Origin of the sequence: Streptomyces sp. NPDC101166, assembly GCF_044768125.1 — a bacterium.
In the GTDB taxonomy this organism is placed as follows: Bacteria; Actinomycetota; Actinomycetes; order Streptomycetales; family Streptomycetaceae; genus Streptomyces.
Genome location: NZ_JBIWPF010000001.1, coordinates 741,943 through 852,439 on the forward strand (window position 1 = coordinate 741,943; position 110,497 = coordinate 852,439).

General features: G+C 73.2%; 101 protein-coding genes and 1 pseudogene (1 of these 102 cut by a window edge). 57 read left to right on the forward strand and 45 right to left on the reverse strand.

Features of this window, described 5'->3' with window-relative positions; genetic code table 11:
- Positions 1 to 1,785 carry the 5' portion of a hypothetical protein gene (locus ACIRS4_RS03080; RefSeq protein WP_404189075.1) on the reverse strand. 585 nt of this gene lie to the left of the window's left edge, so 1,785 of the gene's 2,370 nt are visible here — the first part of the coding sequence; its start codon is at positions 1,783 to 1,785; its stop codon lies off the left edge, out of view.
- Between the two features lie 304 nt (positions 1,786 to 2,089).
- Between ACIRS4_RS03080 and ACIRS4_RS03085 the strand changes: the two genes are divergently transcribed.
- Positions 2,090 to 2,920, forward strand: a complete 831-nt coding sequence (locus tag ACIRS4_RS03085; protein WP_404189077.1) for a DeoR/GlpR family DNA-binding transcription regulator — start codon at positions 2,090 to 2,092, stop codon at positions 2,918 to 2,920.
- A gap of 53 nt (positions 2,921 to 2,973) precedes the next feature.
- Positions 2,974 to 3,429: pseudogene (locus tag ACIRS4_RS03090) on the forward strand (SRPBCC family protein); the annotation flags it as partial.
- A 463-nt stretch (positions 3,430 to 3,892) separates the two neighbouring features.
- Here ACIRS4_RS03090 and ACIRS4_RS03095 read toward each other — a convergent pair.
- The gene (locus ACIRS4_RS03095) at positions 3,893 to 5,017 is read right to left on the reverse strand and encodes a PLP-dependent cysteine synthase family protein (protein ID WP_404189080.1); all 1,125 of its coding nucleotides are present in this window, start codon (positions 5,015 to 5,017) and stop codon (positions 3,893 to 3,895) included.
- A 343-nt stretch (positions 5,018 to 5,360) separates the two neighbouring features.
- Here ACIRS4_RS03095 and ACIRS4_RS03100 point away from each other — a divergent pair, with 343 nt between their 5' ends.
- Positions 5,361 to 5,684 (forward strand): hypothetical protein, encoded by a 324-nt coding sequence (locus ACIRS4_RS03100; protein ID WP_404189083.1) that lies wholly within the window; start codon positions 5,361 to 5,363, stop codon positions 5,682 to 5,684.
- A gap of 206 nt (positions 5,685 to 5,890) precedes the next feature.
- Positions 5,891 to 6,412: an ATP-binding protein gene (locus ACIRS4_RS03105; protein ID WP_404189085.1), complete on the forward strand. Its 522-nt coding sequence runs from the start codon at positions 5,891 to 5,893 to the stop codon at positions 6,410 to 6,412.
- Positions 6,413 to 6,483: 71 nt separating this feature from the next.
- Here the strand turns inward: ACIRS4_RS03105 and ACIRS4_RS03110 are convergent, their stop codons facing one another.
- From ACIRS4_RS03110 to ACIRS4_RS03120, 3 genes are read right to left on the reverse strand one after another with little or no spacing between them, the layout of a single operon-like run.
- On the reverse strand, positions 6,484 to 7,368 hold the full coding sequence (locus tag ACIRS4_RS03110) for an NAD(P)-dependent oxidoreductase (RefSeq protein WP_404189087.1): 885 nt from the start codon (positions 7,366 to 7,368) through the stop codon (positions 6,484 to 6,486).
- Between the two features lie 4 nt (positions 7,369 to 7,372).
- A complete protein-coding gene (locus ACIRS4_RS03115) occupies positions 7,373 to 8,647 on the reverse strand; it encodes an ROK family protein (protein WP_404189090.1) in 1,275 nt (424 codons plus the stop codon).
- A 28-nt stretch (positions 8,648 to 8,675) separates the two neighbouring features.
- Positions 8,676 to 9,338, reverse strand: coding sequence for an alpha-ketoglutarate-dependent dioxygenase AlkB family protein (locus ACIRS4_RS03120; protein ID WP_404189092.1), 663 nt, complete (start codon positions 9,336 to 9,338; stop codon positions 8,676 to 8,678).
- Positions 9,339 to 9,438: 100 nt separating this feature from the next.
- Here ACIRS4_RS03120 and ACIRS4_RS03125 point away from each other — a divergent pair, with 100 nt between their 5' ends.
- Positions 9,439 to 10,620 (forward strand): methyltransferase, encoded by a 1,182-nt coding sequence (locus tag ACIRS4_RS03125; RefSeq protein ID WP_404189095.1) that lies wholly within the window; start codon positions 9,439 to 9,441, stop codon positions 10,618 to 10,620.
- Between the two features lie 476 nt (positions 10,621 to 11,096).
- On the opposite strand, the gene ACIRS4_RS03130 is transcribed toward ACIRS4_RS03125, so the two are convergent.
- Together ACIRS4_RS03130 and ACIRS4_RS03135 are read right to left on the reverse strand one after the other, a co-directional pair.
- Entirely contained in the window at positions 11,097 to 11,915 is an 819-nt protein-coding gene (locus ACIRS4_RS03130) for an SAM-dependent methyltransferase (protein WP_404189098.1), read from the reverse strand.
- 142 nt (positions 11,916 to 12,057) lie between these two features.
- Entirely contained in the window at positions 12,058 to 12,456 is a 399-nt protein-coding gene (locus ACIRS4_RS03135) for a MarR family winged helix-turn-helix transcriptional regulator (protein WP_404189101.1), read from the reverse strand.
- Between the two features lie 86 nt (positions 12,457 to 12,542).
- Here ACIRS4_RS03135 and ACIRS4_RS03140 point away from each other — a divergent pair, with 86 nt between their 5' ends.
- Positions 12,543 to 14,057 (forward strand): MFS transporter, encoded by a 1,515-nt coding sequence (locus ACIRS4_RS03140; RefSeq protein ID WP_404189104.1) that lies wholly within the window; start codon positions 12,543 to 12,545, stop codon positions 14,055 to 14,057.
- 69 nt (positions 14,058 to 14,126) lie between these two features.
- Complete coding sequence (locus ACIRS4_RS03145) at positions 14,127 to 14,405, forward strand: DUF6332 family protein (protein ID WP_404189107.1); 279 nt, start codon at positions 14,127 to 14,129, stop codon at positions 14,403 to 14,405.
- Positions 14,406 to 14,508: 103 nt separating this feature from the next.
- Here the strand turns inward: ACIRS4_RS03145 and ACIRS4_RS03150 are convergent, their stop codons facing one another.
- Entirely contained in the window at positions 14,509 to 15,201 is a 693-nt protein-coding gene (locus ACIRS4_RS03150) for a TetR/AcrR family transcriptional regulator (protein WP_404189110.1), read from the reverse strand.
- Positions 15,202 to 15,383: 182 nt separating this feature from the next.
- Between ACIRS4_RS03150 and ACIRS4_RS03155 the strand changes: the two genes are divergently transcribed.
- Positions 15,384 to 15,839 (forward strand): nitroreductase family deazaflavin-dependent oxidoreductase, encoded by a 456-nt coding sequence (locus ACIRS4_RS03155; protein ID WP_404189113.1) that lies wholly within the window; start codon positions 15,384 to 15,386, stop codon positions 15,837 to 15,839.
- Between the two features lie 48 nt (positions 15,840 to 15,887).
- Here the strand turns inward: ACIRS4_RS03155 and ACIRS4_RS03160 are convergent, their stop codons facing one another.
- Positions 15,888 to 17,177: a geranylgeranyl reductase family protein gene (locus tag ACIRS4_RS03160; protein WP_404189116.1), complete on the reverse strand. Its 1,290-nt coding sequence runs from the start codon at positions 17,175 to 17,177 to the stop codon at positions 15,888 to 15,890.
- Positions 17,178 to 17,311: 134 nt separating this feature from the next.
- Between ACIRS4_RS03160 and ACIRS4_RS03165 the strand changes: the two genes are divergently transcribed.
- Together ACIRS4_RS03165 and ACIRS4_RS03170 are read left to right on the forward strand one after the other, a co-directional pair.
- Complete coding sequence (locus ACIRS4_RS03165) at positions 17,312 to 18,667, forward strand: dipeptidase (protein WP_404189119.1); 1,356 nt, start codon at positions 17,312 to 17,314, stop codon at positions 18,665 to 18,667.
- A 65-nt stretch (positions 18,668 to 18,732) separates the two neighbouring features.
- The gene (locus tag ACIRS4_RS03170) at positions 18,733 to 19,449 is read left to right on the forward strand and encodes an MBL fold metallo-hydrolase (RefSeq protein ID WP_404189121.1); all 717 of its coding nucleotides are present in this window, start codon (positions 18,733 to 18,735) and stop codon (positions 19,447 to 19,449) included.
- A gap of 40 nt (positions 19,450 to 19,489) precedes the next feature.
- Here the strand turns inward: ACIRS4_RS03170 and ACIRS4_RS03175 are convergent, their stop codons facing one another.
- The 3 genes from ACIRS4_RS03175 to ACIRS4_RS03185 all read right to left on the reverse strand — a co-directional run bounded on the left by ACIRS4_RS03175 (position 19,490) and on the right by ACIRS4_RS03185 (position 21,933).
- On the reverse strand, positions 19,490 to 20,533 hold the full coding sequence (locus ACIRS4_RS03175; RefSeq protein ID WP_404189124.1) for an NUDIX domain-containing protein: 1,044 nt from the start codon (positions 20,531 to 20,533) through the stop codon (positions 19,490 to 19,492).
- Positions 20,534 to 20,673: 140 nt separating this feature from the next.
- Complete coding sequence (locus tag ACIRS4_RS03180; protein WP_351088977.1) at positions 20,674 to 20,862, reverse strand: hypothetical protein; 189 nt, start codon at positions 20,860 to 20,862, stop codon at positions 20,674 to 20,676.
- Positions 20,863 to 20,982: 120 nt separating this feature from the next.
- Positions 20,983 to 21,933: an ROK family protein gene (locus ACIRS4_RS03185; RefSeq protein ID WP_404189127.1), complete on the reverse strand. Its 951-nt coding sequence runs from the start codon at positions 21,931 to 21,933 to the stop codon at positions 20,983 to 20,985.
- A 182-nt stretch (positions 21,934 to 22,115) separates the two neighbouring features.
- Between ACIRS4_RS03185 and ACIRS4_RS03190 the strand changes: the two genes are divergently transcribed.
- Positions 22,116 to 23,165 carry a LacI family DNA-binding transcriptional regulator gene (locus tag ACIRS4_RS03190; RefSeq protein ID WP_404189130.1) on the forward strand — a complete coding sequence of 350 codons (1,050 nt, stop codon included), beginning with the start codon at positions 22,116 to 22,118 and terminating at the stop codon, positions 23,163 to 23,165.
- Between the two features lie 127 nt (positions 23,166 to 23,292).
- On the forward strand, positions 23,293 to 23,682 hold the full coding sequence (locus ACIRS4_RS03195; protein WP_404189132.1) for a VOC family protein: 390 nt from the start codon (positions 23,293 to 23,295) through the stop codon (positions 23,680 to 23,682).
- 50 nt (positions 23,683 to 23,732) lie between these two features.
- Here ACIRS4_RS03195 and ACIRS4_RS03200 read toward each other — a convergent pair whose 3' ends face one another.
- Positions 23,733 to 25,046, reverse strand: a complete 1,314-nt coding sequence (locus tag ACIRS4_RS03200; protein WP_404189135.1) for a DUF6986 family protein — start codon at positions 25,044 to 25,046, stop codon at positions 23,733 to 23,735.
- 172 nt (positions 25,047 to 25,218) lie between these two features.
- Here ACIRS4_RS03200 and ACIRS4_RS03205 point away from each other — a divergent pair, with 172 nt between their 5' ends.
- Positions 25,219 to 26,154, forward strand: coding sequence for an endonuclease/exonuclease/phosphatase family protein (locus ACIRS4_RS03205; RefSeq protein WP_404189137.1), 936 nt, complete (start codon positions 25,219 to 25,221; stop codon positions 26,152 to 26,154).
- A 98-nt stretch (positions 26,155 to 26,252) separates the two neighbouring features.
- Here ACIRS4_RS03205 and ACIRS4_RS03210 read toward each other — a convergent pair whose 3' ends face one another.
- The 4 genes from ACIRS4_RS03210 to ACIRS4_RS03225 all read right to left on the reverse strand — a co-directional run bounded on the left by ACIRS4_RS03210 (position 26,253) and on the right by ACIRS4_RS03225 (position 29,404).
- Positions 26,253 to 27,215, reverse strand: a complete 963-nt coding sequence (locus tag ACIRS4_RS03210; protein WP_404189139.1) for an electron transfer flavoprotein subunit alpha/FixB family protein — start codon at positions 27,213 to 27,215, stop codon at positions 26,253 to 26,255.
- 48 nt (positions 27,216 to 27,263) lie between these two features.
- A complete protein-coding gene (locus ACIRS4_RS03215; protein WP_404189142.1) occupies positions 27,264 to 28,052 on the reverse strand; it encodes an electron transfer flavoprotein subunit beta/FixA family protein in 789 nt (262 codons plus the stop codon).
- Between the two features lie 220 nt (positions 28,053 to 28,272).
- Positions 28,273 to 28,782: a flavin reductase family protein gene (locus ACIRS4_RS03220; RefSeq protein ID WP_404189144.1), complete on the reverse strand. Its 510-nt coding sequence runs from the start codon at positions 28,780 to 28,782 to the stop codon at positions 28,273 to 28,275.
- Between the two features lie 208 nt (positions 28,783 to 28,990).
- A complete protein-coding gene (locus ACIRS4_RS03225; RefSeq protein WP_404189147.1) occupies positions 28,991 to 29,404 on the reverse strand; it encodes a TlpA family protein disulfide reductase in 414 nt (137 codons plus the stop codon).
- Between the two features lie 75 nt (positions 29,405 to 29,479).
- Here ACIRS4_RS03225 and ACIRS4_RS03230 point away from each other — a divergent pair, with 75 nt between their 5' ends.
- Complete coding sequence (locus ACIRS4_RS03230) at positions 29,480 to 29,896, forward strand: DUF4395 domain-containing protein (protein ID WP_404189150.1); 417 nt, start codon at positions 29,480 to 29,482, stop codon at positions 29,894 to 29,896.
- Positions 29,897 to 30,085: 189 nt separating this feature from the next.
- A complete protein-coding gene (locus tag ACIRS4_RS03235; RefSeq protein ID WP_404189153.1) occupies positions 30,086 to 30,814 on the forward strand; it encodes a lysophospholipid acyltransferase family protein in 729 nt (242 codons plus the stop codon).
- 25 nt (positions 30,815 to 30,839) lie between these two features.
- Here ACIRS4_RS03235 and ACIRS4_RS03240 read toward each other — a convergent pair whose 3' ends face one another.
- The 4 genes from ACIRS4_RS03240 to ACIRS4_RS03255 form a co-directional block, all read right to left on the reverse strand.
- Positions 30,840 to 31,412: a transglutaminase domain-containing protein gene (locus tag ACIRS4_RS03240; RefSeq protein ID WP_404189156.1), complete on the reverse strand. Its 573-nt coding sequence runs from the start codon at positions 31,410 to 31,412 to the stop codon at positions 30,840 to 30,842.
- A gap of 84 nt (positions 31,413 to 31,496) precedes the next feature.
- Positions 31,497 to 32,567, reverse strand: a complete 1,071-nt coding sequence (locus tag ACIRS4_RS03245; protein ID WP_404189159.1) for a threonine aldolase family protein — start codon at positions 32,565 to 32,567, stop codon at positions 31,497 to 31,499.
- On the reverse strand, positions 32,564 to 33,355 hold the full coding sequence (locus ACIRS4_RS03250; RefSeq protein ID WP_404189162.1) for an SDR family NAD(P)-dependent oxidoreductase: 792 nt from the start codon (positions 33,353 to 33,355) through the stop codon (positions 32,564 to 32,566). Before ACIRS4_RS03250 ends, ACIRS4_RS03245 begins: the two co-directional genes overlap by 4 nt.
- Positions 33,352 to 34,749 (reverse strand): DUF6421 family protein, encoded by a 1,398-nt coding sequence (locus ACIRS4_RS03255; RefSeq protein WP_404189165.1) that lies wholly within the window; start codon positions 34,747 to 34,749, stop codon positions 33,352 to 33,354. Before ACIRS4_RS03255 ends, ACIRS4_RS03250 begins: the two co-directional genes overlap by 4 nt.
- A 256-nt stretch (positions 34,750 to 35,005) precedes the next feature.
- Between ACIRS4_RS03255 and ACIRS4_RS03260 the strand changes: the two genes are divergently transcribed.
- Positions 35,006 to 35,689 (forward strand): glycerophosphodiester phosphodiesterase, encoded by a 684-nt coding sequence (locus ACIRS4_RS03260; protein WP_404189167.1) that lies wholly within the window; start codon positions 35,006 to 35,008, stop codon positions 35,687 to 35,689.
- Between the two features lie 45 nt (positions 35,690 to 35,734).
- Here ACIRS4_RS03260 and ACIRS4_RS03265 read toward each other — a convergent pair whose 3' ends face one another.
- On the reverse strand, positions 35,735 to 36,274 hold the full coding sequence (locus tag ACIRS4_RS03265) for a GNAT family N-acetyltransferase (protein WP_404189170.1): 540 nt from the start codon (positions 36,272 to 36,274) through the stop codon (positions 35,735 to 35,737).
- Between the two features lie 118 nt (positions 36,275 to 36,392).
- On the opposite strand from ACIRS4_RS03265, the gene ACIRS4_RS03270 reads away from it, so the two are divergent.
- A complete protein-coding gene (locus ACIRS4_RS03270; RefSeq protein ID WP_404189172.1) occupies positions 36,393 to 36,785 on the forward strand; it encodes a VOC family protein in 393 nt (130 codons plus the stop codon).
- Positions 36,786 to 36,833: 48 nt separating this feature from the next.
- On the opposite strand, the gene ACIRS4_RS03275 is transcribed toward ACIRS4_RS03270, so the two are convergent.
- Together ACIRS4_RS03275 and ACIRS4_RS03280 are read right to left on the reverse strand one after the other, a co-directional pair.
- Complete coding sequence (locus tag ACIRS4_RS03275) at positions 36,834 to 37,316, reverse strand: MarR family winged helix-turn-helix transcriptional regulator (protein WP_404189792.1); 483 nt, start codon at positions 37,314 to 37,316, stop codon at positions 36,834 to 36,836.
- Positions 37,317 to 37,588: 272 nt separating this feature from the next.
- A complete protein-coding gene (locus ACIRS4_RS03280) occupies positions 37,589 to 39,310 on the reverse strand; it encodes an FUSC family protein (RefSeq protein ID WP_404189175.1) in 1,722 nt (573 codons plus the stop codon).
- A gap of 174 nt (positions 39,311 to 39,484) precedes the next feature.
- On the opposite strand from ACIRS4_RS03280, the gene ACIRS4_RS03285 reads away from it, so the two are divergent.
- From ACIRS4_RS03285 to ACIRS4_RS03305, 5 genes are all read left to right on the forward strand, one after another.
- Positions 39,485 to 40,054 carry a DUF5134 domain-containing protein gene (locus tag ACIRS4_RS03285; protein WP_404189178.1) on the forward strand — a complete coding sequence of 190 codons (570 nt, stop codon included), beginning with the start codon at positions 39,485 to 39,487 and terminating at the stop codon, positions 40,052 to 40,054.
- A gap of 102 nt (positions 40,055 to 40,156) precedes the next feature.
- Positions 40,157 to 41,092 carry a M56 family metallopeptidase gene (locus tag ACIRS4_RS03290; RefSeq protein ID WP_404189181.1) on the forward strand — a complete coding sequence of 312 codons (936 nt, stop codon included), beginning with the start codon at positions 40,157 to 40,159 and terminating at the stop codon, positions 41,090 to 41,092.
- Between the two features lie 81 nt (positions 41,093 to 41,173).
- Positions 41,174 to 41,845: a phosphatase PAP2 family protein gene (locus ACIRS4_RS03295; RefSeq protein WP_404189183.1), complete on the forward strand. Its 672-nt coding sequence runs from the start codon at positions 41,174 to 41,176 to the stop codon at positions 41,843 to 41,845.
- A 111-nt stretch (positions 41,846 to 41,956) separates the two neighbouring features.
- Positions 41,957 to 42,649, forward strand: coding sequence for an HAD family hydrolase (locus ACIRS4_RS03300; RefSeq protein WP_404189186.1), 693 nt, complete (start codon positions 41,957 to 41,959; stop codon positions 42,647 to 42,649).
- Between the two features lie 274 nt (positions 42,650 to 42,923).
- Positions 42,924 to 43,613: a TetR/AcrR family transcriptional regulator gene (locus tag ACIRS4_RS03305; RefSeq protein ID WP_404189188.1), complete on the forward strand. Its 690-nt coding sequence runs from the start codon at positions 42,924 to 42,926 to the stop codon at positions 43,611 to 43,613.
- Here the strand turns inward: ACIRS4_RS03305 and ACIRS4_RS03310 are convergent.
- On the reverse strand, positions 43,601 to 45,103 hold the full coding sequence (locus ACIRS4_RS03310; RefSeq protein WP_404189191.1) for an LVIVD repeat-containing protein: 1,503 nt from the start codon (positions 45,101 to 45,103) through the stop codon (positions 43,601 to 43,603). The genes ACIRS4_RS03305 and ACIRS4_RS03310 overlap by 13 nt on opposite strands.
- 199 nt (positions 45,104 to 45,302) lie before the next feature.
- On the opposite strand from ACIRS4_RS03310, the gene ACIRS4_RS03315 reads away from it, so the two are divergent.
- Positions 45,303 to 45,947: a DUF305 domain-containing protein gene (locus ACIRS4_RS03315; protein WP_404189194.1), complete on the forward strand. Its 645-nt coding sequence runs from the start codon at positions 45,303 to 45,305 to the stop codon at positions 45,945 to 45,947.
- 249 nt (positions 45,948 to 46,196) lie between these two features.
- Positions 46,197 to 47,540 carry an FAD-dependent oxidoreductase gene (locus ACIRS4_RS03320; RefSeq protein ID WP_404189197.1) on the forward strand — a complete coding sequence of 448 codons (1,344 nt, stop codon included), beginning with the start codon at positions 46,197 to 46,199 and terminating at the stop codon, positions 47,538 to 47,540.
- A gap of 178 nt (positions 47,541 to 47,718) precedes the next feature.
- Here the strand turns inward: ACIRS4_RS03320 and ACIRS4_RS03325 are convergent, their stop codons facing one another.
- Both ACIRS4_RS03325 and ACIRS4_RS03330 read right to left on the reverse strand, forming a co-directional pair.
- Positions 47,719 to 48,279 (reverse strand): DUF2087 domain-containing protein, encoded by a 561-nt coding sequence (locus tag ACIRS4_RS03325; RefSeq protein WP_404189200.1) that lies wholly within the window; start codon positions 48,277 to 48,279, stop codon positions 47,719 to 47,721.
- A gap of 166 nt (positions 48,280 to 48,445) precedes the next feature.
- Complete coding sequence (locus ACIRS4_RS03330; RefSeq protein WP_404189203.1) at positions 48,446 to 49,771, reverse strand: PHB depolymerase family esterase; 1,326 nt, start codon at positions 49,769 to 49,771, stop codon at positions 48,446 to 48,448.
- A 375-nt stretch (positions 49,772 to 50,146) separates the two neighbouring features.
- Between ACIRS4_RS03330 and ACIRS4_RS03335 the strand changes: the two genes are divergently transcribed.
- Both ACIRS4_RS03335 and ACIRS4_RS03340 read left to right on the forward strand, forming a co-directional pair.
- Positions 50,147 to 51,136 (forward strand): polysaccharide lyase family 1 protein, encoded by a 990-nt coding sequence (locus ACIRS4_RS03335; RefSeq protein ID WP_404189206.1) that lies wholly within the window; start codon positions 50,147 to 50,149, stop codon positions 51,134 to 51,136.
- A 43-nt stretch (positions 51,137 to 51,179) separates the two neighbouring features.
- Positions 51,180 to 51,989 carry a pectate lyase gene (locus ACIRS4_RS03340; protein ID WP_404189210.1) on the forward strand — a complete coding sequence of 270 codons (810 nt, stop codon included), beginning with the start codon at positions 51,180 to 51,182 and terminating at the stop codon, positions 51,987 to 51,989.
- Between the two features lie 117 nt (positions 51,990 to 52,106).
- On the opposite strand, the gene ACIRS4_RS03345 is transcribed toward ACIRS4_RS03340, so the two are convergent.
- The gene (locus ACIRS4_RS03345; RefSeq protein WP_404189213.1) at positions 52,107 to 52,850 is read right to left on the reverse strand and encodes a PaaX family transcriptional regulator C-terminal domain-containing protein; all 744 of its coding nucleotides are present in this window, start codon (positions 52,848 to 52,850) and stop codon (positions 52,107 to 52,109) included.
- Positions 52,851 to 52,923: 73 nt separating this feature from the next.
- Between ACIRS4_RS03345 and ACIRS4_RS03350 the strand changes: the two genes are divergently transcribed.
- Both ACIRS4_RS03350 and ACIRS4_RS03355 read left to right on the forward strand, forming a co-directional pair.
- On the forward strand, positions 52,924 to 54,588 hold the full coding sequence (locus ACIRS4_RS03350; RefSeq protein WP_404189216.1) for an acyl-CoA dehydrogenase family protein: 1,665 nt from the start codon (positions 52,924 to 52,926) through the stop codon (positions 54,586 to 54,588).
- A gap of 118 nt (positions 54,589 to 54,706) precedes the next feature.
- Positions 54,707 to 55,216: a lamin tail domain-containing protein gene (locus ACIRS4_RS03355; RefSeq protein WP_404189219.1), complete on the forward strand. Its 510-nt coding sequence runs from the start codon at positions 54,707 to 54,709 to the stop codon at positions 55,214 to 55,216.
- A 284-nt stretch (positions 55,217 to 55,500) separates the two neighbouring features.
- On the opposite strand, the gene ACIRS4_RS03360 is transcribed toward ACIRS4_RS03355, so the two are convergent.
- On the reverse strand, positions 55,501 to 56,085 hold the full coding sequence (locus tag ACIRS4_RS03360; protein ID WP_404189221.1) for a hypothetical protein: 585 nt from the start codon (positions 56,083 to 56,085) through the stop codon (positions 55,501 to 55,503).
- 277 nt (positions 56,086 to 56,362) lie between these two features.
- On the opposite strand from ACIRS4_RS03360, the gene ACIRS4_RS03365 reads away from it, so the two are divergent.
- Entirely contained in the window at positions 56,363 to 57,448 is a 1,086-nt protein-coding gene (locus tag ACIRS4_RS03365) for a WD40/YVTN/BNR-like repeat-containing protein (protein WP_404189224.1), read from the forward strand.
- A gap of 267 nt (positions 57,449 to 57,715) precedes the next feature.
- Here the strand turns inward: ACIRS4_RS03365 and ACIRS4_RS03370 are convergent, their stop codons facing one another.
- On the reverse strand, positions 57,716 to 58,393 hold the full coding sequence (locus tag ACIRS4_RS03370) for a uracil-DNA glycosylase (protein WP_404189227.1): 678 nt from the start codon (positions 58,391 to 58,393) through the stop codon (positions 57,716 to 57,718).
- A 150-nt stretch (positions 58,394 to 58,543) separates the two neighbouring features.
- On the opposite strand from ACIRS4_RS03370, the gene ACIRS4_RS03375 reads away from it, so the two are divergent.
- Together ACIRS4_RS03375 and ACIRS4_RS03380 are read left to right on the forward strand one after the other, a co-directional pair.
- Positions 58,544 to 59,587, forward strand: coding sequence for an N-acetylglucosamine kinase (locus ACIRS4_RS03375; RefSeq protein WP_404189229.1), 1,044 nt, complete (start codon positions 58,544 to 58,546; stop codon positions 59,585 to 59,587).
- Between the two features lie 159 nt (positions 59,588 to 59,746).
- Positions 59,747 to 60,670: a sirohydrochlorin chelatase gene (locus ACIRS4_RS03380; RefSeq protein ID WP_404189232.1), complete on the forward strand. Its 924-nt coding sequence runs from the start codon at positions 59,747 to 59,749 to the stop codon at positions 60,668 to 60,670.
- 154 nt (positions 60,671 to 60,824) lie between these two features.
- Here ACIRS4_RS03380 and ACIRS4_RS03385 read toward each other — a convergent pair whose 3' ends face one another.
- The 5 genes from ACIRS4_RS03385 to ACIRS4_RS03405 form a co-directional block, all read right to left on the reverse strand.
- The gene (locus ACIRS4_RS03385) at positions 60,825 to 62,288 is read right to left on the reverse strand and encodes an FUSC family protein (protein WP_404189795.1); all 1,464 of its coding nucleotides are present in this window, start codon (positions 62,286 to 62,288) and stop codon (positions 60,825 to 60,827) included.
- A gap of 323 nt (positions 62,289 to 62,611) precedes the next feature.
- The gene (gene secD, locus ACIRS4_RS03390) at positions 62,612 to 64,849 is read right to left on the reverse strand and encodes a protein translocase subunit SecD (protein ID WP_404189235.1); all 2,238 of its coding nucleotides are present in this window, start codon (positions 64,847 to 64,849) and stop codon (positions 62,612 to 62,614) included.
- A 67-nt stretch (positions 64,850 to 64,916) separates the two neighbouring features.
- A complete protein-coding gene (locus tag ACIRS4_RS03395; RefSeq protein ID WP_404189238.1) occupies positions 64,917 to 65,333 on the reverse strand; it encodes a hypothetical protein in 417 nt (138 codons plus the stop codon).
- A gap of 102 nt (positions 65,334 to 65,435) precedes the next feature.
- Complete coding sequence (locus ACIRS4_RS03400; protein WP_404189241.1) at positions 65,436 to 66,101, reverse strand: response regulator; 666 nt, start codon at positions 66,099 to 66,101, stop codon at positions 65,436 to 65,438.
- Positions 66,098 to 67,072 carry a HAMP domain-containing sensor histidine kinase gene (locus ACIRS4_RS03405; RefSeq protein ID WP_404189244.1) on the reverse strand — a complete coding sequence of 325 codons (975 nt, stop codon included), beginning with the start codon at positions 67,070 to 67,072 and terminating at the stop codon, positions 66,098 to 66,100. Before ACIRS4_RS03405 ends, ACIRS4_RS03400 begins: the two co-directional genes overlap by 4 nt.
- 291 nt (positions 67,073 to 67,363) lie before the next feature.
- Between ACIRS4_RS03405 and ACIRS4_RS03410 the strand changes: the two genes are divergently transcribed.
- The 4 genes from ACIRS4_RS03410 to ACIRS4_RS03425 all read left to right on the forward strand — a co-directional run bounded on the left by ACIRS4_RS03410 (position 67,364) and on the right by ACIRS4_RS03425 (position 69,489).
- Positions 67,364 to 67,690 (forward strand): TraR/DksA family transcriptional regulator, encoded by a 327-nt coding sequence (locus ACIRS4_RS03410; RefSeq protein ID WP_404189247.1) that lies wholly within the window; start codon positions 67,364 to 67,366, stop codon positions 67,688 to 67,690.
- A gap of 50 nt (positions 67,691 to 67,740) precedes the next feature.
- Positions 67,741 to 68,112: a TraR/DksA family transcriptional regulator gene (locus ACIRS4_RS03415; protein ID WP_404189250.1), complete on the forward strand. Its 372-nt coding sequence runs from the start codon at positions 67,741 to 67,743 to the stop codon at positions 68,110 to 68,112.
- Positions 68,109 to 68,930, forward strand: a complete 822-nt coding sequence (locus tag ACIRS4_RS03420; protein ID WP_404189252.1) for a hypothetical protein — start codon at positions 68,109 to 68,111, stop codon at positions 68,928 to 68,930. The genes ACIRS4_RS03415 and ACIRS4_RS03420 overlap by 4 nt, the downstream gene beginning before the upstream one ends.
- A 151-nt stretch (positions 68,931 to 69,081) precedes the next feature.
- Positions 69,082 to 69,489: a VOC family protein gene (locus ACIRS4_RS03425; RefSeq protein ID WP_404189254.1), complete on the forward strand. Its 408-nt coding sequence runs from the start codon at positions 69,082 to 69,084 to the stop codon at positions 69,487 to 69,489.
- A gap of 10 nt (positions 69,490 to 69,499) precedes the next feature.
- Here the strand turns inward: ACIRS4_RS03425 and ACIRS4_RS03430 are convergent, their stop codons facing one another.
- Together ACIRS4_RS03430 and ACIRS4_RS03435 are read right to left on the reverse strand one after the other, a co-directional pair.
- On the reverse strand, positions 69,500 to 70,162 hold the full coding sequence (locus ACIRS4_RS03430) for a phosphoribosyltransferase (protein WP_404189257.1): 663 nt from the start codon (positions 70,160 to 70,162) through the stop codon (positions 69,500 to 69,502).
- Complete coding sequence (locus ACIRS4_RS03435; protein ID WP_404189260.1) at positions 70,149 to 70,859, reverse strand: dienelactone hydrolase family protein; 711 nt, start codon at positions 70,857 to 70,859, stop codon at positions 70,149 to 70,151. The genes ACIRS4_RS03430 and ACIRS4_RS03435 overlap by 14 nt, the downstream gene beginning before the upstream one ends.
- A 52-nt stretch (positions 70,860 to 70,911) precedes the next feature.
- On the opposite strand from ACIRS4_RS03435, the gene ACIRS4_RS03440 reads away from it, so the two are divergent.
- The 3 genes from ACIRS4_RS03440 to ACIRS4_RS03450 all read left to right on the forward strand — a co-directional run bounded on the left by ACIRS4_RS03440 (position 70,912) and on the right by ACIRS4_RS03450 (position 73,186).
- On the forward strand, positions 70,912 to 71,367 hold the full coding sequence (locus ACIRS4_RS03440) for an archease (RefSeq protein WP_404189263.1): 456 nt from the start codon (positions 70,912 to 70,914) through the stop codon (positions 71,365 to 71,367).
- A 75-nt stretch (positions 71,368 to 71,442) separates the two neighbouring features.
- Positions 71,443 to 72,585, forward strand: a complete 1,143-nt coding sequence (locus ACIRS4_RS03445) for a CapA family protein (protein WP_404189266.1) — start codon at positions 71,443 to 71,445, stop codon at positions 72,583 to 72,585.
- 121 nt (positions 72,586 to 72,706) lie between these two features.
- Entirely contained in the window at positions 72,707 to 73,186 is a 480-nt protein-coding gene (locus tag ACIRS4_RS03450) for an Lrp/AsnC family transcriptional regulator (protein ID WP_130440345.1), read from the forward strand.
- A gap of 47 nt (positions 73,187 to 73,233) precedes the next feature.
- Here ACIRS4_RS03450 and ACIRS4_RS03455 read toward each other — a convergent pair whose 3' ends face one another.
- Positions 73,234 to 74,049: a LysR family substrate-binding domain-containing protein gene (locus ACIRS4_RS03455; RefSeq protein WP_404189270.1), complete on the reverse strand. Its 816-nt coding sequence runs from the start codon at positions 74,047 to 74,049 to the stop codon at positions 73,234 to 73,236.
- Positions 74,050 to 74,107: 58 nt separating this feature from the next.
- On the opposite strand from ACIRS4_RS03455, the gene ACIRS4_RS03460 reads away from it, so the two are divergent.
- The 12 genes from ACIRS4_RS03460 (at position 74,108) to ACIRS4_RS03515 (ending at position 94,167) form a co-directional block, all read left to right on the forward strand.
- Entirely contained in the window at positions 74,108 to 74,497 is a 390-nt protein-coding gene (locus ACIRS4_RS03460; protein WP_404189273.1) for a DUF5997 family protein, read from the forward strand.
- Positions 74,498 to 74,702: 205 nt separating this feature from the next.
- Entirely contained in the window at positions 74,703 to 75,092 is a 390-nt protein-coding gene (locus tag ACIRS4_RS03465) for a cold-shock protein (RefSeq protein WP_130440339.1), read from the forward strand.
- A 264-nt stretch (positions 75,093 to 75,356) separates the two neighbouring features.
- Positions 75,357 to 76,211, forward strand: a complete 855-nt coding sequence (locus ACIRS4_RS03470; RefSeq protein WP_404189276.1) for a DUF4132 domain-containing protein — start codon at positions 75,357 to 75,359, stop codon at positions 76,209 to 76,211.
- Positions 76,208 to 81,361 carry a hypothetical protein gene (locus tag ACIRS4_RS03475; RefSeq protein ID WP_404189278.1) on the forward strand — a complete coding sequence of 1,718 codons (5,154 nt, stop codon included), beginning with the start codon at positions 76,208 to 76,210 and terminating at the stop codon, positions 81,359 to 81,361. The genes ACIRS4_RS03470 and ACIRS4_RS03475 overlap by 4 nt, the downstream gene beginning before the upstream one ends.
- 56 nt (positions 81,362 to 81,417) lie before the next feature.
- On the forward strand, positions 81,418 to 82,617 hold the full coding sequence (locus ACIRS4_RS03480) for an AAA family ATPase (protein WP_404189281.1): 1,200 nt from the start codon (positions 81,418 to 81,420) through the stop codon (positions 82,615 to 82,617).
- Between the two features lie 115 nt (positions 82,618 to 82,732).
- Positions 82,733 to 86,302, forward strand: a complete 3,570-nt coding sequence (locus ACIRS4_RS03485; protein WP_404189798.1) for a DUF5682 family protein — start codon at positions 82,733 to 82,735, stop codon at positions 86,300 to 86,302.
- Entirely contained in the window at positions 86,299 to 88,158 is a 1,860-nt protein-coding gene (locus ACIRS4_RS03490; protein WP_404189284.1) for a hypothetical protein, read from the forward strand. The genes ACIRS4_RS03485 and ACIRS4_RS03490 overlap by 4 nt, the downstream gene beginning before the upstream one ends.
- Positions 88,159 to 88,234: 76 nt before the next feature.
- On the forward strand, positions 88,235 to 88,804 hold the full coding sequence (locus ACIRS4_RS03495) for a DinB family protein (RefSeq protein WP_404189287.1): 570 nt from the start codon (positions 88,235 to 88,237) through the stop codon (positions 88,802 to 88,804).
- A gap of 138 nt (positions 88,805 to 88,942) precedes the next feature.
- Positions 88,943 to 90,457 carry a hypothetical protein gene (locus tag ACIRS4_RS03500; protein ID WP_404189290.1) on the forward strand — a complete coding sequence of 505 codons (1,515 nt, stop codon included), beginning with the start codon at positions 88,943 to 88,945 and terminating at the stop codon, positions 90,455 to 90,457.
- A 119-nt stretch (positions 90,458 to 90,576) separates the two neighbouring features.
- Complete coding sequence (locus ACIRS4_RS03505) at positions 90,577 to 91,854, forward strand: AAA family ATPase (protein WP_404189293.1); 1,278 nt, start codon at positions 90,577 to 90,579, stop codon at positions 91,852 to 91,854.
- 35 nt (positions 91,855 to 91,889) lie between these two features.
- Positions 91,890 to 93,161: a VWA-like domain-containing protein gene (locus tag ACIRS4_RS03510; protein ID WP_404189801.1), complete on the forward strand. Its 1,272-nt coding sequence runs from the start codon at positions 91,890 to 91,892 to the stop codon at positions 93,159 to 93,161.
- A gap of 109 nt (positions 93,162 to 93,270) precedes the next feature.
- On the forward strand, positions 93,271 to 94,167 hold the full coding sequence (locus ACIRS4_RS03515; RefSeq protein WP_404189296.1) for an amidohydrolase family protein: 897 nt from the start codon (positions 93,271 to 93,273) through the stop codon (positions 94,165 to 94,167).
- A gap of 86 nt (positions 94,168 to 94,253) precedes the next feature.
- Here the strand turns inward: ACIRS4_RS03515 and ACIRS4_RS03520 are convergent, their stop codons facing one another.
- Positions 94,254 to 95,684: a cytochrome P450 gene (locus ACIRS4_RS03520; protein ID WP_404189299.1), complete on the reverse strand. Its 1,431-nt coding sequence runs from the start codon at positions 95,682 to 95,684 to the stop codon at positions 94,254 to 94,256.
- Positions 95,685 to 96,105: 421 nt separating this feature from the next.
- On the opposite strand from ACIRS4_RS03520, the gene ACIRS4_RS03525 reads away from it, so the two are divergent.
- The gene (locus ACIRS4_RS03525) at positions 96,106 to 97,290 is read left to right on the forward strand and encodes a type III polyketide synthase (protein ID WP_404189302.1); all 1,185 of its coding nucleotides are present in this window, start codon (positions 96,106 to 96,108) and stop codon (positions 97,288 to 97,290) included.
- A 52-nt stretch (positions 97,291 to 97,342) separates the two neighbouring features.
- Here the strand turns inward: ACIRS4_RS03525 and ACIRS4_RS03530 are convergent, their stop codons facing one another.
- The 3 genes from ACIRS4_RS03530 to ACIRS4_RS03540 form a co-directional block, all read right to left on the reverse strand.
- Complete coding sequence (locus ACIRS4_RS03530; RefSeq protein ID WP_404189304.1) at positions 97,343 to 99,505, reverse strand: SpoIIE family protein phosphatase; 2,163 nt, start codon at positions 99,503 to 99,505, stop codon at positions 97,343 to 97,345.
- Positions 99,506 to 99,671: 166 nt separating this feature from the next.
- Entirely contained in the window at positions 99,672 to 100,613 is a 942-nt protein-coding gene (locus ACIRS4_RS03535) for an SMP-30/gluconolactonase/LRE family protein (protein ID WP_404189308.1), read from the reverse strand.
- A 152-nt stretch (positions 100,614 to 100,765) separates the two neighbouring features.
- Positions 100,766 to 101,545 carry an MBL fold metallo-hydrolase gene (locus tag ACIRS4_RS03540; RefSeq protein ID WP_404189311.1) on the reverse strand — a complete coding sequence of 260 codons (780 nt, stop codon included), beginning with the start codon at positions 101,543 to 101,545 and terminating at the stop codon, positions 100,766 to 100,768.
- Between the two features lie 127 nt (positions 101,546 to 101,672).
- Here ACIRS4_RS03540 and ACIRS4_RS03545 point away from each other — a divergent pair, with 127 nt between their 5' ends.
- Entirely contained in the window at positions 101,673 to 102,593 is a 921-nt protein-coding gene (locus tag ACIRS4_RS03545) for an AraC family transcriptional regulator (protein WP_404189314.1), read from the forward strand.
- 53 nt (positions 102,594 to 102,646) lie between these two features.
- Here ACIRS4_RS03545 and ACIRS4_RS03550 read toward each other — a convergent pair whose 3' ends face one another.
- Positions 102,647 to 103,372, reverse strand: a complete 726-nt coding sequence (locus ACIRS4_RS03550; protein WP_404189317.1) for a class I SAM-dependent methyltransferase — start codon at positions 103,370 to 103,372, stop codon at positions 102,647 to 102,649.
- A gap of 256 nt (positions 103,373 to 103,628) precedes the next feature.
- Here ACIRS4_RS03550 and ACIRS4_RS03555 point away from each other — a divergent pair, with 256 nt between their 5' ends.
- The 3 genes from ACIRS4_RS03555 to ACIRS4_RS03565 all read left to right on the forward strand — a co-directional run bounded on the left by ACIRS4_RS03555 (position 103,629) and on the right by ACIRS4_RS03565 (position 106,820).
- A complete protein-coding gene (locus ACIRS4_RS03555; protein WP_404189319.1) occupies positions 103,629 to 104,474 on the forward strand; it encodes a methyltransferase domain-containing protein in 846 nt (281 codons plus the stop codon).
- 292 nt (positions 104,475 to 104,766) lie between these two features.
- Positions 104,767 to 105,690, forward strand: coding sequence for an ADP-ribosylglycohydrolase family protein (locus tag ACIRS4_RS03560; protein ID WP_404189322.1), 924 nt, complete (start codon positions 104,767 to 104,769; stop codon positions 105,688 to 105,690).
- A gap of 143 nt (positions 105,691 to 105,833) precedes the next feature.
- Complete coding sequence (locus ACIRS4_RS03565; RefSeq protein ID WP_404189325.1) at positions 105,834 to 106,820, forward strand: oxidoreductase; 987 nt, start codon at positions 105,834 to 105,836, stop codon at positions 106,818 to 106,820.
- Positions 106,821 to 106,929: 109 nt separating this feature from the next.
- Here the strand turns inward: ACIRS4_RS03565 and ACIRS4_RS03570 are convergent, their stop codons facing one another.
- A complete protein-coding gene (locus ACIRS4_RS03570) occupies positions 106,930 to 107,523 on the reverse strand; it encodes a hypothetical protein (RefSeq protein ID WP_404189328.1) in 594 nt (197 codons plus the stop codon).
- 309 nt (positions 107,524 to 107,832) lie between these two features.
- Between ACIRS4_RS03570 and ACIRS4_RS03575 the strand changes: the two genes are divergently transcribed.
- Together ACIRS4_RS03575 and ACIRS4_RS03580 are read left to right on the forward strand one after the other, a co-directional pair.
- Entirely contained in the window at positions 107,833 to 109,053 is a 1,221-nt protein-coding gene (locus ACIRS4_RS03575; protein ID WP_404189331.1) for a metallophosphoesterase, read from the forward strand.
- Positions 109,054 to 109,243: 190 nt separating this feature from the next.
- Complete coding sequence (locus ACIRS4_RS03580) at positions 109,244 to 109,795, forward strand: snapalysin family zinc-dependent metalloprotease (protein ID WP_404189335.1); 552 nt, start codon at positions 109,244 to 109,246, stop codon at positions 109,793 to 109,795.
- A gap of 88 nt (positions 109,796 to 109,883) precedes the next feature.
- On the opposite strand, the gene ACIRS4_RS03585 is transcribed toward ACIRS4_RS03580, so the two are convergent.
- Positions 109,884 to 110,420 carry a DedA family protein gene (locus tag ACIRS4_RS03585; protein WP_404189338.1) on the reverse strand — a complete coding sequence of 179 codons (537 nt, stop codon included), beginning with the start codon at positions 110,418 to 110,420 and terminating at the stop codon, positions 109,884 to 109,886.
- Positions 110,421 to 110,497: the final 77 nt, after the last annotated feature.

Below are 110,497 nucleotides of genomic sequence, written 5' to 3' on the forward strand. Positions count from 1 at the left end.
GCCGACGTCCCAGAGGATGCCGATGGTGCGGCGTGCGGAGGCGTCCTTGTAGGCGCGTCTGCCCCAGGTGACGAACAGCAGGAAGCCGAGCCCTATCAGCCAGGAGCCGAGTGCCTGTCCGGTCTCGGCGGCCCCCCGTAAGAAGGGGTGGGCCGACGCGGCGGCCCGCTGAGGGGTCATGCCGGAGGTGAACGCGCCGGCGAGGGCCCCCGCGCCCAGCAGCAGGGTGGCGACGGCGGTGACGGCGACGAGGAGCGGGCCCCGGTCGGTGAGCGTGGCCATCGCGCGGGCCCGGGCGATCCGCCGGGTGCGGGCGGGATCGCCGGTGCCGGTGTCGTACTCGCGGGCCACCGCGGCGTGTTCGGCGCGGGTCAGCAGCCAGGCTCGGCGGCCGAGCAGGGCGCACAGCGCGAGCTGTACGAGGAGCAGCGCGGGGATGACGGACGCCTGCCAGGTGAGCAGGACGGGTGGGCCGGCGAGGGAGCCGCCCGTGCCGTCCAGCCAGTCCGAGACGCGCTGGGAGACCCCGCCGGACATGACGCCGCCCAGGGCGCAGGCGAGTGTGGCGACGGCGGGGCCGCCGAGGCCCCGCAGCGCGGTGCGCCCTTCGGGGTCGCCGGTGGAGCCGCGGTGCAGCGCGGCGGCGACGACGGCGAGGGAGATCACCAGGGCGCCCTGGGCGAGGGCGATGCCGCCGAAGGTCAGGTCACCCGGCAGCCGTCCGGACGACGTCCACCCGGGGCGCTCCCAGCCGGCGTAGACCAGGGTGAGGGCGAGCAGTGTGAGGGCGGCCAGCGGCAGGCGTCGCACGAGGTGGGCGTCGAGTCGGCGGTCGAGGCGGTGTTCGCTGCGGCCGCGGCGGCACACCACCCAGACCGTGGCGAAGGCGCCGGTGGCGAGGGCCGTCTCCAGCAGCCGGCCGAGGAGGTCGAGGAGTGCGGGGCCGCCCGGCCGGGCGTCGTGGCGGGCGGCCGCGGCGCCGACGGCGGCGGCGACGGTGAGCAGGCCAGCCGCGGTGTGCGCCGCGCGCAGCCGGGCGACCAGGCGGCGGCCGTACCAGAAGCCGGGGCGGCCGAGGGCGGTGTGGCCGAGCGCGTCCTCGGGTTCGGGCCGGGCGTTCAGGGGTTCCTGGGACTCGTAGGCCCGCCAGGTGCGGTGGGAGAGGTACCACAGCAGACCGGTGAGGGCGGCCGGGACCAGGGCGGCGAGGGCGAGGCGGCGGCCGGGCTGAGTCCACCAGCCGCCGTCGCGGACCGACGGGGCCAGGAAGCCCAGCCAGGTGTGCCGCTCGGCGCAGACGGCCGTGCCCGCGCACTGCCAGGCCGTCAGGTCGAGGGCGACCTCGCAGGCCGCGGCGACGAGCAGCACCGTCAGGCTGAGCCCGGCGAGCCGCACGAGCAGGCCGTAGCAGCGGACGGTACGCGTGCGTGCGTGTGCGGCGGGGCGCATCCAGTGGGCGAGGTTGACGACCATGAAGGGCAGCAGCAGGAGCCACAGGGCGCGGGTGCCGTTGCCGGAGGTGAGGTTGCACCAGACGTACGCCTCGGGGACCGGCCGGTCCCGGGGCCCACCGGTCGCGGAGACGGCCTCTCCCCCGCCCCTGTGGTCGGCGTCGACGTCGGCGGCGCGCCGGAACACGGCGGCCGTGTCGTCGCCGGTGATCCGCACCGTGCGCGGATCGTTCAGCATCTTCTCGGGCGTCGCGCCGCCCACGCCGTGGACCAGGAGTTCCAGGGCGGCCGTGGCCTCCCCGCCGGTCAGGGCTCGTTCCTGCGCACGTTCCACCGTTGTGCCACTTCCCCCGTGACGCGCTGTCGACCTGCGTGCGTGCGAGCAACAGGATCGCCGCTGGAGGGCCCGAGCACACCGGTTGTGACCGAATTTCCCCCGATCCGTGTGACGGACGGAATCGACGCGTGTCGAATCCGTGACATGGCCGCGTCGGACAGGCGGTGGCGCGACGGGTACCCGCCCGTGCGAGGATGGGACGCCCGCGTCCCGCCGACCGGCAGAACGCCCACGTCGGCGCAGGTGCGCGAGGCGTGTCGGACGGAGTGGGTCGGCTTGAGTCGAGAGGACCGGAGCGTACGTGAGTGAGAATCAGAACCTCCTCGCGGAGCAGCGCCGCGCACTGATCCTGGACGAGGTCCGGCGCCGGGGCGGCGTCCGCGTCAACGAGCTGACTCGCAAGCTCGGCGTGTCGGACATGACGGTACGCCGTGACCTCGACGCGCTGGCCCGGCAGGGCGTGCTGGAGAAGGTGCACGGCGGGGCGGTACCGGTCGTGGAGGCCAGCACGCACGAGCCGGGTTTCGAGGCCAAGTCCGGGCTGGAGCTGACCGCCAAGGAGGACATCGCGCGGGCGGCGGCGGAGCTGGTCGCGCCGGGCAGCGCGATCGCCCTGTCGGGCGGCACCACGACGTACGCGCTGGCGCACCGTCTGGTAGACGTTCCCGATCTGACGGTGGTCACCAACTCGGTGCGGGTGGCCGATGTGTTCCACGTGGCGCAGCGCACCTCGGGCCCCCGGCAGGGCGCGGCCACGGTGGTGCTGACGGGCGGGGTGCGCACGCCCTCCGACTCGCTGGTGGGCCCGGTGGCCGACCAGGCGATCGCGGCGCTCCACTTCGACGTGCTGTTCCTCGGCGTGCACGGGATATCGGCGGAGGCCGGCCTGTCGACGCCGAACCTGGCGGAGGCCGAGACCAACCGGCGGCTGGTGCAGTCGGCGCGCCGGGTCGTGGTGGTGGCCGACCACACCAAGTGGGGTGTGGTCGGCCTGAGTTCGTTCGCGTCGCTGGATCAGGTCGACACGCTGGTGACGGACGCGGGGCTGCCGGGCGCGGCACGCGCGGAGGTCTCAGAGCATCTGCGCCGGCTGGTGGTGGCGGGCGAGGCCGACGAGGACGCAGACATCTGACGCGGCACTGGCTAGGGTGACGCACCCGTTCGTCGTGCTGGGAGGTGGTGTGCGTGGCTCACCGGTTGCGGCCCGAAGGTCTCGGCTTCCTCACGGCCGCGCCCGTGCGGCTGGTCTTCTCCCGGGAGGTCGCCGCTCCCCCCGAGCGGGTCTTCCGCGCGCTCGCCGAGGATGTGCCCGGCTGGGCCGCCTGGTTCCCGGCGGTGGCGTCCGCGCGGCCGGTGGACGGCGGCGCGGGACGCGACGTGCGCCTTTGGGGCGGAACGCGTTTCCGGGAGACGATCCTGGCGGCGACGGAGCCCGAGGTGTACGCCTACCGGGTCGACGTGACCAACGCGCCGGGGGCCCGGGCGCTGGTCGAGGAGTGGCGGCTCGCGCCGGCGGGCGCGGGCACGCGGGTGTGCTGGACGTTCGCGGCGGACGGGACGGCGGCCTTCCGGGGCGTGCTCCGGCTGGCCCGGCCGGGTATGGGACGGACGTTCCGGGACGCGGTGACGCGACTGGACCGCTCACGCGGCTGCCGTAGGCAGGCGACGAGGGGCGGACTAGGACGGCTCAGGGCCCGGCGCAGCAAGGCACCGGGCCCTGGACGTTCGCGGCGGACGGGACGGCGGCCTTCCGGGGCGTGCTGCGGCTGGCCCGGTCGGGTATGGGACGGACGTTCCGGGACGCGGTGACGCGACTGGACCGACGGCTCACGCGGCTGCCGTAGGCAGACGGCGAGGGGCGGAGACGGCTCAGGGCCCGGCGCAGCAAGGCACCGGGCCCTGGACGTTCGCGGCGGACGGGACGGCGGCCTTCCGGGGCGTGCTGCGGCTGGCCCGGCCGGGTATGGGACGGACGTTCCGGGACGCGGTGACGCGACTGGACCGACGGCTCACGCGGCTGCCGTAGGCAGGCGACGAGGGGCGGAGACGGCTCAGGGCCCGGCGCAGCAACGCGCCGGGCCGGGGCGCTCAGTGAGGGGCGGCCTCATTCCGGCCACACGCCCGTCGCCAGCAGCGTGTCGATCGCCTCCGTGTACGGGTTGATGTCGAGGCCCTGGTCGGCGAGCCATGCGTCGGAGTAGTACTTGTCGAGGTAGCGGTCGCCCGGATCGCACAGCAGGGTGACCACGCTCCCCTGCCGCCCCTCGGCCACCATCTCAGCGACGATCTTCAACGCGCTCCACAGTCCGGTGCCGGTCGAGCCGCCCGCCTTGCGCCCGATGCCCCGCTCCAGGGCGCGCACGGCGGCGACGCTGGCCGCGTCGGGCACCTTCATCATCCGGTCGACGGCGCCGGGCACGAAGCTGGGCTCCATCCGGGGCCGGCCGATGCCCTCGATCCGGGAGCCGCAGTCGCAGGTGACGTCCGGATCGCCGGTGGTCCAGCCCTCGAAGAAGCAGGAGTTCTCCGGGTCGGCGACGCACACGCGCGTGTCGTGCTGCATGTAGTGGACGTAGCGCGCGATGGTCGCCGAGGTGCCGCCGGTGCCGGCCGTGGCGACGATCCACGCCGGCTCCGGGAACCGCTCCAACTCCAGCTGCCGGAAGATGGATTCGGCGATGTTGTTGTTGCCGCGCCAGTCCGTGGCCCGCTCGGCGTAGGTGAACTGGTCCATGTAGTGGCCGCCGGTGTCCGCCGCGAGGCGGGCCGACTCCTCGTACATGGTGCGCGGGTCGTCGACGAAGTGGCAGCGGCCGCCGTGGAACTCGATCAGGCGGATCTTCTCGGCGCTCGTCGTGCGGGGCATGACAGCGATGAAGGGGACGCCGATCAGCTTGGCGAAGTACGCCTCGGACACCGCCGTCGAGCCGCTGGACGCCTCGATCACCGGGCGGTCCGGCCGGATCCAGCCATTGCACAGGCCGTAGAGGAACAGGGAGCGGGCCAGGCGGTGCTTGAGGCTGCCGGTGGGGTGGGTCGACTCGTCCTTGAGATACAGGTCGATGCCCCATCGCTCGGGCAGCGGAAAGCGCAGGAGATGGGTGTCGGCCGAGCGGTTGGCGTCGGCCTGGACCTTGCGGACGGCTTCTTTCAGCCAGGTGCGGTAGAAGGCGTCAGTGCGGTCGACGTCGAGGGTGGCGCCGGTCCTGGTCTGCTGGGGGGTGGTCACGGCGAGCTCCTTCGTACGTCGCGTCGGCGGGCGGCTGACGCTTGCCGACACCTCGATCATAAGCATCTGTCACACCACTTCCCACCTGCATAAACGCATCTTTGGGGGGCTCAAAGGCGGCCCTGGGTGCGCAGGGCGCACGGGTGGGGGCGCATTCGTGCGAGTGCTCCGGGCGTCCGGCGTCCGCGTGTCGCGCGCACTGGTGCTCGGCGTCGTGCGGGGGCAGACTGCACCGCGGCGGGACACGAGTCCCGCACGGGGCGCACACTGGACCACGACACGAGCCGGTTCCCGGCCCACGGGGGGGAGCGCGGGCCGGCTCACCCACGCGCAAGGGGGCGGGATGGCGGAGCCGGAGTTCACGGCGACGGGCGTGCGGATCGGGAAGCGGCTGCGCTCGCTCACCCGGGCCGGTCAGGTCCGGATCAACGACGGCAGGCTGGAGCTGCTGACCAGTTACGGCAGCGAGATCGACAGCGCGCCGGTGCAGGCGGTCCGCGCCTCCCGGCCATGGTTCGCGCCGGACGACAGGGCGTTGGCCGACCTCAACGGCAACCGGTACCTGTTGACGCTGGGTGAGCACGACCCGGCGCCGGGCGAGGCGGGGCCGCCCGCGGCGCGCCGGTTCATCGAGGCCGTGCGCAAGGCGGCGGGACGCGGGGACTGAGCCGGCCGAGCGGGCTGACGGGACGGCGAGTTGCGGTCCTCGATGCACTGCGTCACGCTGTTCTCACGTCACTCTGGGTTTACCGGCGATAACGCTGCGAACCAGCCCGCCGGCCACGACAGCAGGCGGCCGCCTCGCGCAGACGCACTGCTCCGATCGATCCGAACTCCGTGTTCTTCCGGACCTCACGTCGGGGAGTCGCAGCCGTGATCAGTAACCCAAGCAGGCACTGCACGGTGGAGCTTCAAGCCCTGCCGTCGCGGATCGGCCAGGTCCGCAGAATCGTATCGGCGCAGTTGCGCTACTGGCATTTGGACCCGTTGATAGACCGGGCCTCGCTCGGTGTGACGGAGTTGTTGACCAACGTCCACTTGCATGCGCAGCCCGACAAGACGTGCACGGTGGAGATGGAGCTGCTGCTCGACCGGCTCACCGTCTCCGTCCACGACCGCGACCCCCGGCTCCCGGTGCTGGAGGCCGCCGACGCGTTCGCCACCTGCGGGCGCGGGCTCGCGATGGTGGCGGCGGTCAGCGAGAGCTGGGGCGCGACGCCGGCCGGCGAGTCCGGCAAGGTCGTCTGGTTCACGCTGCCTGCTCTGCTGCCGGTGCCCGAGCGGCCGGCGCGGCCGACCCGGCGACCGGCCGCGGACCGGCTGTTCCCGGAGGTGGTGGGGGTCGACGACCGCAGGCCCGCGCACGCTCCGGCGCGATCGGCGGCGGTCGGCTGACACACCGCGCGCCCCGCCGCCCGAGGAGGCCCGGGGTGCACGGTCGCCTTCGAGCCGCGCCCGGGGCCCGCTCAGCTCTTCGCGTCGAAGCTGGCGAAGTAGGCCGCGGCCATGTCCTCGTCGGCGTGGCCCTGTGCGGCGGCCCGCTCCAGACGGGCGGCGCTGGCGGCCGCGACGTCGAGACGGACGCCGTTGCCGCGTCCGGCCTCGACGATCAGCCGGGCGTCCTTGGCGGCGGTGGCCACGCCGAACTGGGCGGGCGTGAGCCGGCCGTCGAGGACCAGATCGGCCTTGGCGCGCAGATAGCCCATGTCCAGGGGACCGCCGGCGATCAGCTCGAAGAAGGAGCGCGGGTCGACGTCCAGCGCCTCGGACAGCGCGAGGACCTCCCCGGCCGCCGCGGTCGCGGCGATGACCCAGCTGTTGGCGACCAGCTTCAGCCGGGTCGCGGTGCCGGCCGCGCCGTCCTCACCGGTCCACACGGTGCGGGCGCCCACCGCGTCCAGCACCGGACGCACGGCGTCACGGTGCTCGGCCGGCCCGGCGGCCAGCACGGTCAGCCGGCCTTCCTCGGCGGGTCCACGGGTGCCCAGGACGGGCGCGTCGAAGAAGACCAGACCGTGCTCGCCGGCGAACGCGGCCAGGTCCCCGAGGACCTCGACGCCGGCGGTCGTCGACTGCACCCAGAGGGCGCCAGGACGCAGGGCGTCGGCCGCCTCGCGCATGACGTCCAGGGCGGCGGGGCCGTCGTACACCATGGTCAGGACCACGTCGGCGGCACGTACCGCCTCGGCGGGGGTGTCGGTGACGGTGACGCCGTCGGCGGCCAGCGGTTCCGCCTTGGCGCGCGTGCGGTTCCAGGCGCGGACGGCGAGGCCCGCGCGGGCGAGGTTGCGGGCCATCGCGGCGCCCATGATGCCCGTGCCCAGAACGCCCACGGTGAGCTGGTCGGTCATGACGTCACCTTCCTTCCGCTGCACCGGTGTCTCCGGTTCCTGCGGCGAGTGCCCTCAGCGGGTCGTCCAGCACCGGCTGCCAGGCGAGTTCCGCCGCGCCGACCAGACTGTTGTGGTCGAGCGAGCAGGCGAGGATGGGCACACCGCCGCTACGGCCCCACAGCCCACGATCGGCGACGACCGCGTGGAGGCGTTCGGAATCGGCGTCCAGAAGGGTGCGGTGCAGCCCGCCCAGGATGATGCGGTCGGGGTTGAGGATGTTGACCAGCCCGGCGAGGCCCAGTCCGAGCCGGTCGATGAGCGCCTCGGCGGCGGTGCGCACGGCGGGGTCCGCGTACTCCTCGCGGATGAGTTCGTTGGCCTGCTGGAGCAGGGAGCCCTCGGGGCCGGGGTCGCGGCCGGCGGCCGTCAGCAGGGCCAGCGGGTCCGCCTCCACGTCCAGGCAGCCGCGGCTGCCGCAGTGGCAGGGGCGGCCCTCGGGGTTGACGGTGAGGTGGCCCACTTCGAGGGCCAGGCCCGAACTGCCCGTGTGCAGCCGCCCGTCGAGCACCAGGGCCCCGCCGACGCCACGGTGGCCGGTGGCCACGCACAGCAGGTCACGCGCGCCGCGCCCGGCGCCGTGCCGGTGTTCGGCGAGGGCGGCGAGGTTGACGTCGTTCGCGGCGAACGCCGGTCCGCTCACGCCGGCGGCCCGGACCCGTTCGGCGAAGACCTCCCGCACCGGCGCGCCCGCCGGCCAGGCGAGGTGGAGGGGGTTCAGTGCCCGGCCCTCGGGTTCGGTGACCGCCGACGGCACGGCCAGTCCGGCGCCCACACAGCGTCGGCCCGTCCGCCGCAGCAGTTCGGCTCCGGCGTCCACGGCGGCGCCGAGCACCTTGGCCGGGTCGGCGTCGACGGCCTCGCAGCTCGGAGTCGTCGCGACGATACGGCCGCCCAGACCGACCAGCGCCGCGCGGAAGCCGTCGGCGTGCACCTGCGCCGCGAGGGCCACGGGGCCCTCGTCGGCCAGGGCGAGCCGGTGCGAGGGGCGGCCCTGCGAGCCGGCGGCGGCCCCGGGGCGGGCGTCGACCCTGATCAGGCCGAGCGCCTCCAGCTCCGCGGCGACCGCGCCGGCCGTGGCGCGGGTGACTCCGAGTTCGGCGGTGAGCACCGCGCGGGTCGGCGCCCGCCCGGTGTGCACGAGCTCCAGAGCGGGTCCGAGCGCACCGCGCCCCCGGTCCAGCCGCGCCCTCGACGTGGTCCCTTCCCCCGCATGCCGGGGGTCCGCGTTGCCGGTCATGACGGCGATCCTCCCATGATCCGCTCCGTCAGCCGCCGTCCGGGAAGCCGCTGACCCGCAAGGTCACGTTCAGTCGTCCCTCCAGCCCCAGAGCGGCGGGGCCGGTCCCCGGGTGCACCCTCGGCACGCCGTGGTACGCGAGCCGGGACTCCCCTCCGAAGACGAACAGGTCGCCGCTGCGCAGCTCGACGTCGGTGTGGGGCCGGGTGCGTGTCGCGGTGTTGCCGAAGCGGAACACGCAGGTGTCGCCGAGGCTGAGGGACACCACGGGCGCGTGCGAGGTCTCGTCGGCGTCGCGGTGCATGCCCATGCGGGCGTCGCCGGTGTAGAAGTTGATCAGCGCGATGTCGTACTCCTCCGTCCCGGCGGCCTCCGGCCCCAGCGCGTCGGTCAGTGCGCGCCGTCCCAGCTCGCCGAGCCAGGCCGGGAAGGGCTTCACCGGGGCGCCGTCGCCGTCGACGACCGTGCGCGAGTAGGCGTACGGGTACCAGTGCCAGCCCAGGCAGACCTGGCGGGCGGTCATGGCGCCGCCGCCGGGTGTGCGGACCGTGCGCAGCCCGGCGGGCGGACGCGCCCACTCCCGGCAGGCGTCGAGCAGCTCGCGCTGGTCGGCGGGGGCGAGCCAGTCGGGCACGTGCACCGCGCCCGGCGCGATCAGCGCGCGTTCACGGGGGAACAGCTCCGCGTCCATTCCCCCATCCTCCCCCACCGGCCCTGACCTGCGGCTCGCGCGCGACCCGGACGTGCACGGCGCAAGGATCCCTTAGCCTTGACGCACGATGGACGACCGTATGACGACTCCCTGGGGCGAGCTCACGCTCGCCCGCCACCCCGAGGACCCGCGCGACCGGCTGCGCGCCTGGGACGCCGCCGACGCGTATCTGCTCCGGCATCTCGCCGAGCAGGACGTGCCGGCGGACGGAACGGTCATGGTGCTCGGCGACCGCTGGGGCGCGCTCGTCACGGCGCTCGCGGCGCACGGGCCGACGGGGGCCGCCGGAGCGCAGGCCCCGGGTCTCCGGGCGACGCAGATCACCGACTCGTGGCTGGGGCAGGAGGCCACCCGGGCGAATCTCGGCCGCAACGGCGTCGCGCCAGGCACGGTCCGGCTGCTCACCACGCAGGACCCGGTGCCCGCCCGCGTCGACGTGCTGCTGGTACGGGTGCCGAAGAGCCTCGCGCTTTTGGAGGACCAACTGCTGCGCCTCGCGCCTTCGGTGCACGCGGGGACGGTCGTCGTCGGCGCCGGCATGGTGAAGGAGATCCACACCTCGACGCTCCAGTTGTTCGAGCGGATCCTCGGTCCGACCCGGACCTCGCTCGCCCGGCAGAAGGCCCGGCTGATCTTCTGCGCGCCGGACGCGTCGCCGGAACGGCGACTTCCGTCCAACCCCTGGCCCTACCACTACGACCTGCCCGACGGCATCGGTGCGCTTTCCGGCCGTCCGGTGGTCAACCACGCGGGTGTGTTCTGCGCCGACCGGCTCGACATCGGCACCCGGTTCTTCCTGCACCACCTGCCGCGGACGCGGGGCGACCGGCGGGTCGTCGACCTGGGCTGCGGCAACGGCATCGTGGGCACGGCGATCGCGCTGGCCGACCCACGCGCCGAAGTGCTGTTCACGGACGAGTCGTTCCAGGCCGTGGCCTCGGCGGAGGCGACGTACAAGGCCAACGGGGCGCCCGGGCGCGCCGAGTTCCGGGTCGGTGACGGGCTGGCGGGGGTGGCGGACGGCAGCGTGGACCTCGTGCTGAACAATCCGCCGTTCCACTCCCACCAGGCCACGACGGACGCGACGGCATGGCGGATGTTCACCGGGGCGCGTCGCGCGCTGCGGCCGGGCGGCGAGCTGTGGGTGGTGGGCAACCGTCACCTGGGCTACCACGTCAAGCTGCGGCGGCTGTTCGGCAACAGTGAACTGGTCGCAGGCGACCCGAAGTTCGTGGTGCTGAAGGCCGTCAAGCGGGGTTGAGCCGAGGCGGGGAGCAGGCGGACGGGCCCCGCCGGTGCCGGCCGGCCACCGACTCGCCCTCCCCTCCCTCTTGACTCAAACTCCCGCCCGGCCGCGCGGCGGCTGACAGGGGGAACGGCGCCCGGCCGAGCAGCGGCCGACCGGTGGAGCGGATCGGTGCCCGGCCGCCCTGATCCGCCGGGGAGGACCGGCACCCGAGTGGGGCGGATGCCGGTCCGTTCAGGGGCCGTGGGGACGGCGCCCACGGGCTGATCGCCGCCGGTGAGGCGTGCTCCCCGAGCCGCCGGCCGTCGAACGGGAGTGACGGTCAGGGGTCCGAGGCGGCGGGGCGGTGCAATGTGCGGGGCGTCAACTGTCGTCGTTCGCACGCCGTTTCGCCAGACCGGCGCAACGGGGAATACGGACGGCCGGGGTGCGCACGCTCCGCACCCCGGCCGCCGGCCGACCTGGCTTCGTCTTCTCTCCCGCTTTCTCTCCTATTTTTTGCGCGCCACCCCGCAGTAAGCGTCCACGTCGACGGCCGGGTTGGCCGGATCGCCCGCGTCCGGACGCCACTCGGGAACTCGGACGACACCCGGTTCGACCAGGTCGAGCCCTTCGAAGAACCCGGCGATCTCCTCGACGCCGCGCACGTGGTACGGCACCGCGCCGCTGGCGTTGTAGGCGTCGGACGCGGCGATCATGCCCTCACTGGTCGCGGTGCTGTCGCTGATGACCAGGTAGCTGCCCGAGGGCAGGCCGGCCATGAGCCGGCGCACGAGATCGCGGGCCTGCTCGTGGTCGGCGACATGGCCGAGGGTGTTGAGGATCATCAGCGCGACCGGTCGGCTGAGGTCGAGCGTGCCGCGGGCGGCCTCGATGACGGTCTCGGGGTGGTGGAGGTCGGCGTCGAGATAGGCCGTGCGACCCTCGGGAGTACTGGTGAGCAGGGCGCTCGCGTGGGCGAGCACGATGGGGTCGTTGTCGACGTAGACGATGCGGGCGTCCGGTGCGGCCCGCTGGGCGACCTCGTGGGTGTTGTCGGCGGTCGGCAGTCCGGTGCCGACGTCCAGGAACTGCCGGATGCCCTGATCGACGGCCAGATGACGCACCGCGCGGCCGAGGAAGTGGCGGCTGGTGACGGCCACGTCGACGAGGCCGGGGAAGATCTCCTTGATGTGGTCGCCGATCTCCCGGTCCACCTCGTAGTTGTCCTTGCCTCCCACGAAGTAGTTCCAGAACCGGGCCGAGTGGGGCTTGGACGTGTCGATCCGGGCGGGGGCGCCGGCGGTGGTCTGGGGGGCGGGTTCCGGCACGGCGAGGCCTCCTGTGCGCTCAGGGTGATGATCGGCGAAGCCCAACCTAAGTCAACTCGCCCTGAGGGACGGCACGTCAGAGCGCCTGAGGGCAGCGCACCGCGCCGTTTCGGCCATCCTGCGGACCGGAGGCGACGGGCCGTCAGTTCGCCAACATCCTGGACAGCACGGCGCGTTGCACCGGAAGCACCTCATGATGCAGTGCGCGCCCCTTGCCGGTGAGGGCCACCCGGACGCCCCTGCGGTCCTCGGCGCACATCCCCCGCTCGACGAGGCCGTCCTTCTCCAGCCGGGCTATCAGCCGCGACAGCGCACTCTGACTGAGGTGGACCCGGTCGGCGATCTCCTGGACACGGAAGGCGCAGGCGCCGCCCGGGTCACTCGCGGCGCTCGCGGCGAGGACGTCGAGCACTTCGAAGTCACTGCCGCACAGGCCGTGTTGATGCAGTTCCCGGTCCAGTTCGCACTGGGTGCGGGCGTGCAGCGACAGGATGTCCCGCCACTCTTCCACGAGCGCCTGCTCGGCCTTCTTCCCCGGCATGGCCCGCACCGTAGCAGAGAACGGTTTTGATTGCATCCGAATTAAATGCATTTGCATTCGATGCAGGTGCATGTAGTGTCTGCCGCATGACCTCTCCGCTCACCTCCCCCGCACCCCGCCCCCCGGAGGTCCGCTGGACGCCGCGCCTGTGGGGAACCCTGCTGGTGCTCTGCGCCGCGATGTTCCTCGACGCGCTGGACGTGTCGATGGTCGGCGTCGCCCTGCCGTCCATCGGCGCCGACCTCGGGCTGTCCACCTCGACGCTGCAATGGATCGTCAGCGGTTACATCCTGGGCTACGGCGGGCTGCTCCTCCTCGGCGGCCGCGCGGCCGACCTGCTGGGCCGCCGTCAGGTCTTCCTGGTCGCCCTCGGCGTCTTCGCGCTCGCCTCAGTGCTCGGCGGACTGGTGGACTCCGGCCCGCTGCTGATCGCCAGCCGGTTCATCAAGGGGCTCAGCGCGGCCTTCACCGCCCCCGCCGGCCTGTCGATCATCACCACGACGTTCCCGGAGGGCCCGCTGCGCAACCGCGCGCTCTCCATCTACACCACCTGCGCCGCCACCGGCTTCTCCATGGGCCTGGTCCTCTCCGGCCTGCTCACCGAGGCCAGTTGGCGCCTCACCATGCTGCTGCCCGCGCCGATCGCACTGATCGCTCTGGTCGCCGGCCTGAAGCTGCTGCCCCGCAGCGCCCGCGAGCAGGGTCACGACGGCTACGACGTCCCCGGCGCCGTCCTCGGCACCGCGTCGATGCTGCTGCTGGTGTTCACGGTGGTCCAGGCGCCGGAGGCCGGCTGGACGTCCGCCCGCACCCTGCTGTCCTTCCTCGCCGTCGCCGTCCTGCTGAGCGTCTTCGTCCTCGTCGAGCGGCGCTCGCCCAGCCCGCTGATCCGGCTCGGCGTGCTGCGTTCGGGCAGCCAAGTGCGCGCCCAGCTCGGCGCGATGACGTTCTTCGGCTCCTACGTCGGCTTCCAGTTCCTGGCCACCCTGTACATGCAGACGCTGCTGGACTGGTCGGCGCTGCACACGGCGCTCGCGTTCCTGCCGGCGGGCGCGCTGGTCGCGCTCTCCTCGACCAAGGTGGGCTCGGTCGTGGACCGTTTCGGCACCCCGCGGCTGCTCACGGCCGGCTTCGCGCTCATGGTCGTCGGCTACGCGCTGTTCCTGCGCGTCGACCTGGACCCGGTGTACGCGGCCGTGATCCTCCCGAGCATGCTGCTGATCGGCGCGGCCTGCGCCCTGGTCTTCCCCTCGCTCAACATCCAGGCCACCAACGGCGTCGAGGACCGTGAGCAGGGCATGGTCTCCGGCCTGCTGAACACCTCCGTGCAGGTGGGTGGGGCGATCTTCCTCGCCGTGGTGACGGCGGTGGTCACCGCCGGCGCCCCGGCCGACCCCACCCCGCAGGCCGTACTGGACAGTTACCGCCCCGGCCTGACGGTGGTCACCGCCATCGCCGCGCTGGGCCTCCTGATCAGCCTGACCGGCCTGCGCACCCGCCGCCCCGGTCCGACGGCGCCTGTCGCACGGTCCGCGAGCGATGTCGTCGTCGACTCCACGGTGCGCGAGGTGGAGGCGGAGCGGGTGCCGGTCCACGACTAGGAGGACACCTCAAGCGTGTGCCCGGCGGGGCGGTTGCTCCGCCGGGCACACGCCTGTGAGACTCACGGGATGAGCGAGCACGGGGGACGACGCCGGCAGGCGAGGCGGGACGCGATCACCATCGAGATCGGGTACGCGCTGTTCAGCGCGGCCTTCGCGGCAGCGGTGCTCTTCGGCGCGGTCGCCGGTCCGGCCCTGCTGTTCCACCTCCCGTCCACCATCGAGACGGTGCTCATCCGGACGGGGTACGTGCTGGCGCCCCTGGTGTTCGCGGCGCGGGTGGTGAGCGTGCTCGTCGGCTTCCGCCCGGACGCTTCCCGGCCGGGCCATGTCCACCCCTACTCCTAGGCGCGGCCCGTCGGTCGAGGTCTGAGCGAGACGCCGCGTCAGCCCCGCTCGAACCCCGAGGCGGCCGCGACCGCCTCGCCCGCCCCCGTCGCCGCGCGGCGGTTCAGCCCAATCCCACGCCATGGGCCAGTCGGGTGGCCGCGTGACGGAAGAACGGCTCGCGATCCTCGACCACCCGGTGGAACTGACCGAACAGCTCGAATCCGACCAGGCCGTACAGCTGCGCCCAAGCCGCGACCAGTGCGGCGACCGTCTCCGGGGGCAGGTCGGGCGCGAGGTCGGCGGCCATACGGTCGGCCTCGGCGCGCAACTCGTCCGGGAGCGGGGGAAGTTCGGTCCCGCCGGCGCTCAGGCGGGCGTCGCGCAGGATGCCGATGAGGAGGAGCCCCACACGGGAGGCGGCGGGGACCGTCGTGTCGGGTGCGCTGTAGCCGGGCACCGGCGATCCGTAGATCAGCGCGTATTCGTGGGGGTGGACCAGCGCCCAGCCGCGCACCCCCTCACACACCGCCACCCAGCGCCGGACGGGGGTGGCGTCCGAGACGGCGGCGTGCGCGGCCTCGGCGCTCTCGCCCAGGGAGTCGTAGGCGTCGATGATGAGCGCCGTGAGCAGATCGTCTCGGCTGGGGAAGTACCGGTACAGCGCGGAGGAGACCATGCCGAGCGCGCGGGCCACGGCACGCAGGGAGAGCTTGGCGGCACCTTCGGCCGCGAGTTGACGGCGCGCCTCGTCCTTGATGGCTGCGGTGACTTCGATGCGGGCGCGGGCGCGCGCGCCTTGAGTGGTGCTGCCCATGGGAGCAGTGTCGCACGACGGGCGGAGCACTGCGCACATTTGAGAGCGGCGACCTGAAGCGAGATTGCCGCACAATAAAGAGAGCACCGCTCTTGCTTTGGAGCACCCATGAGGTGCAGACTCCTCGCAAGGGAAACGAGAGCACCGCTCTCGCAACCGCTCACTCACCGCTGGGGGTCACCATGTCCACGCCGTACTACATCAAGAGCAGCCCGCTCATCACCCGCCTCAACAACGTCGTCGGCTGGCTGGCCCGGCACGGCGTGAGCCTCGCCGGCACGGCCGAGATGTCCGTGCGGGGCCGCAAGAGCGGCCGGATGCAGCGCATCCCCGTCAACCCGCACACCCACGAGGGCGCGCGGTACCTGGTCTCGGCCCGGGGCCACTCCCAGTGGGTGCGCAACATGCGCGCCGCCGGTGGCGGGGAGCTGCGGGTGGGGCGCAAGGTGCAGGCGTTCTCCGCGGTGGAGCTTCCCGACGAGGAAAAGCTCCCGGTTCTGCGGGCCTACCTGGAGAAGTGGGGCTGGGAGGTCAACCAGTACTTCGGCGGGGTGACCGCCGAGTCCACCGACGCCGAGATCGCAGCCGCGGCGGGCGACCACCCGGTGTTCCGGATCACGGTCGACAACCGTCTGTGACCGGGTCCGCCTCGCCCCGCTCCGTCAGCTGCCTTCCGGTGCCCGGCATCAGCCTTCGCTGGACCGGCCTTCCCGGGACTGTCCCTCCCGGGACCGGCCCTCCAGGGATTCCTGCGCCCCGCCGACCCCCACCCACCGGTCCATGACGTTCAGCGCGCGCTGCGCCATCGGGTGCGAGCGCACCAGCTCGCCCAGCGTGGTCCGGCCGCGGGTGATGTCCGTGAACGCCCGCCACGCCGGACGGACGCCGGTCAGCGCCGCGTGGAAGAGTCCGGGCCGGCGTTCGAAGGCGGCGAGCATCCGCTTGCCGACGCTCATCTCCACACCGAGGCCCGCCTTCACGGCGAACGCGTAGTTCAGGGCCTGACGGCGGGTGTCCACCGCGTCGTGCGCCTCCGCGATGCGGACCGCCCACTCGCCGGCGAGCCGGCCCGAGCGCAGGGCGAAGGAGATGCCCTCGCGGGTCCACGGCTCCAGCAGGCCCGCGGCGTCACCGCAGACCAGCACGCGCCCCCGGGAGAGCGGGGAGTCGTCGGCCCGGCAGCGGGTCAAGTGGCCGGAGGAGATGCTCGGTTCGAAACCGGCTAGGCCCAGCCGGCCGATGAAGTCCTCCAAGTAGCGCTTGGTGGCCGCGCCTTCACCGCGCGCGGAGATCACGCCGACGGTCAGTGTGTCGCCCTTGGGGAACACCCAGCCGTAACTGCCGGGCATCGGCCCCCAGTCGATGAGCACCCGCCCCTTCCAGTCCTCGGCGACGGTCTCCGGCACCGGGATCTCCGCTTCGAGGCCAAGGTCCACCTGGTCGAGCTTCACGCCGACGTGCGCCCCTATGCGGCTGGCGCTGCCGTCCGCGCCGACGACCGCGCGTGCCAGCAGCGTCTCGCCGCCCTGGAGGACGACGGCGACCGTGCGCCGGTCCGGCACCGCTGAGCCGTGCTGCTCGACGCGCTGCACGGTGACGCCGGTGCGCACCTCGGCGCCCGCCTTCTGGGCGTGCTCGACGAGCTGCTGGTCGAACTCGGGCCGGTTGATCAGCCCGAACAGCATCTGCCGGGAGCGCCGGGTGCGGGCGAAGCGCCCGTTGTGGGAAAAGGTCACCGCGTGCACCCGGTCACGGAAGGGCAGCTCGAAGCCCGGTGGCAGCGCGTCGCGCGAAGGTCCGATGATGCCGCCGCCGCACGTCTTGTAGCGGGGCAGCTCCGCCTTCTCCAGCAACAGCACGCGCCGCCCCGTGACCGCCGCCGCGTAGGCGGCCGAAGCCCCCGCGGGTCCCGCGCCCACCACGACGACGTCCCACACCTGCTGCACGTCGTCCGCCGAAGAGTTCTCGCTGCTCACGATGGTCTACTGCTCCCGATCAAGCCGCTTGCCGCACCTGTCCCACGCATCCTACGGCGGAGATCGCCGCCGTCCGCTGTGGGAGGATCGACGGCACCCACAGGTACAACGTCGCACCCACGAGGAGCGTGCCCATGTCGTCGAATCCGGTCGCCGAGACCGTCGCCTCTCTGATGCCCCGGGCGAAGGCGGAACTCACCGAACTGGTGGCGTTCAGGTCGGTGGCGGACTTCGACCAGTTCCCACGGAGTGAGAGCGAGGCGGCCGCGAACTGGATAGCGGCGGCGCTGCGCGTCGAGGGCTTCGAGGACGTGGCGCTGCTGGACACGCCGGACGGCACCCAGTCCGTGTACGGCTTCCTGCCCGGTCCCGCGGGCGCGAAGACGGTGCTGCTCTACGCCCACTACGACGTGCAGCCGCCGCTGGACGAGGCCGGCTGGGACACTCCGCCGTTCGAGCTGACCGAGCGGGACGGCCGCTGGTACGGGCGTGGCGCCGCCGACTGCAAGGGCGGCTTCATCATGCATCTGCTCGCGCTGCGCGCCCTCAAGGCGGACGGCGGGGTCCCGGTGAACGTGAAGGTGATCGTCGAGGGTTCCGAGGAGCAGGGCACGGGCGGTCTGGAGCGGTACGCCGAACAGCACCCCGAACTGCTGGCGGCCGACACGATCGTCATCGGCGACGCGGGCAACTTCCGGGTGGGTCTGCCCACGGTCACCTCCACCCTGCGCGGTATGACCATGATGCGGGTGACGATCGACACACTGGCGGGCAACCTGCACTCCGGCCAGTTCGGCGGGGCCGCCCCCGACGCGCTCGGTGCGCTGATCCGCGTCCTGGACTCGCTGCGCGCCGAGGACGGCTCGACGACCGTCGACGGTCTGACCGACGGCGAGCCGTGGGAGGGGCTGACCTACGACGAGGAGCAGTTCCGCCGGGACGCCAAGGTTTTGGACGGCGTCGAGCTGATCGGCTCCGGGACGGTCGCCGACCGCATCTGGGCCCGTCCTGCGGTCACGGTCCTCGGCATCGACTGCCCGCCGGTCGTCGGCGCCACCCCGTCGGTGCAGGCCGGCGCCCGCGCGCTGATCAGCCTGCGGGTGCCGCCGGGCCGGGACGCGGCCGAGGCGACGAAGCTGCTCGAGGCCCACCTGGAGGCGCACACGCCGTGGGGAGCTCGGGTGCGGACCGAGCAGATCGGGCAGGGCCAGCCGTTCAGCGCCGACACGACGAGCCCGGCGTACGCGGCGATGGCCGAGGCGATGGCGGTGGCCTACCCGGGTCAGGAGATGCAGTACGCCGGCCAGGGCGGCTCCATCCCGCTGTGCAACACGCTCGCGGCGCTGTACCCGCGGGCGGAGATCCTCCTCATCGGGCTGAGCGAGCCGGAGGCGCAGATCCACGCGGTCAACGAGAGCGTCTCCCCGGAGGAGCTGGAGCGGCTGTCGGTGGCGGAGGCACTGTTCCTGCGCACGTACGCGGCCGGCTGAGCCGTCCGCTCTGCCCTCGGCAGAAGGCCCTGCCCGCCGGGCGGGGCCCTGCCTAGAGTCGGCTCATGGACGTCATCGAGCTGCTGCCTCGTCTGCACTTGTTGCGCTTCCCGGTCGGCCAGGCCTATCTCTGGTGCGACGGAGACGAGTTGACGCTCGTCGACGCCGGGCCGGCCGGCTCCGGCCGGGTGATCGCCGACGCGGTCACGGCCCTGGGGCACTCCCCCGGGGCCGTACGACGGGTGGTGCTCACCCACTTCCACGAGGACCACGCGGGCGGGGCCGCCGAGTTCGCCGCCCTGTCGGGGGCCGAGGTACTGGCGCACAGCGCGGACGCGGCCGTCCTGCGCCGCGAAGTACCGGCTCCGCCGCCGGTATTGCAGGAATGGGAGCGCCCCCTGCATGCAGCCGCCCTCAGGCTGTTGCCCGAAGGCGACTTCGAACGCCCGTCGATGATCTCGGAGTTGTCCGACGGCGATGTGCTCGCCTTCGGCGACGGCGCGCACGTGCTGCATGTCCCCGGGCACACCGACGGCAGTATCGCGCTCCATCTCCCCCATGAGGGCGTGCTGTTCACGGGCGACACGATCGCGGCCTCGCCGGTCGACGGGTCGGTGGTGCCCGGTGTCTTCAACCTCGACGGCCCCCGAGTGCTCGCCGCCCTCCACCGTCTGGCCGCCCTCGACACCCGCACCGCCTGCTTCGGCCACGGCGGCCCGGTGGCGGAAGACGCCTCGGCCGTCCTGAGTGAAGCGGCGGACAGGTTCGGGGTCACGCGGTGAAGTACCTGCGCGGACCGGCGTCCGCTCTGTGCTCGGCTCGTCAGCCGACCGGTGTGCCGGCCTCCAGGTAGAGGGCCGCGCCCCGTTCCCGTGCGCGCAGGGCCCAGCGCAGGCGCTCGTAGCGGACCGGGGGCAGCAGGTGGGCGGCTTCCTCCTCGGTCACGAAGCGCCAGGCGCGCAGTTCGGGGCCGGGCAGCAGCAGGCCCGCGACGGCGGCGGGGTCGAGGGGGCCGCCGTCGAAGAGGAGGCGCAGACCGCCGTAGCCGGGGGGCGTGGGCCGTTCCCAGTCGACGACGAGCAGTCGGGGCGCCTCGTCCAGCTGGACGCCGGTCTCCTCCCGCACCTCGCGCATCCCGGCGCGTGCGGGCGCCTCCCCCGGTTCCACGACTCCGCCGGGGAACTCCCAGCCGGGCTTGTAGGTGGGGTCGACGAGGAGGACGCGGTCGTGCTCGTCGAAGAGCAGCACGCCGGCGGCGACGGTCTCGCCGGTGGGTTCGGGGGTCTGCACGATCTCGCAGACGGGGACGGTTCCTGCGCCGACGGCCTCCGCGATGCGGACGGCGGTCTCGTACGGGGTGAGGGCGCTGGTGTCGACGGGGTGGGCGTCGGCGGTGAGCCAGGAGGCGAGGGCGGCTCGGTAGGGCTCGATGTGGTCGTACGACCACTGCCGTACGCGCATCTCGCCGTCGGGGAGGTCCAACGGGACGTCACGCTCGGCTATACGCCCGCGCAGGATCGTTTCAGCCGGGGCCAGGAGCACATGCCGGACGGGGATGCGGCGGGCGGCGAGAGCGCCGAAGATCTCGTCGCGGTACTCCTGGCGCAGCAGGGTCATGGGGACGACGAGGGTGCCGCCGAGCTCGCCGAGGAGCGCGGCGGCGGTGTCGATGACGAGTCGGCGCCAGATCGGCAGGTCCTGGAAGTCGCCGACCTCGGCGAGGCGTTTGGCCGGCAGCAGGTGCGGGAGCGCCGCGCCGATGACCTCGGGGTCGAAGAGCGTGCTGTTCGGGATCAGGTCGATCAGTTCCCGTGCGGCGGTCGTCTTCCCCGCACCGAACGCGCCGTTGATCCAGACGACGGTCACGTGTCCCCCTCTTCTGTTGGCCCCCTGGGGCTTGCCCGCTCCACCCTGCCACGGAAACCGCGTCTCGTTGAGGGCGCGTGACACGGCGACGCCGGTCCCCGCGGGCCGGGGACCGGCGTCACGCCGTCGGGCGGGGGCGGTCAGTCGCCGAGGGCGCCCTCGTCCACAGCGAGGCTGTCGGCGGCGACGGTGTGGTCGAGGGTACTGAGGGTGTCGCCGACGTTCAGCCCGTCGAGTTCCTCACCGGCCGTGCTGTGCGAGGGGGTGATCGCCGCGACGACGAAGCCGGTGGCGAGTGAGGCGATGGCGAGCATGCTGCGCTTCTTCATGCCCGGATCAACTACGAAGCCGCCCTGAGGTCACGCGTCGGTCCGCTACGAGGGCGACCGCCTCAAGGGTGCGGGTGCGACGCGTTCCGCGCGCGTGTCGACGAGCGCCGCGATCCGCCGTCACACGCCGGCCCGTGCCCCCGTCCCGCCGGCCAGTGCCGCCGCCGCGGCGCCGACCAGGCCCGCGTCCGTGCCCATCTGGGCGGGCGCCACGGTCAGGCGCTGGACGAAGGAGAGCGTCGCGTAGTCGGCCAGAGCGCGCCGCAGGGGCGTCAGGAGCACGTCGCCCGCCTTGCCGACGCCTCCGCCGATCACCGCGATGTCGATCTCGACGAGGGTGGCGGTGGCGGCGATGCCGGCGGCCAGCGCCCGGGCGGCGCGCTCGAAGGAGGCGATCGCGACCGGATCGCCCGCGCGTGCGGCGGCGGCCACCGCGGCCGCCGAGACGTCGCCGTCCGGGCCGGGCTTCCAGCCGTTCTCCAGCGCGCGGCGGGCGATGTTGGGGCCGCTGGCGATCCGCTCGACGCAGCCGCGCGCGCCGCAAGGGCACGGGTCGCCGTCGAGGTCGACGCTGATGTGGCCGATGTGGCCGGCGTTGCCGGTGGGGCCGGGGTGGAGCCGGCCGTTCAGCACCAGGCCGCCGCCGACGCCGGTGGAGACCACCATGCACAGCGCGTCGTCGTGGCCGCGTGCGGCGCCCTGCCAGTGCTCGGCGGCCGTGATCGCCACGCCGTCGCCGATCAGCTCGACGGGGAGGTTCCCGGTCGCGGCCCGGACACGTTCGACGAGCGGGAAGTCGCGCCAGCCGGGCACGTTGACCGGGCTGACGGTGCCGGCGGAGGCGTCCACCGGGCCGGCGCTGCCGATGCCGACGGCGTGCGCGCGCTCCCACAGCGGCGAGGCGGTCAAGTCGGCGAGCACTTCCTCCACGGCCCGCATCACGGTGTCGCCGTCCTCCCGCGCGGGCGTGGGCCGCTGGGCGCGGGCCAGGATGGTGCCGGTGCGGTCCACCAGCGCTCCCGCGATCTTGGTGCCGCCGATGTCCAGCGCTGCCACGAGGTCGGTGCGCATCACTCTCGGTTCTCCCCCGTCGACCGTCGGGATCCATGACGGGGACCAGTCTCCCCGCGCTTGACAACGTTGTCCAGGCCCTATGCTCGACGCCACATCGTCATACGATCCCAAGGCCCCTCGTACGTCCGTGCGAACCCGGGGACCCTGTATCCGTGGACAGAAGGACAGGACACCGCATCGTGCCACAGACGCCCCGCCGCCCTGTCGGCAGCTCGGGACCTCGTTACGGGAACCGTCCCACCATGAAGGACGTCGCGGCGCGGGCCGGGGTCGGTCTGAAGACCGTCTCGCGCGTGGTGAACGACGAACCGGGCGTCACGCCGGAGACCGAGCGGCGCGTCCAGGAGGCGATCGACGCGCTCGGCTTCCGCCGCAACGACAGCGCGCGGGTGCTGCGCAAGGGCCGTACCGCGAGCATCGGGCTCGTTCTGGAGGATCTCGCCGACCCTTTCTACGGCGTGCTCAGCCGCGCCGTGGAGGAGGTGGCCCGCACGCACGGCGCGCTGCTGATCAACGGCTCCAGCGCCGAGGACCCCGACCGGGAGCAGGAGTTGGCGCTGGCGTTGTGCGCGCGCCGGGTGGACGGGCTGCTGGTCATCCCGGCCGGGGACGACCACCGGTACCTGGAGCCGGAGATCAGGGCGGGCGTGGCGACGGTGTTCGTCGACCGGCCGGCCGGCCGGATCGACGCGGACTGCGTGCTGTCGGACAACTTCGGCGGCGCCCGGGAGGGGGTCGCGCACCTCGTCGCGCACGGCCATCGCCGGATCGGGTTCATCGGCGACATGCCGCGCATCCACACGGCCGCGGAGCGGCTGCGCGGCTACCGGACGGCGATGGCGGAGGCGAGCATTCCCGTGGCGGACGCCTGGACGTCCCTGGGGGCGACGGACCCGGGCCGGGTGCGCCGGGCCGCGGCGGAGATGCTGTCGGGGCCGGAGCCGGTCACGGCGATCTTCTCGGGCAACAACCGGGTGACGGTCACCGTGATCCGGGTGCTGGCCGGGCGGGAGCGTCCCATCGCTCTGGTCGCCTTCGACGACCTGGAGCTGGCGGATCTGCTGCAGCCGGGCGTCACGGTGGTCGCCCAGGACGCGGCCGCCGTCGGCCGCACCGCCGCCGAGCGGCTCTTCCGGCAACTGGACGGCACCCTGGTGGCCCCTGAGCGCGTGGTGCTGCCGACGCGGCTCGTCGCCCGCGGCTCGGGCGAGACGCCACCGGCCGACTGAGCGGTCGACGTGACCGGCGCGAGCACCTGATCCTCCGTTAGAGTGATCGCACGGCATCGCGTGTCGGTCACCGTCCGGGTGAGGCATGGAGGTGCCCGTGAGTTTGCCTTACGGAGGCATTCCACTCATGTCCGTCGAGCTCAATCACACCATCGTCCACTCCCGTGACAACCGGGAGTCCGCGGAGTTCCTCGCCCACATCCTGGGTCTCGAGGTCGGGACCGAATGGGGCCCGTTCGTCCCCGTCGCCACCGCCAACGGCGTCACCCTGGACTTCGCCGCGATCCCCGCGGAGAAGATCGTCATGCAGCATTACGCGTTCCTGGTCTCCGACGAGGAGTTCGACGCGGCGTTCGGCCGGATCAGGCAGGCGGGGATCATGTACTTCGCCGATCCGCACGGCAAGCGGCCGGGCGAGATCAACCACCACCACGGCGGCCGCGGTCTGTACTTCATGGATCCGGCGGGTCACGGGATGGAGATCATCACCACTCCGTACACGTTCCCCGAGCAGTAGTCCGCAGCGGGTGGCCGGCCGGGCGGTGTCCTCCCGGCCGGCCTCCCGGCTCAAGGCACCCGGCCCGCAGGGGGTGTGAGGCCGCTCGGGCGCGGTGCCGCGAAGGCCTCCAGCCCGGCCCGCGTGAGTCCCGTCGCGCCCAGCACTTCCTCGGTGTCGAGTGCGCCGCAGTCCAGCCCGCGCAGCAGATGGCCGCTGAGGGCCTTGGCGGTGGCCGGCTCGTCCATGACGTCCCCGGCGCGTCGGTGGGCGTAGCGGGACAGCCGCTCGGCGGCCTGGGCGAATCCCTCGCGGTAGAAGGCGTAGACGGCTGCGTAGCGCGTGGGCAGGTGGCCGGGGTGCATGTCCCAGCCCTGGTAGTAGGCGCGGGCGAGAGCGCGGCGGGTGAGGCGGTAGTGCAGCCGCCAGGCTTCGTGGACCCGCTCGGTGGGGCCGACGGGCAGGACGTTGGTGGAGCCGTCGCAGACGCGTACGCCGGTGCCGGCCGCGGCTACCTGCATGACCGCCTTGGCGTGGTCGGCGGCCGGGTGGTCGCTCGCCTGGTGGGCGGCGGAGACGCCGAGGCAGGCGCTGTAGTCGAAGGTGCCGTAGTGCAGGCCCGTGGCGCGGCCCTCGGCGGCCTGGATCATACGGGCGACAGTGGCGGTGCCGTCGGTGGCGAGGATGGCCTGGCTGGTCTCGATCTGGATCTCGAAGCCGAGCCGGCCGGGGGTGAGTCCGTGCACCTTCTCGAAGGCCTCCAGCAGCCGGACCATGGCGGTGACCTGCTGCGGGTAGGTCACCTTGGGCAGGGTGAGCAGCAGCCCGCCGGGCAGCGGGCCCGCTGCGGTGAGGCCGGTGAGGAAGACGTCGAGAGTGCGGATGCCGCGGTCGCGGACGGCGGCCTCCATGCACTTCATGCGGATGCCGGCGTAGGGGGTGGCGGCGCCCCGGGCGGGGGCCTCGGCGATCAGCCGGGCGGCGCGGGCGGCGGCCTCGTCCTCCTCGGCGTCGGGGCGGACGCCGTAGCCGTCCTCGAAGTCGACGCGCAGGTCCTCGACGGGTTCGCGGGCCAGCTTGGCGCGTACGCGCGTGTACACGTCTTCGGCGAGGTCGCCGGTAAGTCCGAGGACCGCGGCGAGGGCCGCGGGGTCGGGGGCGTGTTCGTCGAGGGCGGTGAGGGCGTGGTCGCCCCAGGAGCGGACGGTGTCGGCGGTGAAGGCGTCGCCGGGGACGTAGACGGTGTGGACGGGCTGGCGGGTGCCGGGGTCGCCGGGGTAGCGGCGGTCGAGTTCGGCGTCGACGGGTGCGAGGGAGGCGTTGACGGCCTCGCCGACGGCTGCCGGGAGGCTCGTGGCCACCGTCTCCTGTCGGCCGTGCCCCATCCCGCGACCTCCCGTTTTCCGGTGTACGGAATCAACAATCCGTAGAGCGAAGCTATCCGTGGATCTTCGCGTCGGTCAACACCCTGTCCTGCCTCTGGTTTCCCCCAGTCACCTGATTCCCCTTCCGCGCGGCGGCTCGCACCCTCATCCTGGATCATCAGGGAGGAAGCACATGGCAGACACCGGGGCAATCACGCGTCGCGCGGGGCTGAGGACCGTGGCGGCGGCCGTCGCGGTGCCCCTGCTCGGGACCTGCCGCTCCTCCGCGGCCCGCGACCGGCCCGGGGACGCCGAGGCCGACGACGAGGGTCCGGCGGCGCCGGTGCGGTACCCACCGCTGGAGGTGATGACGTTCAACCTCCGCTTCCCCAGCACCAAGGAACCGTACAGCTGGGCGAGCCGCCGCCCGGCGATGCGCGCCCTGTTACGGGGCGCGGCGCCGCACGTCATCGGCACCCAGGAGGGCGAGCCGCCACAACTGCGGGACATCGAGGCGGACTTGGGGCCGCACTTCGACTGGATCGGCACCGGGCGCGGCGGCGGGGACCAGGAGTCCATGGCCGTCTTCTACGACACACGACGGCTGACCCCGCTGGAGCACGCCCACTTCTGGCTGTCGGACACGCCGGAGGTGCACGGCTCCAACACCTGGGGCGGTATGCATCCCCGCATGGTCACGTGGGTCCGTTTCCGCGATGTGCGGGCCGGGGGGCGGCAGTTCTGCCTCCTGAACACCCATCTCGATCACAGGAGCCGGTACGCGCAGGAGCGCGGCGCGGCTCTGATCGCCTCCCGGGTCGCGGGGTTCGACCCGGCCCTGCCGTTGCTGGTGACCGGCGACTTCAATGTTCCCGCGCACGGTTCCCGGGTCTACGACACACTGCTGGGCGCCGGTCTGGTCGACACCTGGGACACGGCGCGCGAGCGCGGCGAGGCCTTCGGGACGTTTCACGCGTACCGGCCACTGCGGCCGGGCGGCGCCCGGATCGACTGGATCCTGGCGACACCGGGGGTGACGGTCCACCGCAGTTGGGTGGACACCTTCACGCTGGACGGCCGGTACGCGAGCGACCATGTGCCGGTGCTGGCCTCGGTGTCGACGGGGTGAGCGGCGTGGGGAGCACGGGCCGAGGCCCCCGTGACCGGTGTGCGGTCGCGGGGGCCTCGGGTGGTCCGGCGGACGCCGGGCGGCGCCTCAGCGGGTGATCAGCCCTTGCGGACCTTGATCGCCTCGGTGAGCTGCGGGACGACCTCGAAGAGGTCGCCGACGACGCCGTAGTCGACCAGGTCGAAGATCGGGGCCTCGGGGTCCTTGTTGACGGCCACGATGGTCTTCGAGGTCTGCATGCCGGCGCGGTGCTGGATCGCGCCGGAGATGCCGTTGGCGATGTACAGCTGCGGCGAGACCGACTTGCCGGTCTGGCCGACCTGGTTGGTGTGCGGGTACCAGCCGGCGTCGACGGCGGCGCGGGAGGCGCCGACGGCCGCACCGAGGGAGTCGGCGAGAGCCTCGATGATCGAGAAGTTCTCCGCACCGTTGACGCCGCGGCCGCCGGAGACGACGATCGCGGCCTCGGTCAGCTCCGGACGCCCGGTCGACTCGCGCGGGGTGCGGCCGGTGACCTTCGTGCCGGTGGCCTGGGCGGAGAAGGTCACGCTCAGCGCCTCGACGCTGCCGGCCGCCGGAGCGGCCTCGACGGCGGCGCTGTTCGGCTTGACGGTGATGACCGGGGTGCCCTTGGCGACACGGGACTTGGTGGTGAAGGACGCGGCGAACACCGACTGGGTGGCCACCGGGCCCTCGTCGCCGGCCTCGAGGTCGACGGCGTCGGTGATGATGCCGGAGCCGATGCGCAGCGCCAGACGGGCGGCGATCTCCTTGCCCTCGGCGGAGGAGGGGACCAGGACGGCGGCCGGGGAGACGGCCTCGACGGCGGCCTGCAGCGCGTCCACCTTCGGTACGACGAGGTAGTCGGCGTACTCGGAGGCGTCGTGCGTGAGGACCTTGACCGCGCCGTGCTCGGCGAGCGCGGCGGCGGTGTTCTCGGCGCCGGCGCCGAGGGCGACGGCGACGGGCTCGCCGACGCGGCGGGCGAGCGTCAGCAGCTCCAGGGTGGGCTTGCGGACGGCGCCGTCCACGTGGTCGACGTAGACGAGGACTTCAGCCATGGGATTGCTCTCCTGCGAAACGAAGTTGAGGGGCGGTCGGCGTGGGCTCTAGATGAACTTCTGGCCCGCGAGGTAGTCGGCGAGCTGCTTGCCGCCCTCGCCCTCGTCCTTGACGATCGTGCCGGCGGTGCGCGCGGGGCGCTCGGACGCGGACTCGACCTTGGTCCAGGCGCTCTCCAGGCCGACCTCGTCGGCGTCGATGTCGAGGTCGGACAGGTCCCAGGACTCCACCGGCTTCTTCTTGGCGGCCATGATGCCCTTGAAGGAGGGGTAGCGCGCCTCGCCCGACTGGTCGGTGACCGACACGACGGCCGGCAGGGAGGCCTCCAGCTGCTCCGAGGCGGCGTCGCCGTCCCGGCGGCCCTTGACGGTGCCCTCCTCGACGGAGACCTCGGACAGCAGGGTGACCTGCGGGACGCCCAGGCGCTCGGCCAGCAGGGCCGGGACGACGCCCATGGTGCCGTCGGTGGAGGCCATGCCGGAGATCACCAGGTCGTAGCCGGCCTTCTCGATGGCCTTGGCCAGGACCAGGGAGGTGCCGATGGCGTCGGTGCCGTGCAGGTCGTCGTCCTCGACGTGGACGGCCTTGTCGGCGCCCATCGACAGCGCCTTGCGCAGCGCGTCCTTGGCGTCCTCGGGGCCGACCGTCAGGACGGTGACCTCCACGTCGTCGTCGGAGTTCTCGGAGATCTGCAGCGCCTGCTCGACGGCGTACTCGTCGAGCTCGGAGAGCAGACCGTCCACGTCGTCCCGGTCGACGGTCAGGTCATCGGCGAAGTGCCGGTCGCCAGTGGCGTCGGGCACGTACTTCACAGTGACAACGATCCTCAAGCTCACGCCGGCTCTCCTACTGCAATCGTCAGTTCTCGGCTGCCTTCTTGCAGGCAGCATAGGCGCTGCAAGCGGCCGATCCCGGTCGGGGCGGCCCGCGCTCCGACCGAAATATTACTCGCCAGTACACCCAGTTCGTTCCCGCTAAGCAAGCGCTTTGAACTGTGACCTGTGCAACGCAGCGTAATCGGATTCCGGTCGCTTCGCAGACGCGCCGGCCCGTGGATCAGTCCCGCAGGGCGGTGAACCCGCCCTGGTGGTAGAGCAGGGGCCGCCCCGCGCCGGCCGGGTCCCCGACGACGACCTCCGCCAGCACGATGCGATGGTCCCCGGCGGGCACGCGCGCGACGATCCGGCAGACGAGCCAGGCGAGCACATCGTCCAGAACGGGAACGCCCTCGGGGCCCTCGCGCCATGCGGTGGGCGCCCCGAACCGGTCGGCGCCGCTGCGGGCGAAGGTGGCGGCCAGCTCCCGCTGGTGCTCGCCGAGTATGTGCACGCCGACATGGCCGGCGCGGGAGAGGACCGGCCAGCTGGACGCGCCGGTGCCGACTCCGAAGGAGAGCATCGGCGGCTCGGCGGAGACGGAGGTGAGCGAGGTCGCGGTGAACCCGACCGGGCCGCTCTCGCCGGACGCGGTGATCACGGCGACGCCGGCGGCGTGGCGACGGAAGACGGAGCGCAGCAGGCCGGGCGAGGCGAGCTGAGGGGCGCTGAGGCCGGGTGTGGCCGTCATGAGGCGGTCCTTCTGCGGGAGGGGACGAGCGGGGTCGCGGGGGCTCACCGGACCGGACAGCGCGCGCTCGCGGTCCGCACGAGGTCGACATGGACCCGTGCGTGGAGAAGGAGTTCCTCTGGCATACGGCCAGGCTGTCGACGGGTGGCATGCACAGTCAAGTCCGTCCCGGCGTCCGGGAGCCGTCGCGCCGTGCCCGGCAGGGGCCTCACACGGCCTCCCCGAGAGCGGCGATGACGTCGGCCTTGCGGGGCTGACCGGCGGCCCGGCGCACCACGCGGCCGTCCGCGTCGAGGACCAGCACGGTCGGGGTCTTGAGGATGCCGAGGTCGCGGACGAGGTCGAGGTGCGCCTCGGCGTCGATCTCCACATGGGCGACGCCCGGAATCATGCCGGCGACCTCTCCGAGGACGCGGCGGGTGGCCCGGCAGGGGGCGCAGAAGGCGCTGGAGAACTGCACGAGCGTGGCCCGCTCACCGAGTTCGCCGCCGAGCCGGGCGGCGTCGAGCCGCTGTCCCTCGTCGCGTCCGCGCACGCGTACTCTCCCGTTCCGCCGTCGGTGCAGCACTCCGTAGGCGCTCGCCGCCGCGAGCACCGCCACACACACCATGAGTCCCGTCATCCCCAGCACCAGCGTTCATCAGACCGCAAAGATTCCCGGCCCCCGGGCGTGTTCCCGATGCGGAATGCTTGATTCATGGACATCGATGCGAGGGGGCCCCGCTTCGGGGCGGCCGTGACGACCGCGGTGCTCGCGGCCGTGCTGATCACCGGAAGCGTCTGGCTGCTGGCCTGGCAGACGCTGGCGTTCGCGCTCGGCGCGGCGGGCGGCGTGGGGCGCTCGCCGTACGGGTGGGCCTGGCGGGTGGCGGTGCGGCCGAGGCTGGGGCCGCCGAGGGAGTTCGAACCCCCTCAGCCGCCGCGGTTCGCGCAGGCGGTGGGTCTGCTCTTCGCGGGCGTGGGACTCGTCGGCTTCACGCTGGGTCCCGGGTGGCTGGGGCTCGCGGCGACCGCGGCGGCGCTGGCGGCCGCGTTCCTCAATGCTGCTTTCGGGTACTGCCTCGGCTGCGAGATGTACCTGCTCGTCCGCAGGTCGACGGTACGAGCGAAGTAAAGACGATCTAAAAGCACAGGTCGATCAGGGGGCCGAAGTGACGAGGATCTCGCGGTTCGGGGGCACCAGGACTGGCTCCCGGGCCGTTCTTCGGGCACGATCTGCGACAAGCCGTAAACCTACGGCTGCGTAACTTTGCCCCTCGGGACACCATCCGCGGGCAGAGAGAAGGAAGGGTTCGCCCCGCCCATGGCAGAGCTTGTCTACCGCCCCGTCGTCGGCCTCGCCCAGACCCTGTTCAAGGTCTGGGACCTCAAGATCGACTGCAAGGGGTCGGAGAACATCCCGCGCTCGGGCGGAGCCGTGCTGGTGAGCAACCACATCAGCTACCTCGACTTCATCTTCGACGGCCTGGCCGCGCTGCCGCAGAAGCGTCTGGTGCGGTTCATGGCGAAGGAGTCGGTGTTCCGCCACAAGATCTCCGGTCCGCTGATGCGCGGTATGAAGCACATCCCGGTGGACCGCAAGCAGGGTGAGGCCGCCTACGCGCACGCCCTGGACTCGCTGCGTTCCGGGGAGATCGTCGGCGTCTTCCCGGAGGCCACGATCTCCGAGTCGTTCACGTTGAAGAGCTTCAAGTCGGGCGCCGCCCGGCTGGCCCAGGAGGCGGGCGTCCCGCTGATCCCGATGGCCGTGTGGGGCACGCAGCGGCTGTGGACAAAGGGGCACCCGCGCAACTTCAAGCGCAGCCACACGCCGATCACCATCCGGGTCGGGGAGGCGATCGAGGCCTCCCGCGACAAGTACGCGGGGGCGATCACCCGGCAGCTGCGCGAGCGCGTCCAGGAGCTCCTGGAGGCCGCCCAGCGCGCCTACCCGGTGCGTCCCAAGGACTCCGACGACACCTGGTGGATGCCGGCCCACCTCGGCGGCACGGCCCCCACCCCGGAGCAGGTGCGCGCGGCCGAGGCCCGCTGACCCTTCCCGCGCGCGGCGCGTCGGCTCACAACGCGGTGGGGAGCGCCTCCCAGAGGCGGGGGCGGTCCGGGGCCGCCTTCAGCACGCTCAGCACGGCCGGATGCGCAGCGGTGTACAGCACCGGGTGGTCGTACTCTCCGGCCTCGACGTCGGGCGTGAAGGCCAGTTGCTCGCCGTTCAGGGAGAAGCGGGCGTTCACGCCCGGTTTGTTGCCGCGCGGGTCCTGGCGGTGCCAGGCGCCGTGGAAGCGTACGGCGATCAGTCCGTGCACCACGTCGAGCTTCTGGTAGCACAGCGCGGTCGGGATGTCCTCGGCTCGCAGCAGCGCGGCCAGGGCGTGGGCCTTGGCGTAGCAGACGCCCGTCCGCTGCTCCAGCACGTCGGAGGCGCGCCAGGTGACGCGCGGGTCGCCGACGTCCTGCGAGTGGGGGATGCTGTCGCGGACGTAGGCGAAAGCCAGCCGCGCATAGGCATACGAGTCCTCCGCCTCTTCGGCGAGACGCGCGGCGGTCTCCCGCACCAGCGGATGGTGATGGTCGATGACCTCGTCCGCGGCGAGATAGGCGGACAGGTCGGGGTTCTCCTGGATCAGCTGCATGCCGCGAGAGCATAGGAAAGCGATCACTCGAAGGTCAATGACTTTTCGAGTGACCGCATACCTATGCAGTCATGGGAGGGCCCCTCAGCGGGCCATCTCCTCCTTCAGCGTCGCCACGAAGGCGTCCACGTCGTCCTCCGTGGTGTCGTAGGAGCACATCCAGCGGACGACGCCGGCCGGCTCGTCCCAGAAGTAGAAGCGGAACTTCTTCTGCAGCCGCTCGCTCACGTCGTTGGGCAGCTTGGCGAACACGGCGTTGACCTGGACCGGGTAGAGGATCTCGACGCCGTGCACGGCGCGGACGCCCTCGGCGAGCCGCTGCGCCATGTCGTTGGCGTGGCGGGCGTTGCGCAGCCACAGGTCCTTGGCGAGCAGGGCCTCCAGCTGCACCGACACGAAGCGCATCTTGGAGGCGAGCTGCATGGACAGCTTGCGCAGGTGCTTCATGTGGCTGACGGCGTCCTGGTTGATGACGACGACCGCCTCGCCGAACAGCGCGCCGTTCTTCGTCCCCCCGAGGGACAGGACGTCGACGCCGACGGCGTTGGTGAACGTGCGCATCGGCACGTTCAGCGAGGCCGCCGCGTTGGCTATGCGGGAACCGTCGAGGTGGACCTTCATGCCGCGCGCGTGGGCGTGGTCGCAGATCGCACGGATCTCGTCCGGGGTGTAGAGCGTGCCGAGCTCGGTGCTCTGGGTGATCGAGACGACCTGCGGCATCGCGCGGTGCTCGTCCTCCCAGCCCCAGGCCTGCTTGTCGATCAGCTCTGGCGTGAGCTTGCCGTCCGGGGTGGGCACCGTGAGCAGCTTCAGTCCGCCCATGCGTTCGGGCGCGCCGCCCTCGTCCACGTTGATGTGGGCGCTCTCGGCGCACACCACCGCGCCCCAGCGGTCGGTGAGCGCCTGCAGCGCGACGACGTTGGCGCCGGTGCCGTTGAAGACCGGGAAGGCCTCCGCCGTGGGACCGAAGTGACTGCGGACGATCCCCTGGAGGTTCTCGGTGTAGTCGTCCTCCCCGTACGCGACCTGATGACCGCCGTTGGCCAGGGCCAGGGCGGCCATCACCTCCGGGTGCGCGCCGGCGTAGTTGTCACTGGCGAACCCGCGGACCTGCGGGTCGTGATGGCGGCGCGCGTCGGTCTTGGAAGGGTTCACGGCTTCTCGGTGAGCCACAGACGGTGTCCGTTCACTTCGGCGGCGGACTTCTCCCAGACGTCGGTGACGGCCTCGGCCAGGTCCTTGACGTCGGTGAAGCCCGCGAACTTCGCGTTGGGTCGCTCGGCGCGCATCGCGTCGTGCACCAGCGCCTTCACCACCAGGATCGCAGCCGCGGAGGTGGGCCCCTCGGGGCCCCCGGCCTTGCGGAAGGCGTCGGCCAGGGCGAGCGTCCACGCCTCGGCGGCGGCCTTGGCGGCGGCGTACGAGGCGTTGCCCGCCGTGGGCTTCGTCGCGCCGGCGGCGCTGATCAGCACGTAGCGCCCGCGGTCGCTGCGCTGGAGCGCGTCGTAGAACGCCAGCGAGGTGTGCTGCACGGTGCGGATCAGCAGCAGTTCGAGGAAGTCCCAGTCGTCCAGGCTCGTCTTGATGAACGTCTCGCTGCCGCGCCAGCCGCCGACGAGGTGGACCAGGCCGTCGACGCGGCCGAAGTCCTTCTCGATGTGCGCGGCCCAGTCGCGGGTGGACTGAAGGTCGAGCAGGTCGACCGGCTCACCGGTGACGGTGGCGCCACCGGAGGCGTAGCGGGCCGCGTCCACGGCCTCCGCGAGCCGCTCGGGGTCGTTGTCCGCCCCGACTACGGTCGCGCCGGCCTCGGCCAGGCGCAGCAGTGCGGCTCGGCCCGCGGGTCCGCCCGCTCCGGCCACCGCGATGACCGCACCGCTGAGTGCCCCGTTCCCCATGGTCTTCGCCTCCTGAGCAGTGTTCTCGGTACGCAGGTCGCTCATGCGGCGATCCGCTCGGCGCCGTCCGCCGTGATGCCCTTGGTGGAGGCGATCACGTTCTTCAGCTTCTTGGACAGGGCCTCATAGAACATGCTCAGGGGAAACTCGTCCGGAAGCACGTCATCGACGAGCTTGCGCGGCGGCTGGCTCAGGTCGAGGGCGTCGGGACCCTTGGCCCACTTGGAGCCGGGGTGCGGGGAGAGGTAGGTGGAGACCAGCTCGTAGCCGGCGAACCAGTGGACCAGCTTGGGGCGGTCGATGCCGTCGCGGTAGAGCTTCTCGATCTCGGCGCACAGCTCGTTGGTGACCTGCGGGGCGCGCTGCCAGTCGATGTGCAGCTTGTTGTCGGTCCAGCGGACCACGTCGTGCTTGTGCAGGTACGCGAAGAGCAGCTGGCCGCCGAGGCCGTCGTAGTTGCGCACGCGCTCGCCGGTGACCGGGAAGCGGAACATGCGGTCGAACAGCACCGCGTACTGCACGTCGCGGGCCTGCGGGACGCCGTCCGCCTGGAGCTTGACGGCCTCCTTGAAGGCGGTGAGGTCGCAGCGCAGCTCCTCCAGGCCGTACATCCAGAACGGCTGGCGCTGCTTGATCATGAAGGGGTCGAAGGGCAGGTCGCCGTGGCTGTGGGTGCGGTCGTGGACCATGTCCCACAGGACGAAGGCCTCCTCGCAGCGCTTCTGGTCGTGGACCATGGCGGCGATGTCCTCGGGCAGTTCCAGGCCCAGGATGTCGACGGCGGCGTCGGTCACCCGGCGGAAGCGGGCGGCCTCGCGGTCACAGAAGATGCCACCCCAGGAGAAACGTTCCGGCGCCTCACGGACGGCGATGGTCTCCGGGAAGAGGACGGCGGAGTTGGTGTCGTAGCCGGACGTGAAGTCCTCGAAGGTGATGCCGCAGAACAGCGGGTTGTCGTAGCGCGTGCGCTCCAGTTCGGCCAGCCAGTCGGGCCAGACCATGCGCAGCACGACCGCCTCGAGGTTGCGGTCCGGGTTGCCGTTCTGCGTGTACATCGGGAAGAGCGCCAGGTGCTGGAGGCCGTGGCGGCGGTTCGCGGCGGGCTGGAAGGCCAGCAGGGAGTCGAGGAAGTCCGGCACCTCGAAGCCGCCCTCGGACCAGCGGCGCAGGTCCTTCACCAGGGCACGGTGGTAGTCGGCGTCGTGCGGGAGCAGCGGGGAGAGCTCCTCGACCGCGTCGACCACCTGCCGCAGGGCGTGCTCGGCGTCGGAGCGCTCGGGGGCGCCCTCGGCCGCGAAGTCGATCGACCCGTCCTGCGACTGCCAGGGGCGGATCCGCTCCACGGCATCCTTGAGCACGGGCCAGGCCGGGTGGTCCACCACCCTGGCCGCGGGAGGAGCCTGGTCCTCCGAACCCACCTGCACAAGAATTTCCGTCATGTCCCATCCCTCACTGAAGAACCTTGCGTACGGACACCGTAGACATACGGGCTTTCTTCCAGCAAGAGGGAGTGCGGGAAATCATCCTGCACACTCCCATGGTCACCGCTCTTTTTCCTGTTTCCCTTCACATATGCCATGACTTTCGCCACGGTCGACGGGGTAGGCGATCGTCGGCGCAGACACCTGCCCACACCGCCGCCCGGCCGTCGGGCGGCGGGGCCCGGCGCAGCCGACGACGAAAGCGAGTCGAGTCGTGAACCTCCTCACCATCGGTCACCGCGGAGTGATGGGCGTCGAGCCCGAGAACACCCTCCGCTCGTTCGTCGCCGCCGAGCGGGCCGGCCTGGACGTCGTGGAGCTCGATCTGCACCTGAGCAAGGACGGCGCGCTGGTGGTCATGCACGACGCGGACGTGGACCGCACGACCGACGGCAGCGGGCCGATCGCCGACCACACACTCGCCGAGCTGCGCGCGCTGGACGCGGGGCGCGGGGAGCGCGTGCCGGTGTTCGAGGAGGTCCTGGAGGCGGTGTCGCTGCCGGTCCAGGCCGAGATCAAGGACGTGCGGGCGGCGCGGGCCCTCGCCGAGGTGATGCGGGCGCGCGCTCTGGCGGACCGCGTCGAGGTCTCCTCGTTCCACGACGAGGCGGTCGCCGAGATCGCCCGCCTGGTTCCCGGGGTGCGCACCGCCCTGGTCGGCAGCCGGTACGGCGTCGACATCGTCGAGCGGGCGGTGGCCGTGGGGGCCGCGACCGTGTGCCTGGACATCAGGCGGCTCACCCTGGAGATCGTCGAACGGGCTCGCGCTCAGGGTCTGCGGATCATCGGCTGGGTGGTCAACACGCCGGAGCACCTGCGGCTCGTACGGGCCCTGGAGCTGGAGGGCGCGACCACCGACCGGCCCGAGATCAAGCACGCGGGCCGCCTCACGGCGTGAGGGCCCTCACGATGCCGGGCGGGCCCCCGTCTCAGCGGGTCGCGGTCAGGCGAGTTCCTTGACCAGCAGCTCGAACTGGAGATCGTCGCGCTGCGGAATGCCGAACCGCTCGTCGCCGTACGGGAAGGGCGTCATCCGGCCCGTACGGCGGTAGCCGCGCCGCTCGTACCAGGCGATCAGCTCCTCGCGGACCGAGATCACCGTCATGTGCATCTCGGTGGCGCCCCAGGCCTCCCGGGCGAGCTGCTCGGCCCGTGTGAGAACGGTCCGTCCGAGGCCCGAGCCCTGCTCGGCCGGGCTGACCGCGAACATCCCGAAGTAGGCGTGGTCGCCGCGGTGTTCGAGCTGGCAGCAGGCGACGATCCGGCTGTCCCGCTCGACGACCAGGACCTTGCCGTCGGGCGACTTGACGATCTCCAGGACGCCCTCGGGATCGGTCCGCTGCCCCTGGAGCATGTCCGCCTCCGTGGTCCACCCCGCCCGGCTGGAGTCCCCGCGGTAGGCCGACTCGACGAGGGCGACCAGCGCGTCCACGTCGGTGTCGACGGCGTCGCGGAAGGTGAGCGCGGTGGCGGTGGTGTCCATACGACGGTCTCCGGTCTGCGGTGTCGAGCGGGCGGGGTGCGGCACGCGCCGTGCGCCCGGCGGGTGCCGCGCCGAGCCTAACCCGGCGTCCGCCGAACGGCCCCTATGCTCCCGTCGCATGGTGCATGTACTCAGCAGCCGGATCCTGCTCCACCCCACCGACCCCGAGCGGTCCCGCGCCTTCTACGGTGAGCAGCTCGGCCTCGCCGTCTACCGCGAGTTCGGGACGGGGGCCGAGCGCGGGACCGTCTACTTCCTCGGCGGCGGCTTCCTGGAGGTCTCGGGGCGCGCGGAGAGCCCGCCCGACCCCGCCGTGCGGCTGTGGATGCAGGTGGCGGACGTGGCGGCGGCACACGAGGAGCTGCGCGCCAAGGGCGTGCGGGTGGTGCGGGAACCGGTGCGGGAGCCGTGGGGCCTGGTCGAGATGTGGATCGAGGACCCGGACGGGACGCCGATCGTGCTGGTGGAGGTGCCGGCCGATCATCCGATGCGGTACCGGCCGGGCCTGTGAGCGCACCTGGTCCACCGCAGCGGTGCGGGGCGCTGAGGCGCGAGGGAGTCAGATGGTGAGGGTCCGCATGTGCCCTTCCAGACGGCTCAGCAAGTCGCCCAGCAGGTCGGCCAGTTCACCCTGCCGGGTGCCGTCCAGGGCGGACAGTACGGCCCTCTCGTAGGCGAGTTGCTCGGGCAGGACGCCGTCGACGAGGTCACGGCCGGCGTCGGTGAGGCGTACATGGGCGACGCGGCGGTCGCGGGTGTCCACGCGGCGCTCCACCAGGCCGCGTTCGGTCAGCTGCTTGACGCGCTTGGTGACGGCGGCGCCCGAGGAGAAGGTCTCCCGGGCCAGTTCGCCTGGGGTCAGCTCGTGGCCGGTGCGGCGCAGCGCACCGAGCAGGTCGAACTCGGGCCGGCTCAGACCGACGCGGCGCAGCGGGGCGTCCTCGGCCTGCTGGAGGAGGGCTGCGCAGCGGTTGACCCGGCCGATGATCTCCATGGGCCCGGTGTCGAGATCGGGCCGCACGGCTTGCCACTGCCGGACCACGGCGGCGACGGTGTCGGCGCGGTCGCCCTGGGCGGACGCCGGGGGTGCCGCGCCGGCGGTCTTCTCTTCCGCGCCCGCGGGAGCCCCCCGGCCCGTGCCGGCGGTCTTCTTCCCGCCCGCGCCGGCGGGGTGCGCGTGGCCCGGGCCTGACGTCGGCTCCCTGCCCGTTGTGGGCGCTTCGTTCCGCGGCGTGTCCGTGCCCGGCGCGCGGCTGCCGTCCGGAGCCGCCCCGCGCTCGCCCTCGCCGCCCGTCGGCCGTCCGTGCGTCGCCGTCATGGCCGTGTGGCCTCCGCTTCTGTGCTCGTGTCCCTGGCCGCGGTCCGGGCCAGGAGTCCCTGGCGGCGGGCCGTCGCCGCGAGCGTACGGTGTCCGGCTTGTTCGACCGCCATCACCCGCTCCTCGGGAAGGGCGCGCTGCCACCACTCGCCGGCGGCCGCGTCGGCGGTGGTGCGCAGGTGGACCAGGGCGGCCGCGAGTGAGCGGCGGACGGGCTCCAGGGCGTCCGGGGCGGGACGCGGCTGCGGCCGCGGGTCGGCCAGGAGGCGGGCGACGTCCTCCCGGGCGCGCTCGGCGGCTGTCAGGGCCTGCCCGAGACGGTCTCCGGCCCGGCGGTTGGTCACGGCGACGGCGGCGGCGAATCCGACCAGCGCGCCGACGAGGGTGTCCACGACCCGCTCGGTGATCAGCTCGCCCGCGTCCTGGAAGCGGGCGAACTCGGTGATCAGCAGGGCCATCGGCGTCACACAGACGCTGCCGAGCCAGTAGTTGCGGCTGATCAGCGCCTCGGCGCCGAAGTTCAGGGCCAGGCAGACGAGGACCAGGGCCGCCTGGTGGAGGTGGGCCAGCGGGACGAGCGCCGCGAAGGCGAGCACGCCGACGAGGTTGCCGACGACGCGCTGGAGGCCCCGGCTCCAGGTGAGGGTGACGTTCGCCTGGTAGAGGGAGGCGGCGGTGACCAGGGCCCAGTAGGGTCGGCCGATCCCGAGGGCGAGCGAGACGTACCCGGCGAGTGCGCAGCCGAGGGCGGTGCGGACGGCGAGCGGGGCGAGAGGGCCGAGGCGGCGCCACAGCGGGGGCTCTCCGACGGCGAGCGTGGCGTCCAGGCCCAGGAGTTCGCCGTCGTCCACGAGGTCGTCGGGGCGCGGGACCGTACCGGTGCCGCGCAGTCGTCGTGCCCAGGCGCGCAGCCGCTCCGGGTCGGTGTCGGCGGGGGCGGCGAGCGCGACCTCGGCGCGGACCAGGAGCCGCCGCAGGGCGCGGCGGGGCTCGCTGTCGCGTGCCCACAGGAGGGTCTGCCAGGCGGCGTGCACGGCGGCAGCGGCGTCGGCACGCGCGCGTGCGTCGTGACCGTCCTGGGCGCCGGCCGGGGCGGCCGCCTGGTGGCCGGGGTGTGCGGCGGCGTACGCGGCGACGGCGCTCAGGGCCTGAGCCGTGGCGCGGCGCTCGGGGCCGTGGGGGCGCGCCAGTCCCGGCGCCATGCCGATCAGCCAGGCCCAGGCGCCCGCGGCGAGGGCCAGAGCGAGGTGCCCGGGGATCTGCTCCAGGGTCTGCGGCACGAACAGCGAGGCGGAACTGATGAAGGTGAGGACGATGTTGCCCGGCGGTCCGACGCGGGTGGCGTCGCACAGCGTCTTCTGCGCGGCTGCGAGCAGCCCGCCGACCGTGACGAGGACGACCGCGTTCGAGGTGAGCGACGCCGTGAGCAGGGCGACGGCGAGCCCGCCGGTCATGCCGAGCACCACCCAGGCCAGTGCGCGCGCCCGGGCCGCGTAGGGGCGGTTGTGGGCGTACAGGGCGCACAGGGACCCGGCCATCGTGTACATCGCCAGGTCGAGGCGACCGAGGGCCAGCAGGATGAGGTTGGGCGGGGCGACCGCGGCGACCACGCTCAGGGCGGGCTTGAACCAGATGGGGGAGGGGCGGCCGAGCCGCAGGGTCCCGGCGAACGGGAGGCGGGCCGGGGGACGGGGAGGCCGATGGGTCGTACTGCTCATGGGGCACTAATTTAACAGGTGTTTTACTCGTGAAAAATTTACGCGGTCACCCCGGACCGCCGCTCACCGGGCGCGCCCCGTCGAACGCTCCCCGTATACACCCGTGCGCTCGGGTGCGCGCCGCGCACCCTGGGCATCGCATCCCTCGACCGACCGTCGAACGGGGAGGTGCGCGTGCACGGTCCGGCTTCGCCCGGCTGGCTCCTGGTCGCGCTGTGTGCGGCCACGGGCGCCTACTGTCTGCTGCGCATGCGCAGCGGGGACGAGCGGCAGCGCCGCGCCGCGGGCGGTGAGGCGCTGATGGGCTTCGGCATGGCCGTGATGGCGGTGCCCGCGGCGGCGTTCACTCCACCGGAGTGGGCCTGGCCGGCGTACGCGGCGGTCTTCGGCGCCGCCGCGCTGCGCGCGCTGTGGGCCGCCCGTTCCGACGCCCACCACCTGCACCACCTGGTGGGGTCCTCGGCCATGGTCTACATGGCGGTGGCGATGGCCGCCCCGCCCGTCACGCCCCACTCCCCCGCTCACACGGACGCCGGCGCGGCGCACGGCGGCTCGGGGGTCCCGCTCCTCACGGGGGCGCTGCTGCTCTACTTCGCCGCGTACGTCCTCGTCTCCGGGGTACGACTGCTGCCCGCGGCCGGCGGGGCGGCGGGCGTCGTCGCGTGGGGCGACCGCCCCGAACTCGCGCGCGCGTGCCGCCTGTCGATGGGCATCGGGATGCTGGCGATGCTGCTGACGATGTGAGCACGGGAGCTTCCCCACCACCGGCCGGGCAACCGTGGCGTGCGTCACTTTGCCTCGGTAAGCCGTACCCGGGCGCGGCACGCCGCTCATAGGGTGCTGCCCATGATGGTCCCCGCGGTCCTGCTCCTGCTCGGCGCCCTGACCGCCGTGGCCGGCCCCCGGCTGCTCGCCCGGGCCGACTGGCCGGACCGCGAACCGGTGGTGGCGCTGTGGACGTGGCAGTGCGTGGTGGCGGCGGTGCTGCTGTGCTGCGCCCTGTCGATGACGCTGAGCGCGGCAGCCGCCTGGCAGGCGGTGCGCGGGCACGTCTTCGCGTCTGCCCCGAGCGGCGTCGTGGAGGCGTACGCGCTGAGCGCGAGCGGACCTTGGGCGGCGGCGACCGCGACGGCTCTGGCGTGCGCCGGGCTGTGGAGCGGGGCGATGCTCGTACGAGAGGTCGCCCGGGCGCGGTCCGGACAGCGCCGCCGCCGGGCCGAACTGCTGCTGCGGGCACCGCTGTTGCCGGGCGAGGCGGCGGCCGCCGGACAGCTCGTCGTGCTGGAGGACGAGCGGCCCGAGGCGTCGTGGCTGGCCGACGGGACGCCCCAACTCGTGGTGACGACAGCCGCGTTGCGCAGGCTGAAAGGCCGTCAGCTCGACGCGGTGCTGGCCCATGAGCAAGGTCACGCCCAGGCACGGCACGACTGGCTGCTGCACTGTTCGGCCGCGCTGGCGAACGGGTTTCCGCAGGTGCCGGTGTTCGCAGCGTTCCGCGACGAGATGCACCGCCTGGTCGAACTCGCCGCCGACGACATGGCCTCCCGCCGCTTCGGCCGGCTGACCACCGCGCTCGCCCTCGTCGAACTCAACAAGGACCGGGGCGTGTTCGGCCCCTCCCCTGCCCCGCACGCGCATGTGCCCCTGCGGGTGCGGCGGCTGCTGACGCCCCCGGACCGGCTGAGCGCGCCCCGCAGACTCAGGCTGACGGCGACGGCCGCACTGGTGCCGGTGATCCCGGTTCTGGTGACGCTGGTGCCGGGACTGCGGGCGCTCGGCTGAGGCTACGCCCGGTGGAGCGGGCAAGACCGGAAGCGGCCCACCGGTAGGCTTCGAACTCCGGACGTGGGCAAGGATCAGGGCATGCACTCGCCGTCCGTCGACTCCCCGCCCGCCCCCTCGCCGTACCGCACGGCACTGCGCGCCGCGCTGACCTTGGGGCTGTTCTCCCTGCTGCTCACGCTCCTTGTCGTGACGCAGTGGCGTCCGCTGATGTCCGTCGACGGCGACATCGCCCGCACCACCCACCGCTGGGCCGTCGCCGACCCCGACGTGACCCAGGTCTGCCGTGTGCTCACCGACTGGGTATGGGACCCGCTGGTCATGCGGCTGCTGTGCGCGGCGGTCGCCGTCTGGCTGGTGTGGCGCCGCGGCGCGTGGTGGACAGCGGCGTGGCTGGTGACGACGTCGGCGGTGGGCACGGTCGTCCAGCAGGTCCTGAAGGCCGCCGTCGGCCGCGCGCGCCCGGCCTGGCCGGACCCGGTCGACTCCGCCCACTACGCGGCCTATCCGTCCGGCCACGCCCTCACGGCCGTCGTCGCTCTCGGACTCGTCCTGTGGCTCCTGCGCCGGGAGAGCGTGAGCCCCGCTCTGTGGCGTACGGCGGTCGCGGTGGCGGCTGTCTCCACGGTGGGCGTGGGCCTGACCCGGATCTGGCTGGGCGTCCACTGGGCCTCGGACGTCCTGGGCGGCTGGCTGCTGGGCGCGGCGCTGGTCGTCCTGGCGATCGCGGCCCACATGCGCTGGCGGCCGTGACGTGCCGGAACGGCGACGCCCTCAGGAGCAGGGCAGTGTATGGCGGCCGGTCGCGCCCGACGCCCTCCCGGCCCCGGAAGGCCGACTCGCCGGATACGTAAGATCAATTGCATGACCACAGCTGTGCTGTTCGACTTCTCCGGCACCCTCTTCCGCATCGAGTCCACCGAGGCCTGGCTGCGTGCGGTGCTGAACGCTGCCGGTGTCACGCCGCCCGAGGGGGAGCTGACGGACGCGGCCCGGGCGCTGGAGGCGGCGGGGGCGCTGCCGGGCGGCGCGCCTCCCGTGCGGGTGCCCGAGGAGCTGGCCGGGCTGTGGCGGGATCGGGACCGCAGCGCCGAGCAGCACCGGGCCGCGTACACCGGGCTCTCCCGTCAGGTCACGCTGCCCGACCCGGCCCTGCACGACGCGCTGTACGACCGGCACATGACGCCGGCGGCCTGGACCCCGTACCCGGACGCCTTCGAGGTGCTGGGCGCGCTGCGCGAGCGTGGGATCCGGGTCGGCGTGGTGAGCAACATCGGCTGGGATCCACGGCCGGTGTTCCGCGAGCACGGCCTCGACCCGTTCGTCGAGGCGTACGTCCTGTCGTACGAGCACGGCGTCCAGAAGCCCGACCCGCTGCTGTTCGCGACGGCGTGCGAGAGGCTCGGTGTCGATCCGGGGACGACGCTGATGGTGGGCGACGACCGCAGGGCCGACGGGGGCGCCGCGCAGTTGGGCTGCGCGGTCCACTTCGTCGATCATCTGCCGGTGGCGGAACGGCCCGGCGGGCTGCGGCCGGTGCTGGAACTGGTGGGCTGAGACCGTCGCGATGCGCCCGGCTCGGCGAAGGCGGGGACGGCGCACGCCGGGCATGGGCCGCGCCCGGCCGCCCCGGCTCCCGCACCGCCCCGGGATCCGGAATCCCTCCGCCCGGAAGGAGCCTCAGGCCACTATCGGGGAGAAAGCACGCCCACTCTGGACGATCCCCCGCGTCGCCCAGAGCAGGCGGCAGCCCGGCACGGTTCCGAGCGGAACCCACCGGGGTGTCCCTGAGTATAGTTGGCTGGCAGCCAGTCAACGCAGGAGTTCCAGGATGTCCCCGCGCAGCGCCTCGGTCAATGAAGAATTGCGGCGGCGTTCCCGGGAGCGACTGCTGCAGGCGGCGGTGGAGTTGGTGAGCGAGCGCGGGTACGAGGCGACGACGCTCGGCGACATCGCGGACCGGGCCGGCTCGGCCAGGGGCCTGGTGTCGTACTACTTCCCCGGCAAGCGACAGCTGGTCCAGTCGGCCGTGCACCGCTTGATGCACCGCACGCTGGAGGAGGCGCTGGAGCGGGAGCCGCGCACCGAGGACGGCCGGGAGCGGATGGCGCGGGCCATCGACGCGATCCTGGGGCTGGCCCGGGACCGGCCGGTGCTGATGCGCCAGCACATGGCGGGACTGCTCCAGGCGGAGGGCTTCGTGCGGTGTCCGGAGCAGCGGCGGCTGGCGGAACTCCTGCGGGACACGGTGGCCCGGCACGGCTCGTGCGACGTCGACACCGACTACCCGGTGCTGCGCTCGCTGCTGATGGGCTCCGTCTACGCGATGGTGCTGCCCGATGTGGGGATGCCGTTGCCGCCGGTGCGGGCGGAGTTGTTCACGCGCTACCGGCTCGGTTGGGGCCAGGGGGTCCCGCCGGACGCCGCGGCGCCCGGCGGGACCTGCGAGACGGACCTGTCGCGCTTCTTCGCGACGGGATCGTCAGCCGGGATCCAGCCCGCCGGGGATCAGTCGAAGTAGTCCGGCTGGGTCTGGACGTTCAGTTCGGGCAGGTGCACGCGCTTGGCCGGATTCGTGCGCTTGTCGTCGATCTTCAGGACGTCGAAGCCCTTGGCGATGTCGTTCGAGTAGATGTAGCCGTTGTAGTAGTACGCCGACCAGGGGCCGGCGGTCGTCAGCCGCTCGGTGTCCACCGGGCCGCGCTCGAAGTAGGCGATCTCCTGCGGGCGGGCGGAGTCGGTGAAGTCCCAGACGGAGACGCCGCCCTGGTACCAGGCCTGGACCATGATGTCCTTGCCCTCGACCGGGATCAGCGAGCCGTTGTGGGCGACGCAGACCTCGGTGGGACCCTGGTGCCGGGGGATCTTGAAGTAGCTGCGGAAGACGAGCTTGCGCTTGTCGCCCTTGCCGACGATGTCGTAGATGCCGTCGGCGCCGCGGTTCGGGCCGATCTCGGCGGTGCAGGTGGCCGCGCCGCCGCCGCCCAGCTCGTCGGTGAAGACGACCTTGTTCGCCTTCTGGTTGAAGGTCGCCGAGTGCCAGAACGCGAAGTTCACGTTGTCCTGGACCCGGTCGATCACCTTGGGCTTCTCCGGGTTCTTGATGGAGAACAGGATGCCGTCGCCCATGCAGGCGCCGGCCGCGAGGTCCTTCTCCGGCAGCACGGTGATGTCGTGGCAGCCGGTCGTCTTGGAGACGCCCGGGTTGGTGGGTCCGCCGGGGTTGCCGCCGCCGTCCGGTCCCTCACCGGGGAAGAGGACGGGGAAGCCCACGACCGCGGCCTTCTCGGGCGCCTTGCGCGGCACCTTGATGACCGAGATGCCGTCGTGCGGGGGCTGGCAGTCGGGGTAGGCGGCGTTGGGCGAGTACGAGGAGACGTAGACGTAGACGTTCTTGCGCTCGGGCACCAGCGTGTGGGTGTGCGAGCCGCAGGCGGTCTCGACGGCGGCGACGTACTTGGGGTTCTGCTTGTCGCTGATGTCGAAGACCTTGATGCCCTCCCAGGAGGACTTCTCGGTCGCCGGCTGGGTGGTGCTGTTGCAACTGCTGTCGCTGCGCGAGGAGTCGGTGGACAGGAACAACAGGTCGCCGGAGACGGAGATGTCGTTCTGCGAGCCCGGGCAGAGCACCTGGGCGACGGTCTTCGGGGCCTTCGGCTTGCTGATGTCGAAGATCCGGAAGCCGTCGTAGTTGCCGGAGAAGGCGTACTTGCCCTGGAAGGCAAGGTCGGAGTTGGTGCCGGGTAAGGCGTCCTTGGGCACGTTGGCGACGTGCTCGATGTTGTCCGAGTGGACGATCTCGTCCTTGCCGGGTATCTCGCCGGCGGCGATCGCCTCCGCGGCCTCGGTCTGCGCCCGCTGGGACACCTCGCGCTCGACGGCCGGGCCGTCCCCCGGGTCCGGGGTCGCCGCGGCCGGGGCTGCGGTCAGCAGCGCGGCCAGGAGCCCGGCACAGGCGGCGCCGACTCCCAGTCGTCTGCGCCGCGTTCGGGATTCGTTCAACAGGGTCACTGCGTCCTCCCTCGATGCCGTTCGCTCTGGAACGGTTCACGGTCCTCCGAAGTATCGTCTTCATCATGCACAGATCAACAGGCGGCAACGCACTCGTAATGAATGCTTTCGATCACGGTGGTCCAGACTCCTGGTAGACCGCACCACGGTCCCGCCAGGTCCGCCCGGGCCGTCAACCGGCCCTCACCAGGAGGTTGTTGTGCTTTTACGTCGCGCGCCCCTCGTCGCCGCCTCACTGCTCGTGCTCGCCCTGGGCGGCTGCGATTCCGGGCCGGACGACACATCCGGCGCCGCGAGCGGGCCTTCGGTGATCGCGCCGGGCAAGCCGGGCGAGGCGAACCGCACCCTGTCGCCCGGCGAAGCGGCGGCGCACCGCGCGGAGGACGACACCCCGAACTCCGCGGACGTCTCCTTCGCCCAGATGATGATCGTGCACCACGCCCAGGCCCTGGAGATGACCGCGCTCGCCCCGAAGCAGGCCGAGTCGGCGAAGGTCAAGTCCCTCGCCGCCCGGATCACGGCCGCACAGGGGCCGGAGATCGCGGCCATGAAGAGCTGGCTCGGCAAGTACGGCAAGACGGAGGCGGGCGGCGGGGGAAGCGCGCACCATCACGGCGCGATGCCCGGAATGGCGACCGAGGCGCAGATGAAGCAGCTCCGCGCGGCCGACGGCAAGGCCTTCGACAAGCTGTTCCTCGCCTTGATGATCACCCACCACGAGGGAGCGCTCACGATGGCGGCGGACGTCAAGGCGCAGGGGAACAACATCCGCATCGAGGAGATGGCGGACGACGTGGTCGCCGAGCAGACCTCGGAGATCTCCCGCATGCGCACGATGCTGTGACCGGCGGGGCCCGGGCGGCGGTCATCACGGGGCCGGGGGCGGCGGGCGCTGCGGGGGCCGGGGCGGTGGGGGCTCGCACGGCCGGACGGGACCGCCCGCACCCGTACGGGACGTAACGATATGATCACCCTCCGTGCGGGCGGGCGTGCGCGCGCGTGCCGGTCGCGGCACCCTGTCAGGGGAGTCCCGACGGTGCGATGCTGGAAGTGCCGGCGCATCCCTCCGTCCCTCGGGGTAAGGAGTCCGGCCGTGCTGCGTGTCGCCGTCGTCGGCTCCGGGCCGAGTGGTGTCTACACCGCCCAGAGCCTTGTGCAGATGGACCAGGAGGTCCTCGTCGACGTCCTGGACCGGCTGCCGTGCCCCTACGGGCTGGTGCGGTACGGGGTCGACCCGGACCACGAGAAGATCAAGTCCCTCCAGCAGAATCTGCGGACGGTGCTGGAGCACGCGCGCGTGCGCTTCCTCGGCGGGGTGCGGGCCGGGTCGGGCGGAGTGCCCGTGGAGCGGCTGCGGGAGCTGTACCACGCGGTGGTGTACTGCGTGGGCGCAGCGACGGACCGGCGGCTCGGCATCCCCGGCGAGGATCTGCCCGGCAGTTGGTCGGCGACGGAGTTCGTGTCCTGGTACAGCGCCCACCCGGACGCCGGCCCCGACGGCTTCCTGACCGGCGCGCGCTCGGCCGTGGTCGTCGGCGTGGGGAACGTGGCCGTGGACGTCACCCGCATCCTCGCGCGCGGGGCGGCGGAGCTGAGCCCCACCGACATGCCGCAGGCGGCGCTGACCGCGCTCGCCGCGAGCGAGGTGACCGAGATCCACATGGTGGGGCGGCGCGGCCCGTCCCAGGCCCGTTTCACCACCAAGGAGCTGCGCGAGCTGGGCTCGCTGGCGGACACCGACGTCGTCGTCGACGAGGCGGAGCTCGCCCTTGATCCCGCCTGCGCCGACCCGTCCGCCCTGCCGGCCGCCCAGCGCCGCAACGTGGAGGTCCTGCGCGACTGGGCCGCCGTACCGCCCAAGGGGCTACGGCGCCGGATCCGCCTGCGCTTCTTCCTGCGGCCCGTCGAACTGCTCGCCGAAGCGGGCCGCGTGGCCGCCGTGCGCTTCGAGCGGACCGCGCCGGACGGTCGGGGCGGGGTGACGGGCACGGGCCGCTACGAGGAGGTCGCGGCGCAGCTGGTGCTGCGGTCGGTGGGTTATCGCGGAGTGCCGTTGGAGGGTCTGCCGTTCGACGTGGAGCGGGGCACCGTGCCGCATGTCGCGGGGCGTGTGGTGCGGGAGGGCGCGGTGTCCCGGGGCGAGTACGTCGCGGGCTGGATCAAGCGGGGCCCGACGGGAGTCATCGGCACGAACCGGCCGTGCGCGAAGGAGACGGTCACCTCTCTCCTGACGGACGCCCCCGCCCTCGTCGCGCGGGAGCTGCCCGACGATCCTCTGGCCGCCCTGCGCGCCGAAGGCGCCGAGCCCGTCGAGTGGCCGGGCTGGCTGGCGATCGAACGGGCCGAGGCGGAACTCGGGGCCTCACTGGGCCGGTGCGTGGTCAAGCTCCCGGACTGGGCCGCACTGAAAGCGGCGGCAAGCCACCCGAGCCGCTGACGGCCCACGCCCGGTCGTCCACGGGCAGTCGTACCGCCAGGGCGGCACGAGCGGGCGGGGCGGCGCCTCGCCGAAGCCGCGCCGCGCACCCGCACGCCCGCGCCGTCGCCGGGTCACGCACCGCTCCCCCGCACCGACTCCGAGTTGCACGGCCGCGCTTCGAGGACACCCGGGCTGCTCAGACGAGCAGCGCCGTGTCCTCCGGTGAGCGGCGGTAGACGCCGTCCTGGCGGTCCAGGTGATGCAGGTCGACGAGGTGGCGGCGCAGGGTCACATGGTCGATGCCCTCGTCCGGGCACCAGGCGCGCAGCCTGTCGTCGACCTCCCGTTCGGAATACTCCCGTCCCGCCTCGAAGCTGCGCTCGGCGACATGGCGCAGCACGAGCTTCTTGCGCTCCCACTGCGCGGGCAACCGCACCAGCCGCCCGTCGCGCACGAACGTCCGCAGCAGCGCCTCGACCCGCTCGTCCCCGGTGCCGTGGTCGCGCGGCGGCGAGCCGTTCGCGGCCGCCTCCCGGGCGAGGTCACGAAAGAGGTCGTACGCGACCGTCAGTCCCCCGTCGTCCGACACGACGACCTCGCGGTCCTCCAGCCGGCGCAGCGCGACGAGGGACTCCTTGGCCGACAGCCCGGTCCGCTCGGCGACCTCGGCGGGGCCGCGCGCGCCCAACGCGACGGCGGCGAAGGCGCGCACCCTCTTCTCGTCGGCGAACAGCCTCATCACGTCGTCGGACGTCATCCTCGGGTCTCCTTCCGCCGGGCCGGCGCCCGGGACCCGGCGACGCTACCCCTCGCCCTTCGTCGGCCGCTCGGCATTTTCCACCGCCCCGCGGCGACCGCGCACGCATGCGCGTGCGGCCCCCCGGTCGACGGTGACCGCGGGGCCGCACGGAAGGGACGTGGCGTCAGCTCGTCGTGCAGACGGCCCCGTTGAGGGTGAAGGCCGCCGGCGCGGCGCTGTTGCCGGTGTGGTTCGCCTGGTACCCGATGGTGACGCCGGCGTTCGGCGCGAGTGTGCCGTTGTACGGCGCGTTGGTCGCGGTCACCGCTCCCGCGACCGGTGCGTACGTCGCGCCCCAGCCGCCGGTGATGCTCTGGCCGGCGGGCAGGGTGAACCCGAGCCGCCAGCCGCTGAGGGTGCCGGTCCCGGTGTTGGTGAGGGTGACCGAGGCCGTCAGACCGGTGCTCCAGGCGCTGGTGGACGCGGTCACCTTGCAGGCCCCGGCGGGCGGCTCGGGGTCGGGGCCGGGCCCGGGGCCGCCGCCGGCGTCCAGGCCGAAGAAGCTGATCACGCGCGCGCCCATGCCCCAGGCGTACACGTTGTGCCCGGTGCCCCGGAGGCTGACGGCCTCGACGGCGGCGCGGTCACCGGTGCCGCCGTAGCGGGTGCGGGTCCAGCCGGCCTGAGGGGAGTCGGTGGCGGCCGGGGTCTGTGAGAGGCCCCGCACGTTGGTCCACTGCTTGATCATCTCGCCGAAGTTGGGGTAGCGCAGCACGTCGTCCTCGGTGCCGTGCCACAACTGCATGCGCGGCCGGGCCCCGGTGTAGCCGGGGTAGGCGCCGCGGACGAGATCGCCCCATTGCTGCGGGGTGCGGATCACGGTGCCCTGGGCGCAGGCGCTGTTCCACTCCGAGCCGTCGGTGGTCGCGAAGCAGCCGAAGGGAACGCCGGCGAAGGCCGCGCCGGCGGCGAACACGTCCGGGTAGTCGCCGAGGAGGACGTTGGTCATCATCGCCCCGGAGGAGATGCCGGTGACGTACACCCGGGTGGGGTCGGCGGAGTAGTGGGAGCCCACCCAGTCGACCATCGACTTGATGCCGACGGGATCGCTGCCGCCGCCGCGCCGCAGGGCCTGGGGCGAGGCGACGTCGAAGCACTTGCTGCTGCGGGTGACAGACGGGTAGACGACCACGAACCCGTACCGGTCGGCGAGTTGGGCGTACTCGGTGCCGGAGTACATGGCCGGCCCGGAACCGGTGCAGTAGTGGACGGCGACGAGGACGGCGGGACGCGCGGCCACGTTGGCCGGCACGTAGAGGTACATCCGGAGGTTGCTGGGGTTGGCGCCGAAGCCGGTGACCTCGGTGAGGGCGGCGGCCGGCACAGGAGTCTGCGCGGATCGGGGGCTCGCGGTGGCGGCGGGAGCGGTGAGGAGGGCGCCGGTGAGCAACAGCACCAGCGCGGCGAGCGCCGAACGCAGCGCTCGTAAGGGCGGGTTGAGGGTGTGCACGTGCTGGTCCTTTCTGACGGCGGCTCAGGTGCGCGAAAGGCGGCTCAGCAGGTGGTCCGCCCGGCCGGCGGCACGGACAGCGGTCCGGGCGACGGATGGAGGGGCGTCCGCTCGCATAGTGACATGCACACGCCCGTCATGGAAGCGCTCCCACGCGACCTCCCGGGAAGCCTCAGCCGAGGAGCGGGGGCGCCTGAATGCGTTCCGCGCAAACCGTTGACTAGAAAGCGCTTGCCCTCTACGTTCCGTTCAGCAGTGTGGACGAACCGCTCGCTTCGACCCCCACATGACCACTCTGCCTGCGTAAGACGTTCAGTGCTCAGCACGATATTCACGTATACGACCGAGCAAGCCCTTTCGAAGGGACGCACCCGCATGCGTACAGGCCCCCCACGTACACACGCGCAAAGGTCCACTCTGATGGCGACGGCGACGGCGCTCGCACTCGCGCTCGCCGGCGTGACGGTCCTCGCCTCCCCCCAGCAGGCCGGCGCCGCGGAGAGCGCGCCGATCGGCTTCGGCGCCGGGACGACCGGCGGAGGTGGTACGGCAGCCGTCACCGTCTCGACGCTCGCAGCCTTCAGGACGGCCGTCACCGGCAACGCGGCCAAGGTGGTGAAGGTCAACGGTCTGATCACACTGAGCGGGCAGGTCGACGTCGGGTCCAACACCACGGTTGTGGGCGTAGGTTCGTCTTCCGGCTTCACCGGCGGCGGCCTGAGGCTGAAGAAGGTCACGAACGTCGTCATCCGCAACCTGAACATCAGCAAGCCGCTGGCGCCGTCCGACGGCGTCACGGTGGAGTCGTCCACGAAGGTGTGGATCGACCACAACTCCTTCTCGGCGGACCGCAGTCACGACAAGGACCACTACGACGGCCTGCTGGACATCAACCACGGCTCCGACAACGTGACGGTGTCCTGGAACACCTTCAAGGACCACTTCAAGGGCTCGCTCGTCGGTCACAGCGACAAGAACGCGAGCCAGGACACCGGCCACTTGAAGGTGACGTACCACCACAACCACTTCAGCGACGTCTACTCGCGCATCCCCAGCCTGCGCTTCGGCACCGGGCACTTCTACGACAACTACGTCGTGGGCGCCGACACCGCGGTGCACTCCCGGATGGGCGCGCAGATGCTGGTGGAGAACAACGTCTTCCGCTCGACCAAGGTCGCGGTCACCACGAACCGCAGCAGCGACGTCGACGGATACGCCAACCTCCGCGGCAACGATCTCGGCGGAGCCGCGACCGAGATCTCCCGGACGGGCACGTTCACCAGCGCTCCGTACGGCTACACCGCGGAGCCCGCCTCGTCGGTCGTCGCCTCGGTGACGGCGGGCGCGGGCGCCGGAAAGCTCTGACCTCCCCCACTTATCCCCCCCAGCAGGAAGAAGGATCCGGGACATGACTTCTTCGTCACGCTCGCGCACCCGTGTGCGCGCGCTGACCGGCACGCTGGCCGCTCTCGGCCTCTCGGTTGGCATGATCATGGCGGATGGGGTGCTCTCCACCCCGGCCACCGCCGCCACCTGGCCCTCGGCCAACGGCAGCCAGGGGGTGCCCTCGACCATCCAGGTCTCGGGCACCAAGGACTACGGGATGAAGCGCCTGTACGGCACCGGTGACCTCGGCAGCGGCAGCCAGGACGAGGACCAGGGCCCCATCCTCGAGCTGGCCCCCGGCGCCGTCCTGAAGAACGTCATCATCGGCGCCCCCGCCGCCGACGGCGTCCACTGCAAGGGCAGCTGCACCCTGCAGAACGTCTGGTGGGAGGACGTCGGCGAGGACGCGGCGACGTTCCGGGGCTCCTCGTCGTCCAACGTCTACACCGTGTCCGGCGGCGGGGCGAAGGAAGCCAGCGACAAGGTGTTCCAGTTCAACGGCGCCGGAACGCTGAACATCTCGAATTTCGCCGTGAAGAACTTCGGCACCTTCGTCCGCTCCTGCGGCAACTGCTCGACGCAGTACAAGCGGACGATCAACCTCAACACCATCGAGGTGAACTGGAAGGGCGGCAAGCTCGCCGGCATCAACACCAACTACGGAGACAGCGCGTCCCTGAAGAAGATCACGATCATCGGGGACGGCAGTAAGAAGATCATCCCGTGCCAGAAGTACATCGGGAACAACACGGGCAAGGAGCCGACCACCAACGGCACCAATGCCGACGGAACGTACTGCAAGTACTCCAGTTCCGACATCACCTACAGGTAGACCCCCCACGGTGAAGGCGGTCGTACGGAGCGCTCCCCACACCGCGCTCCGTACGACCGCCGCACGTGCGCCGGGCCCTGGGTGCCGGGTGCCTGGCAGTCGTCCGCAGCCCCCGCCTCACGACCGCACCGCCTCGGCCACCTCCCGCCGGTAGTCCGCGTAGGCGGCCCTCAGATCGGCGCCGGGCCAGCCCTCGGGGAGCAGCCGGGGCGGAAGCACGGGGTCGGCGAGCAGGTGGCGTACGACGGCCGCGTAGGCGGTGAAGCGATCGGCCGGGCCGGGCGCCCGGCCGATGTGCGCGAGCAGGGCCCGGGACGTGGCCGCCCAGACGTCCAGCGGCCACAGCGCGGCAGCCAGCCGGCGCTCGGGCAGGCCGGGGCGGGCGGTGTAGTGCTGCGCCACCTCACACAGGTCGTCCGGCAGGGCCCGGGCGAGATTGGCAGGGCGGAGCCAGACCCCCTCGCGCAGTTCCGCGAGGCGCAGGCCGGTCAGTCGGGCGCGCAGTTCCGCGCGTTCGGCGGGGCCGCGACCCGACGCCGTGATCACCACCATCTCCCAGTCGCCGTCCCACGCGCGCGTGGCCGGGCGCAACGCGTCGTCCTGGCGGCGCTGCCGGGCCAGCAGGCGGTCGCTCAGGCGGTAGCCGGTGTCGGTGCGCCGCAGGTCGCCGACGGCCGCCATGCGGCTCAGAGCCGCCCGCAGCGTGGAGCCGCCCACCCCGAAGGGCTCCACCGCGCGGACCAGCTCCCGCACCGGCAGCTCCGGCGGATGCGTGCCGAGCAGCAGGCTCAGCACCACCGACCGCGCGGACAGGGGCCGCAGGTCGACCTCGCCGGGCTGCGCTGGCACGTTCATCCGCATGGTCACGTACCTTACGTGCACCCTCCGTGTTGCACTATTGCTGCGGCCGCAGCGGGAGTGCAACATTGTTTGCATGGTCTCGACACTCCCGCACGAGCGGTCCGGCACCCACGACGTCACCAACCAGGCCCCGCCCCTGACCCCCTACGACGCCTCCGAGGACACCGCCCTCCTGGAGGGACTGCGCCGGGAGGGCGCCGGCTGGGCCGAGGCGGACGTCCGGCGGCTCGGGCTGCTGGCCGGCGGCCCGCAGGCGCAGGAGTGGGCCGAGCTCGCCAACCGGCACGAGCCCGAGCTGCGCACCCACGACCGCTACGGCCATCGCGTGGACGAGGTCGACTTCCACCCCAGCTGGCACGAGCTGATGCGGGTCGCGGTCGCCGAGGGCCAGGCGGGCGCGCCCTGGGCCGACGCCCGGCCGGGCGCGCACGTGGCCCGCACCGCTGAAGGACTCGTATGGGGGCACACCGACGCCGGGCACGGCTGTCCCACCTCGATGACGTACGCCGCCGTCCCCGCGCTGCGCCGTGAACCGGACCTGGCGAAAGTGTACGAACCGCTGCTGACCAGCCGGCACTACGATCCCGGGCTGCGGGTCCCGACCGAGAAGCGGGGCCTGCTCGCGGGCATGGGGATGACGGAGAAGCAGGGCGGTTCCGACGTCCGCACCAACACCACTGCGGCCACGCCCACGGCCGAGCCCGGGGTGTACACCCTGCGGGGCCACAAGTGGTTCACGTCGGCACCGATGTGCGACGTGTTCCTGGTGCTGGCCCAGGCGCCGGGCGGGCTGTCCTGTTTCCTGGTGCCGCGCGTACTGCCCGACGGCAGCCGCAACGCCTTCCGCATCCAGCGGCTGAAGGACAAGCTCGGCAACCGCTCCAACGCCTCCGCCGAGCCCGAGTTCGAGGGAACCGTGGCCTGGCTGGTCGGACCGGAGGGCCAGGGCGTGAAGACCATCATCGAGATGGTCAACTGCACGCGTCTGGACTGCGTGACGATGTCGGCCGCGCTGATGCGCAAGACACTCGTGGAGGCCGGCCACCATGCACGCCACCGCGGCGCGTTCGGGGCCCGGCTGATCGACCAGCCGCTGATGCGCAACGTCCTGGCCGACCTGGCGTTGGAGTCGGAGGCCGCGACCGCCCTCACCCTGCGGCTGGCCGGCGCCGCCGACCGCGCCGTGCGCGGGGACGCGCGCGAGCAGGCCTTCCGGCGGATCGCGACCGCCGTCGGCAAGTACTGGGTGACCAAACGCGGCCCGGCTTTCACCGCGGAGGCGCTGGAGTGCCTGGGCGGCAACGGCTACGTCGAGGACTCAGGGATGCCGCGGCACTACCGCGAGGCGCCGCTGCTGTCAATCTGGGAGGGCTCGGGAAACGTCAACGCCCTCGACGTGCTGCGGGCCTTGACCCGCGAGCCGGCCACCGCGGAGGTCCTCTTCGACGAACTCGCCCTGGCTCGGGGCGCGGACGCCCGGCTGGACGCCGCGGTGGGCGCGCTCCGCGCGCGGCTGGGCGAGGCGACCGAGGCCGGTGCGCGTCGGCTGGTGGAGGGGATGGCCCTCGCTCTCCAGGCGTCCCTGCTGGTCCGGCACGCTCCGCCCGCGATCGCCGACGCCTTCTGCGCGACCCGGCTCGGCGGCGACTGGGGCCACGCCTTCGGCACACTGCCCGACGGGCCGGGCGGCGCGGACGTCGACGGCATCCTCGGGAGGGCGCTGACCGTCGGGCGGTGACCCGCCGACCGCCCCCGACGGTCCAGCACTTCACACTTCACACACATCTCCCACACGGTGTGATCACTTTGGATATGCTCCCCGTACTTCCATCGCACCATCAGGGGGGCACTTCCTCATGCGCATACGCATTTCTCACGCGGCGGGCGCCATGGCCGCGGCGGGCGCGGCCGTCGCGATCACCGCGGTCACCGCCGTCCCGGCGCAGGCCACCGAGTACTCGTCCCCGCTCAAGGTGAAGGGCGTGCAGTACGACGCCCCCGGCGCCGACTCCAACCGGTGCTCCGGCGGGAACGCGAAGAACGAGTACCTGACGATCAAGAACTACTCGCGTACCGCGAAGGTCAACCTCAAGGGCTACGCCGTCAAGGACGCCAGCGGCAACAAGTACACGTTCACCGCCAACCACACCCTGGAGCCCGGCGACTACGTGACGCTGCGCGGCGGCCGCGGCACCGAGTCCGACGCCGGCAACGTCGCCTACCGCCAGAACTGCAACTTCGTCTGGAACAACGACAAGGACACGATCTACCTGCTCAAGCCGGGCGGCGCCCCGGCGGACGTGCACGCCTACACCAAGCGCGCCAACGACTCGGACGGCAACGGGTACATCACGTACCACGGCTGATCCGAAGACGCCCCGAGCGGCGCGTCGGCCCCCGCGCGGGCTGACGCGCCGCTGTCGTGTGCCGTGTCGCTGCCGCGTACGGGACCGTGCCGCCCGTCGCGTGCCGGCGTGTCGCCGGCAGCGGCGGCCGTGTCCCTCATCGTGCGGCCGCGGGGGCGGGTGCCGCGGCGGCCCTCCGCCCGCAGGCCACCGTGGGCGGGCGGCCGTGCGCGGGCCGGCCGTGCGCGGGCCGGCCGTGCGCGGGCCGCCGGCGAGGTCGGTGGCGCGCAGGCCCCGGATACGGGTCAGGCCGTGGGCTTGCCGCGCAGGGCGTCGAAGCGGGCCCAGTCCGTGTCCCACTGGTCCGTGCGCCGGCGTTCGAGGCGGGTCCGCAGGACGCGGGCCCCCGCGAAGGGCAGGGTCGCCGCGCCGGCGCCCGCCAGGACCCCGACGAGGGCGGCGCGCACGCGTGCCTGGTCGGCGGTGGTCGGCTTGGTGACCAGGCGGCCCTGACGGTCCGTCCAGATCGTGACGGGGGTGCCCACCGTGCTGCCGGGGGCGACCCGGACCTGGCCGGAGTGGGGAGAGCCGTCGGGGGCGGTCCAGTCGACCTTGGCCCACACCCGGTCGCCGCTGGCGGCGCCCGCGCGCGTGGACGCCTTGCCCGGCGCCTGCTCGGTCAGCCGTCCGGCGACGGCCCGCCACTCGACGCGCTCCCGGGCCAGCCCGTCTTCGACGGAGCGGGCGGTCGCCCAGCCGGCCAGGACCCCGGCGAGAACGGTCAGCGCCCACGCGCCGAGCACCACCCAAGCCTCCACCACGTCGGCGCGACGCTTGAGCGGGTTGCGCCGCCAACGCCACAGCCACACCTTAGGACCACGGAACGCCATCGAAGGCTTCCTCCTCATGAGCGCGCGAACATCCCGGCGCCCTCCCATACGGTGCGGGCGGTCCTGATGCTCAGGGCGAATCCCTCCGACCCGCCAGTTCCACGCTCCGGCCGCTCCAAGCCCCGGCCGCGGCGAATGTGGCCGACACCATGCCGACCACGCCCGCCATCGCCGCTGTGACCTGCGTCGACGCGCTTGAGCGGGTGACTGTCAGTGGTGGGGTGCAGACTGGCCGATGCCGGGACAAAGCCGTCGCGGCACAGCGGAGGTGATCGCAATGACAGAGGTACTGCTCGCGGTGGGGACGCGAAAAGGCCTGTTCATCGGGCGTCGGCGCGGGGGCGCCTGGGAGTTCGACGAATCGCCCTACTTCAACGCGCAGGCGATCTACTCGGTCGCCGTCGACACGCGCGGTGACCGCCCCCGGCTCCTCGCCGGCGGTGACAGCGCGCACTGGGGGCCGTCGGTCTTCCACTCCGACGACCTCGGCCGGACGTGGACGGAACCGGCGACGCCGGCCGTCAAGTTCCCCCAGGACACGGGGGCTTCCCTGGAGCGGGTGTGGCAGCTGCACCCGTCGGCTGCGGAACCGGACGTGGTCTACGCGGGCACCGAACCGGCGGCGCTGTACCGGTCCGAGGACCGCGGGGAGAGTTTCGAACTGGTCCGCCCGCTGTGGGAACACCCCACGCGCGCGCAGTGGGTGCCCGGCGGCGGCGGCGAGGGCCTGCACACGGTGCTCACCGACCGGCGCGACCCACGACGGGTGACGGTCGCCGTGTCGACGGCCGGCGTGTTCCGCACAGCCGACGGCGGCGCGAGCTGGGAGCCGTCCAACTCCGGCGTCTCCGCGGTGTTCCTGCCCGACCCCGACCCCGAGTTCGGCCAGTGCGTGCACAAAGTGGCGCGGGACGCGGCTGACCCGGACCGGCTCTACCTGCAGAACCACTGGGGCGTCTACCGCAGCGACGACGCGGGCACGCACTGGACGGACATCGGCGAAGGGCTGCCGTCCACCTTCGGGTTCGCCGCCGCCGCGCATCCCACCCGCGGGGACACGGCGTACGTCTTCCCGATCAACGCCGACGCGGACCGGGTGCCCGCCGAGCACCGCTGCCGGGTGTTCCGCACGGCGGACGCGGGCCGCACCTGGGAGCCCCTCACGGCGGGCCTGCCGCAGGAGGACCACTACGGCACCGTGCTGCGCGACGCGCTCTGCACGGACGACGCGGACCCGGCCGGCGTGTACTTCGGCAACCGCAACGGCGAGGTCTTCGCATCGGCCGACGACGGCGACACCTGGCGGCAGCTCGCCTCCCACCTGCCGGACGTCCTCTGTGTACGGGCAGCGGTGGTCGGATGAGCCCGGCGTGCTTTCCGGCAGCGCTTCGACGGCGTCCGCAGCAGGCAGGGCCGGCGGGCGGCATCCCGCCGCGCGATCTCCTCGACAGTGCGGTGGCGGCCGCCGCCCTCGCGGACCCGGTCCAGCGCCTGTGCGAAGTCCGCGGCCGGGATGCACGTGGCGGCCCGGGCCCGGCGGGCGCATGGCGCGATGGCCATGCCCCGCAGACGGTCGTGTACTAAGAGCTCCGAACAAAAGTGGCGCCCGGCTCCACTTTTGTTCGGAGCTCTAAGGCAGTCGCCAATCCACCGGCTGCGCTCCCTGCCGCAGCAGCAGGTCGTTGGCCCGGCTGAACGGGCGCGAGCCGAAAAAGCCCCGGTCCGCCGACATGGGGGACGGGTGAGCGGACTCGATCGCCGGAAGATCCCCCAGCAGCGGACGGAGGTTGCGCGCGTCACGGCCCCACAGGATCGACACCAACGGCTTGCCGCGAGCGGCCAGCATCCGGATCGCCTGCTCCGTGACCTCCTCCCAGCCCTTGCCCCGGTGCGCCGCGGGCTTGCGCGGAGCGGTCGTCAGCGCCCTGTTGAGCAACAGGACGCCCTGCTGCGTCCACGGCGTCAGATCGCCGTTCGACGGCCTGGGCAGCCCGAGGTCGGAGTGCATCTCCCGGAAGATGTTCTCCAGGCTCCCCGGCAGCGAACGCACTTCCGGCGAGACCGCGAAGCTCAGTCCGATGGCCATCCCGGGTGTCGGGTAGGGATCCTGCCCCACGATCAGGACACGGACGTCGTCGAAAGGCTGCTGGAAGGCCCGCAGGACCTTCGCCCCGGCCGGAAGATAGGTCCGGCCCGCCGCCACCTCGGCACGGAGGAAGTCCCCCATGGCCGCGATGCGTTCAGCCACAGGTTCGAGAGCCTTCGCCCAGCCTGCTTCGACAAGTTCATGCAAGGGTCGTGGTGCCACGGCGCCTTACTCTACTGGTGGGCGCGGCGCTCCGGCGCAACACGGAAGCCCTCACCCACGGCCGCCGTCCTCCGAGCCGGCGTTCGTCGTCGCAGCCTCCGAACCGGTCGGGCAGATCACGCGGCCGGTGTCCCGGGAGAGAGGGGCCTGATGCATCCCGACGGGGACCTGACGCCGCGGGCGCGGCAGGGCGTGCTGAAGTTCCCGCGCGAGCACGGCGTTCTCGCCGTGGACTCGGGCGGCTCCGGTCTGCGGGTCGCGCTCGGCACGGCCGGACGCGGGGCCCTGGCACAGCGGTCGTCGGCCGTCCCGGTGCGCACCGGCGGGCGGGGGATCGACCCCGCGCACCTGATGGAACAACTCGTGCCGCTGGTCAGCGCGTTGGCGGCCGAGACGGGCATCGAGCGGTTGGAGACGGCGGTCGTCGGAGCCGCCGGGTTCAGCACGCTGGGCGACTCCCTTCGAGCCACGCTGCCGTCCGCCCTGGCGCGGGAGTTCGGCGTGCGCACCACCGCCCTGGCCGCCGACGCCGTCACCGCCTATGTCGGCGCGCTCGGGCAGCGGCCGGGCGCAGTGCTCTGCGCCGGCACCGGGCTGATCGCGGTCGGGACGGACCTGAGGGCGTGGCGCCGGGCCGACGGCTGGGGTCATCTGCTGGGCGACTGCGGCGGTGGCGCGTGGATCGGCCGGGCCGGCCTGGAGGCGGCCCTGCGTGCCCACGACGGCCGCTCCGGGGGCTCCGCCGCGCTTCTGGCCGGCGCGCAGGAGCAGTTCGGTCCCATGCCCGGACTGCCCGGCCGGCTCTACCCTCGCCCGGACCGTGCGGCCGTCCTCGCGTCGTTCGCCCCCAAGGTGGCCGAGTGCGCCCCGGGTGACCCGGTCGCCGCGGCCATCCTGCGAGCGGCGGCCCGGCACATGGCCGACTCAGCCGCCGCCGTCTGCCCGGCCGGCGGGAAGCCCTCCGCCGACGGTGCGGCGTACGTCGCCGTCACCGGCGGCCTGTTGAAGATGGGCGACCCCCTCCTCGTACCGCTGGACGAGGAGCTGGCGCGGAGGCTGCCGGACGCGCGCCGGGTGCCGGCTGAAGGCGATCCGCTGCACGGCGCGGTCCGTGTCGGCGCCGCGCTGGCGACGGACGCTCTCATCCTGCCGGGTGACCAGACCATGATGTACGTGGTGAAGCACACGACCTGACAGGAAAGGGGGATTGCCCCCCTTCGAGGGCAAGTCGTCGGAAAAACACGCTGATCACTTCTGATCCGTACGTAACTCATCAGACAAAACAGGACGGATACCGCTCACCTGCACCCTCCCCGAACAAGGGAGCCCAAGAAGCCAGTAACATGCGGCGCCATGAGCTCCCCCACTGGGCCCGCGTCCGGCCTGCCTGTACGAATGCCGCGCCCCCGCCAGCCCGGGCGGCACCGCCGACCCGAGCCGCTGGCGGCTCCCGAGGGCGCGCCCGCGCTCGTTCTCGCGGTGCCGGGCACGCCGAGCGCCGCCACCCGCTCTCTGGCCGAGGAGGTCGTGAGCATCGCCCGCTCCGAGCTCCCCGGCCTCGACGCGCGCATCGGGTACGTCGACGGGGGCGACCACGAGTTCCCCAGCCTCCAGACAGTGCTGGCGTTCGCCGCCGAGGAGCGCACCGCCCGCTACGAGCAGGCGATCGCCGCCGGGATGGACGTCAAGGAGCCCGAGGGCCCCGTCGCCGTCGTGGTGCCGCTGCTGGCCGGCCCGGACAGCGCTCTGCTGCGCCGGATCCGTCAGGCCGTCATGGAGAGCCGGATCGCCGCCGAGCTGACCGACGTCCTCGGCCCGCACCCGCTGCTCGCCGAGGCGCTGCACGTGCGGCTGTCGGAGGCGGGCCTGGCCCGCGCCGACCGCGCCCGTCTGTTCACCGTGGCGACGGCCGCGGACGGCATCATCCTGGCGTCCGTGGGCGGCGACGAGGCCGTGCAGGCCGCCGGGATCACCGGCATGCTGCTCGCCGCGCGTCTCGCCGTGCCGGTGATGGCCGCGGCGCTCGACGAGGAGGGTTCCATCGCCTCCGTCGCCGAGCAGCTGCGTTCCTCCGGCTCCCAGCAGCTGGCCCTCGCGCCGTACCTCATCGGCCCGGAGATCGACGCCACGCTGCTGGAGGAGGCGGCCAGAGAGGCGGGCTGCGCCACCGCCGACGCGCTCGGCCCGTACCCGGCGATCGGCAAGCTCGCCCTGGCCAAGTACACGACCGCGCTGGGCATCGCCCCGCAGCAGCCGCAGGGGGCCCCGGTCCGCTAGCACGCGTGTGCGTGCTGCCCCCTCGGCACAACGAAAGGGCCCGCTTCCGGTGCGAGGAGCGGGCCCTTCGTGCTGCGGTGAGGCGGGGGCGGCGGCGTACGGCTGCCGTCCTGACGGGCCGCGCGGCTTCCCGCGCCCCGTCAGGACGGATCGGCTACGCCGGGGCCCTCAGCGGACGGGCCAGTTCCACCAGGGCTTGTTCGAGGCTGTGCAGGTGGGTCAGGGCGGGGTGGGCGGCCTGCGTCGGGTGCGCCTCGGGGGTCGGGCGGTCGGAGCGACCGTCGGTGAGTGCCTCGACCGCGTCCTGGACACGCCAGCAGGCGGCGGCCAGGCGGGCGTCGTGGGAGGCCTCCGGGTCGGCCGCGACGGCGACCAGGCCCCGGATCTCGCGGGCGCAGTCGTCGAGGAGGGCGAGAACCTGGCGAGCGCGGCGCTTTCGGCCGAGCACGGGGTTGAGCGGGTGGACGAGCGGGGCGACGGACAGCCGCACCCGGCCGAGCAGCTGCTCCAGTTCGGCGACACGTCCGGCCGGGTCCGCCGTGTCGTCGCCGGCGAGGCGCGCGGCGGCCTCGGCGGTGCAGTCGTGCACGCAGCGCAGGGCACGCTGGATCCAGGCGTCGTTGGTGGCGTGCGTGGTGACCGGCAGGACGAGGGCCACGGCCAGCGCGGCGCACAGTGCGCCCACACCGGTCTCCGCGAGACGGAGCCCGAGCAGGCTGGGGTCCAGCACGCCCAGCAGGCCGTAGAGCAGGCTGACCATGACCGTCACCGCCAGCATCATCCAGGAGTAGGAGACGGCGGCGGTGTAGAAGATGCCGAAGACGCAGACGGCGACAAGGGCGGCCGTCGGCGCGGGGGCGCCGTGCAGCGGGACGGCGACCAGCAGGCCGACGGCGATACCGATCACGGTTCCGAAGATCCGGCGGAAACCGCGGACCAGGGTTTCGCCGCGAGAAGCCGTGTTGACGAAGATCCACCAGACCGTGCCGACGGCCCAGTACCAGCGCTCTTCGGAGAGCAGTTGCCCGACCAGAAGCGCGAGGCCCGAGGCAGCGGTGGCCTGGAAGGCCTGCCGGGTGGTGGGCCGCGCCCATCCGCTGCCGGGCAGGGCCGGCGGCACTGCCGCGGGTGGGGTGTGCCGCTCGATGGGCCAGAGCACGAAGCGCGTGGCGCCGGCCGTGACGAGGGCAAGGCCTGTGGCGCCGTACAGCTCGGGCAGCTGCGCCGGCCCCGCGTGCAGGAACTGTGCGACGAAGAAGTTCATGAACGCGAAGATCCCCAGCGCGTGGCCCCGCGGACCCCAGCGGCGGGCGTACACCCCGAAGAAGACGATGGCCAGGAACGCGGCGTCCCGGGCCGGGGTGATGCCGTGCAGTGCGGTGGCGAGCGCCAGCACGGGCATTCCGGCGGCAGGAAGCAGGGCGGTGGTGAGCCGTTGGTCACGGACGGTCGCGTCGGTGACCGTGAAGAGGGCGAGCAGTGCCGCCAGTCCTCCGGTGATCGACGCGGTGAGCGGTAGTCCGCACAGTCCGCAAACGGCGACGGCGGCGGCGACGCCGATGACGGCGCGGATCGCGTTCCGCAGCCTCGAGCGCTCCGGATCCGGAGCCACGAACATCTTCTTCACGGCGGTGCGCCGCCCCCCTCAAGGTGGTACGCGGCCTGACGGCTGCCGTCCGGGGTGGCGGACGGCGAACAGGCAGGACGAAGGCACCGCGGTCCGGACCCGGCCTCGTCGCCGTCCGGCACTGCGCGGCGCCGCACATCATATGGATGGGACAAAGCTAAACACTGCCGACCCATTGGCTCAACTGCCGCCCCGTCGCCTGCGCCAATGGCCCAGTCCACCTGGCCCGACACTGACCGACGGAGGCCAATGGATCAGACTTGCCAGGCCCTGGACGGAACGCGACCGGCGCCTCACCGCTGGCAGCAGCTCGCCTATGTGCGGCGCCGGCGCTTGTGCAGTTCGATGGCCAGCGGGGTGGCCGTGAACATCGAGGAGTACGTGCCCACCGCGAGGCCGATGAGGAGGGCGAGGGCGAAGTCGGTCAGGGTGTCGCCGCCGAAGAGGACCAGAGCGGTGAGGATGAACGCGGCGCCCATCCCGGTGTTGACGGTACGGGGCAGGGTCTGCAGGAGGGCCCGGTCGGCGATGCGGGCGAAGCGCGTTGTGCGGTCGAGGCGGCCGAGTTCCCTGATCCGGTCGAAGACGACGACGGAGTCGTTGACGGAGTAGCCGATGACGGTCAGCAGCGCGGCCAGGAAAACGCCGTCGACCGGTTTGCCGAGCCAGGCGAAGACGCCGATGAGGATCACGACGTCGTGGGCGAGGGCGGCGACCGCGGAGGTTCCCAGCAGCCAGCGGAAGCGTGCCGCGAGATAGATCAGCTGGGCGGCGAGGGCGACGGCGAGGGCGATGAGCGCGCCTTCGCGCAGTTCCTTGCCGAGGCTGGGCCCGACGGCTTCGTCGCGGATCTTGTCGGCTTGGTGTGTCAGGCCGGTGACGGCGTCGGTGATGGTCGCCGCCTGGGTGTCGCTCACTTGGTGGGTGCGGACGGTCAGCTGGTTCTCGCCGGAGGTCTGGACGACGGCCCGGGGGAATCCCGCGTCGGCGAGCACGGTACGGGCCTGATCGGGGTCGACGGGGGTGGCGGTGGTGTACTCGATGAGGCGGCCACCGGTGAATTCGACGCCGAACTCCAGGCCGCGCCACGCGATGCCGGAGGCGGCCAGGACGAGTGCGGCGGCGGACGCGGCCAGCCACCGGCGCGGGTGACGCATCAGGTTCGGATTTCTGCGGGCCAGGCGGTCGCGGACGACGCCGGGGTGGGCGATGCCGGTGAGGCGGGGGTTGCGGCGCGGACGGCGGCGGGCGACGGCGTAGTCGGCGAGGGCCCGGGTGATGACGAGGGCGCTGAGCATGGAGGCAAGGACTCCGATGCCCAGTGTGACGCCGAATCCGCGCACCGGTCCGGAGGCGAAGAAGAACAGCAGACCAGCGGCGATGAGAGTGGTGATGTTGGAGTCGGCGATCGCACTGAAGGCCCCGCGGAATCCGGCGGTGAGGGACGAGCGCGGGGTGGGGCGGCGGCGGGCGGCGTACTCCTCGCGGGCGCGTTCGAAGACGAGCACATTGGCGTCGACCGCCATGCCGATGGCCAGCACGAAGCCGGCGAGGCCGGGCAGGGTGAGGGTCGCGCCGAGGGCGGCGAGGGCCGCGTAGGAGATGAGGCCGTAGCAGGCCAGGGCCACGGTGGCCAGAGCACCCAGGAGACGGTAGACGGCGATGATGAACAGCGAGGTCACCGCGGCGCCGATGCCGGCGGCCCAGGCACTGGCCGTGATGGCTTCGGCTCCCAGGGTGGGGCCGACGGTGCGCTGCTCGATGGTCTCGACCGGCACCGGAAGGGCGCCGCCGTTGATGAGCAGGGCCAGCTCCTTCGCTTCACTGTCCTCGAAGGTTCCGGTGATCTGGGTGGAGCCTCCGCTGATGCCGGACCCGCACGCGACGGACGGGTCGACCTGCGGCGAAGAGATGATCTTGTCGTCCAGGACGATGGCGACCCGACGGCCCGGATCCCCGGCCGCGTGACAGGCGGCCTCGCCGGTCAGACGGCCCCAACCCGCTTCGCCCGGCCCCCTGAAGTCGACGGTGACGTGCCATCCCGCACCGCCCTGCTGGTCGAAGCGGGCGGCTGCCTTCTCGACGTCCTTGCCGGTCAGTGAGGCCGCCTGAAGACGCAGAAGGCGGCCGGACTCGTCGGCCATGACCCGCTCGCCGGGCCGCTCGGGCAGCGGATCCGGCTTGTCGTCGGCGGCGGCTGCCGTACCGAGCACCTGATGGAAGGTGAGTCGGGCGGTACGGCCGAGCACGTCGGCCGCCTCCCGGGGATCCTGCAGACCGGGCAGTTCGACGATGATCCGGTCGCTGCCGGAGCGGGCGATGGTGGGTTCGGCGACGCCCAGCGCGTCGATGCGGCCGCGCAGCACCTCCACGGTGCGGTCCGTGGCCTCACCGTCGTCGTCGGCACCGGCGGTGGGGCGGGTCTCCAGCACGATCTGGGTGCCGCCGCGCAGATCGAGTCCGAGGTGGACGGGCACGGTGAGCGCGACGTACAGGGAGAGGGCGACAGCGGCGAGGGCGATCAAGCCTCTGATGTGCGGGGATCGGTTCACAGGGGCCTCCGGCAGGCATGCCGCGGCCAGCACGGTGGCTGCGGTCGAGAGAAGGAGAGGAAGAGAGTCAGATGCCGGAGAGCGGAGGCGGTGCCCTCACCACCTGGTGACGTGCCGGTTGCTCCGCTGCGGGCGGGGCCACCGCCGGAACCGGGGACCGCGCGGGCCGGAGCGGGCCGGTCGCGCTGCCGGGCGACACGGCCGGAGCGGACACCGGCGGCACATGGCGATCGCCCGTGGCATCCCGCTGGCTGCGGACGGCAGCGGTGGAGACAGCCGCGTCGGCACTGTCCGCATGAGGCTCACCGTGCGCCGAGGACTTCTCCACGGCCACGAGCAGCGCACCGCCGGGTGCGCGGGGGTGCCCACCACCCAGGGCAGACATGCCGAGCAGGGCGATGAGCACGGCGAGCAGGACGGTCCGGACCAGGTCCGGACCGGGACCTCGGGTGCGCGGGACGGTGTGCGTGAAGCGGGCCACCACCGCCCCCTCTCCATGTCGATGGTCTTCTGTCTCGGGCGGAGCGGGCTCTCGACGCCCAGGCTGAGCAGTGGGGAGCCGCGCCCCCCGAGGCAGTCGGCGCGCTCAGGCTTGGATGAGGCCGGCGCGGATCGCGTAACGGGTGAGTTCCAGCCGGTCACGCATGCCGAGTTTGTGCAGCAGGTTCTCGCGATGCCGGTGGACGGTCTTGATGCTGATGAAGAGCATCTCGGCGATCTCCTTGGAGGAGTGGCCTTCGGCCACGAGTTTGAGCACCTCCTCCTCGCGGGCGGTCAGCACCTGGTCGGAGGGCTCCTCGCCGTTACGGACCCGGTCGAGGTAGTTGCGGATGAGCGCGGTGACCGCGCCCGGATACAGGAACGGCTCGTCGCGCATGGCGGCGCGGCATGCCGCCACCAGGTCGCGGTCGGCCACGGACTTGAGCACATAGCCGCTGGCGCCGGCCTTCAGCGCCTGGAAGAAGTACTGCTCGTTGTCGTGCATCGTCAGCATCAGCACCCGCACGCCAGGCTTGAGCGCGAGGAGTTCCCGGGTGGCCTGCAGGCCGGTCATACGTGGCATGGCGATGTCCATCACCACCAGGTCGACCTCGTGGGTGCGGGCCGTCTCGATGGCCTCCGCGCCGTCCCCGGCCTCGGCGACGACCTCCAGGTCCGGCTCCCGGTCGAGGATGAGCCGCACCCCGCGGCGCACCAGCGCATGGTCGTCGGCGAGGAGGATACGGATCGCGGATGTGTCGGGCGTGGTCATCGCTGCTTCCTGGGGAGGGGCACGGTCAGCCGGACCGTGGTGCCGGTCTGCGGCTGGGAGACGACGTCCAGGGTGGCCCCGATCAGCAGAGCCCGCTCGCGCATTCCGCGAATCCCCGCACCTTCACGGGCGACGCCAATTCCGCGGCCGTCGTCGGCGACCGCCAGCACCACCGCCGCGCCGGTGTGGTGCAGGCTCACCTCCACCTGCCCGGCCTCGGCGTGGCGGGCCGCGTTGGTCAGGGCCTCCTGGACGACGCGGTACAGCACCAGTTCCGTCTGCTGATCCAGCACGGGCAGGCCGGTGTCGAAGCGGCGCACCACACGCAGCCCTACGTGGGTGGCGAATTCGCTGGTCAGCGAGGTCAGGGCGCTGACCAGCCCGAGGTCTTCGAGCACGCCTGGCCGCAGCCGACGTACGAGACGCCGTACCTCGTCCAGGCTCCCCCGGGTGATCTCCTGCACTTGCCGGAGTTCACCGCTCAGGGGCTCGTCCGCGTCGTCGGCGGCTCGCTCCAGCGCCAGCAGGATCGCAGTCATGCTCTGACCCACCTCGTCGTGCAGTTCCTGCGCGATGCGGCGTCGTTCCGCTTCCTGCGCGAACAGGGCGCGCGCGCTGCTGGAGGCCCGCTCGTGCTCGAGGCGCTCGAGCATGGCGTTGAAGGTGCGGATCAATTCGGCGGTCTCACCGCGGCTCCCTTCCGGCAGCCGTTGCCCCGGGCGCAACAGATCGACGGTGGTCATCAGCCGGGTGAGCCGGTCGAGCGGTGCCAGGCCGATCCGCAGCAGGGCCGCGTTGGCTACCAGCATGACGACCATGCCGGCCACGAGGATGACCGCCTCGGTCAGTACCACCGGTACGGAGACGGTCACCGGAGCCCACAGCAGTAGCGCGGTGGCACTTCCCAGCACCACCGCGTTGAGCGCGAAGATCCGCCAAAACAGCGACACCGGGATGACGCCTTTCTGCATGCGACACGGCTGTTGTCTCCACTGTCGGTCAGCGCGCAACCCGAGTGCGAACCGCGGGCACTGGTCCTGACAGGCCTGCCGTCCAGGCTGCCCGCCGACGGTTCCGGCGGCCATGGGCACTGATGCCCATTTCCCGCGCGTGGCCTGCCCACGCCGTGATGGGCCGACGGACCTGCCGCAGATGGGTATCGCGCCCGATGTCTTTCGCACGTGATCGCGGCCACCTTGGAGGCGTGTACCGCCGGCCCTGACTCCCGGGCCGACGCCCACTCCTGGAAGGAAGGATCCGCCATGTCACTCGATACGACCCGGCCCGAAGCCCGTCATGAGCGGCTGACGGCGCACGAGGCCCTCCAGCGCCTCGAACGCGAACGCGCCTCCCGACTCACGCAGCTGCGGGCCATCGGCCAGGCCGGGCCGAACGCGGAGGAACAGATGATGTCCACGCAGAGGGACACCATCCAGCGGGTCCTCACGGAGATCGAGGCCGCCTTCGACCGCGTCCAGGACGGCAGTTACGGCACCTGCCGCGACTGCTTCAAGCCCATCCCCGTCGAGCGCCTGGAAATCCTGCCCTACACGCCGTTGTGCGTCCCCTGCCAGCGCGGCACCGCCTGACAGCCGCCCGTCCGCCCTCCCCTCTCCCGCCCTGCCCAAGGGGTGAATCGGTGAACCACCAGATCATCGACGACCGCGACAGCGCTCTCTCGATCGAGGACTTCGCCGCACTGCGCGCGAATCTGCACGAACAACGCCTGTTCCGCCACGAACAGCTGCAACAGCTCTCGGCACCCGCCCCCAGCCGCGCCGACGCACGTCTCGACCGGCAGGCCGCCTCCCAGATCGAGGTCCGCGTCCAGCTCGCCGCCTACGCCCGCATGGTCCTCGCCGACGTCGAAGCCGCCCTCACACGTATGGACCAGGGCCACTACGGCACCTGCCGTCTGTGCCGCGGGCCCATCACCCGCGAGCGGCTGATGATCGTGCCGCAGGCCCGCTACTGCGCCCGCTGCCAGCAGGTCAGGGAGGCAGGCCGATGAGCACCGCACCCGGTCCCCGCCCACGGGCGGCCCGGCACCGGCCGTGGCCCTGGTGCCGGCAGTGCACCGGCATCGCCCTCGACATGGGAAGCGCCCGCACCCGCGCCTGGATGTCCGGACGTCGACGCATCCTCGACGTGCCCACGGTGGTCTTCTCGGGTGACCGCGCGACATGTCCCGTCCAGCGCGGCGCCCTCGTCGACATCCCCGCGGCCGCCCGCATGCTCGACCGGCTGCTCGGCCCCCGCCTTCCCCGCTCCGGCCGCCCGCTGCTCATTCTGACCACGCCCGTCCTGGGCGGGATCACCTTCCGGGCCCGAGCCCGCACCGCGGTGGAGGTTCTGCGCCCGCGCACCGTGCTGACCGTCCCCACCGCGCGCGCCGTGGCCATGGCCGCGGACCACGACCCGACCCGCCCCCTGCTCGTCGTGGACCTCGGCGCCCACCTCACCGAGGTCACGCTCCTCACGGACGGTGCGGTGACCGACGCCCGCCAGACCGCCCTGGGCACCGGCGACCTGGACGGCCTCACCCCGCCCGCACGGATCACGGACGCGGTCGTCGCGATGGTGAGGGCCATGCTGGACCAGGATCACACCTCCCAGGCGCTCGACGCCCTCCAGCGGGGCGTGCTCCTCGCCGGCGGGGGCGCGCTGCGACCCGATGTCACCGGCCCCCTCGCCCACCGGCTCGGCACTCCCGTCCAGCCTGTCCCGGCGCCGCACACCGCAGCGGTCCGCGGCGCCGTGAGGCTCCTGGAAGCCGCCCACGCCCACCCCTGTGCGACCGGAGTCCACGACATCGCGCACCCCCATTGACCACCGCCCCGGCAAGCGCCGGAGCTCCCGCCCGATCTGCTGTGGCGCCGCCTCACCGGCGCCTCGCCTCCGGGAGCGCCGAGGGGTGGTTGTCGGTGGGTCGCGCTAGTCTGCGCGCATCGACCGTTTCGCCCGTTCAAGGGGGTTTCTCATGGGTTCACGACTCAACCCGTACCTCACCTTCGCCGGCGACGCCCGCCAGGCCATGGAGTTCTACGAGGAGGTCTTCGGCGGAACGCTGACCGTCCACACCTTCGGGGAGTACGGCAAGCCGGACGCCCCCGAGGCCGACAAGGTCATGCACGGCATGCTGGAGACCTCGAGCGGCTTCACCCTGATGGGCGCGGACACCCCGCCCGGGTCGGAGCACGCTCCGGGCAACAACTTCTCGGTGAGCCTGAGCGGCGACGACGAGGCCGAGCTGCGCGGCTACTGGGAGAAGCTGTCCGCGGGCGGCTCGGTGGGCGTCCCGCTGGAGAGGCAGATGTGGGGCGACGTCTTCGGCATGTGCACGGACCGCTTCGGCATCCCGTGGATGGTCAACATCACCGGAAACTGACCCGTGCGGCTCAGTCCCGCCCGGAGCGTCGTCCGCCGGCCGTATGAAGGGCGTCCAGCACGTCGTCGTCCGAGAGCTGCTCGAAATCCTCGTACCAGAGTCCGACGGCCATGAAGGTCGCCGGCTGGTGCGGGCACACCAGGTCGTCGGCCTCGGGGCGCAGAAGGCTCACCGCCTCCGGTGAGCCGACCGGCACCGCCAGCACGGTCCGCCGGGGCGCCAGCCTCCGCACGGCGCGCAACGCGGCGCGGGCCGTGCCGCCGGTCGCCAGTCCGTCATCGACGACGATCGCTGTCCGTCCCCGCAGGTCGGGGGCGGGGCGGCCTTGCCGGTAGAGCCGTTCGCGGCGCTGGAGCTCCCGGCGTTCACGCTCGACCACCGGGGCGAGCCGACTCTCGGTGAGGCCGAGCCGGTCGAGGGCCGCCTGGTCGTAGAGCACGTCCTCGCCGGCGATCGCGCCGACGCCGTACTCCTCCTGGTGCGGTGCGCCGATCTTGCGTACGACGAGCACGTCGAGCGGGGCGTCGAGCGCCCGGGCGACCTCCACGGCCACGGCGACGCCCCCGCGTGGGAGGGCGAGGACGACGGGATCGGGCAGGGCGCCCTTGTCCCGCATCGCTGAGAGCGACTCGGCCAGGGCGCGTCCGGCCTCGGCGCGGTCATGGAACCGCATGGCGGCCTCGCTCCCCGTGAAGCGCCTTCAGGCGGTCGTCGCACCACTCCTTGGCCGCCGCGGCGACCTCCTCCAGCGCGCCGGGCTCCTCGAACAGATGCGTGGCGTCCGGCACGACGCGCAGGGCGTGCGGGGCGCGCAGCCGCCGGGCGGCCTGCTCGTTGAGCCGGAGCACCTGCGGGTCCCGGCCGCCCACGACGAGGAGCACCGGCGCCCGTACCCGGCCCAGGACGGCTTGCGCGAGGTCGGGCCGTCCGCCGCGGGACACCACGGTCAGGACGCGGTCCGGGCGCTCGGCCGCGGCCACGAGAGCCGCCGCGGCCCCGGTGCTGGCTCCGAACAGCACGAGGGGAAGGCCGCTGAGGTCGGGCTCCGCCGTCAGCCAGTCGACGACGGCGGTCACACGCCGGCCCAGCAGCTCGATGTCGAACCGGTGCGCGCCCGTCTCGAGGTCCTCGCGGCCCTCGCGGTCGGTGAGCAGGTCGACCAGCACGGTGCCCAGTCCTGCGGTGCGCAGTTCGGCGGCGACCATGCGGTTGCGGGGGCTGTGCCGGGAGCTGCCGCTGCCGTGCGCGAAGAGCACCAGCGCGCGGGCCCGCGTCGGCGCCTCCAGTTCGCCGATGAGCGCGCCGCCCGCCACGGGCACCCGGATGAGTTCGGAGATCGTCGCCCTCACCTCCTTTCCCGGATGATCCACCGGGTCCCGGGTACCCGCATCGGCGAAGCGCCCTCTCCCCGAGGTGGTGGTCATGGTCGGCGACGCCGATGACGACAGGCAGGCACGGCGGCTCGGTTCGAGCGGCCACCGGGCGGTGCAGCACGCGGAGGACGTCCGCATCGACGCCTGGGGCACGAGCCGCGAGCGCTGCCTGGTGGAGGCTGCGCTGGGGATGGTGGAGTGCTTCGCCGACATCACGGCCGTGCGCCCCACGGCCGTCGAGCGGTTCCAGCTGGCCGAGTGCAGCGACGACGACCTGCTGAGCGCGCTGCTCGACGAGGTGGCCCACCGGCTGGAGGAGTGCGGGCAGGTGCCGGTCGACGTGGAGGCGGAGAGCACCGACGACGGGATGGACGTGCGGCTGGCGGTGGTCGCGCTGGCGGACGTGGAGGTCGTCGGCCCCGTGCCGAGCTGCCTCGGGTGGCACGAGCTGCGCATCGGACCGGACCCGTACGGCTGGTCGTGCGCGGTGACCGTCGAGGTGTGACGGCCCGCGCCGCGGGACGGTCCGCTGTCCCGGGCGGCCGGGCGGGGCGGGCGCACGCGGGGTTACCTTGGGGGCATGGGCGGCGGCGTGGTGACGCTGTTTCTGTGCGGTGACGTGATGCTGGGACGCGGCGTCGACCAGATCCTGCCGCACCCCGGCAGCCCCGAGCTCCGCGAGGACTACGTGCGGGACGCGCGGTCCTACGTCCGGCTGGCGGAAGCCGCCAACGGGCCCGTCCCCGCTCCCGTCGACCCCGCCTGGCCCTGGGGAGAGGCACTCGGGTGGCTGGCGGAGCGGGCCCCTGACGTGCGCGTCCTGAACCTGGAGACGTCCGTCACGCGCGGCAGCGCCTTCGCGCTCGACAAGGCCGTCCACTACCGGATGCACCCGGCCAACCTCCCCGCCCTCGCCGTGGCCCGCCCAGACGTGTGCGTGCTGGCCAACAACCACGTCCTCGACTTCGGCCGTCCAGGCCTGGAGGAGACGCTCGTCTCCCTGCGCGGCGCCGGTCTGCCCACTGCGGGAGCGGGACGGAATCCGGCGGAGGCGTACGCGCCGGCGGTGGCGGCCCTTCCGGACGGGGGACGGGTACTGGTGTTCGCCCTGGCGGCGCCCTCCGCCGGCGTGCCACCCGCATGGGCCGCCACACCGGGCACGCCCGGAGTGGCCTACGTCCCCGAGCTCTCGGCCGACACGGCCGCCGCAGTGGTGCGCCATGTGGGGCGGGCCAGGCGTCCGGGCGACCTCGCGGTCGTGTCCGTGCACTGGGGCTCGAACTGGGGACACCGCGTCGCGCGTGAGCAGATCCGCTTCGCCCGTCTGCTCGTCGACGGGGGCGTGGACGTGGTCCACGGGCACTCCGCGCACCACCCCCGCCGCCTGGAGGTCTACCGCGGCCGGCTCGTCCTCCACGGCTGCGGGGACTTCATCGACGACTACGAGGGCATCGCCGGCTACGAGGAGTACCGCGCCGAGCTGCGGATCGCCTACCTCGTCACACTGGCGTCCGGCTCCGCGGCCGACCCTGGGCGGCTGACGGGGGTGCGGATGCTGCCGCTGAGGGCCCGGAGGATGCGGCTGGAGCACGCGACACCGGCGGACCGCGTCTGGCTGCGGGACGTCCTCGGCCGGATCAGCGACGGGGCGCGCGTCGCCGTCGACGCCGACGGCACGCTCGTCCTGGCCCCCACCCCGGTCGCGCCCGGCGCGAGGCCATGAGCAGACGGCTCAGGCCATGAGCAGACGGCTCGCGAAGCCCTGTGCCCGGCGGGCCATTGGTACAGTCGGCGGGGGCTCCGCGAACGCGGCGGAACACCGAGGCACGAGGAGGTCCGGCGCCATGGCCGTGGACGAGCTGGACACCCGCATCCTGCGGCTGCTGCTGGAACAGCCGCGGACCAGCGTGCGGGAGTACGCGCGCGTGCTCGGTGTCGCGCGCGGCACGCTGCAGGCCCGCCTGGACCGGCTGGAACGGGACGGCGTGATCACCGGAACAGGGCCCTCCCTCTCCCCCGCCGCACTCGGCCACCCGGTGCTGGCGTTCGTGCACATCGAGGTCACCCAGGGCCACCTCGACGACGTGGGCGACGCGCTGGCCGCCGTGCCGGAGATCGTCGAGGCGTTCTCGATCACCGGGGGCGGCGATCTCCTCACGCGGGTCGTGGCGCGGGACAACGCCCACCTGGAGGACGTGATCCAGAAGCTGATCAGTCTCCCCGGCGTGGTCCGCACCCGCACCGAAGTGGCCCTGCGCGAGCGCGTGCCGTACCGGCTGCTGCCTCTGGTGGAGTCGATCGGACGGTCCGCGCCGGGGCGGTGACCTGGCACGAAGACCCGCGCGAGCCGGACGGGACCTGCGCCGTACGCCTAGGACCGGCGGCGCGGCTTGCCCGTGCCTCGCTTGGCGCCGCCGGCCTTGGAGCCGCCGCCCTTGGCTCCCGTGCCCCTGGCGCCGCCGCTTCTCGCGGCGCCGGTCCGGCCCCGCGCGGCGTTGCCGCCGCCGGCCGTCCTGCCCGCCGCCTGCTTGCGCGGCTCGCGCTTGTCGGCGGCCTTCGGCTGGGTCTGCTGCGGGGCACGCCCACGCGTGCTGTTGACGGTGCGTCCGCGGACGATGCCGATGAAGTCCTCCACCAGGTCGGTCGTCGCGTCCTCCGGCCAGGACAGAGCGACGTCCGACCGGGGCGCGTCCAGAAGCGTCCGGTAGGTCAGGTCGCGGCGGTGGTGGAGCCGGGCGAGCGACTGGGGCACGACCAGGACGCCGATGTTCGCCGCGACCAGTTCGACGGCGTCGGCCGTGGTCGCGGGGCGCTCGAAGGCGGCCTCGCCGGGCGGCCGCTCCCAGCCCAGGACGTCGTCGAGGGGGTGGAGGACCACCTCGTCGGCGAGGTCGTCGAGGCTGACCTCGTCCGCCGCCGTGAGCAGATGGTCCTTCGGGACCACGACGACGGTCGTCTCGGAGTAGAGGGGGATCGCGCTGAACACCGTCCGGTCGACCGGGAGCCGTACGAGGCCGGCGTCGGCGCTGCCGTCGCGCAGGGCGTCGAAGGCCTCGGCGGGCGTCACCTGGACGAGCGTGAGGGGGACGCCCGGGAAGCGTTCCTCCCAGGTCCGCACCCATTTGGCGGGTGTCACTCCGGGGACGTACGCGAGCCGGAACGAGGGGGAATCCGCCGAGTCGGTCATCCCGCCAGGTTACCGGCCCCGGTCAGGGGCTCCCCCGGCGGCCGATAGGCTGGGCGGCATGAAGTCGCAGCAGAGCACCCAGACGATGAAGCCCGCGACCGCGGCGAAGAAGCTGGGTGTGTACCTCCCCGCCACCCCCGCCGAGTTCCAGGAGGGTGTCGTCTCGCGCGCCGAGCTGAACGAGCTCCAGGCGAACCCGCCCGCATGGCTGCGCGCGCTCCGGGAGAGCGGCCCGCACCCCCGTCCCGTCGTCGCGGCGAAGCTCGGCGTGTCCATCGCGGGGCTGGCCCGCGGCGGCGTCACCGAGGCGCTGACCACCGAGCAGATCGACGCTCTGAAGGACGAGCGGCCCGAGTGGCTGGAGAAGGAGCGCGCGACCCAGGCCGAGGTCCGCAAGGAGACGGTGCGCCTGAAGAAGCGCGCCGCGGAGAAGGCCGAGCAGGCGTAGCAGTCGTAGCGTGCTCCGGGGTCGCGGACGGGCCGTGCGGCGGCTCTCCGCGACCCGTCCCGCCGCCCGCCGGGTGTGCGGCGCCGGGCCGTCCGCCGCGCTGTACCGTGCACAGTGAGCCCGCGGGAGTCGCTCGTGGGCCGTCGGGCGGGCTCCGCCTCGGGCGGGTCCCCGGCGTGGTGTTTCGAGGTTGCTGGGGGTTGGGATGGTTGCTGGTCGTGTGGTGCGCTTCGACAGCCAGCGCGGTTACGGGTTCATCGCGCCCGACGACGGTGGCGAGGACGTCTTTCTGCACGTGAACGACATGCTGATGCCCGAGTCGCAGGTGCGGCGGGGCGTGGTGGTGGAGTTCGAGATCGAGGACGGCGAGCGCGGGCCGAAGGCGTCCGGGGTGCGGCTGGCACGGGGCGAGGACGGCAAGCCGCTGGCGGCCGACGACGACGTCCTGTGCGATGTGCTCAGCACGGAGGAGTTCACCCGGGACGTCACCGAGACGCTGCTGACGGCGGCGCCCTCGCTGACCGCGGAGCAGATCCTCCAGGTCCGCGGCGCGCTGGCGCAGTTCGCGAAGAACCACGGCTGGGTCGAGGGCTGACCCGGCGCGGACGCGGGGCCCGTGCGCCCCGCGTCCGGCAGGGCCCACGGCTGTCGTCGTGCCACGGCTCCGCACGACCTCCCGGCGGTGACCGGAACCCGTCCTGCCGCAGACGTCTCCTCTTGCCCGTCGACGTCCTCGACAGGACGCTGAACTGCTCTTTCCCCCTCCCCCACACCCGGGCGGCCGCTTGCCCGGACCTCGTTGTCAGTGGCTTGATCTACAGTTCCCGACACTTGATCACTGCGGGTGCGGGAGGCACGCATGGGGTGGGTGTCGGCCGGCGACTACGAGGTCGCCCTCGACGACGGCAAGGTGGTGTGCCGCAACGCGGCCGGACGGCGGTTGAAGGCCCTGCCGTCCAAGATCGCCGACGATCCGGCCGTGGTGGGTCTGCGTCAGCTCCTCGAGTGGCTGGCGCGGCATGAACAGCGGTGCCTGACCGACGTCGAGCGGTGGATGGTGCGCTCGCTGCCGGTGCCGTTCGCCGTCCTCGCCCGGGTGTGGCCCGACCCGGCCTGGCAGTCCGCCCTGCGCGACCTCGTCGTCACCGGGGACGACGGCGAGGTGGCCGGTTTCCTGCGGGACGCCGACCTCGAGCGCGGTCTCGGTCTGGTCGATCTCGACGGCGACACCGTTCGCATCACTTGCGACCTGGTCCGGTTGCCGCACCCCGTGCTCCTCGAAGACCTGGAGGAGCTGCGGGAGTTCGCCGTCGAACTCGGCGTCGAGCAGGGTGCCCGGCAGCTCTTCCGTGAGGTCTGGCGCCGGCCCGCCGCGCTCGACGCCGAGGCCTCCTCCGTCGAGGAGTTCGCGGGCGGCGTCTTCAAGCAGCTGCGTTTCCTGCACGGCCGGGCCGCCCAGCTCGGCTACCGGGTCCGAGGCGGTCACGCGGTCTGCTCCGTCCTGGAGGACGGCCGCGGCGTCGAGGCCCGGGTGTGGGTCGGCGACTACGACGGCTACGAGGAGACGGAGACGGGCCCGCTGGTCTTCACCGACCCGGCCGGCAAGGCGCTGAAGCTGGGTCAGGTCGGGCCGGTGGCCTGGTCGGAGGGCATGCGCATGGCGGCCGCGCTGTATGCCGGGCGCGACATCGAGGACGAGGAGCGGGCTGCATGACGACCTACGACGAGACCACGGCGGCCGCGCTGCTCGACGCGGGCGCGGTGCTGCCGCCCGGCTCCACCGACCGGGCCGACGCCGACGTCCTCACCGTCCGCACCTACACCCATGCCGCCCTGGCCGGCCGCAGCGTCGTGCGGCTCGTGCCGGGCACGCTCGGGGAGGCCGAGGACCTCGCGCTGGACTTCCTCGGGCTGGCCCGGGAACCGGAGGCGCCCGAGGTCGGCCAGATCCGCAAGGAGACGCTCGGCTTCCCGGCGTGGGCGCTGGTCAACGACCCGGCCAACGGCCACCACGCGCTGGCGCTGGTCAAGGACGTCGAGCGACTCGCCCGGCAGGCCAAGTCCCGCCCCGGCGCCGCCAAGGAGGGCTTCGAGGCGCTCGGCGAGCGACTCGGGCGGGCCGTGCCGCACTTCCTGCCGACCTTCTACGAGCAGGCCGCCCGGGTCTTCCTCCAGCACGAGAACACCGCCTACGCAGCCGCCTTCTTCGGCAAGGCTCGTGAGGCCGAGCGGGTGCACGCGCTGGCCGTGGACGAGGAGCGGCAGCGGGCGGTGTTCCTGGAGTTCGCCTTCGCCGGCGCGCTGACCGTCAAGGCGCTCAAGGAGCATGTGAAAGCGCTGGGGGCCCGGCTCAGCCCGGCCGAGGCGTGGGCGCAGTTCCGGCAGTTGACGGTGGAGCGCTGCGCGGCCGGCATGCCGCCGTACGCGTCGCTGCCGCAGGACGCGCGCGGGCTGATCAAGGCCGCCGGACTGGACCGGGCGGCCGAGGAGGGCGCACTGGTCGCCGACCTGATCGCCTCGCCCGCGGCGGTCCGGGCGCCCGGCTCCTTCTGGAACGCCTACCGGACGACCCTGAAAGTCCTGGCCGAGGAGCGGCCGGCGGTGAGGCGCCGGCTGCTGGAGATCATGCCGGCCGGGCTGGGCCGTTCCGTCGCGGACGACGAGTCGTGGCTGGCGCTGCTCTCGGAGACCGGCGCGGATCTGCTGCTGACCGGTGCGGCGGACGCCCCGGACTCCGCGGGCGCCCCGGACTCCGCGGGCGTCACGGACTCCGCGGGCGTCGCGGCGAACCACCTGGACGCGGCCGGCGCGGCGGCGAACGACGTGGACGCGGCGGACTGGCTCAGCCGGTGGTCGCTGCACTGTAAGCACGGCGCGGCGGTCAGCAGCCGCTCGCCGGCCACGCTCGCGCTGGTGGAGCGGATGGCGCCGCGACTGCGCGCGCAGGGCCGCCCGGTGGACCTGTTCACCAGCCGCTGGCACGCGGGCGCCGATCTCGACCTGTTCGACCTGTGCGCCGCTGAGGACGTGCCGTTGACGCTGCCCGACGCCGGCCGGGACGTGTTCCTGCCGCTGGGGCCCTGGCTGAACGAGACCCGGCCCGGACGGCGTGATCTGACCGCCCTCGCGGCGGACCCGCGCTGCCGGCGTCTGCTGTACCGCTCGGTGGGCATGCTGAGCCGTCAACGCCCAGATGACAAGCTGGTGGAGGGGCTGGCCGGGCACCCGGTGCTCGCCGGCGTGCTGCGGGAGTGGCTGGAGGACTCGGCCGAGGCGCTGACGGCCGCCCTCGGCCTGCCCGCCGCGCGGGAGGCGCTGGACCGGCTGCGTCCGTTCCGCGCGGTCGCCGCCCGGGTCGCGCCGGGTGCGGTCGCCAAGGCCGCCGCCCACGAGACCGGCCCGCTGCTCGGCCGTACGCTGCGTGCCGGCATCCCGGACGAGCTGGGCTGGCCCGCGCTGGACGAGGCTCTGGAGCGGCTCGACGCCCGGACCCGGAGCGACCGCGAGGACGTCCTGCGCGTCGAGGAGGCCTGGCCCGCCCTGATCCTCTCCCGCCGGCACCTGGCGATCGTCGTCGGCCCGCAGGGGATCTGGCTGGAGCACGAGCTGCGGCTGCCCGTCGAGCTGGACCGCTGGCAGCGTCCGACGTTCCGTTACACGGACGGCGAGCTGCTGGTGATGTGGTGGCAGGACAACAAGCAGCGCGGCTACTGGTCGGCACGGCCGCACGAGGTGTTCACCGTCGGGGGCGAGCAGGCGGCGCGCTGGCTCGCGAGCGGGGACGCGGGTGAGCCCTCCCTGCCGCTGCCCGGCGGCGGGCGGGCCACCGGCGGGCGGACGCTGCACGCCGGCGACACGGTGGTGCCGGCCTCGCGCCCGATCCTCGGCGACGGCACCTCGTACTGGCGTCAGGGCCGGCAGGGGCGGCAGCAGGTCTGGCTGGAGTACGACCCGGCCACCGGCACGCACGGGCGTGCCTCGCTGCCCGCGTTCCTCCGGACCGGAGTCCTGGAGGGCGCGAGCTTGCGGCAGCAGCACTGCGCGGTGCTCCCCGTCCAACCGGGCCTGGAGCTGAGCCCGTTCGGCACGGACGGCAGGGTGCTCGGCCGCTGGGTGCGCACGGAGGGCGAGGGCGCCGAGGCCCGCACGGTCGCCGGGACGCCGGACGGGCGCACGGTCGCCCTGCCGACGGCGCATGGGCGCGAGCGGGGCGTTCCGATGGGCGCGCTGCGGCTGCCCGGGGGCGCCGAGCCCGTCGTCGTCGCCCTGCACCGGCAGATCGCCCTGTACGCCGGGGGCGACACGTCCGCCGCCGGGGAGCTCGGGCGGCTGACGCCGCTAGAGCGCGGTGGGGAGTTCGCCGCCGGCACCCGGCTCGTCCCGCCGGTCGACTTCTGGCACGCGCTGCGGCCACGGGACGAGCGCGCGTCGGCCCTGCTGCGCGCGCTGAGCGACGCCCGGGCGGCCGAGCTGCTGAGCGCGGGGGCCGAGGCGCTCGCGGAGCGCACGGCGCTGCTGAAGCGTGCGGCCCTGGCGGCGGCGAAGGACGGGACACCGGCGGGTAGTTCCGCCGGGACGGCTTCGTCCGGCGGCGCCGTCGTCACCGCCGGTGGCGTCACCGTCGCGCCCTCCGTCGAGGAGGTCCTCCGTGACGTCGTTCTCCGCTGTCTGCCCGACCTCGCCGAACCGCGCGTGCTGACCGGCGTCGCCTCGCTCGTGCGGGCGGTGCTGCGCCTGGCGGAGTCGACCGCTTCCTTCGTCGCGCCCCCGGTGCGGCGTTCGCAGACGGACCGGCGGCGCACCGAGGGGATGTTCGCCGACCTCAGTCCCGAGCACGGCGACGACCAGACGCTGCGCGAGGCCGTCGCCGGCCTCGCCGACCAGTACGGCTGGTGGAACGGCAGGGCCAGCTGGACCGCGCTGCGCCAGATCCGCGCGGTGAATCATGTGCTGTCCGGGAAGCCCGCCGACGGCAAGCCGCTGCCCCGGCGCTCCGCGCTCGGCACCGGCTCCGGCGAGTGGCGCAGTGACGAGTTCACCGTCCCCGGCATCGGCCTGGTCTGGCCGTCCGTGCTGGGCGCGCTGCGCCCGCTCGCCTACCGCGCCGCCTCCCCGGCCCTGACCGAGGCGCACCGGGAGGCGCTGCTCCTGCTGTTCGAGGCGATCGTGGACGGTCCGCTGGCAGCTTCGGGGAGCGGCGCACTGCGGGAGGTCGTGCTGAGCGAACCACACGACAAGCAGGAGCGTGTCGGCCAGGTACTGCGCCGTGGGGGCCGGACCGTCGTCGTCCTGGGCTGCCAGAGCGTGGACCACGGGAGCGGGACGGTGAACTGGCTGGCCCTGGACCACGATCCGGCCGGTGCGTTCGGTGCGGTCGCGCACTTCGTCCTCACCGCGGAGACCGCGCGCCCGCCGGTGTTCGACGCCGAGGCGCTCGCAGCGGTGACCGCGCTGATCCGGGACAAGGGGGCCGCGCCCTGGCAGCCTCAGGCTCCGGCGGCCCTGGCGGCGGCGACGCGGGGCGGGCTGGGTCCCGTGCAGGCCGCTCTGCTCCTCGTGGGCAAGCCCGCCGAGATCTCCACCGAGACGCTCGCGGCGATAGGACTGAAACCACGTCAGAAGAGCTTCGGTGAGGGGCTGTTGGGTTCACTCGGGTCCGGTGACAGGGCGGCGCTGATCGAGGCGTTGCTGCCCGAGAGCCCCGGCGACCTGTGGGCTGCCGGTCCGGACACGGCGGCCGCGGGCCGGGTGTGGCAGGAGCGGCTCGGCGGGTTCGTGCGGCTGCCCGAGGAGCTCGCGGCCGACCTGGACCTCACGGGCGTGCCGGCGGGGTCCGCCGAGGCCGTGCTCAATCCGGCGCGCACCCCGTGGATCAGCCGTACCACGGTGCAGCGCCCCGACAAGGACGGCGAGCTGGTCCCCGACGACGCCGAGGCGCTGCCCGGGCGGTATCAGCTGCCGCAGGCGGTGAGCGCGCTGGCCGGGCTCGCCTACGCGCTGCCGTACGGGCACCCGTTGCGCGCCGCTCTGCCCGAGGGCCTGGCCGCCCTGCGCCGCCGCGTCGCCGATCCGGGGCTGCTGCTCGACCTCGACATCTCCTGGGCGGAGAAGGGCGGTTCGACGGCGGTCGGGCTGCGCAAGGCGTACGGGCTGGGCGGCGGTGTCTCCGAAGCCGACGGTCTGACCCCGCTGGGCGAGGCGCTCGTCCTGCGTCCGTGGTACGGCGAGCAGGAAGCCGTCCTGGTCCGCCCGGCCGGGCTGTCCGGGCCCGGGGACCCGGTGTTCGGGCTGGTGGAGGGGCTGGTCGGCCCGGGGCGCGGCATGGGCTTGCGGGCTCTGTGCACGATCCTCGACGACGAGCTGGCCCGCGCCGTCGCGGCCGGAACCGGTGGCGGGGAGTTCGCCGGGCACGCCCAGGACCCGACCGTGAGCGTGCCCGGGCTGGTGGCGGAGGTCGCCGAGGCGCACGGGCTCGGCGAGGACGCGGCGGCGCTCTACCTCCAGCTGCTGGCGCTGCCGGATCCGACGGACCGCAACTGCGCGCGCTGGACCGGCTGGAAGCCCGCGCGGCTGAAGAAGGCCCGTACCGAGCTCGCTGCCACCGGCCTGGTCGTGGAGGCCAGGCGGCCGCGGGCCGGGCGCACGCTTTTCCTTCCCTGCGGCTGGCGCGACCTGAAGGCTCCCGCGCTGCCGGTGGAGATCTGGAAGGAAGGCCTCTACCCGGTCTTCGGCCGGGCGCGTGCCGTCCCGCTGCTGCCGGTGCCGGAGCTGTTCGAGCGGGCGTGGGCCCGCGTCAGGTCCGGCGACGCCCCCGCGTACGAGGAGCTCACCACCCGCGCCACTCGCAAGGGCCGGCGCCGATGACGTCCGTTCCCCCGCACCTGTCCCGCCCGTCCCACCAGCCGGAAGAACGCGCGCCGATGACCACTGTCCCCGCCTCCCTGCCCGACTCGGGCTCCGCCTCCGAGTCGGCGCCCGCCCGCCAGATCGTGCCGCCCGAGGACCGGTACGCCGTCGAGCTGGCCTTCCTCGCCGCGTACGACGACGGACCGCGCCCGCCGTCCTGGCGGCTGACCCCGCGCGCGGTGGTCACGTTCGTCATGGGCAGCGACGGCCGGGCCCTGAAGCTGCCCGACGGCGCGCACGCGCCCGAGGGGGTGCCGCGCCGGCTTGTGGTCGAGGGCAAGTTCGTCGGTGACCGGGCGCTGGTCGAGCGGTGTGTGGTGACGCTGGCCGGCGAGCGGGGTCTGCTGCTCGTCGGGGAGCCGGGCACCGCGAAGTCGATGCTGTCGGAGCTGCTGTCGGCCGCGGTCTGCGGCACCAGCGGCCTGGTCGTGCAGGGCACCGCGGGCACGACGGAGGACCAGCTCAAGTACGGCTGGAACTACGCCCTGTTGCTCGCCCAGGGGCCCAGCCGTCAGGCGCTGGTGCCCTCGCCTGTGCTGACCGCGATGCGGCGGGGCGGCATCGCCCGGGTGGAGGAGGTGACGCGCTGTCTGCCCGAGGTGCAGGACTCCCTGGTGTCGTTGCTCTCCGAGCGGCGCATCGCCGTTCCCGAACTGTCGGGCACGGACGACGCGTTGGCGCACGCGGCTCCGGGATTCAACCTCATCGCCACCGCCAACCTGCGGGACAAGGGCGTCTCCGAGATGTCCGCGGCCCTCAAGCGGCGGTTCAACTTCGAGACGGTGGGCCCGATCTCCGACCTCGACTCGGAGACGGCGCTGGTGCGCGGTCAGGCGCGGGTCTCCGTGGAGCGGGCAGGAGCACCCTTCCAGGTCGACGACGCCGTCCTGGAGGCCCTCGTCACCGCCTTCCGGGACCTGCGCGAGGGCCGGTCCGCGGAGGGGTGGGAGGTGGAACGGCCGTCGACGGTGATGAGCACCGCCGAGGCCGTGTCCGTCGCGGGCGCGCTGGCGCTGGCCGCGGCGTACTTCCCCGGCGACCGTGACGTGCTCGGCCTGCTGCCCGGGCATCTGCTCGGCGTGGTCCGCAAGGACGACCCCGCCGACGCGGCGCGCCTGCGCGGCTACTGGGACGGCCCGGTGCGCCGGCGCGCCGAGCAGGGCTCCGCCACCTGGCGCACCCTGTGGGACCTGCGCACGGTCCTGGAGGGCTGACGCCGTGTCCCTCTCCCCCGCCCCTGCCCGATCCGGCCCCGGCGACCGCGCCGAGAGCGGGACCGGCACGCCCGCCGAGGCGCTCGCCGCCCTCACCGGGCCGGACGCGCCGTATCTGATCGGCGTGCGGCACCACGCGCCCTCGCTGGCCGCCGCCGTGCCCGCGCTGCTCGACGCGGCGGAGCCGGACGTGCTGCTCGTCGAACTGCCCGTCGAGATGCAGGAGTGGCTGGCCTGGCTCGGACACGAGGAGACGGTTGCCCCGGTCGCGCTCGCCGCGGCTCCCGGAGGCGGGCGGGGCGGCGAGGGGCCGGCGTTCTATCCGTTCGCCGACTTCTCGCCCGAGCTGGCCGCCGTGCGGTGGGCCGCCCGGCGCGGGACGCCGGTGATCGCCTGCGATCTGCCGCTCGCCGACCGGGCGTGGGAGGAGGGCCGGCGGCAGCCCGCGTCCGAGGGCGGTGGGCCAGGGCTCGCCGGGGCGTTGCGGGCCAGGTTGACGGGGCGGCCGGGCGACGATCTGTGGGACCGGCTCGTCGAGGCGACCGCCCCCGGCTCGCCGCCCGAGGCCCTGCGCCGGGCGGCCCTGCTCACCGGGTGGGCGCTGCGCGCGGACGCGGTCGCGTCGGGCGGGGTGCCCGAGGTGGACCTGCGGCGCGAGCGGTGGATGCGGGCCCGGCTGGCCGAGGCGACGGAGGGCGGGGAGCGGGCCGCCGTCGTGGTCGGGGCTTTCCACGCCCCCGCGCTGGTGGGACCGGTCCCGCGGGACGCGGCGCAGGCTCCGGCTCCGGCTCCGGCTCCGGCTCCGGCGAGCGGTTCCTCGTGGACGACGTCGCTCATCCCGTACGCCTACGCCCTGCTCGACGAGCGCTCCGGCTATCCGGCGGGCATCCGGGACCCGGAGTGGCAGGACATGGTGCTGCGCGCGGCCGGCGATCCGGCGGCCCTGGAGGAGGCGTTGACGCGGGCGGCCGTGCGGGTGTGCGCAGAGCTGCGCGCCCTGGGACACCCGTCGGGCCCCGCCGACGCCCGCGAGATCGTCCGCCTCGCCTCCGACCTCGCCCGGCTGCGGGGGCTGCCCGCCGCCGGCCGGGGGGAGTTGGTCGAAGCGGTGCAGACGGTCCTCGCGCAGGGTGAGCCGTACGGGCGGGGGCGGGCCGTGGCGCGGGCGATGGAGCGGGTGCTCGTCGGCAGCCGTACCGGGCGGCCCGCGCCGGACGCGCCGCGCAGCGGACTCGCCCCGGCGGTCGAGGAGGAGGTGGCGGCGCTCGGACTGCCCGGGCCGGCGCAGGGCGGTGAGGGACGGGCTCGTGATCTGCGACTGGACCCGCTGCGCTCCGACCTGGACCGCCGCCGTGAGCTGCTGCTGCGCCGGCTCACGGTGTGCGGGGTGCCGTACGGGGAGGCCAGGGAAGTCGTCGGCGCGGGCGGGGCGGAGGCGCTCACCTCGCGCTGGGAGGTGCGCTGGACGCCGGCCACGGCCGCGATGCTGACCGCCGCCGGGATGCGTGGCGTGACCCCGGCGCAGGCCGCCGAGGGCGTGCTGCGTGAACGGCGGCGTGCCGAGCGGGAGGAGGGCGGGCCGACGGCCGCGCAGGTGCTGGCGGGCCTGACGGGCGCGGCGGAGTGCGGGTTGGGCGCGCTCACGGACGAACGCCTCGACGACGTCGCCGAAGTCCTGCCGCCGGCCGGCACCCTGCCCGAACTTCTCGGCGCACTGGCCCTGTCGGACCGACTGCGGGCCGGCCACTTCGCGGGACTCGATCCCGCGGGGCGCGCGGAGCGGGTGGCCGACACGGCCGAGCTGCTCACCACGGCCGCGGTCCGGCAGGTGGACGGACTGACGGGGTCCGAGGACCGGGCCGACGCCCATGCCCTGCTCGAACTGGCCCAGCGGGCCGACCGGTCGGGCGGCATCCGTCTCACCGATGCCCTCGGCCGGCTGGCCGCCGACGGCTCGCCGATGATGCGCGGGGCGGCCGGCGCCGTCAGGGTTCTGCTCGGCGACGAGGACGCCCGGCACTTCGGTGAGCGCGTCGCCTCCTGGGTCGACGGGGCCGTCGACCCCGACGCGCGGTCCGCGCTGACCATGCGCCTCACCGGGCTGCTGACCGCCGCGGGCCCGCTGCTGGAGGCGGCAGTGCCCGCGCTGGAGCCGCTGCTCGACCGGGTCTCGGAGCTCGCGGACCGGGAGTTCCTGGACCGGCTTCCCGCTCTGCGGGGCGGGTTCGACACGCTGAGCCCTGCAGCCCGCGACCGCCTCCTCACCGCCCTCGAGGAACGTCTCGGCGGCACACGCGTGGCCGACACGGAGGGCGTCGACCCGATCGCGCTGGCCGCCTGGACCCGGTCGGACCTCACGGCCCGCGAAGCGCTGCGCGAACAGGGGCTGCTGCCCGTCCTCCGGGCGGACAGGAGCCAGTCGGACGCGGCGGCCTCGGTCGACGCTGACGCCGGGGCGGTCGCCGGAGCCGGGGGTGACGTCGGAGCCGCCGCCGGGGCAGGCGCCGAGACGGCAGCCGGCCGCCGGGGCGGCGCCGGGGGCGTCTCCCCGCGCGCCGTTCCTCCGGAGGACGGGCGGCTTCTCGCCCCCGCCGATCGCTGGCGGCTCGTCCTCGGTCGGCGTGGGGACACTCTGCCGCCCGCTGCCGCCTCGTTGGCGACTGCCCTTGACGAGTTGTACGGCAGCGGGCGTGGCGAGGGCAGCCGTGGCGAGCCGGCCGGCCCTGGTGGGCGCGGTGGCCGGGAGGCGCCGTATCCCGGTGTGCGGGAGTGGTCGCAGGAACTGGCCGCGCTGTTCGGCCCTGGCATCCGGGAGGAGGTGCTCGCGGCGGCGGCCGCGTCGGGCCGCAGGGACGTGCTGGCCGAACTGGACGCCGACAGCGTGCGCCCCTCCGTGGACCTGCTGCGGACGGTGCTGCGGCACGCGGGCGGACTGCCCGAGGCCCGGCTGGCGGCGCTGCGTCCGCTCGTGCGGAGACTGGTCGACGCGCTGACGCGTGAGCTGGCCACCCGTCTGCGGCCCGCCCTGCACGGCACGGCCCTGCCGCGCCCCAGCCGGCGCCCGGGCGGCGGCCTGGACCTGCCCCGCACCCTGCGGGCGAATCTGGTGAACGCGCGCCGGGGCCCCGACGGCACAGTGCACGTGGTTCCCGAGCACCCGGTCTTCCGCACCCGCGCCAAGCGGGCCGCCGACTGGCGGCTGATCCTGGTGACGGACGTGTCGGGGTCCATGGAGGCGTCCACGGTGTGGGCGGCGCTGACCGCCTCCGTGCTGGCGGGGGTGCCCACCCTGTCGACGCACTTCCTGGCCTTCTCCACCGAGGTCATCGACCTCACCGGGCACGTCGGCGATCCGCTGTCGCTGCTCCTGGAGGTCAGCGTGGGCGGCGGCACGCACATCGCGGCGGGGCTGCGGCACGCGCGTGAACTGGTCGCCGTCCCCTCACGAACCCTCGTCGTGGTCGTCAGCGACTTCGAGGAGGGCTATCCGTTGGGCGGACTGCTGGCCGAGGTCCGCGCGCTGGTCGACGCGGGCTGCCACGTCCTGGGCTGCGCGAGCCTCGACGACACGGGCCGGCCCCGCTACTCGACGGGCGTCGCGGGCCGACTCGTCGCCGCGGGCATGCCCGTCGCCGCTCTCAGTCCGCTCGAACTCGCCCGCTGGGTAGGGGAGAAGATCTCATGAACCCGGGCCTGCCTCCGGTCGACCCGTCCGTCACCGCCGAGCTCGTCGGGGCGCTGTCGCCGAGGCTGCGCAAGCGGCTGGACGCCGGCGTCGCCAAGCTCGCGGCACGTCCGCTCATCCGCGAGGGCGACATCGTACGGATCGCCGTCGACGACGACACCGAACTCGTCCTGCACACGGCGGGCGGGGTGGTGACCCGTGCGGACGCCATCCGCTGCGGGTGCCTGCTCTCCCCCGACTGCCTGCACCGCGCGGCGGCGGCCTCGGCCGCACCGGTGGCCGTCGACGACTGCGCCGCGGCGCCCGAGGACGGCCCCACCGCAACCGCAGCCGCAGCGGAGGAGCACGCGAACGCGCCGCGAGGCGACACCGACCCGCCGCGGGACAAGGCGAAGCCGCTGCCGGGCGGCCCCGGCCGGACACAGGGCGAAGCGTCGGCCTCCGACACCGTCACGCCCGTACAACGCGCCGCCGCGCGCGCCGTGTTCGAGGCGACGGCCGCCGTCCTCGAAGCCGGGACGGACGGCGCGGGGGCCGTCCTCCAGGCGGAGCTGCTGCGCGCCGCGCATTCCGCGCGGCTCGCCGGACTCCCCCGGGCCTCCGCCTCGGCGGTCGCCGTGGTCACCGGCGTGCGCGCGGCCCGCTCCGCCGACCCCGCGTACCGGCTCGCGGACCTGGCGGACACCGTGTGTGACGCCCTGGCCGTCGCCCACCGGCTGCCGGCGGCCACCGGGGCGGACCTGGCCGGGCTGCGCGGCGCCGCACGTCAGCCGTACCGCCCGGACGGCTCGCTGCGTCTGTACGGGCTGTTCTCGGAGGCGGTCCTCACGGCGACGGGGTACGCGGGCGCGGTCACCTGGACCGCCGACGCCGACGGTCGCCTCTACACGGTGTCCGACGTGGCGCCGGGCGGTCCCGGCCGGGCGACCGGCGCCGCCGACCGCGCCGTACGGATCGGCGACACCTCCCTGACCCCTCGTGAGCTGTCCCGCGCCGGACTCGCGGTGTCCGGTGCGACCGTCTCCCCCACGGGCCGGCTCGGCGCCGGGGCGGGGGTGCGGGCGGTCCGCGCGTCCGGTGCGTCCTGGCACGAGGGGCCGACGGCCCGGCTGTGGGCGGTTCCCCTCGACCGGCAGGTCGGCCGGGCCCTCGCGGGCGGGCCTGACGCGCACGGTCTGCTGTTCCTCGACGTCACCCTCACGGGCGCGGTACGGGAGGCGGCCGGCGAGTGTCTGCTGGCCGACTGCGAGGGGCTGACGCTCCGGTTGGCGGCGGCCCACGACGATCCGGCCCTCCCTCACCGCGACAACCTGCGCCTGCTCGCCGCCGCGCGGGGCGCCCGGCTGCGGGTCGTCGCCCGGCTGACGCCCGGCCCGCTGCCCCGCGCCCTGCTGCTCGCCGTCGAGCACCCCGCCGACCGCGCCGCCCGGGTGGACCTCGGCCTGGACCGTCTCCAGCACGCCGATCTGCCCGCGCGGGATGGCACCGCCCCAGCGTTCCCCGTGCCCGCCCCCGCACCGGACGAGGCGCCGCTGCACCTCCTGCGCCGCCGGGTGCACCGGACGGTCTGCGGCGGACGCCGTGTCCTGGCCCTCCCCGGCGCCGGCGCGGGCGGCGACGGCGGGCGACTGCGCCGCCTGGGCCTCGCCACGGCGGGCGACTGCCTCGACGAGCTGCACGCGGCCGCCGCCGACCGCTCGCGCGACGCGTTCGGCCGCCTGCTCCCCTCGGACACGGACCGCTTCGCCCGCGCCTGGCTGACCTCCGCCGTCTACCTGCGGGAGGTGGAACGGACGCTGTGCGCGCAGGCCTGGAGCGCGTCCGGCGAGACGCGTTCCTCCGCCCTGGCCGTGTAGGTCACTGTCTGACCTACACGGCTCCTACTGTGGTGCTTGTCCACGGAGCACCACCGACGACGAGCCGGAGACCACGATGAACGCGAACCAGCCCCTCGCCCCCGACACCGCCGTCCAGGGCACCGCGGCCCCGGCCGCCGCCGGCGAGCGCGCCGACCTGCTGGCGGCCCTGGCGATCCACCGGAAGTTCCTGCGTCTGACCACCCGGGACCTCACCGACGAGGACGCCGGGCGACGCACCACCGTCAGCGAGCTGTGTCTGGGCGGGCTCATCAAGCATGTCGCCTCGGTCGAGCGGAAGTGGGTGGACTTCATCCTGGAAGGCCCGTCGGCGATGGGCGACTTCAACCAGATGACCGAGGCCGACTGGGCCCGGCGTGCGGACGAGTTCCGGATGCTGCCCGACGAGACGCTGGAGGGCGTGCTGAAGGAGTACGCCGAGGTGGCCCAGCGCACGGACGAGCTCGTCGCCACGCTGCCCGATCTGAGTGTGGCTCATCCGCTGCCCGCTGCCCCGTGGTTCGAGCCCGGCGTCCGGTGGTCGGCCCTGCGGGTGGTGCTGCACATCATCGGCGAGACCTCCCAGCACGCCGGCCACGCCGACATCATCCGAGAGGCCCTGGACGGCTCGAAGAGCATGGGCTGAGCAACCGGACACCAACCGGGCCCGGACGCCCGGACGTTAATCGAGTGACAGGTCGAGCGGACGGGCGCTACGCTCGCCGGCGATGACCACTCACTCCGTCAGCAGATCGGGGGTCCCGTCCGCGGAAGGTGAGCGCTGATGCTCACTTCGACCGCGAACGGGGATCCCCGCCTTTCGTTCTGGCTGCGCGTGCGCGAGTTCGCCGTGCCGCCCTCCATGATCGACACCGCCACCGCCCGGCGCCACGCCGGGGACTGGGCGGGCGCGTGCGCCGCGGCCCGCGTCGACGTCGATCTCCGACTCCGCGCCGTGGAACGCACACACGGCCGGGAACTCACCGCCCGCCTTCGGGCCGACCTGCGGCACCTGGCGCCGGATCTGCTGCGCTGGCACATGCCCCGGATCGCTCCCGACGGGCTGCTGCGCCCCGGCCTGACCCTCACCCTGGCGCGCTACGACGTCGACGACGGCGCAGGACGCGGCAGCCCTCGCCCGCTGCACCTCGTGGCGCGTACGCCGCCGGCCTGGGCGGACGCCGGTCAGCGGATCAGCCTCGCGCTGTGGGACGGAACCGGTCACACGGCCGACGCCGGCCGCCATCCGCGACCTCGTCCGCATCGGCGTCACCGCCTCGATCTGCACCGTCACCTGTGGGACGCGCGCAGGACGGACGAACTGCGGGCGCGCTCGGGGGCGGACCGGCCGGAGACCGGCCCTGGCGGGCTACCGCCCGACCCTGAGCTCCTGGGGGTGCCCCCCTGCCCGCCCGGCACCCCTGAGCTCCCACCTCATCCCGATCCGTGGGGCGCCCCGGCTCTTGCCGGTCTCCCGCACGAACGTCGTCGGGCTGTCCGCCGGTGGGCCGACGAGGCGCGGATCCTGCTGCACGCGGAGGGGCGGAGCGACGGCGCCGGCGCTGTCGTCGTACGGTCCGGGGCTCGGCAGCAGCTGCTCCTTGAGCTGCTGCCGGGCGGCGGCGGGCCTCCCATGCCGCGGATCACCGCCGCGCCCAAGGGCGCCGCCGGCTCCGGGCTGCCGGTCCTGCCCGAGGCGGCGACCTGGGAACACCCGGATCTGGAGCTGCTGCGCGCCGGTGTGATCGAGGCGGACCGGCTGCACCCGCTGGTCGCCGCGGCGCTGGCGCCGGGCCACACGCCGCCGGCCGAGCCGCGCCCCTCGCCGGACCGTACGGGCGCGCCACGGCTCGTGGAGTGCCGGGGCGCCACGCACCGGATCGGTCTCGTCGACGGGGCGCTGGCCCCGCTCGACCACGACCCGGACGAGCTCAGGCGCGAGGAGCTGCTGGTCGCGCTGACCGGCACTCCGCTCCCCTGTCTCCAGGCCGTCGACGAGGCGCACCGCCGCCCGGACTGCCTCACCGGCGTCCGCGAACGGCTGGACCACGGTGACATCGCCGGCGCGCTGGCCGTTGTGGAGGGTCTGCTCGGCCCGGACGCGGTGGTGCGCGGCGGCCCCTTGCGGGACGCCCTGGAGGACGCAGCCCAGCGGCGGATCACCTACGGGCTGTACCGGGCGGGCCTCTCCGACCCCGAGGCGGCCCGCTTCCGCGACGCGGGTCGAGGCGATCGCCGTCAGCGCAACTCCCGTTCACGGCACGGCCGTTCACACCCGCACGGCCGCGCCTTCTACTGACTCGCCCCGATCATTGGCGCGATGACTGATCGCTCCATCAACTCCTCATCACCAGACCTGCTGTGACTTGACGTCATTTCACTGCCACCGCTCCCCGAGAAACCCGAAGGTGATCCCCCATGCCCACACGCACCTCGTTCGCCATGCCCTCCGGCAGCATCTCCACGACTGCCGAGGCGTCTCAACTCGACGTCTCGGAAACGCTGTTGAGTCTGCTGCGTGACACCGGAACCGAACCGCGCCCCGACGACCAGCTGGAAGCCCTGACACTCGCCGTGGCGGCCGACCTCCCCGTGCTCCTGTGGGGGGAGCCGGGAATCGGCAAGACGGCCGCCCTCACCCAGCTCGCCGCTTCCCTGGAGCTGCCGTTGACCACGGTGATCGCGAGTGTGCACGAGCCGTCCGACTTCTCGGGACTGCCCGTCATCGGGGACGATCCCGCGGAACAGGGCGTCCCGATGGCCCCGCCGGACTGGGCCGTACGGCTCGTACGGGCCGGCAAGGGGCTGCTGTTCCTGGACGAGCTGTCCACCGCCCCGCCCGCTGTCCAGGCCGCCCTGTTGCGGCTGGTGCTCGAACGCCGGATCGGCGCGCTGCGGCTGCCGCCCGGGGTGAGGATCGTGGCCGCCGCCAACCCCCGGTCCTCGGCGGCCGACGGATGGGAGCTCAGCGCGCCGCTGGCCAACCGTTTCGTTCATGTGCAGTGGGCCCACGACCCGGAGGTGGTGGTGCGCGGGCTCGGCGGGACCTGGCCCCGGGCGACCCTGCCCCGTCTGGACCCCGGGAAGCTGGCGGACGCCGTGGACTTCGCACGGCGCGCGGTGTGCGGGCTGCTGGCCACCCGCCCGACCCTGGTGCACCGGCTGCCCAGCAGCGAGACCCGGCGGGGCGGCGCCTGGCCGTCGCCCCGGAGCTGGGAGATGGCGATGACCCTGGTCGCCTTCGCGACCGCGGCAGGCTCTTCGCGGGAGGTCCTGTCCCTGCTGGTGCGGGGCGCCGTGGGGGACGGTCCGGGGCTGGAGCTGCTGGCGAGCCTGGACCGGATGGACCTTCCCGACCCCGAGACGCTGCTCGCCGATCCGGCGGGCGCCGAGCTGCCCGAGCGGGGCGATCTGCGGCAGGCCGCGCTCGACGGCGTGGTGGACGCCGTGCGGCGACGTCCGGACAAGGAGCGCTGGGACGCGGCGTGGGCTTTGCTCGTGCGGGCGGTGGAGACGGGCGCCCCGGACCTCGTCGTCGTCCCGGCGACCACTCTGGCGTCCCTGCGCCAAGGGGACTGGAACGTCCCCGAGTCGATCGAACGGCTCGCCGGGGTGGTGACCATGTCCCGGCGCGCGGACCAGGCGGCGATCCGCACGACGACCCGCGCCGCGGCGGCCGCCAAGGCAGGACGGTGAACGCGGCCACGCCCGGCGAACGTGCGGGCGGCACGGTGGACGCGGCGGCACAGGGAGGCGCGGATACGCCGGACCCACCGGGAGACCTCGACCTCGACAAGCTCTTCGCCGCCCGTCTGCACGCCGCCCGGGTGCGTCCCTACCTGGCCACGGCCCTGTTCGCGCTGCACACGGTGGAGTCCCGGCAGGTGCCGACGATGGCCGTCGACCGGCACTGGCGGTGCTATGTCTCACCCGCGTTCGTGGACCGCACGCCCGTGGAGGAACTGGCCGGGGTGTGGGTGCACGAGGTGTCGCACCTGCTGCGCGACCACCACGGGCGTAGTGACCGGATCGCGCGGCAGCGCGGGCTGACCGGCCCGGCCGAACGCCTGCGGATGAACATCGCCGCGGACTTCGAGATCAACGACGACGTGTTCGGCGAGGGACTGCTCCGGCCCGAGGGCGCCGCGCTGCCCGAGTCGCTGGGGCTGCCTGCCGGGCAGCTGATGGAGGACTACCTGCGCATGTTCCGCCTCGGGCCGCGCCTCCAGGACCTGGCGTGGCTGGACTGCGGTAGTGGCGCCGACGGGCGCGAACGGGGCTGGGAGCTCGGTCCGGACGGGGCGCACGGCCTGAGCGAGCAGCAGCGGGACGCGGTGCGCTTCCGGGTGGCGCAGGGCATCACCGGACGTCCCGGTTCCGCGCCCCGGGGGTGGCGGCGGTGGGCCGAGGAGGCGTTCCATCCGCCGCAGCCGTGGCGGCAGTTGCTGGGCGCGGCCGTCCGCTCGGCGGCATCCGCCCCGGGTGCGGGCGAGGACTACTCCTACGGACGGCCCGCGCGCCGCTCCGCCGCCCTGCCCGGCGCGGTCCTGCCGAGCCTGAGGCGGCGTCCGCCCCGGGTCTCCGTGATCATCGACACCTCGGGGTCGGTCAGCGACTCCGAACTGGGCAGCGCGCTTCTGGAGGTCGCGGCGATCTCCCGTGCCGTGGGCGGCCGTCGTGACCTGGTCTCCGTCCTCTCGTGCGACGCCTCGGCCCGGGTCGTGCACCCGTTGTGCCAGGGTGAGGGGATCCCGCTGGTGGGCGGTGGCGGAACGGACCTGCGCTCGGGGTTCGCGAGGGCACTGCGGGCCCAGGCCCGCCCGGACGTCATCGTCGTCCTGACCGACGGCCAGACCCCCTGGCCGAGCGCACAGCCGCCGTGCCGGACGGTGGTGGGCCTGTTCCCCCGGCCGCTGTCGGCCGGCTCCTGGGACGAGGACGACCCCGACCACGTCCCGGACGGGCCGCCCGCGTGGGCGCGGGTGGTGGAGATCGGCGGTTGACGGGAGTCGGCCCAGGACCGGCCCTGGTGGACGGGGAGGGGGGCGGCTGGGACATCCTGGTGGCTGACGACGTCCACGGTGCGCTGCGCGCCGTTGCGGAAGGAGCGTCTTGACCAGCGTCGACGTACACCAGCATCTGTGGGGCGCGGCCTTCGTGGCGGCGCTGCGGGCCCGTGACGAGCCGCCGTTCCTCGACGGCTGGACCCTGCACCTCGCCGGGGAGGCGCCCTACCGGGTCTCTCCCGACGACCACGACGTGGCCCGGCGCGCCGAGCTGGCCGCCGGCGACGGGCTCGGCCGTGCGCTGGTGTCGCTGTCCTGCCCGCTCGGCGTCGAGTGGCTGCCCGCGGATCAGGCGCGGCCGCTCCTCGACGCCTACCACGAGGACGCGGCCGCGCTGCCGGAACCGTTCGGGGCGTGGGCCGCCGCGGGCGTGAGGGACGTCGACGCGGGGGCGACGTCCGCCGTCCTCGACCAGGGCTTCGCCGGTCTCCAGCTCCCGGCGAACGCCCTCGCCGACGCGGCCGGTCACGCGCGCTGCGCCCCACTGCTCGACCTGCTCGAAGAGCGCGGCCTCCCGCTGTTCGTGCATCCGGGGCCCGCGGCCGGCGGGTCCGAGGGGCCGACCTGGTGGCCCGCGATGGTCCCCTACGTCCAGCAGATGCACGCCGCCTGGTTCGCCTTCCGCGCCTTCGGCAGGCCACGTCATCCGCGGCTGCGGGTGTGCTTCGCGCTGCTGGCGGGGCTGGCACCGCTGCACGGCGAGCGCTTCGCCGCCCGGGGCGACGGCAGCCTCGTCGACGCGGACCCGGACGTGTACGTCGAGACGTCGTCGTACGGTCCGACGGGCGTCGACGCGGTCGTCCGCGCGCTCGGCGTGGACGCCGTCGTCCAGGGCTCTGACCGGCCGTACGCGAGCCCGCCCCGCCATCCCGGCTTCGGCCTGGGCGGCGCGGCGGCGTACGCGTTCCGCGTCGCCAACCCGCGCCGCCTGCTCACGGGGTGAGGCATGACAGGCCGTCATGAGCCGGGAGTGCGAACCCGGTCGACGCTTCCGACCGGACGCTCTCGGCGCGGGGAAGCTCCCGCCGGTCAGCGACCCGTGCGGATCAGGCCTGTCAGGTAGCGCCACAGGGAGGAGCGCTGCCTGGCCGACGGGTCCGCGCTCATCGTCCCGGTGGGCTGCGCCGCCGACTCGGCGTCGGAGTCCGCACCGGACGCCGGGTCCCGTACGGGCGGCGCCACCGACTGCGGGACCAGCTCGTACCGCACGGGGAGCGAGCGCAGGCCCCGCATGAACGGCGATGACCGCCAGGGCAGTTGGTCCGCGGGGAGCGCCAAGTCCAGGTATGAGAACCGCTCGAAGAGCCTGCCCACTCCGACCGCGGCGACCGTCGAGGCGAGTTCGCGGGCCGGACACTGGCGCTGACCCGCACCCCAGGACAGGTGCGCCCGGGTGCTGACCGTGGTGCTGGCGGCCATGCCGTCGGCGAAGAGCGGGTCTGCGTGCGCGGCGGCGGAGGAGACCCACACCGGATCGCCCGCGCGGATCGTGTAGTTGCCGAGCGGGGTGTCCTTCGCCGCGAAGCGCGGTACGAAATTGACCAGGGGCGGCTTGCGCATGACCACCCTGTTCATGGACTCCCTGACCATCCCGGCGGAGAGGCTGGCGCGTACTCCGCCCTCGCCCGAGATGACCTCGACGACCGTGTTGGAGATGAGGATGCCGACGTGGTCCGAGGTCATGCCCAGCAGCATGAACAGCTCGCGGGCAAGTGCGTCCAGGGACAACTCGGGGTGGGCGGCCAGCAGATAGGAGGGGAAGTCGTCCCCGGGCTTCTCCAGCTTGGCGGCGGCCAGTTCGGTCAGCGTCGCCAGCAGCCGCTCCAGGGCGGGTTCGGCGTCCGGGCCGGCGTCCAGCACCCGCCACATGTCCATCAGGGCGTCGTCGCCCTGCGACCCGGGGAAGCCGAGCAGATGGCTGGCCACCATCAGCGGCAGGGGGCGGGAGAACTGGGCGGACAGGTCCGCGAGGCCGGTGCCGCCCGCCTGTCCGACGAGGGTGATCAGATCGTCGGCGTAGGCGGTGACGGCCGCCTTCAGTCGCTTCGCCTGGGCGTTGCGCGGGTCCTGGAAGGGCTTGAGGGCCGCGTCCCAGGCCGTGCGCAGCGGCCGGTAGCCGGGCCCGCCCTGGATGAGGATGTGGTTGACCTCCAGGGACGGTCCCAGCGGCCAGTCGGCCGGCACCTCGCCCTGGGTGCGGGCCCGCCAGTTCTCCAGCCCCTTGGGCCAGGCGTCGTCGTCCTGGAGCACCTGGAGCGCCTCGCGGTAGCCGATGACCAGCCAGGCGGGCACGCCGAGCAGGTCGACCGGCGCGACCGGGCCGTGCCGCTGCCTGAGCCGCTCGTACACGAGCGACGGGCGGGTCTCGTAGTCCCGGGTCAGCAGGGGTTCAGGGCTCAACGCCTCCAACCGTGCGTGATCCAGGTCCACGGGCCCGCCCTCGCCCACCCCTGATGCCATCGTGTCGCCGCCCCTCCCGCACGCCCTGTACCGACACACGTTCGGTCGGTAGCTGAAATCGGTGGGGACACTACCCCAGGTGGGGCCGGAAGTTCAGCGCAGGGCTCCCTCGGCGTCATCGGCGAGGAGACCGCGGCCGGAGAAGAGGGGACAGCGAGGCCCGCGGCCGCCGCGGCTGACGGCAGGTCAACTACGAGTCACGGCAAGCGCTTCCGCTGATGTGTGCCGCGTCACACAGCGGGAGCCTGCCTAAGTTGTCTGCATCACAGCGGAAATGTCCCTTTACGGTCCATGCTCGAAAGCAGATGGCGGCTCCTCAAGTGGAGTTCGCCGGCGACCCCTTGCGCGCGAAACCCCGAAGTGACCCATCCCACAGCACTCGCGACATTCCCGCAGGTTCCCCCTGGAAAGGTGCCCCACCATGGCCGCTTACCTCTGTCCTCCCGCCGTGATACACGGCGAGCACGCCGTGCGGACCAGCCAGATCGTCGCGGAGGTGCGCGACCGCCATCCGCACGCGGCCTGGGAGCCGCGCATCGACGGCATCGCGGCGAGCACCGGCATCGAGACCCGCGGCTGGATGCTCCCGCTGGAGGCCGCCGTCGCACCGGGCGCGGGCGGAGCCCTTCGGGGCACGGACATCGGGTCGGCCCAAGAGGCCCTGGCGAACGGCGGGTTCACCCGGCAGGACGTGGACCGCGTGATCGCCGCGCTCGAGGCGGCCCCCGCGCCGCAGACCGTCCAGGAGCGCACCGCGCCGGCCTGGGAGGCCGTGCGGTCCTACGGGGAGCGTGCGGCGCGCGGGGCCCTGCAGATCGCCGGGCTGGACGCCGCGGACGTCGACTGCCTGATCACCAGTCACTCCACCACCCCGGCGCTGCCCGGACTGGACATCGCGCTGGCCAACCGGCTCGACCTCCGCGACGACGTGATGCTGCTGCCGGCCACGCAGTGGGCCTGCATCGCGGGCACCCGCTCGCTGGCGCTCGCCGCCGACCTCGTGGCCGCGGACCCCGACCGGGTGGTCCTGGTCGTGATCTCGGAGGCGCTGAGCACGACCTACCAGCCCGCGGACGACACCCTCGAGTCCCTGATCGTCCGTTTGCTGTTCGCGGACACCGCGGTCGCCGCGGTGGTCACGGGCCGCTCCAGACGCGAGTCGGTGCTGCGGCTGGACGCCGCCTGGCACCACACCCTGCCCGGCACCGCGGACCTGCACCGCCTGGAGACGCGGGCGGACGGCACCCACTTCGTGATGGACCGGCGAGGACCGCGCGCCGTGCAGGAGACGGTCACCGCGATGTGGGAGTGGCTGCGCCTGCGGTACCAGGACGACCCCGACTCCTGGCACCCCGACGTGCTGCTCGCACACCCGGGCGGGACCCGGGTGCTGGAGTACATGGAGCAGACCATGCCCGACGCCTGGCCGTCGGGGCTGCTGGACCACAGCCGGGACAGCTACACGAGCGGCAACCGGGGAGGCGCCGCCGTCTTCGACATCATGCGGCGGGCGCACGACGCCGGGCAGAAGCCGGGCAGCCGCGCCGTCCTGTACGCGGCGGCGCCGGGCCTCACCGCCACCGCCCTGGAAGGCGAGTGGCTGTAGCGCCGCCCGCAGCACCCCGCCACGCCGACCGCGGCCTCCTCCCGCGGGCGCGTCACCTCGTGACTTCCGCCCAGACCACCTTGCCGGTGTCCGTCCAGCGAACCCCCCACCGGTTGGTGAGCCGGTGCACGACGTGCAGGCCGCGGCCACCGTCGTCCAGGAGGCCGCCCCCGCCCAGCCCCGGCCTGCCGTTGCCGGTGTCGCCCACCTCGCACAGCAGGCCGTGACCGGCCCTGATCAGCCGTACCGTGACGGGACCGGCGGCGAACCGGACCGCGTTGGTGACCAGTTCGCTGACCAGGAGCAGCACGTCGTCCCGGGTGTCGTCCCTGGTGCGCCAGGCCCGCAGCAGCGCGGAGACCTGTGCGCGTGCGTGTGCGGGGGCGTCGTAGCGGGCGGGCAGCCGCCAGGTCGCGGTGTCCTCCTTGCGGTAGCCGATCATCCGCGCGAGCAGCAGGGTCACGTCGTCGCGCTGCCGCGCGGGCGCCAGTGAGGCGACGACGTGGCGTGCGGCCTGCTGCAGGGAGTCCCAGGGATGCACCGCCGACACGGCGTCCGTGAGCCTGGCGATGCCCTCGTCGATCGACACGGCACGGTCCTCCACCAGACCGTCGGTGAAGAGGGCGAGCAGGGAACCCGGAGGTGCGCCGAAGGTGTGCACGTGGAACGGCTCGCGGAGCGCGAACTCGGCGCCCAGGCCGGGGTGGGGCCGCACCGGGAGCGGGCCCGCCTGCCCGTCCGGAGTGATCAGGACCGGGGGGAGGTGACCGGCGCTGGACAGCGCCACCTGGTGGCTGACCGGGTCGTACAGGGCGATGCAGCAGGTCGAGCCCAGGGCGCTGTAGCCGGCCGTCAGCCCGGACTCGGTGTCGTCCAGCAGCGTCACTGTCTCGTCCAGGTGCTCCAGCACCTCGTCGGGCGCGAGCCCCGCGGACAGCAGCGCGCGGGCCTCCATGCTCAGCTGGCCCATGGTCGCCGCGGCTCCCAGGCCGTGCCCGACGACGTCACCGACGACCAGCGCGGTACGGCCGTCCGGCAGCGGGAAGCTGTTGACCCAGTCGCCGCCGACTCCCGCGCTGTCGGGGGTGGCGGGCTGGTAGACGCTGGCGATCTCGACGGTGTCGCCGCCGCTCCGGGGCAGGAGCCGGCGTTGCAGGGCCAGCACCTGGGTGTGCTCGCGCTGGTGCTGGCGGGCGAGGTCGACGTGATGGGCGGTCCTGGCGACCAGTTCCTGAAGGTCGAACAGCTCGCTGTCGTGGAAGGGCGCGTCCGCCCGCCGCCAGACCTCCGCCACGCCCAGGACGACGGGCGGCTCGCTGTCCAGGACCAGCGGTACGCACGCCACGGCCGCCGACCGGTCGCCGGGGACCAGGGCACGCACGACGCGTGGACTGCCGAGGACCCGCTCGACCGCCTCCCGGTCGGGTATGACGATGGTCTGCGGGGCGTCGTCCCGCCGTACCGCCTGCGCCAGCAGCCGGCTCGCGTCGCCGGGCAGATCGTCGCCCGCCGTCACATAGCCCTCGGGCCACACCCGGTCCGGCACCAGGGCCGCCCGCCGCAGCCGGATGCGCCCCTGTCTCTGCCCGGTGACGCCCTCGCCCGTCCACACGGTGAAGTCGAGGTCGACGGCGGCCACGTCCCCCCAGGCCAGCAGGGACTGCGCCAGCGACTGCGCGGTCTCGCCGATGTCCAGCGAGGTGCCGATCGCGGTCTCGGCGGCGTACAGGTGCAGCCGCCGGGCCATGGCGATCAGGGAGACGGTCAGGCCCTCCTGCGGCAGCGCGGCGGGCAGGATGCTCATCGAGACCACGAGCTCCGACCCGTCACCGCGCCGCAGGCGCTGGATCCGGGCGACGTGCGCCTCCCCCGTCTCCAGGACCTGCCGCAGCCGCCGGGTGACCGTCGGCACGTCCCCGGGCGGCAGGAGAGCGACGAAGGGACTCCCGGCCACGGCCTCCAGTCCCGCGAAGACGGGGGCCTCCAGGTTGCAGCGGGTGATCCTCAGGTCCCTGTCCATGTTGACCGCGCCGAGAATCTGGTCCTGCCGGCCGCCCGTCGGACCGTCGGACCCACGACGGCGGTTCGCGCGGTCGCCCTGCGCATCGACGGGGCCGACGGCCGCTGCCGCCCCGCCGCGCGGGATGTAGCGCCCCAGGGCGCTGCTGACCAGGTCGAACGCCGAAGAGGACGAGGGAGAGGGTGTGGAGTCCATACGGCTCTCTCAGGCATTCCCCGGCGGCAGCGCCGGGGCCGTACTCGGGTCCGTGCGACAGGCCCCGAGATCCCTGACCGCACACCTCATTGAATAACACCTGAGGTCGCTTCGCCCACACCAGCGGGGTCGGAGCGGAGCGTCCCCGGGCCGGAAGGCCGCCGTGTCAGCGGTCGAGGCGGGCGGTGAGGAGGTTGGGTCCCTCGCCGGTGAGGTAGGCGGCGCTGGGGACGTAGACCGTGTCTCCCCGGACCGCGACGGAGGTGGGGGTCCGCAGGCCGTCGGCCGCGGTGAGGACGGCGGTGTGGGTGCCGTCGGGGCGGACGAGGTCGACCTCGTCGTCGTCGCGGGCGGCGAGCAGGGTGTCGCCGCGGCCGGTGAAGGCGAAGTCGTCGATCGACGGCATGCCGGTCGCGCGGACCTCGATCCCGCCGGCCGTGCCGCGCGCGGTGACCGGGATGCGCAGGACGGTGCCCTTGTCGAGGTTGGTGACCCAGACCGCCCCGCCATGGAGCTTCAGCCCGTTCGCGCCGGCGAAGGAGCTGGGCCTGAGCGCGTCGCCCTCGGCCCACACGGAGGCCCTGCCGCCGCTCGCCGGGACCCGGTAGACGACGCCGTGGACGGAGTCGGTGACGTAGAGGCGGTGGGTGCGCCGGTCGAGGGCGAGGCCGTTGGGCAGGCCGTCGGCGGGGAGAGCGGCGACGCGATGCGGGCGGCCGCCGGGACGCACGGCCCAGACGCCGGTGAGGTCGGCGGTGCCGGTGGCGTAGGTGACGTAGAGGGTGCCGTCGTGGGCGCGGGCGATTCCGCCGACGAACGCCTTGCCCAGGTTGGGAGTTCGGGCCTGCGCCGGGGCCGGCAGGGTGGCCAGGACGTGCGTCCGGCCGTCGGGGGCGACCCGGACGATCTGCCGGGCGAAGGAGAAGGTCAGGAAGGCGGATCCGTCACGGCCCACGGTGATGTTCTCGGGCTGTCGCCCGCCGGCCAGGTCGAAGCGGGCGGCGACCCGGGGGCGGGAGAGGGGCTCGGTGGCCGCGGTGGCGGTCGCTGTCGCGCCCAGCAGGGCGAGCGCGGTGGCCAGAACGGTGAGGGAGGAGCGGGCGTGCATGGGCGGTTCTCCTGGAACGGGGTGGTGGGGGGATGCCCTGCCGTCGGGGGTGCCGCGGGGCCGGCGACAGGGGCTGGGGCTCAGGGTGGCCACGTCACGGGGACGGAGGCTGAGGCTCAGGGTGGCCACGTCACGGGGACGGAGGCTGAGGCTCAGAGGGCTGCGGGAAAGAGGGAGCGGTTGGCGATGTCGATGATGAACGGGCCGACGAGCGACGGGTAGCGCTCCACGATCGCCTTCTTGTAGGCCTCGCCGTCGTCGCCGAGCAGTTCGCGGGCGTCGGCGAGGTAGCGGCGTACGTCCGCGTAGATCTCCGGGCCGGTGGGCAGACCGTGGCCGGCGAGGATCGTGTCGTAACCGGACCGGGCGGCCAGCAGGTCGAGAGCACGCTCCCAGCCGGCGATGTCGTTGTTCCCGAGGTAGAGGTGGACGTCGTTGTAGACGAGGTCCTGGGCGACCAGGACGCCCTGGTCGGGCAGGCCGACGAGGAGTTCGTCGGCGGCCTCGCCGCCGGAGACGGCCTCGAAGACGAAGGGGACGCCGTCGATGATCTCGGTGACCGGGGTGAGCTCCACGCTCGGGACGAAGTCGGCGAGAGGGATGACCTGACCGGTGGGCAGCCGGCTGTCGCCGCGCGCGATGATCTGCTCGCGCACCTGGGGCAGGGCGTGCACGGGGACGCCGAAGCGGGCGGCGCCGTTGTAGTGGTCGGGGTGGGCGTGGGTGACGATCAGCCGGTCCAGCGGCTTGCCGAGACCCTTCGCGTAGGCGACCACCTCGTCGGCGTAGGCCGGAAGCAGCTGGGCGTCGATCGCCACGAGCCGCGCCGACGTCTCGATGAGCTGGGTGGTGGTGTGGAAAGTGTCGGCCGGAGACATGTAGCTGTGGATGCGGACAGCGCCCTTGTCGAGGACCGTGACCATGCCGTTCATGAGGTGCTCCTTGTGGTGAGAGCGGCCCTTCGCCGCCCGATGTCCTCCACTCTCACCGGTGAACCCGCAGGCAGGCGAGATAGGCTGGAGACAGGCTATGGTGAATCGAGGACAATCGGAGAGCCTGATGCTTCCCGCGAACCCTGAGGACGGGACCGCTGCGCCCGAGGAGGGCCCGATCCTTCGGCTCGGCTTCAATCCGCCCGAGGAGCACGTCCCCGGTTTCGAGATCATCGACCTGGCGACCCTGCACGAGCGGCGCCGCCGCCGGCGCAGACGGCCCGACCTCGTGCACCGGGTCGACTTCCACACCCTCACCCTCGTCACCGAGGGCGAGGGAGAACACTCCGTCGACTTCGTGACCTATCCCTGCCGCCCCGGAACGCTGACCTGGATCCGCCCGGGCCAGGTGCAGAGTTTCACCCGGCCGGGCACCGCGAACGGCACGCATCTGCTGTTCACACCGGCCTTCCCGCCCCACACCAGCAGCGCCGACCGGCTGGTCGACGAGCGGTACGGCCCCTCCCACTGGCAACTGGACGCGCGCCCCGAGTACGCCGTACTGACCACGCTGCTGGGCCAGTTGCGGGCCGAGTACGCCCGCCCGCGGCAGACCGTGTCGGCGGAGATCCTCCAACTCCTGCTGGCCACCGTGCTGTTGCAGGTCGACCGGCTGCCCCGCCCGGACGGCGGCGGCGACCCGCAGGCCGGCGGCGAGGTGTACGCCCGTTTCCGCGCCGAGTTGGAACGCTCCTACGCCGCCACCCGCCGCGCCGCCGACTACGCCCACCGCCTCGGATACACCGTGAAGACCCTCACCCGTGCCTGCGCGGCCGCCACCGGACAGCCCGTCAAACATGTCATCGACGGCCGCGTCGCCCTGGAGGCCCAACGCCTGCTCGCCCACACGGACGAACCGGTGGCGGCCGTCGCCCGCCGCCTCGGCTTCCCCGAACCCACCAACTTCGGCAAGTTCTTCACCCGCCACACCGGCGTCACCCCGGGCGCCTTCCGCCTGACCCATCAGGGCGGTGGCGCGCGTTCCTAGCCCTCGCCGAGAGGGGCGGTGAGGCGGCCTCCGGAGCGATGCGTGAGCGTGGATCAAGGGCGTCGTGCGAGGAACACGAACTCCTTGCCCGGCCGGTCAGGCGCATCGCGGACCTCTTGCACCGAGAAGCCGTGAGCGATCAGATCAGACTCGACTTCCTCGCGCTCACGAAAGCGCAGGGTCGAGTCCGACGTCAGCACCTGCCCGTCCGCCTCGAAGACGTAGGTCCAGCGGAAGGTCACCAACTGCCCGCTCACCTCGATCAGTCGGATCCAGGTCTCGACCGGGCCGACGCCAGGAATCTCCGTCACCCGGTAGGAGTTCTCGTGGGTCCACTCCTCCCAGGCGCGTCTGGCCGGATCACGGGTCTCGAAGACGAGGCGCCCGCCCGGCCTCAGCGCTTCGTAAGCCCCCCGCAATGTTTCCCGCCAGACGCGCGGGTCGACGATGGCCTGGGCGACGTTGGCTGTCATCGTCGCGAGGTCGACCCGCAGGGGCGGGAGGCCGCTCGCGTCACCACAGATCCAGCGCACTCGCCCGGCGCCCGCCTTGGCCCGGGCGACGTCGACGGAGGCCTGGGCGGGGTCGACGCCGACGACCTCGATCCCGCGGTCGGCCAGGAGAAGGGCGAACACCCCTGTGCCGCAGCCGATGTCGAGAACGCGGCGCGCCCCGAAGTCTTCCGCCATTCGGAGGTAGGCATCGAGGTCGCCGCGGTCGGGGTCGAGGGGATCGTAGATCGCGGCGAGTCGTGGATGCCCGAAGCAGTCGTCAGCCATGCGGCTCTCTCAACTCTCATGCGGTAGATGGGGCTTCACCCATGCTTGTAGTCTCACGACATGGCATTCATGAGCACCCCGCACTGCTGCTTCCTCTGATCGGGAGACGCTGAGGGCGAGGCCGGACGGCGTCGCCCTCCCCGGCGTGCCTGGCGCATGAGCCATGTCCCCACCGCTTGTCGCTTCCTGCGGCAGTGACGGTCCGAGCGCACACGCAGGCACGGTCCCCTTCCTTCATCCTTGCCAGGAGTGCCTCGTGCCAGTCTCACTTCCCCCTGCCCTGGAACTCTCCCTCGACCTGCTGCGCTGCCCGACGTGCCGCACACGCCGGCTGCACCCCGATCGAGGCGCACTGCGCTGCCCGGTGGGCCACACCTTCGACATCGCCCGCCACGGCTACGCCGGACTGCTGACGGGTGCCCGCGCCACCAGCGGCGACGATGCGGCCATGGTCCAGGCCCGCTGCCGGTTCCTGTCGACCGGCGCCTACGCCCCCATCCGCCGGGTCGGGGCCCGCCTGGCGGCCGACGCCACGGGAGAGCGGGCCACGGTGGTGGACGTGGGCTGCGGCACGGGCTACTACCTGGCCGGCGTCCTCGACCGGCTGCCCGGCGCCCGCGGTCTGGGCCTGGACACATCGGCGGGCGCACTGCGCTCGGCCGCCCGGGCCCACGACCGAGCGGCCGCCGCGGCCTGGGACGTCTTCCGCCCCTTCCCGCTGGCCGACGCGGTGGCCGACGTCGTGCTGAACGTGTTCGCTCCGCGCAACCCGGCCGAGTTCCACCGCGTACTGCGCCCGACCGGCCGGCTGATCGTGGTCCGCCCCACCGATCGTCACCTGGCCGAACTGCGCGGCCGGCTACCCGCGACGGTCACGATCGACCCGGCCAAGGAACAGCGCCTGCACCGGACCCTGGACCCCTACTTCGAGGCCGCCGTCACCGAACAGGTGGAGTACGCCGCGACCTTGACCGGGCGGGATGCCCTGAACCTGGTCGAGATGACACCGAACGCACGCCATGTGAGCGCCGACCTCAACGGCACCGTCCTGCCCGATCAGGTCACCATCTCCGTGCTGGCCACCGCCTACCAGCCGCGGTGACCGGGGGCAGGTTCTCGCGCGCTCGGTTACGTCACGAAGCCCGGCGACGGTTCGGGCTAAGGGCTGTCCCGTGGTCCCTGGTGGATCAGCGTGCGGCGTCAGGTGCGGTGCATCGCAACGCGGAGGGACATCCGCATACTGGATGTATGCGGACGTTCCGACAACGCGGCGAGGTGCCGTAGCTGTCGTCGCACGCACGCCAGGGATCACGGGACAGCCCTTAGGCCATGCCCTGAGCTGCCCGCTGGTCCTGGCCGAGGAGCCGCCGACACGGCACGGATAGCCTGCGAGGATGGAGCGGATACAGCGGGCTGCCGGCGCGGTCGTCGGCGCAGCGGTGGGCGACGCCCTGGGCGCGCCCTTCGAGTTCGGTCCCCAGGGAGCGTTCACCGCACGGTTTCCCGCGCCCGGCGCCGGTGGCGAGATGTGCGGAGGCGGTGGCTGGGACGCCGGCGAGGCGACGGACGACACGCAGATGGCCGTCCTGGTCGCGGAGTCGCTGCTGGAGCGGGGCGGGCTGGATCTGCCGGACATCTTCGCCCGCTTCCAGCGGTGGGCGACATCAGACCCGAAGGACATCGGCCTGCAGACCGAGGACGTCCTGACCAACGGCATGTCCTGGGACCTCGCCGCCGCGATTCATTTCCAGGTCAACCAACGAGCAGCGGGAAACGGCTCCTTGATGCGGGCATCGACCTCCGCGGTCCACTTCGCGCCCGCCGGCCAGGAAGCCACCATGAACGCGGCCCGGCGCATCGCCGCCCTCACCCACGGCGATCGCGCGGCCTGGGAGGGCACCGCGATCTTCCACGAACTCATCCGCGTCACCTTCGCGGACACCGACCCCCTCGCCGCGCTCCCCGAGGTCCTGGCTCTTGTCCACCCCGACCACCGCGGCCGATACAGCAAGGTCCTCGAACCCGACTGGCACCCCGATCAGGCGACCGAGTTCAACGGTGCCGTCTGGCCCTGTCTGGGCTCCGCCGTCTGGGCGCTGCGCACCACCAACAGCTTCGAAGACGCGATACGCGCGGCGATCGACCTCGGCGGTGACACGGACACCGTCGCCGCGGTGACCGGAGGCCTCGCGGGGGCGTACTACGGGCTGGACGCAATCCCCGCCCGCTGGACCCAGCCGCTCCATGTCCCCCTCCCGGGATTCGACGGACGGGTGCTGCGCCTGGCGGATCTGCTCCACCTCGCGCGCCGCCTCTGAGACTGAACACGGTACTGCGGTATCGCCGACGGCAAGCGGTTCAGGGACGGAAGTGGCCGGTGCCGTGCCGGGTCTGACGGCTGACCGTCTGCTGTCAGCGAATCCGTCTGGCCGGGCGGGGATTGCGGTGCTTGTGTGTCGGGATGGAGATCCTGGTTCTGGGCGGAACGGCATGGGTGGCCCGAGAGTTGTCGCGGCAGGCGATCGAACGCGGCCATCGGGTGACCTGCCTCGCGCGAGGCGAGAGCGGAGAGGTCGCGGACGGAGCGACACTGGCCGCCGCCGACCGGCGCGACCCGTCGGCGTACGCGCCCCTGCTCGACCGGGTGTGGGACGCGGTCGTCGAGGTGTCATGGCAGCCCGGCTTCGTTCGAGGAGCGCTCGACGCGCTGGGCGACAAGGCCGGGCACTGGGTGTACGTCTCGTCCGGCAACGCCTACGCCTCCCACGCCACGCCGGGAACAGACGAGTCCGCGGCCCTGCTCGCCCCGACCGACCGAAGCGAGGTCGACCGCGAGTTGTACGGCGAGGCGAAGGTCGCCTGCGAGCAGGCGTCGACGGCCGCTGTCGGCGACCGCCTCCTCATCGCACGCGCCGGGCTCATCGGCGGCCCGGGCGATCACAGCGGGCGCACCGGCTACTGGGTCGCCCGCGCCGCACGCGATCCGCGAGGGCCGATGCTGGTCCCCGACACACCGGCCGCGCCCACCCAGGTGGTCGACGTGCGGGACCTCACCTCCTGGCTGCTCGACTCCGCCGAGACGGGAACCACCGGCACATTCAACGCCGTCGGTCCGGTCGTTCCGTTCGAGGAGTGGATCGAACTGTCCCGCGCCGCCGGCGGGCACACCGGGCCGGTGATCGCCGCCGACTCGGCGTGGCTGCTCGCCAACGGCGTGGTTCAGTACATGGGGTCCGAATCGCTGGCGATGTGGCTGGTCGAGCCGGGCTGGGAAGGATGGTCGGCCCGAGACGGATCCGCGGCGCGCGCCGCGGGGCTCCGTCACCGGCCCCCGGCAGAGATGCTGGCCGACACCCTGCGCTGGGAACGCGAGCAGGGTCTGCTCCGGGAAAGGCGCGCGGGCCTCAGCGCACAGCGCGAGCGCCAGTTGCTCGACGCCCTCGGCTGACGGCACGGGGCCTACACACGCGAGCGATCGCCGGTCGCCTACCGTTCCGGCCACGCGATCTGGACCGCGCCACCGACCGCTTCGGCGTCCAGTCGGGCCATAGAGATGATCACTGCTCCGGGCACGGAGCCACTGGAGAGCCGTCAGCGACTCCGCCGGCGCCTCCTTGAGTACCCAGGGAACGAGCGAAGTCCGCGAGTGTGTGGAAGTCGTTCTCCCGTAGACCGACCCGAGGGTTGACGTGGTACAGAATCCCGGCCCCTCGATGGTGGGCGGTCACGTACGTCTGATCCAGCTCGCTCTGTTCGTCGTCCACCCAGGCGAAAGGACGGCCGCCCGCGTAGTCCACCAGCGGACCGGTCTTCCAGTGAACTCCGTCAGGGCGTTCTCGCAGCAAGACGTCACCGAAGTCGACGAAGGACAGTTCCGGAAGGCCGAGCACCGGTGCGATCCACCGGTTGGCGTCGTCCATCCATGTGGTGGCCCAGCACAGCTCGAAGCCGAGCCGGAGCAGGGATCGTCCGTGCTCCGGGTTGAGCCAGACCCGCAGGGGACGTCGCCGGGACGACAACCCCCTGTCCCCCTCATCGGCGCCGCCCCAGGGAACTCGGAGTGTGGTGTAGCCGTCGGGCCGCCTCTCCGGCTTGGCCGCATACGGGTTGAGCGGCCCGTCCACGTCGAGGAAGAGCAGTGGTCGGTTCACGGTTTCCCCCGGTCTGGCGCACTGTCGACCGCCCCGGTCAGCGTAGCCGCAGGAATCGCCCTGTCATTGGGCCGACCTGAGCAAATGATCATGACGTGGCGACCGTGATCACGGCATCGGGACCGTCCTGGATGCCCCCGTTCCCCGGGCTGAGCCCGCGCTGCTGCGCGACGGAGCGGATGTGGTTCACTGGGGTCGGCCGCGGAGTCGTTGATCTTAAGGAGGCCGCTCCCGTGAACGCCGGTCCGGCCGGCTCGAAGGCGACCGGATACAGTGCGCGAGACGGCAGCACGGGCCGGGAGGGGAAACGTGACCGACACCAGCGACACCCGGCCCGCCGAGGGTGAGACGCAAGCGCCGCGGCCGAGCCGCCTGCACCGCCTGATGCGTTACCTCCCCCTCATCGCCCCCGTCCTGCTGTGGGCCGTGCCCTGCTGGGTGCTCCTGCACGCCGGCCAGCACTGGCCGCTGCCCCTCACGCTGGCCGGCACCGCCCTGTTCGTCCTCGGCCTCATCGGTATGCCGCTCGCGATGGCACGCGGCCACGGCCGGCGCCAGCAGGACCGGGCGGCGATCATCGGTGACACACTCCTGGGCACCAGCTGGATCCTGTTCACCTGGTCCGTTCTGTTCGGCGTCCTGTTGCGGCTCGCCCTGACCATGGCCGGCGTCGGCGAGAGCCAGGACCGCGCCCGGATCGTCACCTGGGCCGTCCTCGGCACAACCGCCGTACTGCTCGGCTGGGGGTACGCCGAGGCCCGCCGTGTGCCGCGCGTGCGCCGACTCGACGTGCGACTCCCGCGGCTGGGCGCGGGGTTGGACGGGACCCGTGTCGTCCTCATCACCGACACCCACTACGGCCCGCTCGATCGCGCTCGCTGGTCGGCGAGGGTGTGCGAGACCGTGAACGCTCTGGAAGCCGATCTGGTCTGCCACACCGGCGACATCGCGGACGGCACGGCCGAGCGCCGCCGTGCGCAGGCCACCCCTCTCGGCACCGTGCGGGCCACCCGGGCCCGGGTGTACGTCACCGGCAACCACGAGTACTACAGCGAGGCGCAAGGCTGGGTCGACCTGATGGACGAGCTGGGCTGGGAGCCGCTGCGCAATCGCCATCTGCTGCTCGAACGCGGCGGCGACACCCTCGTGGTCGCCGGCGTGGACGACGTCACCGCCGAGTCCTCCGGCCTGGCGGGCCACCGCGCCCATCTCGCCGGGGCGTTGAACGGCGCCGACCCCGACCTGCCCGTCCTGCTCCTGGCACACCAGCCCAAGTTCGTCGACCGGGCGGCAGCCGCCGGCGTCGACCTCCAGCTCTCCGGCCATACCCACGGCGGTCAGATCTGGCCCTTCCACCACCTGGTCCGCATCGACCAGCCGGCCCTCGCCGGCCTCAGCCGCCACGGCGCCCGCACCCTCCTCTACACCAGCCGCGGCACCGGCTTCTGGGGCCCGCCGTTCCGCGTCTTCGCCCCCAGCGAGATCACCCTGCTCGTGCTCCGATCCCCGTACCCGGCCACCTCGCCGTAGCACCGCACGGGACGACACATCCCGTACGAGAGGAACGGCTCGTCGCCGGCCACCACGCGGGGACGTCGCCGTGCCCTGCAAGGCGAAGGTCATCTACCGGCCATTTCCTCGAATCAACCGGCCTGAAGTCGCGTTGAGGACCACACCCGGCGTCTCTAGCCTCCTGTGACAATCGAATGGAGGCATTTCCATGGCCCGAACTGTGAACCTGTTGTCGACGATGGTCCTGGCGTCCGGTGCCCTGCTGGGTGTCAGTACTCCTGCAGGCGCGGCCGACCCCGCCCCTGAGGTCATCCCGATCGACCTCATGCTGGCCGGCTCCTACACGGACGCGGCGCGCGAGGCGATCGAGATCTGGAACACGGCCGTCCCGTCGATCAAGTTCGTCGAGCAGGACACTCCGGCGCCGCTGCGGGTCATGGAGTACAAGACGGCCAAGGGAGTCCAGTCCCACGTCAACATCAAGGGCGCGGGGCGGGGTTGGGTGTACCTCGAAGTCGGGGACGCCCAGTTGTACAAGCCCTCTCGCATCGTCGTCCATGAGCTGGGCCACATCCTGTCGCTTCCCGACCTGGGTCCGGGCAGCCCCTGTTCCAAGGTGATGTCGGGCGCCTGGGGCGGATCGGACTGCGTCAACACCCAGCCCGACGCCGCGGAGAAGGCCGCCGTCAGGGACTTCTTCGCCGCCAACGACGTCGGCGACCGAGTCCCTTGGTGGGCGTCGGCGATCGCTGCGCGGTAGGGCGAGTCGTCGTCAGGCCTCCGGCGTGGGACGGAGGCCTCCCGCCACCGCCGCGGCCGGGTTTCGGCCGTGCCTGCCGGGTGCGCCCTCACTCGTACGCGGAGAGCGGCCGTGGGGAGCGGCGGCGCTTCCACGTCCAGGTGGCCGCGCCTGCGACGGCGAGGACGCCGGCTGCGACGAGGAGGACGGGGCCGCCGAGCGAGAGCGCCCGTCGGGCGGTGGGCGTCGTGGCGTATCCGGCACCGGCCTCGACAGTGGCCCACAGACCCGCGGCCGTGGCGCTGTACGGGGCGATCCGGCGGTACGGCAGGCCGGTGGCGCCGGCGAAGTGCGGGGCGAGGGTGCGGACCACGGGCACGAAGCGGGTGAAGAAGACCGCCCGGCCGCCGTGACGGACCATCACCGACTCGGCCCGGTGCCAGGCGGCGCCGGGAATGCGGCGCCCCACGGCACCGGTGCGCAGCCGGCTCCCGAGAAGCCAGGGCGTGGGCCAGGGCCCTGCCGCTCGGGGCGACAGCCCCGGTGGTCCGCACAACCGGGTACAAGCCGCCCTCCTCGCCCGGGACGCCGGACTCACCACCTGACCGCCGGCGGCCGGACACTTGCCTCGGATCGCCGGACCCACCCGAGCCCGTTTCCGCGCCCACGATCGGCCGGTCGTAAAGCGCCGCCATGGCCCGCGCCGATGCGGTGACGCGCTCC

Excerpts from the sequence above, each read along its gene's own strand:
- ACIRS4_RS03100 (WP_404189083.1), top strand. The coding sequence starts at position 5,361 with ATGGCGGAGCCGGAGTTCACGGCGACGGGCGTGCGGATCGGGAAGCGG.
- ACIRS4_RS03110 (WP_404189087.1), bottom strand. The coding sequence starts at position 7,368 with ATGACCGACCAGCTCACCGTGGGCGTTCTGGGCACGGGCATCATGGGC.
- ACIRS4_RS03115 (WP_404189090.1), bottom strand. The coding sequence starts at position 8,647 with ATGACCGGCAACGCGGACCCCCGGCATGCGGGGGAAGGGACCACGTCG.
- ACIRS4_RS03120 (WP_404189092.1), bottom strand. The coding sequence starts at position 9,338 with ATGGACGCGGAGCTGTTCCCCCGTGAACGCGCGCTGATCGCGCCGGGC.
- ACIRS4_RS03125 (WP_404189095.1), top strand. The coding sequence starts at position 9,439 with ATGACGACTCCCTGGGGCGAGCTCACGCTCGCCCGCCACCCCGAGGAC.
- ACIRS4_RS03135 (WP_404189101.1), bottom strand. The coding sequence starts at position 12,456 with ATGCCGGGGAAGAAGGCCGAGCAGGCGCTCGTGGAAGAGTGGCGGGAC.
- ACIRS4_RS03140 (WP_404189104.1), top strand. The coding sequence starts at position 12,543 with ATGACCTCTCCGCTCACCTCCCCCGCACCCCGCCCCCCGGAGGTCCGC.
- ACIRS4_RS03145 (WP_404189107.1), top strand. The coding sequence starts at position 14,127 with ATGAGCGAGCACGGGGGACGACGCCGGCAGGCGAGGCGGGACGCGATC.
- ACIRS4_RS03150 (WP_404189110.1), bottom strand. The coding sequence starts at position 15,201 with ATGGGCAGCACCACTCAAGGCGCGCGCGCCCGCGCCCGCATCGAAGTC.
- ACIRS4_RS03155 (WP_404189113.1), top strand. The coding sequence starts at position 15,384 with ATGTCCACGCCGTACTACATCAAGAGCAGCCCGCTCATCACCCGCCTC.
- ACIRS4_RS03165 (WP_404189119.1), top strand. The coding sequence starts at position 17,312 with ATGTCGTCGAATCCGGTCGCCGAGACCGTCGCCTCTCTGATGCCCCGG.
- ACIRS4_RS03170 (WP_404189121.1), top strand. The coding sequence starts at position 18,733 with ATGGACGTCATCGAGCTGCTGCCTCGTCTGCACTTGTTGCGCTTCCCG.
- ACIRS4_RS03180 (WP_351088977.1), bottom strand. The coding sequence starts at position 20,862 with ATGAAGAAGCGCAGCATGCTCGCCATCGCCTCACTCGCCACCGGCTTC.
- ACIRS4_RS03185 (WP_404189127.1), bottom strand. The coding sequence starts at position 21,933 with ATGCGCACCGACCTCGTGGCAGCGCTGGACATCGGCGGCACCAAGATC.
- ACIRS4_RS03195 (WP_404189132.1), top strand. The coding sequence starts at position 23,293 with ATGTCCGTCGAGCTCAATCACACCATCGTCCACTCCCGTGACAACCGG.
- ACIRS4_RS03200 (WP_404189135.1), bottom strand. The coding sequence starts at position 25,046 with ATGGGGCACGGCCGACAGGAGACGGTGGCCACGAGCCTCCCGGCAGCC.
- ACIRS4_RS03205 (WP_404189137.1), top strand. The coding sequence starts at position 25,219 with ATGGCAGACACCGGGGCAATCACGCGTCGCGCGGGGCTGAGGACCGTG.
- ACIRS4_RS03210 (WP_404189139.1), bottom strand. The coding sequence starts at position 27,215 with ATGGCTGAAGTCCTCGTCTACGTCGACCACGTGGACGGCGCCGTCCGC.
- ACIRS4_RS03220 (WP_404189144.1), bottom strand. The coding sequence starts at position 28,782 with ATGACGGCCACACCCGGCCTCAGCGCCCCTCAGCTCGCCTCGCCCGGC.
- ACIRS4_RS03225 (WP_404189147.1), bottom strand. The coding sequence starts at position 29,404 with ATGACGGGACTCATGGTGTGTGTGGCGGTGCTCGCGGCGGCGAGCGCC.
- ACIRS4_RS03230 (WP_404189150.1), top strand. The coding sequence starts at position 29,480 with ATGGACATCGATGCGAGGGGGCCCCGCTTCGGGGCGGCCGTGACGACC.
- ACIRS4_RS03235 (WP_404189153.1), top strand. The coding sequence starts at position 30,086 with ATGGCAGAGCTTGTCTACCGCCCCGTCGTCGGCCTCGCCCAGACCCTG.
- ACIRS4_RS03240 (WP_404189156.1), bottom strand. The coding sequence starts at position 31,412 with ATGCAGCTGATCCAGGAGAACCCCGACCTGTCCGCCTATCTCGCCGCG.
- ACIRS4_RS03250 (WP_404189162.1), bottom strand. The coding sequence starts at position 33,355 with ATGAGCGACCTGCGTACCGAGAACACTGCTCAGGAGGCGAAGACCATG.
- ACIRS4_RS03255 (WP_404189165.1), bottom strand. The coding sequence starts at position 34,749 with ATGACGGAAATTCTTGTGCAGGTGGGTTCGGAGGACCAGGCTCCTCCC.
- ACIRS4_RS03265 (WP_404189170.1), bottom strand. The coding sequence starts at position 36,274 with ATGGACACCACCGCCACCGCGCTCACCTTCCGCGACGCCGTCGACACC.
- ACIRS4_RS03270 (WP_404189172.1), top strand. The coding sequence starts at position 36,393 with ATGGTGCATGTACTCAGCAGCCGGATCCTGCTCCACCCCACCGACCCC.
- ACIRS4_RS03280 (WP_404189175.1), bottom strand. The coding sequence starts at position 39,310 with ATGAGCAGTACGACCCATCGGCCTCCCCGTCCCCCGGCCCGCCTCCCG.
- ACIRS4_RS03290 (WP_404189181.1), top strand. The coding sequence starts at position 40,157 with ATGATGGTCCCCGCGGTCCTGCTCCTGCTCGGCGCCCTGACCGCCGTG.
- ACIRS4_RS03295 (WP_404189183.1), top strand. The coding sequence starts at position 41,174 with ATGCACTCGCCGTCCGTCGACTCCCCGCCCGCCCCCTCGCCGTACCGC.
- ACIRS4_RS03300 (WP_404189186.1), top strand. The coding sequence starts at position 41,957 with ATGACCACAGCTGTGCTGTTCGACTTCTCCGGCACCCTCTTCCGCATC.
- ACIRS4_RS03305 (WP_404189188.1), top strand. The coding sequence starts at position 42,924 with ATGTCCCCGCGCAGCGCCTCGGTCAATGAAGAATTGCGGCGGCGTTCC.
- ACIRS4_RS03325 (WP_404189200.1), bottom strand. The coding sequence starts at position 48,279 with ATGACGTCCGACGACGTGATGAGGCTGTTCGCCGACGAGAAGAGGGTG.
- ACIRS4_RS03335 (WP_404189206.1), top strand. The coding sequence starts at position 50,147 with ATGCGTACAGGCCCCCCACGTACACACGCGCAAAGGTCCACTCTGATG.
- ACIRS4_RS03340 (WP_404189210.1), top strand. The coding sequence starts at position 51,180 with ATGACTTCTTCGTCACGCTCGCGCACCCGTGTGCGCGCGCTGACCGGC.
- ACIRS4_RS03345 (WP_404189213.1), bottom strand. The coding sequence starts at position 52,850 with ATGCGGATGAACGTGCCAGCGCAGCCCGGCGAGGTCGACCTGCGGCCC.
- ACIRS4_RS03350 (WP_404189216.1), top strand. The coding sequence starts at position 52,924 with ATGGTCTCGACACTCCCGCACGAGCGGTCCGGCACCCACGACGTCACC.
- ACIRS4_RS03355 (WP_404189219.1), top strand. The coding sequence starts at position 54,707 with ATGCGCATACGCATTTCTCACGCGGCGGGCGCCATGGCCGCGGCGGGC.
- ACIRS4_RS03360 (WP_404189221.1), bottom strand. The coding sequence starts at position 56,085 with ATGGCGTTCCGTGGTCCTAAGGTGTGGCTGTGGCGTTGGCGGCGCAAC.
- ACIRS4_RS03365 (WP_404189224.1), top strand. The coding sequence starts at position 56,363 with ATGACAGAGGTACTGCTCGCGGTGGGGACGCGAAAAGGCCTGTTCATC.
- ACIRS4_RS03375 (WP_404189229.1), top strand. The coding sequence starts at position 58,544 with ATGCATCCCGACGGGGACCTGACGCCGCGGGCGCGGCAGGGCGTGCTG.
- ACIRS4_RS03380 (WP_404189232.1), top strand. The coding sequence starts at position 59,747 with ATGAGCTCCCCCACTGGGCCCGCGTCCGGCCTGCCTGTACGAATGCCG.
- ACIRS4_RS03385 (WP_404189795.1), bottom strand. The coding sequence starts at position 62,288 with ATGTTCGTGGCTCCGGATCCGGAGCGCTCGAGGCTGCGGAACGCGATC.
- ACIRS4_RS03400 (WP_404189241.1), bottom strand. The coding sequence starts at position 66,101 with ATGACCACGCCCGACACATCCGCGATCCGTATCCTCCTCGCCGACGAC.
- ACIRS4_RS03405 (WP_404189244.1), bottom strand. The coding sequence starts at position 67,072 with ATGCAGAAAGGCGTCATCCCGGTGTCGCTGTTTTGGCGGATCTTCGCG.
- ACIRS4_RS03410 (WP_404189247.1), top strand. The coding sequence starts at position 67,364 with ATGTCACTCGATACGACCCGGCCCGAAGCCCGTCATGAGCGGCTGACG.
- ACIRS4_RS03420 (WP_404189252.1), top strand. The coding sequence starts at position 68,109 with ATGAGCACCGCACCCGGTCCCCGCCCACGGGCGGCCCGGCACCGGCCG.
- ACIRS4_RS03425 (WP_404189254.1), top strand. The coding sequence starts at position 69,082 with ATGGGTTCACGACTCAACCCGTACCTCACCTTCGCCGGCGACGCCCGC.
- ACIRS4_RS03430 (WP_404189257.1), bottom strand. The coding sequence starts at position 70,162 with ATGCGGTTCCATGACCGCGCCGAGGCCGGACGCGCCCTGGCCGAGTCG.
- ACIRS4_RS03440 (WP_404189263.1), top strand. The coding sequence starts at position 70,912 with ATGGTCGGCGACGCCGATGACGACAGGCAGGCACGGCGGCTCGGTTCG.
- ACIRS4_RS03445 (WP_404189266.1), top strand. The coding sequence starts at position 71,443 with ATGGGCGGCGGCGTGGTGACGCTGTTTCTGTGCGGTGACGTGATGCTG.
- ACIRS4_RS03450 (WP_130440345.1), top strand. The coding sequence starts at position 72,707 with ATGGCCGTGGACGAGCTGGACACCCGCATCCTGCGGCTGCTGCTGGAA.
- ACIRS4_RS03455 (WP_404189270.1), bottom strand. The coding sequence starts at position 74,049 with ATGACCGACTCGGCGGATTCCCCCTCGTTCCGGCTCGCGTACGTCCCC.
- ACIRS4_RS03460 (WP_404189273.1), top strand. The coding sequence starts at position 74,108 with ATGAAGTCGCAGCAGAGCACCCAGACGATGAAGCCCGCGACCGCGGCG.
- ACIRS4_RS03465 (WP_130440339.1), top strand. The coding sequence starts at position 74,703 with ATGGTTGCTGGTCGTGTGGTGCGCTTCGACAGCCAGCGCGGTTACGGG.
- ACIRS4_RS03470 (WP_404189276.1), top strand. The coding sequence starts at position 75,357 with ATGGGGTGGGTGTCGGCCGGCGACTACGAGGTCGCCCTCGACGACGGC.
- ACIRS4_RS03475 (WP_404189278.1), top strand. The coding sequence starts at position 76,208 with ATGACGACCTACGACGAGACCACGGCGGCCGCGCTGCTCGACGCGGGC.
- ACIRS4_RS03480 (WP_404189281.1), top strand. The coding sequence starts at position 81,418 with ATGACCACTGTCCCCGCCTCCCTGCCCGACTCGGGCTCCGCCTCCGAG.
- ACIRS4_RS03490 (WP_404189284.1), top strand. The coding sequence starts at position 86,299 with ATGAACCCGGGCCTGCCTCCGGTCGACCCGTCCGTCACCGCCGAGCTC.
- ACIRS4_RS03495 (WP_404189287.1), top strand. The coding sequence starts at position 88,235 with ATGAACGCGAACCAGCCCCTCGCCCCCGACACCGCCGTCCAGGGCACC.
- ACIRS4_RS03500 (WP_404189290.1), top strand. The coding sequence starts at position 88,943 with ATGCTCACTTCGACCGCGAACGGGGATCCCCGCCTTTCGTTCTGGCTG.
- ACIRS4_RS03505 (WP_404189293.1), top strand. The coding sequence starts at position 90,577 with ATGCCCACACGCACCTCGTTCGCCATGCCCTCCGGCAGCATCTCCACG.
- ACIRS4_RS03520 (WP_404189299.1), bottom strand. The coding sequence starts at position 95,684 with ATGGCATCAGGGGTGGGCGAGGGCGGGCCCGTGGACCTGGATCACGCA.
- ACIRS4_RS03525 (WP_404189302.1), top strand. The coding sequence starts at position 96,106 with ATGGCCGCTTACCTCTGTCCTCCCGCCGTGATACACGGCGAGCACGCC.
- ACIRS4_RS03530 (WP_404189304.1), bottom strand. The coding sequence starts at position 99,505 with ATGGACTCCACACCCTCTCCCTCGTCCTCTTCGGCGTTCGACCTGGTC.
- ACIRS4_RS03535 (WP_404189308.1), bottom strand. The coding sequence starts at position 100,613 with ATGCACGCCCGCTCCTCCCTCACCGTTCTGGCCACCGCGCTCGCCCTG.
- ACIRS4_RS03540 (WP_404189311.1), bottom strand. The coding sequence starts at position 101,545 with ATGAACGGCATGGTCACGGTCCTCGACAAGGGCGCTGTCCGCATCCAC.
- ACIRS4_RS03545 (WP_404189314.1), top strand. The coding sequence starts at position 101,673 with ATGCTTCCCGCGAACCCTGAGGACGGGACCGCTGCGCCCGAGGAGGGC.
- ACIRS4_RS03550 (WP_404189317.1), bottom strand. The coding sequence starts at position 103,372 with ATGGCTGACGACTGCTTCGGGCATCCACGACTCGCCGCGATCTACGAT.
- ACIRS4_RS03560 (WP_404189322.1), top strand. The coding sequence starts at position 104,767 with ATGGAGCGGATACAGCGGGCTGCCGGCGCGGTCGTCGGCGCAGCGGTG.
- ACIRS4_RS03565 (WP_404189325.1), top strand. The coding sequence starts at position 105,834 with ATGGAGATCCTGGTTCTGGGCGGAACGGCATGGGTGGCCCGAGAGTTG.
- ACIRS4_RS03580 (WP_404189335.1), top strand. The coding sequence starts at position 109,244 with ATGGCCCGAACTGTGAACCTGTTGTCGACGATGGTCCTGGCGTCCGGT.